The organism is Streptomyces monticola, assembly GCF_042665355.1.
Lineage (GTDB): Bacteria > Actinomycetota > Actinomycetes > Streptomycetales > Streptomycetaceae > Streptomyces > Streptomyces monticola.
Window position 1 is genome coordinate 1 of record NZ_JBHTCF010000016.1, and the last position, 113,523, is coordinate 113,523.

A 113,523-nucleotide genomic window follows, 5' to 3' on the forward strand; every position below is an offset into this window, starting at 1 on the left:
GGTGAGCGCCGTGCGGTAGGCGCGGGCCGCGGCCTGACCCGCGGCGGCGGCCACCGCCGCCGCGTTGGAGGCGGCGCGAGCGGCCGTACGGGCCGCGGACACCGCGTTGTTGGAGGCGCGGATGGCGGTACGGGCGGCTGCGGCGGCGCCCTCGGCCGCCTGCGCGGCCTTCGTGGCGGAGCGGCCGGCCTTGTCCGCGTCGTTCTTGGCCTCCGCAGTCTGGCGGGCCGCTTCCTCGGCGGCCTGCTTGGCCCGTGCCGCGGCCTTGTCGGCGACGGTGGCCGCCTCTTGCGCGGCGTCGGTCTCGGCCTTGGCCTTCTTGCCCGCGTCGGTGGCGACTTGGGCCAGCTGCGTGACCGTCATCGTCTCCTGGTCACGGGCCTGGGCCAGGTCGAGGCCGCGGTCCAGGAACTCGGCCAGGTCACCGGCGTCACCGTTGAGGGCGCGTTCGGCGGCCTGCTTCACGGCGGGTCCGCCGGAGTTCATGACGCGGAGGACTTCGTACCGGTTGTCCTCGTCGGTGGCCTTCTTCAGGCCCTCCTGAAGGAACTTGTCCAGGACTTCGGGCGTGCCGTCGTCGAGGGCTCGCTGCCCCTCCCGGTCGACGGCCTTGCCACCGGAGTTCATGGCGCGCAGGACCGCGAAACGGCGGTCGTCCTGCAGCGGCTTCTCGAACCCGTCCCTGACGAAGGCGAGTACGTCCTCGTCGGAGCCGGACAGGGCCTTGTCGGCCGCACCGGCAACACCCTTGCCCGCGTCCGCCATTGTCTTGAGCACGGCGTACCGCGCGTCCTCGACCTGGGCCCGGTGCAGGGACTCCCCGATGAACTTGCTCATATCGGCGGGCGAGCCGGTCAGTGCCCTGCCCGCCTCGCGCTTGGTCGCGACACCGCCGACCTTCCAGGCCTCCACTGCCCGGGCCCGCGCGCTGTCCGTAACCGCCGTTTCCCCCGGCTGAGTTGGCAGCGCTTGTGCGGCGGTCGTACCGAAGATCACTGCTGCCGTGGTCAATGCGGTCAGGGCGGTGAAGCGGCCGCCGCCCTTGTGTCCGTCGCGTATGTATCGACCGCGTGTATGCCGCGCTCGGCGCGACATGCTGGACGGTTTCATGTCAGGTGCTTCCCCAAGTCGGTTCTCTCACTGAAGTCGAGAGGCGTGGCCACGCGTCCGGGAAGCATGATCACACAGACAAAGCACAGGTAATGATGGCGTAAGCACCTGCCTGATGACCCATCCACCCATGAGCCGCCATTCGGACATGACGCTCAAAAAGCCTCGCACGAACGGGAGTTGGCGACAGGCGGAGGGGTCGATATAGGCGTATTGGTAAGCCGACGCCCCACTAGATGACGCTTGGATAACGATAAGGATCGGTTTGATGCTTTGTTGGCTTAAGTGATAGTTACTTCGTCGGGGGTGATTCGCCCCTTCCTGTCCTCAACAACTGAAACGCGATTCATCGATGCGCATACCTTCACGCCTCCTGGCCACCGGCCTGGCAGGCGCAGCCCTGGCCGGCAGCGCCCTGCTCCTCGCGGGCACGGCCGGTGCGGACGACACCGCCGTGTCCCGTTCGACTCCGGCCGCGAATGCGGAGGGGCAACTCCCCAGCGCAGTAGAGGACTTCTCGTATCCGGGCGCGGAGAAGATCCTCAAGGAGAAGAACCTCAAGCTGAAGCGCGGCAACGGGAAAATCGTCCTGGCCGAGTGCGACAGCGAGCCGAAGCTTCTGAAGTTCGTCGCCCGCGACCGTGCCGACTTCTGCTTCAAGGTCACCGGCAACGACGGCTACCTCTCCCTGGAAGTCCCCTCGGTCGGCGGCGTGCAGAGCAACGACTACAACACCAAGCTCAACATGACGGTCGGCGACGAGCGGAAGTCCTTCGACATCCCGAAGAACTCCTGGAAGGGCGTCGGCGAGAACGCCGATCCCGCGGGCCGTGAACATACTCTGGTCGAAATCATCACCAGCAAGTAGGAGTTGACCGCGCACGAGCACGGAACCCCGCGTTTTGGCGGGGGTCCGTGCTCGTGCTTTACGCTGCCGCTGCGGCGGCCACGAGTAAGGACGACAGCCATGCCGCACTCCGAGCCGGAACCGCGCACCACGACGGGCGCCCGCCGCCGCACCATCCTCACCGCACTCGCCACGGCGGGCACGACGGCCCCGCTCCTGTCAGCGCTTGCCGCATCACCCGCCCACGCCTCGGCGATCGGTGACCTCTACGCCTCCAACACCGAGCTCTACACCAAGCTCGCGGGCCAGGAGGGCACCGAGTTCGCCCGCCGCTACAGACGCCATGAGATGGCCGACGCGAGCCTGTCCCAGACGTACCCGTACCACCGCACGACCATCATGGCGATGCACGGCGGAGGGATCGAGACCGGCACGTCGGAGCTCTGTCTGGCGATGGCCGGCTACCACCCCGCGACCTTCGAGGTGACGCCGGCGGAGGGGCCGGTCCACGACTACTGGATGTTCGAGGGCCTGCGCTCGTCGGGCAACCGCGAACTCCACGTCACCGCCAAGAACTGCGACGACCACGTGGCCCTGTCGATGGCCTTCTCCAGCCTCAACGTCCTGAGCCTGCACGGCTGTACGGCCGCACAGGCGGGCGCGCCGGCAACCGCCCCTGAAGCCGTCGTCATCGGTGGCCGCAACGCCGCCTTCAGGCGCTACCTCACGGAGGAGCTGACGAGGGCGGGCTTCCGGACCATCGACGGCGCGACCCTTCCCGACCTCAACGGCGACCACGAGAACAATCCCTGCAACCGCACCATGCTCGGCGAAGGCGGCCAGCTGGAGCTGACCACGGAACTGCGCAACAGCATGTTCACCACCAACACCCGCGTCGGCCGCCCCACAAGCACCACCCCCGCGTTCTGGTCCTTCACCACCGCCTGCCGCACGGCCATCAGCAGGCTGGAGAGCGGGCAGCGGATTCTGTGAGGCGCCAGTAGCGAGGCCGGAACCCGGAGGCCCTGGCCGGAAGGCGGAGGGCTGGGGCTGGGGGGGCGGACGAGTCGGCCTGTACGCCGGGCAACGTCGGGGAACGCGAAGAGAAGTCCCCTGACCTGCGTGGTCCCGCTGCGCGCAGTGGAGCGTTGCACATCGGTGGCACATCCGGCGAAGCAGGGGTCACCGCAACAGCGGCACACGGGCGAACGGCAGCCATGTCGAGGCCGCCATTCCGCGAGGTCCCACGTGTGCCGTGGCACCCGCAACCCGCTCCGCCCCGTGCGGCACTTCTGGCGTTGATGCGACACCGCGTCGCCGGGTCCGCTCGGCGTGGGGCACCAAGGCGGCCTCCGGCAGCCCAGGCGGGGCCGGGATGCCGTACAGCTCCTCGAAGGAGGCCGGGGCGTTCTCCCAGTCGACTTCCAGCGCGAAGCCGTAGGTGTCCAGGGTCTCGGCGAGGGTGCCGTGCCGCATGCGCGCCTGGACGTTGCGCGGCGGTACGCCAGACGCGATCAGGACCGCGTCCATGAAGTCGCGCAGGTCCCGGAAGGTGGCCTCCTTCGGGATCATGATCCCTTTGGCGCAGGCGGCGTCCTTCGCCAGGTTGAACGCCCGGCAGAGCGCGTCCTCACGCACGGGCGTCCCGAAACGGCCCACGGTCACGAGGTCGTCGTACTCCTCGGGGCGTGGGCTCCATCCCCGCTTGTCACGGTGGCGCAGGACGTCGGTGGACGGCGGTGTCGTCCGCCGCTTCATGTGCGACACGTACTTGGCCACCAGGAAGGAGCCCATGGGGATGACGGCGTAACTGTGCTCGGTCTTCAGCGGTGCGGACTTGCCGCCCCGACGCTGCTCCTCCACCTCCAGCTTCTTCAACCGGCACTTCATGTCGCTGGTGCGCACCCCGGCGGCCTCCATGCTGCGCAGTCCTTGGAGCGCCCCGTACCAAATCAGCATCTCGAAGGTTGGGGTGATCTCCTCAGCCAGGGCGACAACCTGCTCCCAGGCCAGCCGGGCCTTCTTCCTGCGTCCCTGCGGGAGCTTGATGCCGACGACTTGATTGCCCGGCATCAGATGTCCGAAGTCCGGATCGTCCAGCGCGGCCGACAACATGGCGGACAGCGCCTTCTTCACCTGCGACCGGTGGGGGTCCGCCATCCCCATCGCCTTGAGGTCAGCGAAGAACCGCTTGTACTCGGGCCGCCGGAGTTCGGTGATCCGACGGTTGCCGAGGACTGGCACCACATGTCCACGGAGCCGGTATCCGTACGCCTCCACCGTGCCCTGCCTCGCTTCGTGCCGCCCCAGGAACGTCTCCACGTACACGGCAATCGTCGGCCCACCGGCGGGATCCCTGCGGCCGCGGTGCGGAAGGGGGTCCCGGCCCTCATCGACGGCGGCACGTTGACCACGCTGATAGGCGGCGGCCGCCCTCTTCATGTTCTCCGGGAAACTCTTGGACTGCTGTCGGCCGTCCTTGTCCCGCCACCGCGCCTGCCATCGTTTCATCCTGGTGTCCGACGGGGAGGACACCTGCGCCCCGCCCGATCCATGCCAGGTAGCCCGCGAACTCGCTGGCTCCGGTACCGACTTGGCCATCGACACGCTCGGCTTCCAGGTCGACTCCACAGCCGAGGAGCAGCTGCGCTGCATCGCCCGCGCCGGTGGCGGACGTTATGGGGCGGTGGACGATGCCGAGGACCTCGCGCGTGAGCTGCAGGATGCGTTTCAGCGTTCCTGGGCGCCGTACGCCCTGACTGGCATCGAAACAAAGGGGGCGGCGAGTTGCGCGCAGGCGCCGCTGCTGCCGCCCGGCCAGTACACCGACCGCATCAGCTTCCGCGAGGAGCGCTGGTACAAGGTGGCTCTGCGTCCCGGTCAGGCTCTGCGGTTCTCCGCCTCCGTATCGGTGCAGTCCGAGTACGAGACGCCGGCAGTGCTGCGGGTCACGGCATACAAGCCGGAGCGCCGCACCAGCATCTGGGAGCACGAGGTCTCCGTCACCCAGGACTGGTCGCATCTCATCTCCACGGGCCTGCAGTCGGATCCACTGGCCGCGGGCAGCCTGCCTCACGGTGCGCGACAAGGGCACGCGTGCGTCAAAGTGACCGGCCGCATCAACTCGGTGAAGGAGACCGAACCCATGGAGCTCGCTGTGGCCTTGGTCGGCCGCACCCGTATCGACGACGGCCTACCGACGCCCCCACCGACCACTTCAGCAACCGAAAATGCGCCGTCGAAGTCGCCGCACCCGCGTTCCGCCGAATCCGACGCGACCATCAGCGTGTCGTTCGGGGTGTGGCTTTGGGCCGTGGCCGGCGGCCTGTTCTTGGGCGTTCTCGCCCGCCTGTTCCTGAACCGCCGCATGAGAAGGCGCTTATGAGGCTCACGCGCAGCACCTCCATCGCGATCCCCGCCCGATCAGCTGTCCTGGCCGTCCTGGCCGTCCTGGCCGTCCTGGCTCCGTTGCTGCTGCCCGGCATCACGCTGATATCCACCGCCTCCGCCGCCGATCCCGACGACGTGGGGCACTCCTTCAATACCGCCACCGCCATTACCGACAACACCACCGTGCGACGCGAACTCGTCGTTGGCGACGTGCTGTTGTGGCGCATCTCCGTCGCACCCGGTCGGAAGCTGCGTGTCGAGGCCCGCGCGACCCTGCCTGTGGACTTCAGCAAGGGCCGCAGCCTGGAGAGCTTCGGCATCGCCGTCTACAACCCGGCCCGCCATGATCTGCACTGCGGCAACGACCATCCGACTGCCCTGCTCTCCTCCCTACAAGGGGTGGGCCGCACAGGAGGCGTCGTACGCACGGACTGCTCCGTCGGCGATCCGGCCGACCGCCGCGACGAGCCACTAGAACTCCACGGCAGCTACTACGTCCAGGTGGCGCTGGGCAAGGATGCGGCCGCCCGTGGCACTGCTCTGCCCATCGAAATCCGGTTCACCACCGGCGAGGGCATCGCCACCCCAGCAACTCCGCGGCCGACCGCTCCGGACACCCGAACACCATCCGATGCCAGTGCTCCGCCCACCCGGGGCGACGATCCACCCCGGCACGACGGCAGTACGGTGGACACGCCGCGGGATGAGACGGCTCCGACGGCATCAGATCCTGTGCCTGCCTGGGTGTGGCCCATCTCCCTGGCGCTCACCGTCGCGGTCCTCACCCTCATCGCGACCCATTCCCGCAAACGAGGCTCAGGGAAACGAGAGTTCGGCACTCCGATCCCCGCGTCAGCTCGGGGTGCTGTACGCCCGCCTGACAACCAGACGCGACAGATGCGCGCACCATCCACCTCGGACCAAGCAACCCGGCCTCTGCGACCCCGGTCCCACGAAGTACGGCACCGGCACGAACGAAAGACCTAACGCTGACCCGCCACCCCGTGCCCCGCTGTCAAGGGCCGCTTCGCGTGTTTGAAGATCACGGTGGCGGTGTCAGGGACGACCAGTCGCCCACATCATCCACGGTGCATGGGGCGTCGAAGTTCCCGCACGCATCCTGGCCGCTATCTGCGCCAGCCGCTCATGGACCGGCGAGCCCGAAAGTCCGAGAGCACGCCCGAGTCTGCTGGGTCGACGCTAAGAGACGGGCTCCAGGTCCAGATTTCATGGTTGCGGGCACCGGTCTCGGTTTCAGGTCCAGGTCTCACCTGTTCGACAACACCGCTCTCAGAGAGACCGCGAGACCTGGCGTCGGAGTCGACGCCGACACAGTGCGGCACGACGCCCTTCGCAGTTGGAGACGCACTCGGGTCACCCAAAGGCAAGCAGTGACGTGTTCAAGCCAGATGAACTTACAGCCGTTCGAACCCCTTAGAACGTTGTCAGTCCCATCAGTTACGGTCTGCCTCAAACACAGGATGATCAATGAGGCGATGTCAGGGGCTCGCCTCCCGGGGGAGGGTGTACGGGGATGGGCTACGTGCTGCCCGGTTGGCTGGACGAGATCCTCGACTTCATCGGGATCAACTGGCCGAACGTCGACGAGGACGACTACCGCGAGATGGCGGACGCGATGCGTGAGCTCGCGGACTCCTTCGAGGACCACGCGGGCGAGGCGCACGGGGCGGTGAGCCGCCTGTTGTCGTCCAGCGAGGGCTGGGCGGTGGACGCGCTGCAGGAGCACTGGGGCAAGGTGAAGGGCTCCCATCTGGAGCAACTGCCCGAAGTGGCCCGTCTGTTCGCGGACGCGATGGATGTCGTCGCAGATCTCATCTACGGAATGAAGGTCAAGGCCGAGATCGAACTCGGCGCCATGGCCGCCTCCGCGGGCATCTCAATCGGCTTGGCCTTCGTCACCGGCGGCCTCTCAGCTCTTCTGGGCGCGGCTCAGATCACGGCGATGCGGGAAGTGGTGCGCCGCATCATCAAGGAGGCCGCCGACCAGATCGTCGAGGAGGTCATGGCGCGGGTGACCGAGCCGGTTGCCGCCAAGCTGGAGGACATGGTCGCGGACGCGATCTTGGACCTGGCCCAGGACGCGATCAGCCCGGCAGGCGGTAGCGGAGGCGGCGAGGGCGCCTCCGGTATGAACCTGAACTCTGCCAACGGCCCCGGCGGCGGTGGCGGTGGCGGTGGCGGTACGGGCAAGATGCGCATCGACCATGTCGAATACGAGAAGGCCGCGGGCGATCTGGGCCGCATCAGTGAGACTTCGCTGACCAAGCTGAACAGCTCGTTGGATCGCGCTCATGGGGCCGGCGGCCGTACCCGCGGCAAGGACGCCTTCACCGCCCCCATCGACGGTCTGGTCGACGGTGCCACCAAGGGCATGAAGAAGGCGGTCGAAAGGGTCGTCAAGTACACCGGGGAGACCGTCCCGAAGAACGTGCGGGACACCTCCGACCGGCACAAGACCAATGAGAAGGCCAACGAGGACGCCCTGCGCAAGATCATGGGTGACCGGGACGGCAAGGAACCCGGTGCGCCAGGCAAGGGCCCCGGTGGCGGAGGCGGCGCGGCTGGACGTAAGCCGGACCTGCTCAATAAGGGCCTCAATGATCCCCGTCATCACGGCGTTGAGCCCAAGGATCGTGAGTGCAAGGAAGACCCGATCGATGTCGCCAGTGGCCAGATGCTGCTGGAACAGACGGACTTGGACCTGCCAGGGGCGCTGCCCTTGGTACTGCGGCGAACCCACCTGTCGGACTACACGTTCGGCACATGGTTCGGTCGTTCCTGGGCGTCGACGCTGGATGAGCGCATCGAGGTCGATATACGCAACAAGGCTGTGTGGGCCCGGGAAGACGGCACTCTGCTGGTCTATGACCGCCTGCCCACCCCGCAACAGCCGGAAGTCCTGCCGCTGGAAGGGCCGCGGATCCCTCTGCGCCGTGTCAGTGAATTCGGTTCGCAGGAGCAGGAGTTCGCAACGACTGATCACCGAACTGGACTGACCCGCTACTTCGCTCGCCCGGGGACAGAGGGCTGGCAGCTCTGGCTCATGGCGATCGAAGACCGGAACGGCAATCAGATCGACTTCCACCGTGCTGCTACCGGTATGCCGCTGTCCGTCACACACAGCGGCGGATATGACGTGAAGATCACCGGTGACCGCGAGCTTGGGCGCGTCACCCAGCTGGCTCTTCGCGTCGGGGAAGACCTCGGCGCATCGCAGCAGGTCATGACCTACGGCTACGTTCCCGGCACCGGTGACCTGGGCGAGGTCACCAACTCGTCCGGTCTGCCTCTTCGGTTCGAATACGACGCAGAGGGGCGCATCACTGCTTGGACTGACCGTAATGAGTCCACGTACCGCTACGTCCACGATTCCGCTGGCCGCGTGGTCCAAACGATCGGCCCAGAAGGCTATCTGTCCGGCACCTTTGTCTACGACACAGACAGCCGCACCACCCGCTGGACCGACGCGCTCGGAGCCACGACGGTCTTCCAGCTCAACGCCCGAAGCAAGATCGTCGTGGAAACGGACCCGCTCGGCAACACCACGGTCCAGTCCTACGACGACCGCGACAACCTCCTCTCCCGCACAGATCCCCTGGGACGTACCACGGCGTACGCATGGGACGACCGCGGCAACCTGACGACTGCCCAGCACCCTGACGGTTCGCGCACCACGATTACCTACAACGATTTCAACCAGCCGCTGGCGATTCGTGAGGCAGGTGGCGCACGCCTCCGCTACAGCTACGACGCACGGGGGAACCGCACAGCCGCCACCAACCCGGCGGGAATCGGAGCGCGTTACGCCTACGACGATCGAGGGCACCTCGCTGCTCTGACGAACAGTCTGGGCGAGACAGTCACCGTGAGGTGCGACCCTGCGGGCCTCCCCGTGGTGATCACGGACCCGCTCGGAGCCTCGACCCTCTACGAACGGGACGCGTTCGGCCGGCCTGTCGTGGTGACCGGACCTACGGGTGCAGCTACGCATCTGGAGTGGACGCCCGAGGGACACCTGGCCAGACGTACCGGTTCTGACGGCACCGTCGAATCCTGGACCTACGACGGCGAGGGCAATTGCACCAGTCACACCGACGCCATGGGGACTGTCTCGTCCATCGAGTACACCCACTTCGACCTGATGTCAGCTCGCACGGGACCTGACGGGGTCCGTTACGAGTTCGAACATGACGCTGAGCTGCGTCTGCGCAAGGTCACCAACCCGCAGGGACTGACCTGGAATTACGAGTACGACCCGGCTGGCCGCCTCCGTTCCGAGACAGATTTCGACGGTCATACCCTGACCTACACACACGATGCGGCCGGCCAGCTGTCATCTCGCACCACCGCCGCTGGTGCCACCTTGCATTTCGAGCGCGACGTCTTCGGCCGCACTGTCCGCAAGGACGTTGACGGTGCTGTCACGACGTACGCCTACGACAACTTCGGCCGTCTCGCCGTTGCAGCGGGGCCCGAAGTCGCCGTGGTGCTGCAGCGCGACGAAGCAGGTCGCCTCATATCGGAAACGGTCAACGACCGCACCATGACCTACGCGTACGACACCGCGGGGCGACGTACAAGCCGTACTACTCCGAGTGGCGCCGTGAGTACGTACACCTACGACTCCGTAGGGAACAGGACGGAACTCATCTCTTCCGGCCGAACGTTCACGTTCACCCACGACGAAGCCGGCAGAGAGCTCGCACGGCACATAGGTGACCACCTCACGTTCTCGAACTCATTCGACCAACTCGGACGCCTCACGACCCAACAGGTAGACACCGGAACGGGCCGCAACGTCAAACGTCGCGAATACACCTACCGGCCCGATGGACACGTCATCGGCATCGCTGACGACGCGGGAGAACGAAAGCACCTCGAGGTCGACGTAGCCGGGCGCGTGACCAACGTCCGCGGAGAGACCTGGAACGAGTCGTACGCGTACGACTCGGCAGGCAACCAGACGCACGCGTCGTGGCCGGACCACCACCTCAACGCCGGCGCCCGGGGGGAGCGCCGCTACTCAGGCACGCGTATCACGCAAGCCGGAAACATTCGTTATGAGTACGACGCCGCAGGACGCGTCACGCTACGACAAAAGACCCGCCTGTCACGCAAGCCAGATACGTGGCGCTACTTCTGGGATGCAGAGGACCGCCTCACATCAGTTGTTACCCCTGATGGCACACGATGGCGTTATGTATACGACCCAATGGGGCGACGCATCGCCAAGCAGCAGCTAGGAGCCGACGAGGAAACGGTTCTGCAAGAGACCAGGTTCACCTGGGACGGCAATACGCTCGCGGAACAGACGGCCTATATACAAGGGTCGCCAGAAACTTTGACCCTCACCTGGGACCACGACGGACAGACGCCGATTTCCCAGACTGAGAGCAAAGCCCTTGCCTCCGCACCGCAAGAGATCATCGATCAGCGGTTCTTCGCCATCGTCACCGACCTTGTCGGAACCCCCACCGAACTGGTTGACGAACACGGCCACATCGCCTGGCAGGCCCGCTCCACGCTCTGGGGAACCACCGGCTGGGCCCCATCAGCCGACGCCTACACACCTCTGCGGTTTCCTGGGCAATACTTCGACCCGGAGACGAGGCTCCACTACAACTATTTCCGGCACTACGACCCGGAAGCCGCGCGCTATCTCACACTCGACCCGCTCGGCCTCGCCCCGGCACCCAACCCTGCCGCCTACGTGCCGAACCCCTTGGCCTGGACAGACCCACTGGGGCTCTCGCCGTGCAGGAAGACCGAGCCCGACGACCCGACGTGGGACGGGCGTGTGCGGTACGGGGAGCCGGACGAACACGGCCGCCCCACAGCCATGCACGCCACCCTTGGACCGGACATGATGGGCGCCAACCCCACCGACCCCCACGGGGACCCCCCTGGCTGGGAAAAGGACAAGGGCTACAATCGCGCACACCTGCTCGGTGCACAGCTCGGCGGATCGAACTATGACCCTGCCAACTTCGTCACGATGCACGCATACGCCAATTCCCCCGTCATGCGGCATATCGAGAACCAAGTGCGTGCAGCGGTCGAAGCAGGAGAGACCATTCAATACAGCGTTACACCTGTCTATAACGGCAGTGACCCGATCCCGACAGGCGTCAAGATTGAAGCCCACGGCGCAAACGGGTTCCAGTTCACGCAGCACAAGAGCACAGGAATAGACGGATCCGGCAATGAAGCATTCATACCCAACAAGAAACGAGGAACCTAGGAGTTCCGTCTCCTTCGTTTCCCACGGGTATGTCGCGATACGCAGCACACAGAAGGAGTAGCCAGTGAACAACTCAGTCGCTCGGCTCGGTGAGCTCATCGAGCCTCCTCAGCCCCGCGAGAAGGACTGGGCTGCTGCGGAGCGAGAGCTCGGATTCCCTCTCCCTTCGGACTACAAGGAACTCATCCAGACGTACGGGGGCAGTAATTGGGATGACTACCTGTACGTTCTAGAGCCCGGGTGCCCCAACGACAACTATGACCTCATCGAGTGGGAAGACCAGCAGACCGAGGCGCTGGATGGGTTGTGGGAGTTCGAGAAGAAGCCCGCAGAGCTAGAGGATGAGGGGACGAGGGTCATTCCCTGGGCCACCACGGACAACGGTGAATGCCTCTACTGGCTAGTTCGCCCCGGGCAGCATCCGGATGAATGGACCGTCATGGTCAACGAGGCTCGTGGCGATCGGTGGGAGCACCATTCGGTAACGTGCACCCAGTTTTTGGCAGACGCCCTCACAGGTGTGATCCGCTCAAACATTCTCTCCAGCCGCTTTCCTCTCGCCACCCACGAGTTCCGCCAGCTCCAGCAGGTCTGACGTGTAACTGGCGGCGGCGACAGCAGCAGGGTGCTGTCGCCGCTTGGGGGGGGGGGGGGACGCTCCTACTGGGGCTTGTCCGGCGAGGGGATGCCTTCACGTCTCGGCGCGGCTCCGCCGGCCAACGGTGTGACGTTCAGCGGTCCGACCGCGGCGGCGAGGATGCGGGTGGCCAAGGGCAGCGGGACAGCGTTACCGACCTGTTGGGATTGGTCGTTGCCCGCCCATGGATAGTCAGCGGGGAAGCCTTGAAGTCGACCTGCCTCAGAGACAGAGAAGCGGTCGACACCATCCTCAGTCTGAACTCGACAGCGGGTGATCTTGCCGGTGACTGTGAACGCCGGCTCCGCAGAGGTCCGTCGGCCGCGGGCTCTGGGGTCTCCACCGGTGCCGTAATTGGAGACCACGACGAATGGCTCGGGACGGTCCAACACATCGCCCATGGACACCCACGGAAGTAGCGCAGAGTTGCCCTCGGTGCGGGGTATGCCTTGGCGATACCGCCGGTGCGTCGCTTGCGGGAGTTCCACCTCCCCCTGACGGCGTGCGATCAATACGGCACGGCGGCGCGTCTGCGGAACGCCGAACTCCTCTGCACGCAACACTCCTGACACCACCGAATAGCCCTCCTTAGAGAGGACTTCCCCTATCGCCTCCCAGACTGGCAAAACGGCTGGCACCTGTTCCAGCACGATCGCTTCGTAGGGGCGACGGCTATCCATGGCGGCTAGGGCCCACCGCAGCGGTTCCAGCACCAAGCCGGCGCGCTCATCGTCCAATTTGCACAGGTCCGCGGTGATGTCTTTACGATCAACCATGCGGCTCATGAGGTGCCGCACCTCATCGAGAGCGCGACGCCCGGCCCTATTTCCAGCGACGGTGTACGTCTGGGTCGGAGGGCCGCCCGCGAGAACGGTGGCAGAAGGGAAGTCGGCCGGGCCGAAGTCCCGTACGTCGCCCTCCACTGTGGCCAACCCTGCGGCCCGGCGCGTGGCACAAGCGCTCGCGTCCCATTCGATGCCGACTACCGGCAGACCTAAGCCACGTGCAGCAAGATCCAACCCACTTGGCCCGGCGAACAGATCCACGATCTCAACGTTGTCCACTCGGCCTCCTAGAAACCGCGGGTTCGGCTGGCGTCGCCGATGCCCATCCTAGAGACGTGTCGATCAACCCATGTCTTCCGATGCGGAACGGCGGCCGGCCGACGGGCTCCGTAGTGCGTCAAACAGGGCCACCGTCTCGCGTCCGGGCTTTGTGTCTAGTTCCGCCAGCGCCCGCTCCAGGAGCTGGAAGGTTCGTATCACGGCGTCGTGTTGCCCCAACTGTGCTTGTATGCGGGCGATATCCCGGTAGATCGCCTCGTTGTGGCGGTCCAGCTCTCGGGCGCGTTCCAGGAGGTCGAGCATGTGGCGGGGGTCGGCGCCGCTTGAGAGCCGGACGAGTGCGCTGAGCGCATCCAAGTACTCACGCCGCAGTGCCTCGCGGGGCGCCACCGTCCACACGGCGTCGATGTCTTCGGCGAAGTCTCCTGTGTAGAGGGCGACGACGCGTTCTAGGGCTGCGGATTTCTCCACCCTGTCGGTCGGCTGCTGGCGGGCGGCATCCACGGCCGCGCGGAACTCCCATAGGTCGACCCGGACGAGCACGCTGTCGATCCCGTACTGCGTACCGGTGCGGCGCATGATGTCCGCCCTGGACGAGGGGCACGACGTTAGGGCCCTGTTTAACCATGACCCTTCCAAGGTGTTGGGCCGTACCGCCTCGGGGACCCTCCGCCTTGAGGAGGACGATATTGGATTGCGGTACACCGTGGATTTGCCGAATACGTCTTACGCGGATGATCTGTTGGCGTCGATTCGCCGTGGCGACATCAGTCATTCGAGCTTTGGTTTTAAGGCGACTGACGCGAAGATGCATCCGCCGCAGCGGCCGGGGGAACCGCATCGGCGGGAGTTGCGGGAGGTACGTCTTTTCGACGTGTCGCCGGTGACGTATCCGGCCTATGAGGAGTCGACTGTTTCGCTGCGAAGTCTGTTGCAGAACAACGGTCTTGAGGACCCGTCAGGTCCTGGCCGGCCCGGTAGGGCTGGGGAGGTTCGCAGCCTCCGTGAAGCCTTCGAAACCAGAGGCGCAAACAGCCTCACCCTTCCGGCCGCTACAGACCTCTTGAGCGAGCTACTTCACGCCGGGGGAAACGGTGCCCGGATCTTCGGCCGCGTAATTCCCGTTGTCCCCGCACAGCGTTCCGGCGGTGCCGGTCCTGTTGCCGGTCGAGTTGCATGGGCTGGTCCCGTGCCTGTGGAAATCGTCAAGGAAGGCGAGCCCTGGAATCCCGTGACCGTTCCGATTGGTGACCACAAGTTCGGCACCATCAAGACCGGTGCCTACGTCCAGTTCTCCAGTGAAGTCCTGGAGGACGCGGAACACTTATTGGATGCCATCGACCATGCGTTCTGGGCAGGTCTAGGGCTAAAGCTGGACTCTCTTGTCCTGTCGGGTGGAACTGACGGGGCTAAATCGATGGTTGGTCTGTTGGACCGTGGCACGAAGGTAGATGCCGTTCCCGATTTGAAGGCTCTGAGTGCTGCTGTTGCGGCAGTTGAAGAAGCTGACGGGACCGCAACTCACATCGTCACCACACCGGCCGTTAAGGCGGGCCTAGTGGCCTCCCTGACCGGAAATCAGCTAGAGCACCTGCCGCCCCTCGTATCGTCTCGCATGGTTCCTACCGGTACGGCCCTGGTCCTGGACTCGGAACGGTGCCGGGCAACGCTCGCAGAGGAAATCCAAGTTGTGGCTACAGAGCGGGCCCTCTCTGCCAATGCCGACATTATCGACGCGAAGATTCGCTGCCGTGTGGGTGGTGTTGCTGTGGCGGGTGCCACCGATACCGCACTGTCCAAGTTTGTTCAGATCATCAAGAAGGGGCCGTGAGTATGACGACCACGAAGAGCGCCCCTCGTAAGCGGGCCCCAAAGAGGCTGCGGCGAATGCCGTTGGAAGGATGGCGAAGCTACTGCACGGCAGAGCTACAGCTATCGGAAACCGCCCATGTCTCCCACCTCGCTATGGAAGTTGAGGCAGGCCGTATCGAGTACGACACGGTGACGGATGAGCTTGTGGAGCATCCGAAGGGGGACGGCAACCGTGTCCCGATTCCCGGGGACGGGTGCGGCACTCACTTCCAGTTTGAGCGCTGCCCCTCTCGGGTCTACTGCGAGCAGCCGGATTGTCTCGGGTGCGGTGTGCCGGTGACGCAGGAAATGTTCAACGTCTATCAGCGTCGGTCGCCCTATACCCCTGACCGGATCTCGTCGTATGTGCCGCAACTCGTGGGCTATTGCGGAGGGGGTGCAGTCGATTGATGGACTTTGCGCCTACCGTTCGAGGGAGCAGGAAGCGTGATCCGAACAGGTTGGGTCCGAAGTACAAGGCGAAGAGGAACAAGCGGTTCGTTGACCAAATCGCTCGTCGGCGGCAGCTCAAGAGAGAACACAGTTGGTCTCGTACTCATGCGAGGTTCCGATAGGAAAAGGCCCCCACCACTGGTGGGGGCCTACGTGTTTTCTGGGGTGGCTATAGGGGGCAAGGCAACTCCGGGGCCGCTCTGTTCCGGTCGCACGTCACCAGGGCGATAGACAGGTATGTAGGGCGTTCGAGGTAGAAGCCGTGGGACACGTCGCCACCCCAACCGAGTGTTTCGGCAGCGTTGTTGACCAGTACGGCCAGGCGGGTGCTGTCCCGGTCGGTCTCGGCCGCGAAGCGTGGCGCGTACTCCGCCAGCCGCTCGCCCAACCATTCGGCCGCTTCCTTCGGCTCCCCCCACGTACCCCGGATCAGGTTCCGGGGCTTCATGAGCCAGTGGGCCGTTTCCATCGGCGGGAGGTCGCCCGTGCGGAACTCGGCGACTGCCTCGCGGTAGCGCTGGTTCAGCTTGATCCCGTCCGTGTCCTTGTCGTCTACGGGTGGTGGTGGCGGGTTGGGGTGTGGGGGTCGCCTGTGGCCTTCCTTGTCGAACTCGGTCTTTGGGCCGGTCCAGAGGTAGCCGTGATGATGAGTCAACTCACCATGTCTTCCTGTGCAGTTGGATGCAGTGGAGTCCGGCCGGCCCGGGTCGAGTGGAGGGGGACCCAGACCGGCCGGAGACAGGGGGTAGATCAGGCGGACAGACCGAACCGCGACGGGTCGATACCGGCCGCGTCCAGCTCCGCCGTCGTGTACCGAAGCGGCTCAGCGTTCGGCCGCTTCGAGTCGCCCAGCGCCCACGCGTCCGAGCCGATCTTGGCGAGCGTCACGCACGACTCGCCGTCAGGGTGGGTGTTGCCGCCGCACGCCTTCGAGAAGGAGGCGCCGTCGATGTTGAGCGCGTACAGGTCGGTCATGGGATGTGCCTTCCTGATCGTCTGAAACGGCCCAGGGCAGGGCCGTCTACCGCCCCGGCAGGGCGGAAGTCATGAGAGGGAGCGAGAGGCCGTCAGAGAGCCGCTCAGGGCCTTTCAGAGGCCACCTTGGACACCAGGACCACGCCCGGCCCGGAAGCCGAGAGAGTCCGGCCCCGGAACAGTTCCTGAATCAGCGAGCGGTTCGAGCCCATGGCGTCCGCGAGTTGGTCGCGCAACAGGTCCACCTCAGACGGCAACAGCACCATTTCCGTGTCGGCAACATGATTGCCGTTCCGCGTAATCCACATCGGGACTCGTACGTTTCCGTCGTCGTCCCGGTATGCCGTGCGGCTCGGAATCGGGTCGAGTCGCCATCCCTTGGGTTCCTGGTTGCTCGCCATGAATCCATCATCGGAGCCCAACAGAACCGATGGAAGCGCTAGTTACGTTGACGCATAAACCCTTCGGCCGTCTCTGTGAGAAAGGCCGTAGCGGCATCACCGGTCAGGGCATGCGTCCAGAAGAGATCGAACAGGTTGAGGTGTTGAGTGATATCCCGAGGGTCGCGCAGTACGACTTCCCCGGAGAACAGTTCGACCGTCACTAGCCGGTCGTCGTAGACGACAAAGATGTTCATGGGGATACCTGGGACTTCCGCCGTTTGCGGAATGATCCCTAGCTGAACGTTCGGCTTCCCATTCACCTTCGCCATATGCGCGCACTGCGCGGCCATCACTTCCGGGGCCGCACGTCGCCACCTAACGGCCTGTTCCGTCATCAGGAAGGAGAACGACCGAGAGGTGTCGTCCAGCACCTTCTGACGCTCCATACGGGCGTTCACAGCCCGCGCCACGTCCCGCGCCGGATCGCCCTCCACCGTGGGCGTCAGCGTGGCTATCGCGTAGTCCTTGACATGCAACAACCCTGTAGGGATGGCCGGTAGAAAGTGCCGCATCACCCGCGAGGAAGACTCAAGTGCCTTCAACTCCGCTTGCTTGTGATAGAGCCCTACTCGGGCATAGGCCCGCCAAGAGGCGTAATCGACGTTCGCCCGCCTAGCCAGCCTCAGTATTTCGTCGGCCACTTCCCCAGGAACATCCAACGCCTTCAGGATGCGTTCAACATCAATCACGGTCGGAAGAGCCCGACCGGTCTCAATGCGACTGATCTTTGTCTGACTCATGTTGCAGCGAAGCGCGAGGCGTTCACCGCTCAAACCAGAAGCGCGGCGGAGGCTCTTAAGAGCCCCCGCCAAATCCCTACGCTCCTGTGCCTGTGTCTCAGGTTCGATAGGCACCGAATGGCACTGCGCTTTCAAGTGCTAGGTCCCGCCATGCAACGTACTTGCCGATGTCGGGATTTTGGATCAGTTCACGATTGATCTGCGTCCCATCGGGACGGTAGTTCAAGTGCACGACCGTCGATTCGTCGAACATCCAAAAGTCTTGCTCCGGAAGTCCAAGGTTCGGCCGGTCGGTCACGTCAACTATCTGGTAGTTCTCACCGGCCGCAACGTTTCCGGGAATGCACCACTCAAACAGATAGCGGCTGTAGTCCGTGAGCGGCCGTCGCACGATCTTCGCTCGGGTCATCCTGCGTCCGGCTGTGGCGTGATCCCGAATCAGGTCATGCCATGAGGCATTGAATCCGTCGGGCATGGATTCCCCGGCGAGGAATGCGCGCACGGTCTCAGCCTCGGCGGGCATGGTGTACGTCTGGTGGACTTCCAGCCGGAATGCCGACCGCTTGAAGTTCCGGAAGTACGCCTGCCATTCGTCGCCGTCGAGGAGGACGGGGGCGTTAGAGCCATCCACGGGCACGTGCAGCCTCCTTCAAGACCTCTTCGGGGATCATCACTACGGACTCCCCTTCGGGCGTCTGGTGGGCTACGTCGTAGCCCTGTATCGCCAACATCGTCGGGTCTGGCATTTCGTACACGGTCGGGCAGTCGCCATTCCCGCATTTGTCGTCGTCATCGCTCCGGCACGGTCCGCCCGCGATCATGCGCAGTTCGTCCACTGAAAGCCCCCTCCGGCCTCGTGTGGTCAGCAACCTACGGAGCGTCTTACCCCTGCCTCAAGGGCGGCGCCCCTCTAGTCACGTACTCGCATAGACCCGTGGTGGTGAGTCAGCCGGACATGGCCTCTGAGCAGGGTCTAGGGGGCCTCGATCAGAGGGTGGGTGCATGACCAGGTGACGCCCCTCCGGGGGCCGTCTCACCGCCACACAATCGCCACAGGGTGCCCAGAATCAGCCCGGATCGGTCACCATCGGTCACCACATGACTACGGCTTCCCAAGGCGCGAAAAGGGCCCCTGACCTGGTGTTTCTCCTGGTCAGGAGCCCTTCCCTTTACGACGACGGAGCGAGCCCGCCTATACGCCGGGTTCTGTCTCCCGGGCGCCTTGCGGCGGCCGGGGAGGCGGCCATCCATCTAGGGCCCGCATTGCTGCGGGCCTCGTGCGGTCTACCCGCGGACTCGGGCGGGCAGCCCTCGAACATCCGCGCAGGGCCGCCGGTCCTTTCGGAAAGCGGCCCCTCTTGACCTTGCTCCGGGTGGGGTTTACCTAGCCGCCTGAGTCACCTCAGGCGCTGGTGGTCTCTTACACCACCGTTTCACCCTTACCGGGACCGGAGTCCCGGCGGTTTGTTTTCTGTGGCACTGTCCCGCGGGTCACCCCGGGTGGGCGTTACCCACCACCCTGCCGTGTGGAGCCCGGACGTTCCTCGGCGCGGATCCTGGGATCCGCGTCGCGGCCGCCCGGCCGGCTCGTCCGCCGTGCGGTCCATGCTACCTGCAGCGACCGGCCCCGCTCGCCGCGCACGTCACGCTTGACCTTGCCGCAGCGTCAGGGTTTCTACTGAGGCCATGCGGATCGGAGAGATCGCCGCACTCGCCGGGGTGACCTCGCGGGCAGTGCGGCACTACCACCACCTGGGGCTGCTGCCCGAACCCGAGCGGCGCTCCAACGGCTATCGCGAGTACGGCCTGCGGCACGCCGTCGAGCTCGCCCGGATCAAACGGCTGACCGAGCTGGGGCTCGGCCTCGCGGAGGTACGGGATGTGCTCGCCGACGACGCCGGGCGTGAACTCGCCGAAGTCCTGGAGGAGTTGGACGGGGATCTGGCGCGGCAGGAAGCCGCGATCCGGGAGCGGCGCGAGCGGCTGCGGGAGCTGCTGCGCCAGGCGCGCTCCGGCGAGCTGCCGCCCGAAGGGCCCGTCTCACCCGAGCTCGCCGAGCTCTTCGCGGCCTTCTCCGGCTTCACCCCGAGCGACTCCCCCATGGCCGCCAAGGACCGGGAGCACCTGGTGCTGTTCGACTCCCTGCACGACCCGGCCGGGGGCGCGGGGCCCTTCGAGGCGTTGCGGCCGCTCGCCGACGACCCCGGGTTCGTGCGGCGCGTAGAGGGTCTGTACCGGCGGCTCGACGACCTTGCCGACGCGCCCGCGGACGATCCGCGGGTCGCGGATCTCGGTGCGGCGCTCGCGGCCGTGATGCCGGACGGGATGCTGCGGCACTTCGCCGACGGCGATGCCGAGCAGAGCATGCGGGGCAGCCTCGGGGAGGCGTTTCTCGCCGACTTCACCCCCGCCCAGGCCGCAGCCGTACAGCGCATGATCGCGATCTTGACCGAGCGAGCGCAGGGGACCGGATGAAGACCGCCGCCATAACCGCCACCAGAAACGCCACCAGATCCGCCGGCCGGCTCCTCGTCCGGCTCACCGTGCTCGAACTGCGCGGATTCCACAGCCTGTTGCTGTGGCTGGGGCGGCGCCGGCACGGGCTCGCCCCGGGCGCGCACCCCGTCGCGTACACCTCGCCGCAGACCGCGATGCTGTTCGGGCTGCTGTTCGTGGCGGTCCTGGAGACGGTCGCTCTCGCGGTGCTGATCCCGTGGCCGCTCGTGCACTCGGTCGTGCTCTTCCTGGACGTCTACACGGTGCTGCAGGTGCTCGCGCTGCACGCCGCCTGTGTGACCCGGCCCCACGTGGTGGGCGCGGACGGCTCCCTGCTGATCCGCTACGGGCATCTCCTCGACCTGCGGATACCGGCCGACGCCATCAAGCACGCGCGCGTGGAGCAGCGTTTCCCGACGGGGAAGCGGATACAGCGGCACGAGGACGGGTCGCTCGACCTGCTGGTCGGTTCACAGACGAGCGTGAGCGTGGAGCTGACGGCGCCGGTCTCGTTCGTACGTCCGCTGGGGCGGCGGGAGTCGGCGTCCACGGCGGTACGATTCCACGCCGACGACCCGCGGACCCTCGTGGCCGCGCTCATGCGGGGGCGAACTGCACCTTCGCCGCCCCCGGGTCGGCCTGCGTGAGGCGGACCCGGAGCCGCTCGCCCAGCGGCAGCTTCCCCGTACCGCCCTCGATCCGGGCGACCACCGCCGGGTCCTCCAAGTGCACGGTGCCGACGGCCGGTTCGCGGTCCTTCACATCGATCACGATCGCGTCGAAGATCTCCCCGATCCGGTCCTTCAGAAGGGCCGCCTCGATGATGTCGACGCACTCGCGCTCCACCGTGTTGGCCTTGCGGGTGCCGTCGGCCATCTCCTTGGGCAGCTCGGGCAGGGCCGCGACGACCCACTCCGGCGGCTCTTCGCCCGCCACCGCCGCCAGGCAGATCTCACCGGCGTAGCGGTCGACGAGGCGGCGCAGCGGTGCCGTGCAGTGGGTGTACTCGTCGGCGACGGCGGCGTGGATCCGCGGGTCGGGCAGCTCGCCGCCGGTGAACACCGTGTAGCCCGCGCCGCGCAGCAGTGTCGTGCACTCCTGCAGGAACGCCGCGTGGTGCGGCTTGCGCGGGTCGAGGGAGCGGACCAGGTCGGCGTATGCGACGTGGTGGGGCCAGTCCACGTGCAGGGCCTTCGCGGCCCGGTGCAGCCGGCCGACCGCGCCGTCCGGGGCGGAGGGCAGGGTGCGCAGCACGCCGGTGCCGTACGTGACCATCAGGTCGGCGGCCGCCGTGCCGGTGAGCAGGGAGATCTGGGCGTTCCAGCCGTCGGCCGGGAGCGGGGCGCGGTATTCGAGCGCGTACGTGCCGTGCCGCTCGACGATCTCCTGCTCGGGGACGTTCAGGGAGATCCCGCCGCGCTCCACCTCCAGGCGCTCGCGCAGCAGGCCGATGTCCTTGAGCAGCGCGAGGGGCTCTTCCGCGGTGCCGTCGTCGATGGCCTTCTGCACACCGTCGTAGTCGAGCTTGGCGCGGCTGCGGACCAGGGCGCGCCGTACGTCGACGGAGCTCTGGCGGCCCTCCGCGTCCAGGTCGATCGTCCAGAGCAGGGCGGGCGCGTCCTGGTCGGGCAACAGGCTCGCGGCGCCCTCGGAGAGCAGCGTGGGGTGCAGCGGAACCTTGTCGTCCGGAAAGTAGAGCGTCGTCACGCGCGCGTGCGCCTCTTTGTCGAGGGCGCCGCCGGGCGTGACGAACGCGGCGACATCGGCGATGGCGTACTGGACGCGGAAGCCGCCGCCCTCCCTGCGGGACAGATACATCGCCTGGTCCAGGTCCGTGGACGTGGGCGGGTCGATGGTGAAGAAGGGGATGTCCGTCGCGTCGTGCTCCGGGAGGCGGGGATTCCGGGCGGCCTGTTCCGCCTCGGCGAGCACCTCGGGCGGGAAGTCCTGCGGGACTTCGAGGTTCACACGCAGTTCGCGCAGGGCGGCGCGCAGGGGAGTCGCCTCCGCTGCGGTCGGGACGTACATATGGCGGCGCGGCATGTTTGTGAGGGTATTTCGGATCGGCCGTCGGCGGTGGCCCGGCCTTCGGCCGTTACCCTGCAGCGGGGGCCGCACCCCCACACGTACCGCCGTAAAAGGAGAACCCGTCGTGCTCGTGCTGTTGCCGCCGTCCGAGGGAAAGGCCGCCTCCGGCCGGGGGGCGCCGCTGAAGGTCGAGGGGCTCTCGCTGCCCGGTCTCACCGAGGCGCGCCAGGCCGTGCTCGACGAGCTGGTGGAACTGTGCGCCGGGGACGAGGGCAAGGCGCGTGAGGTGCTCGGCCTGAGCGAGGGGCTGCGCGGCGAGGTCGCCAAGAACACCGAGCTGCGCACGGCGGGCGCGCGGCCCGCCGGGGAGATCTACACCGGTGTGCTGTACGACGCTCTCGGTCTCGCCACGCTTGAGCCCGCCGCGAAGAAGCGGGCCGCGAAGTCGCTGCTCGTGTTCTCCGGCCTCTGGGGCGCCGTGCGCGTCACCGACCGCATCCCCTCCTACCGCTGCTCGATGGGCGTGAAGCTGCCGGGGCTCGGCGCCCTGAACGCGTACTGGCGCGCGCCCATGGCGGAGGTCATGCCGCAGGCCGCCGGTGACGGGCTCGTGCTCGACCTGCGCTCGTCCGCGTACGCGAGCGCCTGGAAGCCGAAGGGCGAGGTGGTGGGCCGCACCGCGACGGTGCGGGTGCTGCAGTCCCAGATGGTGAACGGCGTGGAGAAGCGGTCCGTGGTCAGTCACTTCAACAAGGCGACCAAGGGGCGGATCGTGCGGGATCTGCTGCAGACGGGCGCCGCACCGGCGGACCCGGATGAACTCGTGGGCGTGCTGCGGGATCTCGGGTACGCGGTGGAGGCGGAGGCGCCCGCGAAGGCCGGGAAGGCCTGGCAGCTGGATGTGATCGTGACGGAGATCCACTGACGGCCTCCCCGGCCGTTGCAGCATGCGCAATGGTCTTTGCGCATGCTGCAGATGGCGGGGCAGGATGGGGCCATGACTTCGCGCTCCGTGCTTGATCTCGCCCCCGTCGTACCCGTCGTCGTCGTGGAGGACGCCGCCGACGCGGTGCCGCTCGCGCGGGCGCTCGTGGCGGGCGGTCTGCCCGCGATCGAGGTGACGCTACGGACGCCCGCCGCCCTCGACGCCATCCGCGCCATCGCCGCCGAGGTGCCGGACGCCGTGGTCGGCGCGGGCACCGTGATCTCCGCGCAGAACGTAAGGGACGCCGTCGACGCCGGCTCCCGCTTCCTGGTCAGCCCGGGGTGGACGGACGCACTGCTCGACGCGATGCGGGCCTCCGGTGTGCCGTTCCTGCCGGGGGTTTCCACCACGTCCGAGGTGGTGGCGCTGCTCGAACGCGGCGTGACCGAGATGAAGTTCTTCCCCGCCGAGGCCGCCGGCGGCACCGCCTATCTGAAGTCGCTCGGCGGTCCGCTCCCCCAGGCCCGGTTCTGCCCGACCGGCGGCATCACCCCGGCCTCCGCGCCCTCGTACCTCGCGCTGAAGAACGTCGGCTGCGTGGGCGGGAGTTGGATGCTGCCCGCCGATGCCGTCGCCGCCAAGGACTGGGCCCGGGTCGAGTCCCTGGCCCGCACGGCGGCCGGCCTGAAGGACACCTCGGCGCAGGTGTGAGGTGACGTCAGCGCAGGTGTGAGGTGACGTCAGCGCAGGTGTGAGGTGTCGTTGAGCAGCCGCAGCGACGCGTTGCCGTCGGCGTAGTACGCGATCGCCGAGACCGACGCGGCCGAGAGTTCCATCCGGAACAGGGACTCGGGCGGGGCGCCGAGGGCCAGACGGACCAGCGTCTTGACCGGGGTGACATGCGTGACGAGGAGCACCGTGCGGCCCGCGTAGCGCGCGAGCAGCTTGTCGCGGGCCGCCGAGACCCGCTCGGTGACCTGCTCGAAGGACTCCCCGCCCGGCGGCGCCGCCTGTTCGGAGCCGAGCCACGCGGTCAGTTCGTCCGGGTACCGCTCCCTGGCCTCGGCGAAGGTCAGACCCTCCCAGGCCCCGAAGTCCGTTTCGCGCAGGCCCTCTTCGATGTGTACGTCGAGGCCGACGCGGGCGGCGACGGTCTCCGCCGTCTCGCGGCAGCGGCGCAGCGGGGAGCTCACGATGTCCTGGACGGTGCCGCGGGCGGCCAGGGCCGCGGCCACCGCCTCCGCCTGGCGGCGGCCCGCCGCCGACAGCTCGGGGTCGGAGCCGCCGCTCCCGGAGAACCGCTTCTCGGGGGTCAGCGCGGTCTCGCCGTGGCGCAGCAGCACGAAGGTGGCGGGGGTGCCGAGATCGGCGGGGGCGGCCACGGCGGTGGCCGGGAGCTGGGGGGCGTCCTCGGTCTTCGGCTCCGATTCCGGCTCCGGCTCCGGCTCGGAGGTGCCCAGGGAACGGCCGAGCCCCGTACCGGCGGCCGCGTCGCCCCCCGTGAGACTGCGGGCCGCGCGGGCGTCCTGGGCGTCGAGCTGTGCCGTGGACAGGGACGGCGACCACTGTTCGCCGCGCTTGCCCGCGTCCATCGCCTCGTTGGCGAGCCGGTCCGCGTGCTTGTTCTCCGCGCGCGGGATCCACTCGTACGTCACCCGGGACACGGGAAACGCCGAACGGGCCCGAGCGGCAAGGGGTTTCATGTCCGGGTGCTTGATCTGCCAGCGGCCCGACATCTGCTCGACGACGAGCTTGGAGTCCATACGGACGGCCACCGAGGCGTCCGGGTCCAGTTGCCGCGCGGCCGTCAGACCGGCCACCAGGCCCTTGTACTCGGCGACGTTGTTGGTCGCCACGCCGATGTACTCGGCCGCCTCGGCCAGGACCTCGCCGCTCTCCGCGTCGATCACCACCGCGCCGTAGCCCGCGGGCCCCGGGTTGCCCCGGGAGCCGCCGTCGGCCTCGACGATGAACTGCCGGCCCACGCTCATTACAGGCCGGACTCCGAGGTGCGCACCAGGATGCGGCGGCAGTTCTCGCAGCGCAGGACCGTGTCGGGGGCCGCGGCCTTGACCTCGTTCACCTCGGTGATGTTGAGCTCCAGGCGGCAGCCCTCGCAGCGGCGCTGGTAGAGACGGGCCGCGCCGACACCGCCCTGCTGCTCGCGCAGCTTGTCGTAGAGCTTCAGGAGGTCGGCGGGGACCGAACCGGCCACGACCTCGCGCTCCTTGGTGACCGTGGCGGCCTCGCCGTCGATCTCCTCGAAGGCCGCGCCCCGGCGGGCCGTGGCGTCATCGATCTTGGACTGCACCGAGGAGACACGTTCCGTCAGCTCGGCGACGCGCTCCTGCGCGGACTCGCGGCGCTCCATCACCTCGAGGACGACGTCCTCCAGGTCACCCTGGCGCTTGGCGAGCGAGGCGATCTCGCGCTGCAGGTTCTCCAGGTCCTTGGGCGAGGTGATCGCGCCGGAGTCCAGGCGCTGCTGGTCGCGGGTGGCGCGCTGGCGCACCTGGTCCACGTCCTGCTCGGCCTTGGTCTGCTCGCGGGCGCAGTCGCTCTCCTCGGTCTGCGCGGCCACGAGCAGGTCGCGCAGCTGCGTGAGGTCCTTGGTCAGCGACTCGATCTCGGCGTGCTCCGGCAGGGCCTTGCGCTTGTGCGCCAGCTGCTGCAGGCGTACGTCGAGTGCCTGGACGTCGAGGAGTCGGATCTGGTCGGCGGGCGCGGCGTTCAGTTGGGGGCTCCTGCTGTCGTAGTTGAGGCCGCGTGGGCGGTCCAGGGGTCGGTGACCGTCTTCGAGACATGGACCCGCAGGTCCCATCCGTGACGGTCGGAAATCTCATCGAGCTGGGCTGCCGCCAGCTCACACCACGGCCACTCGGTGGCCCAGTGCGCGGCGTCGACGAGGCCGAGCGGTGAGCCCTGGGTCGCCTCGGAGACGGGGTGGTGGCGCAGATCGGCGGTCAGGAAGGCGTCGGCCCCGGTGGCGCGTACCGCGTCGAAGAGGCTGTCGCCCGAGCCGCCGCTCACCGCGACCGTGCGCACCAGGGCGTCCGGGTTCCCGGCGACGCGGATGCCCTGCGCGGTGGCGGGCAGCCGCTTGGCGGCGTGTTCGGCGAAGTCCCGCAGCGTCAGCGGGTGGTCGAGCTCGCAGACCCGGCCGAGGCCACGGCGGCCCGACGGGTCCGAGTCGTCCGGTACGAGGGGGCGTACGACCCGCAGGTCGAGCGCGCCCGCGAGGGCGTCGGAGACTCCGGGGTCCGCGGTGTCGGCGTTGGTGTGCGCGACGTGCAGCGCGATGTCGTTCTTGATCAGGTCGTGCACGACCCGGCCCTTGAAGTGACCGGCCGCGACCGTGGTCGTACCGCGCAGGTAGAGCGGGTGGTGGGTGACGAGGAGGTCGGCGCCGAGCCGCACCGCCTCGTCGACGATCTCCTGCACCGGGTCGACGGCGAACAGTACGCGGCTGACCTCGGCGTCCGGATAACCGGCGACCGTGCCGACCGCGTCCCACTGCTCGGCCCGCTCGGGGGGCCACAGGGCGTCGAGCTCGGCGATGACATCAGACAGACGGGGCACGGGGAAAGGCTACCTTCCCCCGCGCCCCGGTCACCTTGCCGCTACCGGCCGTTACCCGGCGATCACTTGGCGGGCGATCCCCCGGCCGCCGCGGATCACTTGGCCAGACGGCCGCGCAGATCGTCCAGGACCCGGTCCGCCGCCGTCACACCGAGGCCCAGGTACCAGGTCTCGTCCGGGACGTTCTCGGCCTGGCCCTTCTTGACGGCGCCGAGCTTCTTCCACAGGGGGTTGCCCTCGGCGGTCGCGCGCTCCGTCTTCTTCGGGTCGCCGTAGACGCCGGTGAAGATCCAGTCGGCGTCGGCCTCGTCGATCTTCTCCGGGCTGATCTCCGTGGCGAGATCCTCGATCTGCTGGTTCTTGGGCCGCTGGACGCCGACGTCCTCAAGGATGGTGCCGATGAAGGAGGCCTTCGCGTACAGCCGGATCATGCCGGGCATGTAGCGCAGCATCGTGACGGTGGGCCTCTTCTCGCCGAGGTCGTCGCCGAGCCGCTGCGCCTTCTTCTCGTACGCGGCCAGGTGCTCCTTCGCCGTGGCCTGCTCGTCGAGCGCGGCGGCGTTGAGGAGGTAGTTCTCCTTCCACGTGAAGCCGGGGCGGATGGAGAACACGGTCGGCGCGATCTTGGCGAGCTGCGGGTACATCTTCGCGGCGCGCAGCTCGCTGCCGAGGATCAGATCGGGCTTGAGGGCCGCGATCGCCTCCAGGTTGAGAGCGTTGATCGTGCCGACGTCCTTCGGGCTGCCCGCGTCCTTCTTGAGGTAGCCGGGTATGCCGTCGTCGCCCTCGGTGGGCGCGTAGCCGACGGGCTTGACGCCGAGCGAGACGACGTTGTCGAGCTCGCCGACGTCCAGGACGACGACCCGCTTGGGCTTGGCCTTGATCTCGGTCTTGCCCAGGGCGTGCTCGACGGTGCGCGGGAACTCGCCGGGCTTGGCGCTCGTGCCCATCTTCGCCGTGTCCGCGGCGGCCTTGGCGAAGTCCTCGCCGCCCTGGGCCACCGACTTGCTGCCGCTGCCGTTGCCGGACTTGCCCGAGCCCGAGCCCGAGCCAGAACCGGCGTCACCGCTCGAGCAGGCCGACATCGAGAGGGCGGCGGCGACGGCGAGAGCGACGGCTGCGGTACTGCGGCGTCGTAGGGACATCAGTGCTCCAGGGTGGCTGTGCGCAGGTGCGGTGGCCGAGTGGCCGCACTCAGATGCGGTGACCGAGGGGCCATCTCAGGTTAGGTGGCCCTTACCTTAAGGCACGTCCCGGTCAGCACGTTCAGCACAGCCACCACGCCTTCCTCAGGCGAATCGGGGCATGGCCACCCTTATGTGTGAAGTGAGCGGCCGCCCGTGCCACGGCAGCGCGTGCGAAAACTAGCTTCGTCGCCGGAGGTGACCGATCGATGACGGCCTGTGCCACTGAGACCGCTACCGAGACGGGGACGGGGACCGCGCCCCGGGACGACGAGAACGACGAGACAGAGAGCGCGCGTCAGGACGAGGCCCGCGAGACCGGCGAGGCCCACGAAGCCCACGAAGCCCACGAGGTCAGCGGGGCCCGTGACGCCCGCGAGGCCCGTGATGCCCGTGACTCTCACGAAGCCCATGAGGGAGCCGGTGAGCGTGAGGCGCTCCGTGAGGTCGAGGCCGAGGCCCGGGTGACCGATGCCGCTCCGGGTGCTGCGCCGCTGCGGCCCAGGTTCACGATCAGCGCGGACGGCTCCTACGCCGCGCGGCTCGCGCCGCACGGTGACAGCGGTGACGTCTGGTTCCCGGAGCGCTGGACCCTGGACGGCCCCGAGCCCTACGCGGTACCGCTGCCCGTGGACCAGCCCGAAGAGCCCGACGCGGACGTGCTGCCGATGGCCGACGGGCGCGTGCTCATCCACCGGGCCGCCGCCGGACGGCAGTTGTTCTCGCTGCTCTACCCGACCGGCCCCGGCACCGGTGAACTGCCGCTCGGCGCCGTGGAATGCGAGTCCCTCAGCCTGCTGCCGCCGTCGCCGGACGGCTCCTGCGCGTACGCCGTCGCCGTGGGCCGCCACTCCAGTTCCGTATGGCTGGTGGCGGGCGGGGCCTTCGGTCCCGAACATGTCGCGGAAGTGCCGGGGCGCTGTTCCGGCGGGGTGTGGCTGGACCGCGCGGGCCGGCTGCTCGCCCTCGACCAGGAGTGGGACGGGCGTACGAAGACCGTCGCCGTCGACCTGGAGCGCGGCGGTGAGGTCTCACCGCTCCTGCAGATCGGCGAGGACAGCGACGACCGGCTGCTGCTCGCCGACCCGGGCAGCGGACTGATCCTGGTCCGCTCCGACGCGCCGGGCCACGACCGGCTCGGCTGGGGTGTGCTCGGCTCCACACTGCCGGTGCGCTTTCCCGAGTGTCTGCGCCTCCCGGACTGCGCGGTGACGCCGTTCGCCATACAGCCGGGGCAGGTCCTGATGCCGGAGCACTGCGCGGTGGCGCTGCGCATCGACGGCGCCGCGGGCACCTGGCTCGGCCTGTGGCGGCCCATGGAACGACAGATCCAGCACCTCGCCGCGCCCGAGGGCTGGCTGGCCGGGGCGGGCCTGTGGACACCCGACGGGATCCTTCAACTCCCTTACTCCACCGCCTCGGTGCCGTGCGGCGTGGCCCGGGTGCAGGCGCCCGCGCCGGTGGTCCGCGAGGCTCCCGCGGAACCCGCGGTGGCGGCGGCGCCACGGCCTGTTCCGCTGCAGCAGGCGCCGCTCACGGGGAGGGTCGCAGGGCTGGTCGCCGGACGGGGTGCAGGGCCGGTCGCCGGACGGGGCGCAGGGCCGGTCGCCGGACGGGGCGCAGGGCCGGTCGCCGGACGAGGCGCAGGGCCGGTCGCCGGACGGGGTGCAGGGCCGGTCGCGGGCGGCTCGGAAGGCACCCGAGGAGGCGGTTAGACTCGCCCGGCTGTCCTTTGACGATCTTCTTACGGGGTGACGTTTTCCCATGACTCAGAACAGCAACGTGCCGACCGAGCCGGACACGCCCCAGGCGGCGCCCGAGCAGGCGGGCCACGGCAAGCACCGCGGTCCCGTCGCCGTTCAGGAGGACGCAGCGGCGCCGCGTGGCCGGCACCGCAAGCCGTCCCAGGAGACGCGGTCGGAAGCGGCGTAGCCGCTGGTGCGTGAGCGAGGGCCCGTGCCGCCTGTCAGCAGGCGGCACGGGCCCTCGTCGGCAGGTGAACCCTGCGCAGCCCTTCTCAGCCCTACTCAGTTCTCCTCAGCCCTACTCAGTCCTACTCAGTTCTCCTCAGTCCTTCTCAGGTCAGCCCTTCTTCAGACCCAGGACCTCTGCCGCCGCGAAGGTCTCGTTCGCCGGCCGGTCCTCGTAGTACGGGGAGATCAGCTCGTCCAGCTCCTCGTACGAGAAGACCTCCTTGGCCGTGTCGAACTTGGCCGCCACCTTGGGGCGCTCCACGACCGCCACCATTCCGCCGTGCACCACGAGCAGCTGGCCGTTGACCTTCGCCGCGGCCGGGCCCGCCAGATAGCCGACGAGCGGGGCGACATGCTCGGGCGCCAGCGGGTCGAGCTCATCGCCCGACGGCTCGCCGAATCCGGCGAAGACGTCCTCGGTCATACGGGTGCGGGCGCGCGGGCAGATCGCGTTCGCCGTCACGCCGTACTTGCCGAGGGCGAGCGCCGATGACGTGGTCAGACCCACGATGCCGCCCTTCGCGGCCGCGTAGTTGGGCTGGCCCGCGGAGCCCGCGAGGAACGCCTCGGACGAGGTGTTGATCACCCGGCCGTAGACCGGGCCGCCCGCTTCCTTGGAGCGTGCCCGCCAGTGCACGGACGCGAAGTGGGTGGTGTTGAAGTGGCCCTTGAGATGGACCCGTATCACCGAGTCCCACTCGTCCTCGCTCATGGAGAAGATCATCCGGTCCCGCAGAATGCCCGCGTTGTTGACCAGGATGTCGAGCTTTCCATAGCGGTCGACCGCCAACTGCACCAGTTCGCGGGCCTGTTCATGGTCCGCCACATCGCCCAGGTGCGCGACCGCCTGGCCGCCGGCGGCCCGGATCTCGGCGGCGACCTCCTCGGCGGGCGTGGCCGATGCCGCGCCCGAGCCGTCCCGGCCCGGCTGCCCGAAGTCGTTGACGACGACGCTCGCGCCGAGCCGGGCGAGTTCGAGTGCCTCGGCCCGGCCGAGGCCACGGCCCGCGCCGGTGACGATCGCGGACAGGCCCGCAAGTGGCTGTGACATCAAAGTCCTTTCCTTTGAGCCCGGTTGGGCCGGATGCGTATCCCGGCTCGGATGCCGGATCAGATCTCGATGCAGGTGCGCAGCGCCACGCCCGTCCGCATCTGGTCCAGGGCTTCGTTGATCTCGCCCAGCGGCACCCGGTGCGTGATGAGGCCTTCGAGGTCGATCCGGCCCGCGCGCCACAGGGCGATGGAACGCTCGTACGACGTGAGGACATCGCCGCCGCCGTACATGGACGGCAGGATCCTCTTCTCGTCGAAGAACAGCTCGAACATATTGATCTGCAGGAAGTCGTCCAGGGCGCCCGCGCCGACCACGCACAGGGTGCCGCCGCGGCGGGTCGTCTCGTACGCCGTGCGCGCGGTGGCCGACTTGCCGACGACCTCGAAGACATAGTCGAAGCCCTCGCCCGCGGTGAGGCGCTGCTTGGCGTCATCGAGTGCGTCGGGGGCGACGGCTTCCGTGGCGCCGAACTTCAGGGCCGCCTCACGGCGCGAGGCCACCGGGTCGACGGCCACGATCTGTGCCGCGCCCTTGAGCCGCGCACCCTGGATCGCGGAGATACCGACACCGCCGCAGCCGATCACCGCGACCGAGGAACCGGCCCGCACATCGGCGGTGTTGACGGCCGCGCCGAGTCCGGTCGTCACCCCGCAGCCGATGAGCGCGGCGATGTCGAAGGGCACGTCGTCCGGGATCGGCACGGCGCACTTGGCGTCCACGACGACCTCTTCGGCGAAGGTGCCGGTGCCCGCGAAGCCGAAGACATCGCCGGTGGGGCGCTTGAAGTTGGGGACGCCCGCGTTCATGAACCCGGCCAGGCACAGCTGGGTCTGGCCGCGCTTGCAGGCGGGGCACTCGCCGCACGCGGGCAGCCAGCACACCAGGACGCGGTCGCCGGCCTTGACGTTCGTCACGCCGTCGCCGACGTCGACGACTTCGCCCGCGCCCTCGTGGCCCGGGATGAACGGGCCGGGCTGCGGCAGCACACCGCTCATCGCGGAGAGGTCCGAGTGGCACAGGCCGGTGGCCCGTACCCGGATCTTGACCTTGCCGGGCCCGAAGCCCACCGTCTCGATGTCGTCGAGGACTTCGAGCTTCTCCTGGCCTATCTCGTGCAGCACGGCTGCGCGCATGGTGCGGCTCCTCTCGTACGTACAGGCCGTTGTGCTTGTCGCTTGGCTACCGTCAGTTGTGCTCGACCACGGTGTCCGCGAGTACCGGCGCGTCGTCCCGCTCCACGGCGCTGACCGCCACCTGGACCCGGCCCTCCGTGCGCCACATGCGAAGGCGCAGCGTCTCGCCGGGGAAGACGACGCCCGCGAACCGTGTCGTGTACGAGCGCACCCGTGACACATCCCCGTCGAGAACCGTGTCGACGACCGCCTTCAGGGTCATGCCGTAGGTGCACAGGCCGTGCAGGATCGGCTTGTCGAAACCGGCGAGCTTGGCGAACTCGGGGTCGGCGTGCAGCGGGTTCCAGTCGCCGGAGAGGCGATAGAGGAGCGCCTGGTCCTCGCGGATGGTCCGCTCCTCGACCTTGTCGGGTGCGCGGTCCGGCAGTTCGGTCCTGGCCGACGGGCCGCGCTCGCCGCCGAAGCCGCCCTCGCCGCGCACGAAGATCTGGGTGTCACAGGTCCACAACGGACCCTCTTCGTCGGTCACTTCGGACCGCATCACGATCACCGCGGCCTTGCCCTTGTCGTACACGGCCGGGATCGTCGAGCTCTGCACCGCCTTGCCCTTCACGGGGATCGGCCGGTGCAGGGTCACCGTCTGGCCGCCGTGCAGGACATGCGCGAGGTTGACGTCGATACCGGGCGCCGAGAGGCCTCCGGCCACGGCCATTCCGCCGCCCGCGACGGTCGCGAAGCTCGGCAGCACATGCAGCTTGGACTCCAGGGTGTAGCGCAGCTCGCCGGGGTCGGTGGCGGGTATGCCGGCGCCGAGACCGAGGTGGTAGAGCTGGATGTCCTTGTGGTCCCAGGAGATGTCGGTGCTGCGGGGCTCGGCGGCTACGGCCTTGGCGGCATCAATGGGCATAGGGACGCGGCTCCTTGTGGGTACAGGCTGCATGCACAGGTCTGCATGCACAGGGAAGACCTCGGTGCGGCCGTCCGCACCGTCGGCCGCACCGAGGTCGTCTGGGACCGGCCGAACCGCCCGTTCTAGAACGCGTTCTAGCCGGTGGTCACCATGTATAACGCAGCCCTTCTGTGTTGTGAAGACTCCCGGGTCAAGACTCCTGACGCAATGTCAGATCTGGTGCCGGGTGGCCTTCCCGCCCGCACGGGCCTCCACCTCCCGGCCATGACATTTGTCCTGTTCAACTCCCGACACTCGACTCTGCCGAGACGGCGGCCGCTCTTCGTACGGTCGGCCCATGACGACCGGCCCTGACGGCGGGGCCCGGCCACCGCCGTCTCGTACTGTCGGGCGGCGAGCACCCTGTGACCACGGCTCACCCGGAGGGCATCCCATGGCGGCGATCGACGAACGGCGGAAGTGCGCGGAGGAGGCCCGCCCCGGCCCCCGCACCGCTTACGCCTTTCTGCCCTGGCTGCTGCTCGGTATGGGCGCCTTCTCCAATATCGTCAAGGGCGAGACGCCCAACCCGTGGATCGGCGGCATCGGCCTCCTCACCTTCAACTCCCTCTACATCTCGGTGGTGTTCCGGGCCTTCGACCCGAGCCGCAGACACCGGCCCGCCACCTACGCGGCGCTCGGCGGCATGGCCGTCGTCACCTATGGACTCGGAGCCATCTACGGCGGGTCCTGGCTCGCCCTCTTTCCTCTCCTCTCCCTCGCCTGCGGTACGGTCCTGCGCGGCCGTCGCCTCGCCTGGACCCTCTTCACCATCGCCGGGTCGGCCGCCGCGATCTCGGTGTGGCGCGACCTCGCGGTGTGGACCGCGGTCACCAACGCATACGGCGCGCTGCTCTCCGGCATGGTCACCGCTGCCCTGATCACCCTCTCCGAGAAGATCCTTGAACTCCGCGAGACGCGGCAGGAGTTGGCGCGTACCGCCGTGGAAAAGGAACGCCTTCGCTTCTCCCGCGATCTGCACGACCTCCTCGGCCACACCCTGTCCGTGATCGTCGTGAAGTCGGAGGCCGCCCGCCGGCTCGCCTCGCGCGACCTGGGCGCCGCCCTCGCCCAGGTCCATGACATCGAGTCCGTGGGACGCCAGGCCCTGAACGAGATCCGCGAGGCGGTCACCGGCTACCGCGACGGCAGCCTCGCCACCGAACTCGACCGGGCACGCGACGCGTTGACCGCCGCCGGGATCGAGCCGGTGGTACGGCAGTCGGGACCGCCGCTCGCCCCGGAGACCGCGGCCCTGCTCGGCTGGGTCGTCCGTGAATCCGTCACCAATGTGGTCCGCCACTCCGGCGCCGCCCACTGCGAACTGGACGTCACCGGAACCCCCGACCTGGTCCGCCTCCGCGTCACCGACGACGGCCCGGGCACCGGGGCCCTTGCCCGAGCCGGTACGCGCACCGATACGTGGGGCGGCACAGGGCCCGGCCCCCGGGCAGCCCCCCAGGCCGGGAGCGGCCTCGGCCTCCAGGGTCTCGCCGAACGGCTCGCGGCAGCCGGGGGCACCCTCTCCTTCGGTCCCCGGGACCCGCTCGGCTTCCAGGTGACCGCGCAGATCCCCGTGGGCCCCGGGGGCTCGGGCGGCGGGACGGGGGACTCCGGTTCGCTACGCCCAGCCGGTTCGGAGTGATCGCCGCCCCGCCCGGCCGGGGCCGCCGCGGCGCCAAACTCCTCCCCTCTCCGTAAGCCAAACTCCTCCCCTCTCCGTAATCTGACCCCTATGGACGAGATGCCCCAGGACCACCGCCCCACGAAGTGCGTGCGGGTGCTGCTTGCCGAGGATCAGGGCATGATGCGCGGCGCCCTGGCCCTGCTGCTCGGTATGGAACGGGACATCGAGGTGGTCGCCCAGGTCGGCGCGGGCGACCAGGTGGTGGACGCGGCCCTCTCCGCCCACCCCGATGTGGCGCTGCTCGACATCGAACTGCCGGGCCGCAGCGGCCTGGACGCCGCGGAAGAGCTGCGCACGGAGTGCCCCGACTGCAAGGTCCTCATCCTCACCACCTTCGGCCGCCCCGGCTATCTGCGTCGGGCCATGGACGCGGGCGCCGCCGGTTTCCTCGTCAAGGACGGGCCCGTGGAGGAACTCGCCGAGGCGATCCGGCAGGTCCTGCGCGGTGAGACGGTCGTCGACCCGGCACTCGCGGCCGCCGCCCTGAGCGCCGGCCCGAACCCGCTGACCGACCGCGAGTGCGATGTCCTGAAGGCTTCCGTCGACGGTGCGACGGTCGCCGATATCGCGGGGAAGCTGCATCTGTCGGAGTCGACCGTGCGCAACTATCTGTCCTCGGCGATCGGCAAGACGGGCACCCGCAACCGCATGGAAGCCGTGCGGGAGGCCCGCGGGCAGGGGTGGCTCTGAGGCCCGCCCGGACCACCCGGACCACCGGGGCCACCCGGACCGCCGCGCCTCACTGGCCCGCGACCGTCCTCGACTTCCCGTCCTGTCCGTACACCCTTATGCCCAGGGGCTTCTCCGAGGAGGCCGGGGAGTCGTCCCGGTCCTGCAGGAACCAGCGCTTTCCGGTTCCGGGCACCTTGAACAGCTCGGGCTCCGACGTGCTGTCCTCGTACTCGAACGCGACGCTCTTGACGCCCGGGCCGACCTGCCCGACGGTCAGCCGTGACCCCTTGAGCGTGAACTCGCTGGACTCATACCCCATGGGGTCCGGGTTCTTGTCCACGAGACCGAAGCTCACCAGCTCGCGCCTGCCCGTGGCCGGGTCGACGACGACGACCGAGGACCAGGCCCTTTCCAGGAGGGGCGCCTTGTCGTTCTTGCGCTCGTCCCACACGCCGTAATCGACCATGCGGTCCTTCTGGCGGGCCGCCTCCGTCCGGCTCAGGGGAGCGCCCCAGACCTCCACGGAGACATACGCCTTGATGGAGCCCCCCTTGTCGAAGAGCTCGGCGAGCTGGACGCGCGCCGGGCTGTAGACATTCCGCTCGTCCGGGCTCAGGCGCTTGTCCGCGACATGTGTCTGGTCGCGTCCGTCCACCACGGCGATGGCGATCGACCCCGTGGAACCCGCGAGCACCAGGGCCGTGGCCGCGCCGGCCAGCCAGCGGCGGGCCTTGCGGCGCTTTCCGCCGCGCATCACCGCCTGGCAGGGTGCGGCGCCCGGCTCGATCCCGTCGGCCGCGTCCGCAAGCAGCAGCGCCACGTCCGCGTGCGACATCTCCCGCTCTGCGCCCATCACTTCCGCCCTCCGCTCGTCACTGTGGCAGCGAGGCCGGGGATCGCCCGGAGTTTCGCGATGCCCTTCGCCGCATTGCTCTTGACCGACCCGACGGAGCAGCCCATGGTCTCGGCCGTCTGGGTCTCCGTGAGGTCCTCCCAGTACCGCAGGACGACTGCTTCCCGCTGTCTTGCCGGGAGTTGGGCCAGGGCCCGCATCAGCACGGAGCGGTCCTCCGCCTGCGCCATGCGGTCACCGCGCTCGGCGACTTCGGGCACCGGCGAGGCGTCCCGGACCGACAGGATCTCCTTGAGCTTCCTGCGGTGGCGCCGCGCATGGGTGTTGACCATGATGCGGCGGACATACGCGTCCGGATCGCCGGCGGCGCTCACCTTGCGCCAGGACACATAGGCACGCTCCAACGAGGACTGCACCAAGTCCTCGGCGGCGTGCCGATCTCCCGTGAGCAGGAAGGCCGTACGCATCAGCCGCGGCCAGCGGCTGTTCACAAAGCCCTGGAACTCATCGTCCAGAGCCTGCTTTCGCTCCCCCATGAATACCTCCTTGCTTCATAGAGTCCATGGGGGACCGAAACCGTTGCCTCAGTTCTTCTCAGCCGGCTCCGAAGCCGCTCGCGGCATCCACAGCAGCATCACCACGACCCCCGCGAGCAGGATGAACCCACTCGTGCGGAACGCCGCCGCGTACCCCTCGGTCAGCGCCTCCGGGCTGTCGGAGCCCGCCATCCGCGAGGCCGCGACCGTGGAGAGGACCGAGAGGCCGAGGGAGCCGCCCATCGTGCGGGAGGTGTTGATCAGGCCGGAGACGAGGCCCGCGTCACCGGGTGCCGCGCCCGAAGTGGCAAGCGAGGCAAGGGGAGTTCCCGCGAGGCCCGCGCCCAGCATCATCAGCATGCCGGGAAGCATGATGGAGGTGACGTACGCGCCGTCGACGGTCATCGTGGACTGCCAGCCGAATCCTGCGGCGGATACGACGATGCCGAGCATCGAGACGTTCTTCGCGCCGATCATCGGCATCAGGCGCGGCGCCAGCTTGGAGCCGATGACCACGGTGAGCGAGGACGGTACGAGGGCGAGCCCGGCCTTCAGGGGTGAGTAGCCGAGGACGTTCTGGGCGTAGAGCGTCATGAAGAACCACATGGCGAACATGGCGCCGCCGCAGATGAACATGGACAGGTTGGCCGCCGACACCGACCGCACCCTGAACAGCTTCAGCGGCATCAGCGGCACCTTGGTCCGCCACTCCACCAGGAGGAAGACCACGAGCAGCGCGAGTCCCGCGGCCAGCGGCGCGAGGGTCGCGGGCGCCGTCCACCCCTCGGCCTCGGTCTGCACGATGCCGTACGCGAGGGTCGCGAGGCCCGCCGTGACGAGCACCGCACCCGGCAGGTCGAGGCGTCGTGCCTGACCGGCACGGCTCTCGCTGAGCCAGAAGGCGCCCGCGACGAGCACGAGGGCGCCGATCGGCACGTTGATCAGGAGAACCCAGCGCCAGGACAGCAGATCGGTGAGGACCCCGCCGACCAGGCCGCCGGCCGCGCCGCCGCCCGCACCCACCGCGGACCAGGTGCCGATGGCCCGCACCCGGGCGGCTCCCTCGGGCACGGCCGAGGTGAGGATGGTGAGCGTGGACGGCGCGAGCACGGCGGCGCCGAGGCCCTGCAGCGCGCGGGCGACCAGGAGCTGCCAGTCGGCCTGTGCGAGTCCGCCCGCGAGCGACGCGGCGGTGAAGAGTCCGAGCCCGACCAGGAACATCCGCTTCCGCCCGAAGAGGTCGCCGGCCCGTCCGCCGAGCAGCATGAACCCGGCGAAGGCGATCGAGTAGGCGTTGACCACCCACTGCAGGCCGAGCGCGCTCATGCCCAGGTCGGCTCGCATGGACGGCAGCGCGGTGTTGACCACGGACACGTCGAGGACGACCAGGAACTGGCCCGCGCAGGCCGCGAGCATGACCGCCCAGAGCGGGGCGGGCTTCCGGGAGGGCGGGGCTATGTAAGTGGTGGACGGGGTTTGGACCATGACGGCCATGCTCTCAGGACGGGGCCCGCGGATGCATCGGGGTATCGGAGTACGGAGCCTCGGTCGCGAGGACTAGGCCGGTCCGCAGCATCGCCACGACCGCTTACGCGGCATCGTCCCGACCGCTACTTACGCAGCATCGTCACGACCGCCGCGCCACCGAGTCCGATGTTGTGCGCAAGGCCCACTTCCGCCCCCGGCACCTGCCGCTTCCCCGCCGTGCCGCGCAGCTGCCAGGTGAGTTCGGCGGCCTGCGCGAGTCCGGTCGCGCCCAGCGGATGTCCCTTGGAGATCAGACCGCCCGAGGGGTTCACGACCCACCGGCCCCCATAGGTCGTCGCACCGGATTCGACGAGCTTGCCGGACTCGCCGTCGTCGCACATGCCGAGCGCTTCGTAGGTGAGCAGTTCGTTGATGGAGAAGCAGTCGTGCATCTCGATCACGTCGACGTCCTCGATGCCGATGCCCGAGGCGTCGTACACCTGGGCCGCCGCCGCGCGGGACATGGGTTTGCCGACGACATCGATACACGAACCGGAGTCGAAGGACGCGGCGGTGTCCGTCGTCATGGCCTGCGCGACGATCTCCACGGCCTGCTCTTCGAGCCCGTGCCGCTCCACGAACCGCTCGGAGGCCACGACCGCCGCCGCCGATCCGTCGGACGTGGGCGAGCACTGCAGCTTGGTGAGCGGCCGGTGGATGGTCTTGGCGGCGAGGATCTCCTCGACCGTGTAGACGTCCTGGAACTGGGCGTACGGATTGTTCGCCGAGTGCCGGTGGTTCTTGGCGCCCACGGCCGCGAGCTGCGCCTCTGTGGTGCCGTACAGCTCCATGTGCTCGCGCGCCGCGTCACCGAAGATCTGGGCGGTGGGCGGGGTCATCTCGAAGCCGTGCTTGGCGGCCATGATGCCGTAGTGGCGGGCCACCGGGGACGTCTTGAAGTCCGACCCGGCGTCCGCACCGCCGCCGAGCGCGCCGCGCGCCATCTTCTCGAAACCGAGCGCCAGTACGCAGTCGTTGAGGCCGCCCGCGACGAACTGGCGCGCCATCATCAGGGCCGTGGACGCGGTCGCGCAGTTGTTGTTGACGTTGTAGACCGGCACACCGCTGAGCCCCAGTTCGTACGCGGCCCGCTGCCCCGCCGTGGAGGCCTGGAAGCAGTACCCGACGGGCACCTGCTCCACCTTCTCGTACGGGATTCCGGCGTCCTCGAGGGCCTTGGTGCCGGCCTCCTTGGCCATGTCCCAGTACTGCCAGTCGCGGGTCTCCGGCTTCTCGAACTTGGTCATGCCGACACCGACGATGTACGTCTTCACAGCGAACCCTCCGTGAGGCCTCGGGAACTCGGTCAGATGATGGGGCGCGGCCCGGTCAGATGATGGGGCGCGGCTCGGGGTCGCGCGGCAGTCCGAGCAGGCGCTCGGCGACGACGTTCAGCTGCACCTGTGTGGTGCCGCCCGCGATGGTCAGGCAGCGCGACATCAGGAATCCGTGGACGGCCCGCTCCCCCGCGCCCTCGCGCACGGCGCCGTCCGGGCCGAGCAACTCCAGGGCGAGTTCGGCGACTTTCTGCTGGTGCGGGGTCTGGACGAGCTTCCTGATGGAGGCACCGGCGCCCGGTTCGGCCCCGGCGACCTGACGCATGGTGGTGCGAAGCCCGATACAGGCGAGGGCGTGCGCTTCGGCGGCGAGCGCCCCGATCCGGGCGCGGCAGGCGCCGTCGAGGTCGGCGGCCCGTGCGATGAGCGCTTCGAGACCGGTGTCGAAGGTCAACTGGTCGGCCATGTGGACGCGTTCATTGCCCAGGGTGTGGCGCGCCACGCGCCAGCCGTCGTTCACCTCCCCGACGACGGCGTCGGCGGGCAGCACGACGTCGTCGAAGTAGACCTCGTTGAAGAGGGAGTCCCCCGTGATCTCCTTGAGCGGCCGGACGTCGATGCCGTCCGTGTCCTTCATGTCGACGAGGAAATACGTCAGCCCTTTGTGCTTGGGGGCCTCGGGGTCGGTCCGGGCGAGCAGGATGCCGTGGTCGGCCCACTGCGCCGCGCTCGTCCACACCTTCTGGCCGTTGATCCGCCACCGCCCGTCGTCGAGCCGCTCCGCGCGGGTGCGCAGGGACGCCAGATCGGACCCGGCGCCCGGCTCGCTGAACAGCTGGCACCACAGCACCTCGCCCCGCAGGGTGGGCGCGAGATACCGCTCCTGCTGCGCCGTGCTGCCGTACGCGATGAGCGAGGGCACGACCCAGGTGGCGATGCCCAGGTCGGCGACCTTGACTCCGGCGGCGCTCAACTCCTCCTGAATGACGAGCTGTTGCACGGGACCGGCGCCGAGCCCGTGGGGCGGAGGCAGATGCGGGGCGGCGTATCCGGTGGGCGCGAGGGCACGGCGGACGGCGCCGGGGGCGAGCCCGCGCACTCCGTCGATCACACCGCGTGCCTCTTGGCGGTACGTCTCGGCCTCCGCGGGCAGCTGGAGGCGCAGCTCTCTACGGGCGCCGTTTTCCGCGAACCGGACGGCACGCGCGTGGTGGGTGTCCGTACCGCCGAGCAACTGCCGTGCCACGACGGCCCGCCGGAGGTAGAGATGCGCGTCGTGCTCCCAGGTGAAGCCGATGCCGCCGAGGATCTGGATGCAGTCCTTGGCGCAGGAGTAGGCGGCGTCGAGCGCGGTGGCGGCGGCGAGGGACGTGACGAGGCCCCGCGCTTCGGGGGTGTCGTCCAGCGCCCTGACCGCGTCCCAGGCGAGGGCACGTGCCTTCTCCACCCGGACCAGCATGTCGGCGCACAGGTGCTTGATTCCCTGGAACTGTCCGATGGGGCGCCCGAACTGCTCGCGCACCTTGGCGTATTCGGCGGCGGTGGCGAGCGCCCAGGAGGCGGTGCCGCAGGCGTCGGCCGCATAAAGGGCGGCGGCGAGGTCACGGACGAGGGCGGTGTCCAGGTCGTGCAGCACGCGCGCGGTGGGCACATGTGTCTGTGTGGCCGTCACCTCGGCGGTCGGGCGGGTCGGATCCGCGCTGTCATGCGCCCGCGCGGTGACGGTTTCCGCGTCGACGGCCACCCATATAGTGCCGGTTGCCGATTCGGCGGCGAGCAACAGCAGATCGGCTTCTGCGCCGGAGAGTACGGGTGGTGCGGTGCCGTCCAGGACGTAGCCGTCGTCCGCGGCGACGGCGGTGAGCGTGCCGGCGCCCAGTGCGGCGGCGCCGATCCGCTCTCCGGATGCCAGGCTCCGCGCCAACTCCCGGGCTCCGGCCCGGTGCAGGGCGGTGACGGCGAGGGCGTTGGCCAGGTTCGGGCCTGGCAGCGCGGCCCGCGCGGCCTCTTCCAGGACGACGGCGAGATCCACGAGGTCGCCGCCGCCCCCGCCGTAAGCCTCGGGCAGATGGGGCGCGAGCAGCCCCTGCTCGGCGAGCCCGTCCCAGTAGCCGGGCCTGCCGCCCGCGCCGCTCGGGGCGTCGAGCAGCTTGCGCAGCTCCTCGGGCGGTACGGCCCGGGCGACCCAGCCGCGCACCGCGTCGGCCAACTCGCTTTGCTCTTCTGTGATTCCGATCCCCATGCAGGGCACAGTAGAACACGTTCCAATCTGACGGAAGGTCAGATGACGGTCTACGAGGAAAGGTCGTGGGGTGACGGTCCACGAGTGGACGAGGGCCGGGACGCCTCAGGGCGCGAGGAACCCCTCGATGCCGTCCGAGATCCCCTGGGCCGCCTTCTGCCGCCACGTACCGCTGGTCAGCAGGGCCTCGTCCTTCGCGTCACGCATGTTGCCGCACTCGATGAACACCTTGGGGACCTTGGAGAGGTTGAGGCCGCCGAGGTCGTCACGGACGTCGAGGCCCGTGCCGCCGCCGATGTAGTTGGAGGGAGCGGTTCCGGTGCTGCGTACGAACCCGCCCGCGATGCGCTCCCCCAGATCACGGGAGGGGCCGGCGATCGCGGTGGTGTCGGCGGAACCCGCGTCGACCTTGGCGGGCATGATCACATGGAAACCCCGGTTGCCCTCGCCCGAGCCGTCCGCGTGGATCGAGACGACGGCGTCGGCGTCGGCCGTATTGCCGATCCGGGCACGTTCATCGACACAGGGACCATAGGCACGGTCGCCGTCCTGGGTGAATTTCACGGTCGCACCCTGCTTTTCCAGGAGAGTGCGGAGACGGTGGGCGACGTCGAGAGTGAATTCGGCTTCGCTATAACCGTTATTGGTCGATGTGCCAGTTGTGTCGCATTCTTTTTTATTCGTTCCGATGTCGACCAACCGCGAGATTTCCTGCGGGTGATTGCGATTGTTCGGATTGTGCCCCGGGTCGATCACCACGGTCTTGCCTTTGAGCGCACCGTCGCGCGGCGGCTTCGGCGCGGAGGAGGACTTCGACGGGTCGGGATCCGCCGGGCCGGACGACCCCACCGGTTTCGACCCCGACGGCGCCGACTTGTCGTCACCGCCGCCCGCCCCGCCCTGCGCGGACGACGGAGAGGACGGGGACGACTGGCCGGACGAGGGCCGCAGTTGCTGCGGATCGCCGTCGCCGGATCCGCTCATCGCCTGCCACAGCAGCCATCCCGCGAGCCCGGCGGGCACCAGGGCGGCCACGGCCACGAGCGCCCCGCGCCGGCGCGGCGGGCGGCCGCCCGGGGCAGGTGAGGGATTGTCCGGATCGTCGTACGACACGAGTGCGAGCCTAGGCCCTTTCGCGATCGGCGGGTCACGTGGTCAGCGGGTCATCAGGCGCGCGGACCCCCGAGCGCGCGGCCGCGCAGCCCACACAGCCACATGGACACCCGGCCCCCGGCCCCCGGCCACGCAGGCATCAGGTCAGACACCCGCGCCAGTACGGCGCAGGACCCGCAGCGAGCCGGTCGCCGAGACCTCCGTGAAGGCGCCGGACGCGAGGGCGCGGAGGTAGACGCGGTAGGGGGCCTGGCCGGTGAACTCGTCGACGGGGTCGGGAAACACGTCATGGATGAGCAGCAGCCCGCCCTGCGCGAGATGCGGTGCCCAGCCCTCGTAGTCGGCGCTCGCGTGCTCGTCGGTGTGACCGCCGTCGATGAAGACGAAGCCCACTTCACCTCCCCACACCTTGGCCACCTGCGGCGACCGCCCCACGACCGCGATCACGTGGTCCTCCAGGCCCGCCTTGTACAGGGTGCGCCGGAAGGACGGCAGCGTGTCCATCCGCCCGACCTCGGGGTCGACGGTCTCCGGATCATGGAAGTCCCAGCCCGGCTGCTGCTCTTCGCTGCCACGGTGGTGATCGACGGTGACAGCCGTCACACCCGTCTCCCGCGCGGCGTCGGCCAGCAGGATCGTGGACCGCCCGCAGTACGTCCCCACTTCAAGAAGCGGCAGCCCGAGCGCACCCGCCTCCAGTGCGGCGGCATACAGGGCGAGCCCTTCGTCGACCGGCATGAAGCCCTTGGCGGCCTCGAAGGCGGCGAGTATCCCGGGCTTGGGAGCGGGAGCTTCGGAACCGGGAGCGGGGGCGGCCACAGTGCCTCCAGAGGTACGGGAATGGGGCGGCGCTCCATGGTGCCGTATAGGGGGCGCACAGGAGTTCTCCCGGTATCCCCGACCTTCTGCAGGGGTAGGAAGAGGGGGTCTTTATACCGACCAGACACCCCGGCCCGGTGAGCGATAGGGTCATCCGTACGATAGGGGGCCACCCCCACGCTTCGCACCGCGCGTACCGGCGACAGCGACGCCTGACACCTGACGATCTACGAAGGACCTGAAGTGAATTTCCGCTCTCTCACTCGAGGCGACGCAGTGGTGATCGGGGCAGCGGTGTTGCTGTTCATCGCCTCGTTCGTGGACCTCTACGGCAACTTCGGTGGCAACGCCTGGGAAGGTCTCGGGACCGCCATCGGCACCTTCATGGTCGGGGTCATCGGAGCGGCCCTGATCATCGTCAACCGTGGCCTCCCGCAGCCCCGCAAGATCGCCGGTCTCGACCTCGGCCAGGTCGGTGCCGCGTTGACGCTCGCCGTCGCGTGGAACTTCTTCTGGACGCTCATCGATCTGCCCGAGCAGCTCGAAGCCGGTGCCGGCCTGATCCTCGGCCTCATCGCCTCCCTCGCCCTCGCCGCCGGTGCCATCGCCACCCCCCTCGTCCCGGCCCTGAACGCTGCCCTCGTCGGCGCTCCGAAGCCGCAGCCGATGTACGGCGGCCAGCCGCAGCAGGGTGGTTACGGCTACCCGGGCGGTCCGCAGCAGGGGCAGCAGCCCTACGGCGGTCAGCCGCAGCAGTCGTACGGCGGCCAGCAGGGTCAGCCGCTGCCCGGTCAGCAGCAGGCCCCCGCCCCGCAGCAGGCCCAGGCGCAGGCGCCGGCCCCCAGTGACTTCACGCCGTTCTGGTTCGCCGTGCCGGTCCAGCGGCCGCTGTACGCCGAGGACGGCAGCCCCACGCCGATCGCCGAGCTGGCGCCCGGCACCTGGTACCTCGCCGTCGAGCAGCGCGGTCCCGGCCTGGTGGCCCAGACGCAGGACGGCCGTCGCGGCGTACTGCAGGACACGACGGGTATCCAGCGCGGCTGAGCCCGGAGCCCGAAAGCGCCATACGGCCCCCGTTCCCTGCGGAACGGGGGCCGTTGCCATGTCCGCGCCCGCCCCGTACAGTCGCCCCACCACAGCTGAACTGACGTACCGTCAGATACGGGAGGGCGTATGCGGCTCGGGCTCGCACTCGGCTACTGGGGGCGCGGCCCCGACCCCGGCCATGTCGCGCTGGCGCAGGAGGCGGAGCGGCTCGGCTACGACTCCGTGTGGACCGCCGAGGCCTGGGGGTCCGACGCCTTCACCGCGCTCACCTGGATCGCCGCGCAGACCTCAACCATCCAGCTGGGTACGGCGGTTGCGCAGATGGCCGCCCGCACCCCCACCGCCACCGCGATGCACGCCCTCACCCTCGACCATCTCTCCGGCGGCCGGATGATGCTCGGGCTCGGGCTCTCCGGGCCGCAGGTGGTGGAGGGCTGGTACGGCCGGCCGTTCCCCAAGTCGCCGCTGACCGCGACAAGGGAGTACGTCGACGTCATCAGGCAAGTGCTCAGGCGCGAGGCGCCGGTTGAGCTCGACGGGCGCTTCCACGCGCATCCGTACGCCGGGGCGGACGGCACGGGCATCGGCAAGCCCCTCAAGTCCATCACCCATCCCCTGCGCGCCGACCTGCCGGTGTTCCTCGGCGCCGAGGGCCCCAAGAACATCGCGCAGACCACCCGGATCGCCGACGGCTGGCTGCCGCTGTACTGGTCGCCGCTGCGTACGGACGTATACGAGGCTTCGCTCGACGGGCTCACGGACGGCTTCCGGATCGCGCCCATGGCGCGGGCCAAGGTGTGCGACGACGTGGCGGAGGGGCTGCTCCCGGTGAAGGCGATGCTGGGGTTCTACATCGGGGGCATGGGGCACGCCGCCAAGAACTTCCACGCCGACCTCATGGCCCGGATGGGGTTCGAGGCGGAGGCCCGGCACATCCAGGAGCTGTTCGCCGAAGGGCGCCGCGAGGAGGCGGTGCTCGCCGTGCCGGACGCGTTCGCCGACGAGATCTCACTGATCGGACCGCGTGAACGGATCGCGGAGCGGATGGAGTTGTGGCGCAAGGGGCCGGTGACGGATCTGCTCGTGCTGGCGCCCGACCGGGAGACCCTGCGGGTGCTTGCGGAGCTGAACGGGTAGGCAGCGGACCGGCGGGGGCCGGGTTACGCCAACTCGGCCCCGCTCGGACCCCGTTCAGCCCCCGTTCAGCTGTGAAACCGACGGCACCTTCTCCACCACCGGCGCCCCTGCGTCCTTGCCCGCGCCCTTCACCGAGTTGATGACGCTGTCGAAGACGCCTGCGGCGTCGTCCGCGCCCTCGCCCTTGCGGAGCTTGGACGGGAGGTCCTTGAGGGACTCGATGCCGGCGGCGAGCGGGGCCACGGCCTTGGCCAGGAGCGGATCGCCCTCGGCGTTCTTCGCCGCCGCCTTGAGGCGGTTGTAGGTGAAGGCGCCGGCCAGGCCCGCCTTGACCATGGCGAACTTCCGGCCGTCGGCGCCCTGTTTGAACTTGCCCGCACGGGCGGGCTTGATGATCCACTGGTAGGCGGCACCCGCCGCGAGCCCCGCGTTCGCCACGAACCGTGTCTTGGCGAACTTCTGCTTCTCCGCCGACGTCGTCGGCGACGGCGTCGCCGCGGCGTCCTTGTCGTCGCTGCCGCACGCCGTGGTGCCCACGAGCAGGGCGCAGCAGAGCGTGACTGCGACGAGAAGTCGCTTCAGCGGGACGGTCGGCAGGGAGGGAGCGGAGCTGAGCACGGCGGACCTCCAAGAGGGCCTGGGTCGGCACGTAGGGCCCGTGGGCCTGCGCGCGCCCCGGGGCCGGGTGCGGGCGCTGTCCGTCAGCCTCACCCGGGGCCCCGCACGCCGCCACTCGGGCGAGCCCATCCGTGGCGCCGCCCGGTGACCGAGGGTTTCAGCCGGCGCGAGCCGGTCACCCGGAGTACATGTCCCCGCATCGAAGTCGTACATGGCAGGCGGGCACGGTCGTCGCGGTCATCGCCGACGTCCTCGCCGTGATTCTCGGCCTGTGGATTCTGATGTACCTCCTGGACGCCAACCGGGCCAACGACCTGGTGCAGTTCGTCCATGACGTCGCGCGCTGGCTGGCCGGCTGGTCGCACGACCTGTTCACCTTCGACGACACCTGGGCGCGCGTGGTCGCGGGCTACGGCCTGGCCGCGCTCGTGTATCTCCTGGTCGGCCATTTCGTGGCCAACCGGATCCGTCGCTACTGACGGCCCGGCCACCCCTGGACACGGACCGACGCCCGCCACGGAACGTTCAGCGCGAGCGGCGTCCAGCGGCGGCCGGAGGCTGGCGGCGGCCGGAGGCTGGCGGCAGCCCGAGGTCAGCGGCAGCCCGAGGTCAGCGGCAGCCGGGAGTCAGCGGCGGCCGCAGGGCAGCAGCCGTCGCCGGAGGTCAGCAGCAGTCGGGTTCGAGTCCCGCCGGAAGCCGGTCCGTGCCGAAGACCGCGCAGGTCGCGTCGTGGCCGCCGAGCGCCGCGACGGCGAGGAGCAGGGCGCCCGCCGTCCAGGCGGTCTGCTCCTCGGGCCAGACGGCCTGGTCGTCGAAGACGTATCCCGTCCAGTAGAGACCGGTGCGCTCGTCGCGCAGATGCCCGATGGACTGGAGGATCTCCAGGGCGCGGTCGGACTCGCCCATCACCCAGAGCGCGAGGGCGAGTTCGGCGGATTCGCCGCCGGTGACCCAGGGGTTGGGCACGACACAGCGGACGCCCACACCGGGCACCACGAAGCGCTCCCAGCCCTGCTCCATACGCGACTTGGCGTCGGCGCCGGTCAGGGCGCCGGCCAGGACCGGGTAGTACCAGTCCATGGAGTAGCGGTTCTTGTCGAGGAAGCGCTCGGGGTGCCGGTGGATCGCGTGGCGCAGCGCACCGGCCGCCAGCTCCCAGTCGGGCTGCGGCTCTTCGCGCTCATCGGCGATGGCCAGGGCGCAGCGCAGGGCCTGGTGGATGGAGGAGGAGCCGGTGAGCAGCGCGTCCGTGACGGGCGTGCCGTCCTCCTCGCGCTTCCAGCCGATCTCGCCGCCGGGCTGCTGCAGCGTGAGCACGCACTCGATCGCGGCGACCACGGTGGGCCACATACGGTCGAGGAAGGTGTCGTCGCCGGTGGCGAGGTAGTGGTGCCAGACGCCCACGGCGACGTACGCGCAGAAGTTGGACTCCACGCCCCGGTCGGTGGGCCGCTCGGCGTCACCGTCGGCGTAGGCCGCGTACCAGGAGCCGTCGGGGTTCTGGTGCCGGGCCAGCCAGTCGTACGCGCGGCCCGCGGCCTCGTGCTCACCCGCCGTGTCCAGGGCCATGGCGGCCTCGGTGTGGTCCCACGGGTCCAGATGGTGCCCGCGGAACCACGGGATGGCGCCGTCCGGGCGCTGCCCGGCGAGGATGCCCCGTACGGTCTGCGCGGCCTGCTCGGCGGTGAGGACGCCCGGCAGGACCAGGTGCTGCGTCCGCGGCGTCGTCACGAAGCGTCCGCCACGGCCGCGGCCGGCAGGTGGGGCTTGGTCGCGTACGCCACGAAACTCTTGCCGATCAGCGGGTTGAGGGCCTGCTCGGCGACCCGGGTGGCGAGCGGCTTCTTCATGATGTCCCAGACCAGGAGCTTGTGGTACGCCCGCACCGGCAGCGCCTTGTCGTTGTCGACGCCGAAGGCGCACTTGAGCCACCAGTAGGGGCTGTGCAGGGCGTGCGCGTGGTGCGTGCCGTACGGCTTGAGGCCGGCTTCCTTCATCTTGCCGAGCAGTTCCTCGGCCTTATAGATGCGGATGTGGCCGCCCTCGACCTCGTGGTACGCGTCGGAGAGCGTCCAGCAGACCTTCTCGGGGCCGTAGCGCGGCACGGTGACGGCGATCCGGCCGCCGGGCCTGAGCACCCGCACCATCTCGGCGAGCACGCCCTTGTCGTCGGGGATGTGCTCCATCACCTCGGAGATGATGACCACGTCGAACGACTCGTCGGGGAAGGGCAGTTGGAGTGCGTCGCCCTCCATCGCGGTGGCGGTGGCACCTTGCGGGGCCTCCCCTGCCTCCTTCATGGCGGCGAACCACTTGGCGACTTCGCGGATCTCCTCGGCGTTCTGGTCGAGCGCCACGACCTGCGCTCCGCGCCGGTAGCACTCGAACGCGTGCCGGCCCGCGCCGCAGCCCAGATCCAGGACGCGGTCGCCTGCGGCGAGCGGGAAGCGGGTGAAGTCGACGGTCAGCACGGGCGCCTGCCTTCGGGGTGGGGTCGGGGGTGGTGGGCCGTGGGGTGGGCGGGTCCGGTGCGGGCCCTGCGGCTACCGCCGGAAGCCGCCCCCGGGCCGGGCTCGGATGTCATCGTGTGGCCCCCGCTGTCATCGTGTGGCCCCAACGCGCGGAGCCTGCTCCATCGCCGCCCGGTACCGCTCGGCGGTGCCCTCCGCCGCCCGTGCCCACGTGAACTTCGACAGCACCCGTTCGCGGCCCGCCGCGCCGAGCCGCCTGCCCAGCTCGGTGTCGCCGAGGAGCCGTCCGAGTGCCGCCGCGAGCGCGCTCGCGTCGCCCGGTGGCACCGCGAGACAGGTCTCGCCGTCCGGGCCCGCGACCTCCGGGATCGCGCCGCCCGTGGTGGCCACGAGCGGGGTGCCGGTGGCCATGGCCTCGGCGGCGGGCAGCGAGAAGCCTTCGTAGAGGGACGGCACGCAGGCGATCTCGGCGCCGCGCACCAGGTCGACGAGTTCCGCGTCGGTGATGCCCTTCACGAACTCGACCGCGCCGTCGAGGCCGTAGCGCTCGATGGCCGCCGCGACCGGTCCGTCCTCGGCGCGCTTGCCGACGACGACCAGATGGGCCGCGGGGTTCTCGGTACGCAGTTTCGCCAGCGCCTCGACGAGATGGATCAGACCCTTGAGCGGTACGTCGGCGCTGGACGTCGTCACGATCCGGCCCGGCACCTGCGGCACGGCCGGGTCGGGCGAGAACAGATCGGTGTCGGCGCCGATGTGCACGACGTGGATACGGTCCTCGCGTACCCCGAGGTGATCGACGATCTCCTGGCGCGAGGTACCGGAGACGGTGAGCACCGACGGCAGTCGCCGGGCCACGCGCTTCTGCATCCGCGTGAAGCCGTACCAGCGGCGCACCGACGCGCGGCCCTTCCAGCCGTCGGCGGCGTCGAGTTCGAGCTGCCGGTCCACGGTGATGGGGTGGTGGATCGTGGTCACGAGCGGCGCGCCGATGGCGGCGGGGCCGCCCAACAGGCCGTATCCGAGCGTCTGGTTGTCGTGCACGACGTCGAACTCTCCGCTGCGGGCCGCCAGGTGGCGCCGGGCGCGCAGCGAGAACGTCAGCGGTTCGGGGAAGCCGCCGGTGCGCATGGTGGCGAACTCGACGGCGTCGATCCAGTCCCGGAACTCCTTGCGGCGCGGGGTGCGGAAGGGGTCGGGGCTGCGGTAGAGGTCGAGGCTCGGCAGTTCGGTGAGGGCGATGCCCGTGCCGTCGACCTCGTCGAGGACCGGGTAGGGCTGTGCGCCGATCACTTCCACGTGGTGGCCGAGCCGGGTCAGCTCGCGCGAGAGATGGCGTACGTACACACCCTGGCCCCCGCAGAACGGGTTCCCCTTGTACGTGAGCATCGCGATCCGCAGCGGGCGGTCGCCGCCGCCCCGCGCGGACGGTTCGGGCGGCACATGACCCGCCAGGGGTCCTGCTGTGCGGCCCGATCCGGGGCCCGTCTCGATGGCCTCAGCGGTCACTCACGGCCCCCTTCTCCCTGCGGCTCCCGCGACATTACGCTGGGACGCTAACCTAGAACAAGTTTCAGACTTGATCGCCCGAGGAGCTTCGAATTTACCGGCAGGTAAGTAGACCGGAAGGCCTGGATCAGGTGATTCGCGCCACGACTGCGCCCCTGCCATGCTGTGCTCCTTGCGGGCCCGGCTCCCAGGCCCTCTGGATCGGCACCGTGGAACGGGACATATGACAGCGGAAGTGGCGGACGTGAAGGAACCCGGCGCGGCATCCCCTCCCCTGACCGAGCGTCAGGAAGCCCGCCGTCGCCGCATTCTGCACGCCAGCGCCCAGCTGGCCAGCAGGGGCGGTTTCGACGCGGTGCAGATGCGGGAGGTCGCCGAGTCCTCGAGCGTGGCGCTCGGCACGCTGTACCGGTACTTCCCGTCCAAGGTGCATCTGCTCGTGGCGACCATGCAGGACCAGCTGCAGCACATGCACACCACGCTGCGCAAGCGGCCGCCGGGCGGGGAGAGCGCGGCCGAGCGGGTCTCCGAGACCCTGATGCGGGCCTTTCGCGCACTGCAGCGCGAGCCGCATCTCGCCGACGCCATGGTGCGGGCCCTGACCTTCGCGGACCGTTCGGTCTCCCCCGAGGTCGACACGGTCTCGCGGCTCACCACGGCGATCATCCTGGACGCGATGGGCCTGGAGGCCGAGCCGACACCGCAGCAGCTGTCCGCGGTCCGCGTCATCGAGCACACCTGGCACTCGGCACTCATCACCTGGCTGTCGGGCCGTGCCTCCATCGCCCAGGTCAAGATCGACATCGAAACGGTGTGCAGGCTGATCGATCTGACGTCGCCGGACGCGGGCTGAGGTCGCGGGTCGCGGCCGCGGGGGCGGGAGCGGGTGCGGGTGCGGGTGACGGGTCGAGGGTGCTGGCGGCGGGGCGAGGTCGCCGGAAGCGGACCAAGGCCGCCGGAAGCGGGTCACGGTCGCCGCTAGCGAGCCGAGGCCGTCGATGGCGGGCCGAAGCCGCCGGTAGCGGGCTGACGTCACGGGAAGCAGATCGACCTCGGCGGTAGCGGGCGGTCCCACCTCGGCGACGATGAAGGCGGTTCAGCCTCGGCGGCAGCGGAGACGGCTCGGCCTCGGCGCAGCGAAGGCAGTTCGCGCTCGGCGACGGTGAAAGCGGTTCAGCCTCGGCGACGGTGAAGGCAGCTCCGCCTCGGCGCAGCGGAGGCGGTTCGGGCTTGGCGACGATGAAGGCGGTTCAGCCTCGGCGGCAGCGGAGACGGCTCCGCCTCGGTGCAGCGGAGGCGGTTCGGGCTTGGCGACGATGAAGGCGGTTCAGCCTCGGCGGCAGCGGAGACGGCTTGGCCTCGGCGCAGCGAAGGCAGTTCGCGCTCGGCGGCGGTGAAAGCGGTTCAGCCTCGGCGGCAGCGGAGACGGCTCGGCCTCGGTGCAGCGGAGGCGGTTCGGGCTTGGCGGTTGTGGGCCGACGTCGCCCGGACGCCGCGCCGGACGCTGGTGCCGGAATCCGCCCTTCGGCCCCCGTGCCGGGCGCTGGCTCCGTGCCCCGCCGCCCGTAGCCCGTCCCCCGGATCCGTCGCCCGGAGCCCACCCCCGCCCCCCGTACCCCCGAGCCCGCAGGCCGGGCCCCGTCCCCGTAATCCGTCCTCGGAATTCATGTGACGGCCCATGTGACGCCCCGTCGGAGACGCTTGTGCACGGGGGGCGCACGCGGGCGCGGGGCATGCGCCTGCACGCCCCCGTCGCCTGCGCCTTGGCCTGTTCTCAAGCTCCATCGCCGGGTACCCGCCGCTTGAATTAGCTGCGTGCTCTGCGTGCTCGAAACGAAGCAGCCGGTAAGCGGGGACTTAGGGGAGCGGACGTGATCCGGGTACTTCTTGTGCACGACTCTTGTCTGATGCGCTCAGCCCTGGCTGAACGCCTCGCCAGAGAGACCGACTTGGAGGTTTTTCATGTGCCATGGCGCAGTGCCGGCGTCCGCGCACGGTCCTTACGGCCGAATGTGTGCGTCGCCGATCTGCACTGCGCGGAGCCCTATGGGCTCGCCCCACTGGGCGAACTGACCGGCCGTACGGCCGGGGCGGGGGCCTGTCCCCTGCTTGTCCTGTCCACCGCGGACCGTCCGGGACTTCTCCGGCGGGCGGCGGAGGCCGGCGCGCTCGGCTACGTCGACGAGGCGAGCCCGCCGGAACAGCTGCTCACCGCCATCCGGCAGGTTGCCGCCGGACGCAGGTTCGTGGACGACTCGCTGGGCTTCGGATTTCTGAGGGCCTCTCAGATGCCGTTGACACAGCGGGAGTTAAGTGTGCTGTCGCTTGCGGCGGGCGGTGCGTCGATCGCGGAGATCGCGCGCAGTCTGCATCTGTCCAACGGGACGGTACGCAACTACATGGCGGCGATCACACGGAAGACCGGGGCCCGGAACCGGGTCGACGCGATAAGGATCTCGCGAGGAGAGGGGTGGGTTTGAGACCGGAGCGGCCGGAGGTCCCGGAGAGGCCCGAGAGGCCGACGGCACCGGTCGGCTGAGGGCCGGAACGCGCCAGGGTCCGGGACACGTTACGACAGGGGGGTCCCGGCCCACGCTCCGATCAGATCACGGTAGAGACCGGAGCGTTCGAGCAGCTCGTCGTGGTGACCCGAGACGACCCGCGGGCCGTCCATGACCAGAATCCGGTCGGCCCTGCGGGCGGAACTGATCCGGTGCGCGATCACGACGAGCGTGCCGCCCGGACGCTCCGCGAAGGCCCCCTCGGCGCGCGCCTCCGCCTCCGGGTCGAGGTGACAGGTGGCCTCGTCCAGGAGGGCCACGGGAGCGCGGGAGAGATGGGCGCGGGTCAGCGCGATCAGCTGGCGCTCGCCCGCCGAGAGCGCCGCCGGTTCCACGAGGGCGTCGAGGCCGCCGAGCCGTTCGAGCAGCGGACCCATGCCGACCGCATCGGCCGCGGCCAGCAACTCCGCCTCGGGAACGGTGTCCTGGCGCAGATAGCTGAGGTTCTCGGCGACGGTGCCGGAGAAGACGTAGGCCTCCTGCGGGATCAGTACGCGCCGGGCGAGCGCCTCGGGCCCGTCGGCCCGCGCCCCGCACAACCACGCCTCCCCCTCCTGCGGGCGAAGGAGCCCTGCGGCGATTCCCGCCAGCGTCGACTTGCCGATGCCGCTGGGGCCCACGACCGCCAGATGCGCCCCCTGGGGCACGCTCAGATCAAGCCCGCGCAGGACGGGTTCCGCGCCGGGCCCGTAGGCGAAGGTGACGTCTTCGAGACAGACGGCGGGCGCGAGGGCGTGGCCGGGGGCAGGGGCGGGTGCAGGCGCGGGTACGGGGGCGGGTACGGGGGCGGCGGCACGAGGCCCCACGACCACGTCCTTACGGAACTCCGCGTCCACGCCCGCACCGGACTCCGCAGCCACGTCTGCACCGGGCTTCAGGACCACGTCCCTACCGGGCTCCGTGTCCCGGCCCGGACGAGGCTCCGTGTCCCGGCCCGGACGAGGCTCCGTATCCCGGCCCGCACAGGACTCCGCGCCCAAGCCCGAACCAGGCTCCGCACCCAAGCCCACACGGGACTCCGCGCCCAAACCCGGACCGGGCTCCGCGCCCAAGCCCGAACCAGGCTCCGCGCCCAAGCCCGAACCAGGCTCCGCGCCCAAGCCCGAACCAGGCTCCGCGCCCAAGCCCGAACCAGGCTCCGCACCCAAGCCCACACGGGACTCCGCGCCCAAACCCGGACCGGGCTCCGCGCCCAAGCCCGAACCAGGCTCCGCGCCCAAACCCGAACCAGGCTCCGCACCCAAGCCCACACGGGGGGACTCCGCGCCCAAACCCGCACGAGGCTCCTCAACCGCCTCCCCCGAGCCGCCGGTTCCGGACGGAGCGAGGCGGCGCAGTACGACCAGGAGGCGGGAGCCGCTCGTGCCCAGGGCGTCCATCAGGGACTGGAGGGCGGGCAGCAGGGACTGGGTGATGTAGGTGAGGGCTCCGAGCAGGGCGCCGGCGGTCACTCCGTGGCGCAGCAGCCAGGGGGTGGCGACGAGCAGCAGGGCGACCGGGAGGCGGCCGCCGATGGTCAGGGCGAGCACCCGGACCACGCTCCAGCGGGCCAGTGCGCGGGCCGCGCGGAACTCCGCGTCCGACAGGCGGGTGAGGGCCGCGCCCGTGGGCCGCTCCGCTCCCGTGGCGGACACATCGCGCAACCCCGGTGTCACCGTGGCGAGTTGGGCCGCGAGCCGCTCGTCCGTCACCAGAAAGGCCTCTTGGCGGCGGGCCAGCAACCGCAGAGTGAGGGTGAACAGGGCGATGGCGGCGAGCAGCGGCGGGGCGACCAGGAGGACCAGCGGCGCGGCGAGCGAGGCCAGGCCGATCAGGGCGCCCGCGGCCGTGAAGACGAACGACCGGCACACCATGAGCAGGCCCGCGAAGGAGTCGCGGGCGATCTCCACCTGCTGGGTGAGCCGCGACACCGCGCCCCTGTCGGCCGTGGCCACCGCGCGGGCCACGACCCGTTCGACGAGGGCGTCGCGCAGCGGCTCGACCAGGGCGCCGACGGCCCGGTAGGCCCGGCCGGTGCCGTACGCGCCGAGGATCACGGCGAGCGCGGCGGTGGCGAGCCAGGCGAGGCCGGTGCGTGCGTCGCCGGCGAGGAAGCCGTCGTCGACGGCGCGGGCCACGGCGTACCCGGTGACGAAGGTCTGTCCCGTCTCCAGGACCGACCACGCGGTGAGCCGCAGCAGCACCCGCCCTTTGCCGCGCAGGAAGCGCAGGGCGCGCCGGTGCAGGGCGGAGTCACGCACGGAGGTCCTCCTCCTGCCCGGGTCCGCGCCCGGACTCGCCGGCCGGGTGGCCGAACACCTTGCGGTAGGCGGGCAGTTGCCAGAGCTCCTCGTGCGGGCCGACCGCGCACACCCGGCCGTCGGCCAGCCACACCACCTGGTCCGCGCGGGCTGCGGTGGTGGCGCGGTGGGCGACGATGAGGCGGGTCCTGCCGGTCGTGGGGCCCAGGAGTGCCTCGGCGATATCGCGTTCGGTGACCGTGTCCAGGCTGGACAGCGCGTCGTCCAGGACGAGCAGGCGGCCGTCGTGCGCGAACGCCCTTGCCAGGCCCAGGCGTTGGACCTCGCCGCCGGAGAGGGGCGCGTCGGCGCAGGGGGTGTCGTATCCGCGGGGCAGACGCCGGACGAAGTCGTCCGCGTGGGCCGAGCGCGCGGCCCGTACGACCGCGTCCCGCGGCAGGTCCGCGCCGAGCGCGATGGTCCCGGCGAGGGTGTCGCCCAGGAGCGCGGGGCGTTCGAAGGCGTAGGCGACCGCCGCGCGCACCTGTGCGTGGGTGAGGTCGCGCAGCGGGACGCCGTCGAGCAGCACCTCGCCCTCGTCGGGGTCGGCGAGGCGGCCCGCGAGGGCGGCGAGCAGCGACTTCCCTGAGCCCGACGCACCGGCCACGGCGTAGGTGGCCCCGCCGGGAACCCGCAGATCGACCCCGGACAGGACGGTGCGCCCGGCCCGCTGCACGCTGACGCCGCGGAAGGTCAAAGCGCCAGTGCCCGGCGGGAGTTCCCTGTCCCCGTACTCCGTCGCGGGTTCCGCGAGGACTTCGGCGAGGCGGTGGCCCGCCGTGCGCGCCCGGACGAGCCCTGACAGATAGCCGACGAGGACGCCCACTCCGGCGGCGAGTACCGCGTAGCGGGACGCCGCGAACAGCTCGCCCACGGTGAGGCGGCCGTGGGCCAGCTGGAGGCCTGCCGTCGCGACCACTCCGAGCTGCAGCAGCGGTGCGACACCGCCGGTCTGGGCGGCGGCCCGGCCCTGCACCTGCCACATGCGGTGTCCCTGCCGGGCGAGTTCGGGCAGCGGCCGCAGGATGCGGTCCCGTTCGCGGTCCGCCGTCCCGGCGGCCGCGATGGTGCGGGCGCCGCCGACGGCCTCGGCGAGACGGGCCGCGAGGTCGCCCTGGACCTGCTGGTAGCGGGTCAGACAGTCGGAGGACGCGCGGGTGAACGCCCGCAGGAGGAGGGCGAGTACGGGTGCTCCGGCGAGGAACACCACGGCGAGCCAGAGGTCGATCAGGCCGAGCGCGACGACGGCGCCGAGCGGGGCGGCGAGCGCGGCGAGCAGCAGTGCGGCGGTGGCGGGGCCGATGCCCGCGTGCGCGGCGTTGCCGACCATCCGGGCGACCAGGTCGCCGGGGGCGAAACGGCTCGTCGCGCGGGGGCCGACGGCGAGGACGTGGCGGATAAGGGAGGCCCGCAGCCAGGCGGCGCCGCGGGCGTGGACGGTACCGGTGAGGATCTCCTCGCCGGCGTCGCACACCGCGAGAGCGGCGAGCAGTGCGACGCAGAGCAGCACCCAGCGGGTGGCGTCGGGCCGGGCCGTGAGCAGCTGGTCGAGGGTGTGGCCGAGCGCGGCGGGCAGCAGCAGATGACCGGCCGCCGACAGGATGGCCAGGGCGCCGAGGGCCACGAGGTGGGCGCCGCTGTGCCGGGCGGCGGCGCGCAGCAGCCGGTCGCCGGACACGGGCCCGGGTGGCCCCTCACGAGGAGAGGCCACCCGGACACGGCGAGGTGTCAATGACACAGGAGTGCTGTCACAGACACACGGTGACGCTGGCGCCACTGGGGCTGCAGAGCAGGAGGCTGACGACGCTGCCGCCGCCACCGGTCATCTCTTCCCTCTCCATGGTCTGCAGGTCGAGAAGTGCCATGTTCATTCCTCTCTCTTTTCGGGATCCGACGCTTCGTCCGGGCCCCGTTGGGGACGGGATGGTGCTTCCCGCAGCTCCGCGTCTCTACGGAGCCGGCTTCATGGCCGCCGTCGCAGCGGCGGGAGGAACGGCAGCTGGGCGGTGGAGCCGCTGTCGAGGGCGGCTCCGAGGGCCAGCAGACAGCCGACCGTTCCGGTCGCGAGGTCCATCGAAAGCCGCATCATCTGATGCCCGGGGAAGGCGAGTTGGCCTGCGTAGGGCATGGCGAGCCAGCCGAGCGCCGCGATCTGCGCGGCCAGTTGCCCGGAGGTCGCCTCGGGCATCGTGGTGCGGCTGAGGTGCAGGATCATTCCGGCGCGGCCCTGGAGGAGTCCGGGCTGCGCGTAGAAGCGTGAGGTGGCGGCGGTCAGGATGCCGTCGCGGGCCAGCTCGAAGGCGTCGTCGTCCTGGTGGGTGAGGTAGTCGTCGAGGACCATGCCGATGCCGGCGCTGCCGTCCCCGACGTACGGCATGGTGCGCCAGCCCTCGTTGACCTGGAGTCCGCCGCCCTTCTGTTCGACGCAGCACTCCAGGTCCAACCGCAGAGCGTCACCGGCGAGTTCGAGCAGTTCCGGGGCCCCGGTGGCCTCGTACTGCCGGATCAGCAGCAGGGCGGGTCCGGTCATGCCGTGCATCAGTCCCGCGCGCCGCCCCTTGCCGCCCGCACGGTCGCCGTCGCGCAGCTCGGCGACACGGGAGGCGACGATCTCGGTGGCCTCGAGGGCGAGGTCGTTCAGCTGGGACTCCCCCGCCGTCCAGGCGAGGTGGTCGAGGACCAGACCGAGTCCGGCGAGGCCGCCGTGCAGATGGGTGGTGAGCCGCTGCCACTTCTCGCGCAGCGCGAACTCCACGAGATCCAGGGCGCGTTGGGTGTGGCCCAGGCGGTGCAGCGTGTAGGCGATACCGGCGATGCCGTCGTACAGGCCGAGCGGGGTGCCGAACGGTACGGGGTCGGTGTGGGCGAGCAGCCACTCCTCGCCCTCTTCGTAGCGTTCGGCGCCGGTCTGCGCGAGCGCGTACAGAACGCCCGCGGCGCCGTGCGCGAGGCCGAGTCCGCCGCCTTCGGTGAACTGTGCGATGTCACCGGGGAAGAGCCGGTCGTCGCGCTCGGGTGTGGCGGCGGCGAGGATGGCCTTGGCCATCGAGTCGCGGCTGTAGGGCCAGTCGCCGGGCTCGGCGACGGGGGTGGCGCCGCCCAGGTGCAGTCCCGAGGCGGGCGCCTCGGCAGCGGCGGGCTGCGCCGCGCCGTCGGGGGCGCGGTAGCCGCGGCAGATTTCGGCCACGGCCGTGTCGAGGAACTCCCTTGGCACGTCCGGGAATTCCGCCGCGACGACATCGGCGAGGTGGGCCGCCTTGCCCCGGTCCACCGCGAACAGCGTGGTGACCGGCATGAACAGGGCGATCCGGAGGCAGGCCAGAGCGTAGCGGTCCACGTCGGCTCCCCTGCGGTCGGCGGGGGCCACGAAGCCCGGGTGGGCGACCACTTGGCGCCCGTCCTCCTCGGCGTCGGCGGCGGTCTCGAAGTCGATCAGGGTGACCGACTGCTCGTCCGGGGCGATCAGGATGTTGAACATGTGCAGGTCGTTGAAGACCACTCCGCGTCCGTGCAGGGCCTCCACTGCCTGCTCGACGAGGCCGTGGATGCGCAGCGCCCACTCGGTGTACTCGGCGATCGCGTCCCGGGACGGCTCCGCCGAGAGCAGCGGATGGCGTTCGGCGAAGAAGGAGTTGAGGGTGCGGCCCTCGATGTACTCCATGACCAGGAACTGGTGGTCGCCGAGCAGGAACCAGTCGAGCGGCTCGGGTGCGACGGCGAGGCCCGCGGCCCGCTCAAGGGCGGTCCGCTCGCGTTCGAGCCGGGTGACGGCGTCGGCGCCGTCCGATCCCAGCCCGGCGTGCGGCCTGGCCTCCTTGAGGACGACCTTGCGGCCGGTGCGGGTGTCGGTGCCCCGGTACACGCCACCGCCGTTGGAGAAGTGCAGGGCCTTCTCGATGCGGTACGGCAGGTCGCCGACGGTGGTGGTGTTGCGGGCGGCGAGCTGCGGTTCGAGGAACGCGGGCAGCTTCACCCACTCCGGCACCCGGAACGCGGGGTCACGCTTGTCCGGTACGAGGACGCCCTCGGCGTTCTCCAGGGCCGGGACGAGCGTGCCGCGCTTGTCCACGCACATACGGCGGGCGAAGGCGCCGTAGCGGACATAGAGCGGGCCTTCGTCCCAGCGCAGGTCGGTGAGGATGTACGGGCCCTCGTGTCCTTCGAGGAGCTTGCCGAGCTCCCGCAGGATCTGCTGCAGCTGTTCCTCGCCGGTCGGGTAGATGGTGGCGAATTTGCCGCTGCCGTCGCGGGCCGCGTACTTGCTGTTGCGCAGGTGCAGCAGGACGGGGCCCGGCACGAACTTGAAGGGCACGCCGCGCGGCACGCAGTAGTCCCACACCACGGAGGCGACCTTGTCGGCGTTCTCGCGGGTGGCGGAGACATGGATCTTCCAGCCCTGAGCGGGCAGCGGCAGCTGCTGCCCGTCCCCGTCCAGCGGGGTCAGCATCAGCCAGTCGCCGTTGACCGACGACTTCCAGCTCTCCGGCACCGGGCGTTCCGCGGTGCTGAACTTCGGTGTGACGCCCGGCTGCTGTGCTGATGCCAGTCGGTCCGGGGTCTCGTAGAAATGCCGGTCGGCAAGACAGTAGACCTCGTACCGCTTGTCCATGGCGATGCCCCCTCTGCTGCGTGGATGTCGAGATTTCCACTCAGCAAGGGGGCCGCACAGTCACGGGTGTCATCAGGTCGATGTGCGGAACGCACGAGTAGGGAGGCGGGTGGGGGGCAAGAGGCCTGCCCGTGAAGGTGCGGTGCCGCTCGGCTCCCGCACCGTTGCACGACCCCCACACCCCACGCGTCCCCCCCGCTCGTCCACGTACAACCGGCTCACTCCCCCGACGGGCTCCGGGGGAAGGCCGGCCTGCTCCTCGGGCGGAAAGACCGGCTACTCCTCCGGCGGAAAGACCGGTTCGCCGCTGCCGAGCAGCGTGATGGTGATCGCCTCGACCGGGCAGCCCTCGGCCGCTTCGAGCACCTGCTCGTTCGCATCCGTCTCCGGCTCGGTGGGGTGCGACTGGCGTGCGCTGTCGAGGCGGAAGCGGTCCGCCGCGGCGGCCACACACATCCCGGAGCCGATGCACACCCCCCGGTCCACCTCGACGTGCCAACGGTCACCCATCAGCTCACCTCATCCCTCGTCTCCCTGACGGTCCTGCGGTCATCCCTCGTAGCCGGCCGGCAGGTGGATCATCTTGTGCTCGAAGTACTCGCCGTAGCCCTCGGGCCCGAACTCCCGGCCGAGACCGGAGTTCTTGTAGCCGCCGAAGGGGCCGAGCATGTCGAGGCTGAAGGTGTTCACGCTGTACGTGCCGGTGCGCACCTGCCGGGCCACGTCGATGCCGCGCTCGGTGTCGGCGGTCCAGACGCTGCCGCTCAGGCCGTACTCCGAATCGTTGGCGATCTTCACGGCCTCGGCCTCGTCGCCGTACGGGAGCAGGCAGATGACCGGGCCGAAGATCTCCTCGCGGGCGATCCGCATGGAGTTGTCCACCTCGCCGAAGAGGGTCGGCTCCACATACCAGCCCTTGTCGAGGCCGGCCGGACGCCCGCCGCCCGTAAGGACCTTGGCGCCTTCCTCCTGGCCGATACGGATGTAGTCGAGGGAGCGCTGCTGCTGCCTCTTGGCGACGAGCGGGCCGAGTTCGGTGGCCGGGTCGAGCGGGTCGCCGACCTTCAGGGCGCCGGCCGCGGCGGCGAAGGCCTCGGCGAACTCGTCGTAGCGGGTGCGCGGTACGAGGATGCGGGTCTGGGCCACACAGGCCTGCCCGTTGATCATCCAGGCGAAGGGCACGATCCCGGCGACGGCGGTCTGCGCGTCGGCGTCCGGCAGGATGACCGCGGCCGACTTGCCGCCGAGCTCCAGGGTGACGCGGGTGAGATTGCGCGAGCAGACCTCCATCACCCGCTTGCCCGCGCCCACCGAGCCGGTGAAGGACACCTTGTCGACACCGGGGTGCGCGACCAGATACTCACTGACCTCGCGGTCGGCGGGGATGACGGACAGCACGCCTTCGGGCAGGCCGGCCTCGGCCGCTATCTCGGCGAGCAGATAGGCGTCGAGCGGTGTCTCGGGCGAGACCTTGAGAATCGCCGGGCAGCCCGCGAGGAGCGCCGGGGCGAGCTTGGCGGCGGCGGTGAACTGCGGGACGTTCCAGGGCACTACGGCCGCGACGACCCCGACGGGCTCACGGCGCACCAGGATCTTGCCGAGGACGCCGTCGCGCTTCTCCTCGTAGGTGAAGTTGCGAGCCGTGGTGATGGCCGCGTCCCAGACCATCATCGAGGCGAGCGCCTGCACCATCACGCTGGAGGTGTAGGGGGTGCCGTTCTCCGAGCTGATGACCCGGGCGATCTCCTCGTGCCGGACCGCGAAGGCGTCCTTGATCCTGGTGACGACCTCGATCCGCTCCTCGAGCGACATCCGGGGCCAGGGCCCCTCGTCGAAGGCGCGGCGGGCGGCGGCGACGGCGCGGTCCACATCGGCGGGCGCGGCGTGCGGGACCCGGCCGATGACCTCCTCGGTGTGCGGGGAGACCACCTCGATGACGTCCTTGCCCTGCGGGTCCACCAACTCCCCGCCGATGAACAGCTTCTGATGTTCCACGAGCTCGGTCATGGCCGACTGCCTCCTGCGGACCTTGACGGGGCGAGTTTCTGACGCTGTTTCAGATTTACATCTCCAGAACTGATACCAGTTCTAGTTCATGTAGTCCACGGAGGGAACGGGCGTGCGCCTACCAGATGGTGGACTTGGGCGACCACTGAAACTAGTTCTAGTTATAGTGAGCCGGTCGGGGACCGTGGCGGACGGCCGCGAACGACGTGGCGCACGGCCGCGAACGGATGGGAGCGCTCCATGACGCAAGTGACCGAGCACGGCGGGGGCGTATGGAGCATCAAGGTGCCGATCCCCGACAACCCACTCGGGCACACCCTCGTCCATCTCCTCGACACCGACCGCGGACCTGTCCTGATCGACACCGGCTGGGACGACCCGGACTCCTGGGACACCCTCGTCGCCGGGGTCGCCGCCTGCGGGGCGGCCATCGGCGAACTGCAGGGCGTGGTCGTCACCCACCACCACCCCGACCACCACGGCCTGTCCGGCAAGGTGCGCGAGGCCTCCGGCGCGTGGATCGCGATGCACCCGGCGGACACCCATGTCGTACGCCGCACCCGTGAGCAGGAGCCGGGCCGCTGGGTCGGCTACATCGCGGACAAACTCGCCGCCGCCGGCGCCCCGGAGGACCACATCTCGCCGCTGCGCGCCGCCCGCGCCTCGGGCCGGGCGCGGACCGTGCCGGGGCTCAACTCCGCGCTGCCCGACCGGGAGATCACCCCCGGCGAGCTGCTCGATCTGGCGGGGCGCAGGCTGCGCGCCATCTGGACCCCGGGCCACACGCCGGGCCATGTCTGTCTGCACCTGGAGGAGGAGCACCCGGCCGGTAAGCCCGGCCGCGGACGGCTGTTCTCCGGGGACCATCTGCTGCCCGAGATCACCCCGCACATCGGCCTGTACGAGGACCCGGACGACGAGACCGTGACCGATCCGCTCGGCGACTACCTCGACTCGCTCGAACGCATCGGGCGCCTCGGGGTCGCCGAGGTGCTGCCTGCCCACCAGTACGCGTTCACCGACTCCGGCGGCCGCGTCGGGGAGCTGCTCGACCACCACGAGGAGCGTCTGCGGCATCTGCGCGAGCTGCTCGCGGAGCCGCTCACCCCCTGGCAGACCGCCGAGCGCATGGAGTGGAACCGGCCCTGGGCCGATATCCCCTACGGCTCCCGGAACATCGCAGTATCGGAAGCGGAGGCCCATCTGCGGCGCCTGGTGAAGCTGGGGCTCGCGGAAGCGGTGGAGGGCAGCGATCCGGTGGTGTACCGGGCGGTGTGAGCAGGGGGTGCCCGGCGATGCGCGGGCGGCGTGCCCCGCGGTGTGAGGGCGGTGTGAGGGGGCGCCCTCACGTGAGGAGCCGGGGCAGCGTGCCCGGCGGGCCGCGGTGACCGCCCGGTACAGTGGGCGGGCACGAATCACGCCCCTCGGGGGAAAGCCGGTGGAAACCCGGCGCTGACCCGCAGCCGTGAGCCGACCCCTGGGTCGGTGAGCCGGAATGCCCCGGAGGGCGTGCGCTCCAGTCGCTCCGCGCAGGCGAGGCGACGGCCACCGTCGAGGTATACGGAGCCGGAGCTCGGTCCCCGCCGCGGGCCCGCGCCCCTGCTCCCCCGCAGGAGAGGCACCCGCCCCGATCATGAACGTTCGCCGCACCGCGGCTGCCACCGCCGCCGCTGTCACCGCAGCGCTCCTTGCGGTCGCCGCCCCCGCCGCTCACGCCGCCGACACCCCGTCGCCCAGCGCACCGGCCTCGCTCCCCTCCGGCCTCTACGGCAAGAAGGACCCCAAGTTCGACGGTGTCTTCCGGCAGTCGTACGCCCTGCTCGCCCAGGACACCGTGGGCGTGAAGCCCGCGCAGAAGGCCGTGGACTGGCTGACCGGCCAGCAGTGCGACAGCGGCGGTTTCGCGGCGTTCCGGGCCGACCCGAGCGAGGCCTGCGACGCGAAGACGCAGGTCGACTCCAACTCCACGGCCGCCGCGGTACAGGCACTCACGGCGCTCGGCGGGCAGGACGCCACCGTGAAGAAGGCCGTGAGCTGGCTGAAGTCAGTGCAGAACCAGGACGGCGGCTGGGGCTACAACCCGGGCCTGCCGACCGACGCCAACTCCACCGGCATCGTGGTCGGCGCCCTCGCCGCGGCGGGCGAGAAGCCGCAGGCCGTGAAGTCGCAGAAGGGCAAGTCGGCGTACGACGCGCTGCCGAAGCTCGCGCTCTCCTGCGACAAGGGCGAGGACGGTGCCTTCGGCCTGGCGGACATGAAGACCGGGAAGCTCGCGGCGAACGCCGACGCGACGGCGGCCGGTGTGCTCGGCTCCCTCGGTGACGGCCTGGTCGTGAAGGCCGCCGAGAAGCAGTCACCGGCGAAGTGCGCCGAGCCCGGCGACGTACGGCAGGCCGCGAAGAACGGCGCCGCCTACCTCGCCGACACGCTCGCGAAGGACGGCCACCTGAAGTCGTCCATGCCGGGCGCCGAGGACCAGCCGGACTACGGCAACACGGCCGACGCGGTCGTCGCGCTGTCCGCCGCGGGGCTCACCGACCAGACCAAGAAGCCCGTCGAGTGGCTGCAGCAGAACTCCGCGAAGTGGGCCAAGGAGAACGGCCCCGCCGCCTACTCCCAGCTGATCTTCGCCGCGCACGCGACCGGCGCCGACCCGCGTGACTTCGGCGGCACGGACCTGGTGAAGGCCCTCAACGCCACCGGTCCCGCCCCGGAGAAGGCCGCCGCCGCGGACTCCGAGAAGAAGGACGACGGCGGCGGTGTCCCCTGGTGGATCATCGGTGTCTTCTTCGTCGCGAGCGTCGGCATCGGCTTCCTGATCAGCGGCCGTAAGAAGAAGACCCAGCTGTGAGGTCACGCTGCCGCACCTCGGCCCGGGGCGCCTCCACGGCCGCCTTGGTGGCACTGGCCACCCTGTGTGTCGTCCTGTTCGCCTCCCCCTCGTACGCCGCGGGCTACCGCTACTGGTCCTTCTGGTACCAGAAGGACGGTGCCTGGGCGTATGCGACTCAAGGGCCGTCCACGTCGCGGCCCGCCGACGGGGACGTGGAGGGGTTCCGGTTCTCGGTGAGCGCCGACTCCCAGGACGCCTCGAAGCCGCGCGGCACCGCGAAGTTCGGTGAGATCTGCGCGGACACCCCGGCCAAGGACGGCAGCAAGCGGATCGCCGTCGTCGTCGACTTCGGCACCGCGGGCGACGCCCCGAAGGGCGAGACACCGCCGAAGCCGCGGAGCGCCTGCGCGCAGATCTCCGAGAACGGCACCTCGGCGGAGGCCCTCGCCGCCGTCGCCGAACCCCTGCGCTACGGCAACGACGCGCTGCTCTGCGCCATCGCGGGCTACCCGAAGGCGGGCTGCGGCGAGCAGGTCGCGGAGGACGGCGGTGAGCAGGACGGCGGTGAGCAGGACACCGCCGCGCGGGAGACCGGCAAGGACAGCGACGGGGACGGCGGTCCGTCCGTCGGCCTGATCGCGGGCGCCGCCGCGGTGTGCGCACTCGGCGCCGCCGCCGTGTGGCAGGCCCGCCGCCGCCGCGGCTGACCCGGGAGCCGGGCATGGCCATGGAGAGCGGCACGGGCGGCCGGCGCCTTCGCGCCCCCGAGGCGAACCGGAGCAACGCCCTGCACCCCGGCGCCTGGTGGGTGTGGGCCCTGGGTCTCGGCACCGCCGCGTCCCGCACCACCAACCCGCTGCTGCTCGGCCTGCTCATCGGCGTCGCCGGCTATGTGGTCGCCGCACGCCGCACCGAGGCTCCCTGGGCGCGCAGTTACGGCGCGTTCGTGAAGCTCGGCCTGTTCGTCCTCGGTATCCGCCTGGTGTTCGCGGTGTTCCTCGGCTCGCCGATCCCGGGCTCGCATCTGCTGTTCACGCTGCCCGAAGTGCCGCTGCCCGAGTGGGCCAAGGGGGTGCGGCTCGGCGGCCGCGTCACCGCGGAGACCCTGGTCTTCGCACTGTACGACGGCCTGAAACTGGCCACGCTGCTGATCTGCGTGGGCGCCGCCAACGCCCTCGCCAATCCGGCCCGGCTGCTCAAGTCCCTGCCGGGCGCGCTGTACGAGGCGGGCGTCGCGGTCGTCGTCGCGATGACCTTCGCGCCGCAGCTGATCGCCGATCTGCAGCGGCTGCGGGCGGCGCGGCGCCTTCGCGGCCGCCCCGACCGCGGCGTACGCGGACTGCTCCAGGTCGGACTCCCGGTCCTGGAGGGCGCGTTGGAGCGCTCGGTGGCCCTGGCCGCCGCGATGGACGCCCGCGGCTACGGTCGCAGCGCCGAAGTGCCCCCGGGCGTCCGCCGCACCACCGCCGTCCTCACGCTCGGCGGCCTCCTCGGTGTCTGCGCGGGGACGTACGCGCTGCTCTCCGCCACAGGCGCCGGCTACGGACTGCCGGTGCTGCTCGCCGGTCTCGCCGCGGCGCTCGGCGGGCTCTGGCTCGGCGGGCGGCGCAGCGTGCGCACCCGCTACCGGCCCGATGTCTGGGGCACGCGCGCGTGGCTGGTGTCCGGCTCCGGAGTCGCGGTGGCGTCCCTGATGATCTGGTTCGCGTCGGGCGACGCCGCGGCCCTGCACCCCGGCGTGGTGCCCCTGGTCGCCCCCGGCCTTCCGGTGTGGCCCGCGGCCTGCGTCCTGATCGGGCTGCTCCCGGCCTTCGTCGCACCCGCGCCGCCTGCCGCCGAAGCCCCCCGGGTCGACCGAGCTCCCCGGTCCGCCGAAGCCCCTCGGAAGGAAGCCCCATGATCCGTTTCGAGGATGTCTCGGTGACCTACGACGGCGCGGCCGCCGCCACGGTTCAGGGCATCGACCTGGCCGTCCCCGAGGGCGAGTTGGTGCTTCTGGTCGGCCCTTCCGGGGTCGGCAAGTCCACCCTGCTCGGCACGGTCAGCGGCCTCGTCCCGCACTTCACGGGCGGCACCCTGCGCGGCCGCGTCACCGTCGCGGGCCGTGACACCCGTACCCATAAACCGCGGGAACTCGCCGATGTGGTGGGCACGGTGGGCCAGGACCCGCTGTCCCACTTCGTCACGGACACGGTCGAGGACGAACTGGCCTACGGAATGGAGTCGCTGGGCCTGGCCCCGGACGTGATGCGGCGCCGGGTGGAGGAGACCCTCGATCTGCTCGGCCTCGCCGAACTGCGCGACCGTCCCATCGCCACCCTCTCCGGCGGCCAGCAGCAGCGCGTCGCGATCGGCTCGGTCCTCACCCCGCACCCCGACGTCCTGGTCCTCGACGAGCCCACGTCGGCCCTCGACCCGGCGGCGGCCGAGGAGGTCCTGGCCGTACTGCAGCGCCTGGTCCACGACTTGGGCACGACGGTCCTGATGGCCGAGCACCGCCTGGAACGCGTCGTCCAGTACGCGGACCAGGTGCTGCTGCTGCCCGCCCCCGGCGAAGCACTCGTGCTCGGCGCGCCCGCCGACGTGATGGCCGTGTCCCCGGTGTACCCGCCGGTGGTCGGGCTCGGCCGCCTGGCCGGCTGGTCCCCGCTGCCGCTGTCCGTACGGGACGCACGGCGCCGGGCGGACTCCCTGCGGGACCGGCTCGCCGACGCTCCGCCGCCCGCCCCCGAGGGCCCCGCCGGTGCGGCCGCTCCCGGAACCCCCGAGCCTGACCACCCGGAGCCGAACCGCTCCGAGCCGAACCGCTCCGAGCCGGGGAAAGGACCCGCCGCGCCACCCGCCCGCGCCGGCCGTGGCCTGCTCGCCCGCCTGCGGCGCGGCACCCCGGCGCCCCCGTCCCGGACGGAGACGGGCGGGTACGGCACCCCGGTCGCCGTCGTGGACGCACTCGCCGTACGCCGGGGGCGGGTCGAGGCCCTGCGCCGGGTCGACCTCGAGGTCACCCGGGGCGAGACCATCGCCCTCATGGGCCGCAACGGCGCCGGCAAGTCGACCCTCCTGAGCGCCCTCGTCGGTCTGCTCGAACCCACCGGGGGCTCGGTACTCGTGGGGGCGGCCACCCCGCACCGGACCGCGCCCCGCGACCTGCTGCGGCACGTCGGCCTCGTACCGCAGGAACCGCGCGACCTCCTCTACGCCGACACCGTCGCCGCCGAGTGCCAGGCCGCCGACCACGACGCGGGCGCCGCGGCCGGCACCTGCCGCGAGCTGCTCGACACCCTGCTCCCCGGCATCGCGGACGGCACCCACCCCCGCGATCTCTCGGAGGGCCAGCGCCTCACCCTCGCCCTGGCCGTCGTCCTCACCGCGAAGCCCCCGCTGCTGCTGCTCGACGAGCCGACCCGCGGCCTCGACTACGCGGCGAAGGCCCGTCTGGTGGGCATCCTGCGCGGCCTCGCCGGTGCGGGGCACGCGATCGTGCTCGCCACCCACGACGTGGAGCTCGCCGCCGAACTGGCGCACCGCGTGGTGATCCTGGCCGACGGCGAGGTCGTCGCGGACGGCCCGACGGCGGACGTGGTGGTCTCCTCACCGTCCTTCGCCCCGCAGGTGACCAAGATCCTGGCGCCGCAGAAGTGGCTGACGGTGGCGCAGGTCGACTCGGCCCTGGCGGGCACCCGATGACCGCTGCGGGCCGGGCGGCCGTGGCACAGGCGCGGGCCGTCCGCCTGGGCCCCAAGTCGGTGGCCGCGCTCCTTCTGGTCAGCGCCATCGGCGTGGCCGCGTTCGGCTGGCCGCTGCTCGCCGACACCGGCTCCGGCGTGACCGCGCACGCCCAGGACGCGCCCTGGCTGTTCGCCGCGCTGCTGCCGCTCCTGGTCGGGGTGGTGGCGGCGACCATCGCGGAGTCCGGGCTCGGCGCGAAGGCCGTGGCGATGCTCGGTGTGCTCGCGGCGGTGGGCGCCGCGCTGCGTCCGCTGGGCGCCGGCACGGCGGGCCTGGAGCCGATGTTCTTCCTGATGGTGCTCGCGGGCCGGGTACTCGGCCCCGGCTTCGGCTTCGTGCTCGGCTCGGTCACGATGTTCGCGTCCGCGCTCCTGACGGGCGGCGTCGGGCCGTGGATGCCGTTCCAGATGCTGACGATGGGCTGGGTGTCGATGGGCGCGGGCCTGCTGCCCGGCCCGGACCGGCTGCGCGGCCGCGCCGAACTCGGACTGCTCGCGCTGTACGGGGCGGTGGCGGCGTTCGGCTACGGGCTCGTGATGAATCTGTACGGCTGGACGATCGTGCCCGGCCTGTCCTCGGGGATCTCCTTCCACCCCGGCGACCCGCTGCACGAGAACCTGGTCCGCTATCTCGCGTACTGCATGGCGACCTCGCTCGGCTGGGACCTGGGCCGGGCGGTGGTGACCGTGGCCCTGACGGTCACGGTCGGGGCGACGGTCCTCAAGGCGCTGCGGCGGGCGACCCGGCGGGCGGCTTTCGAGGCGCCGGTCACATTCGCCGGGCCCGTCGACGGGGCCGACGGCGGGGCCGACGGGTCAGCCGGGTCCGCCGGGTCCGCCGCGCCCGGGAAGCACGAGGCGCGGGTCACACCCGACGCCTCTGCGCCGTAGGGGATCACGTCCGCTGCGTAACGACAGGGGTCCCCCGAGGGTGACCCCGGGCACAGGACCTTGGTCCTCCACGAAGCCGCCTAGTAGGGCCACAGGCATGATCCACGGGCCCTCTGAAACCCGCGCCGACCTGCGACTTCAACCCCCTTGGCGACATTGAGGACCTTCCACCCCCAATGCGACCACCACTAGTAAAAGGGGTCATTGCGGAGACGTAACAGCCCTGCTTCTCTGGATGAGTCGCAGGGCGCCGCCCGGCCGCACCGGCCGCAGCGCCCCGGCATCCCCCCGCGTGGCCCCCCCGTGGTTCCGCATGCGGTACCGGCTTGCCTGCGACGCCCTGTCCCCTTCTGGAAGGCCCCCTGTGTCCGTCTCCCGCTTCCGCCGCATCGCCACCCCGAAGAAGACCGCCGCCGGCGCCGCCGTGGCCCTCGCCACCGCCGGCATGCTCTTCTCCTCGGTCCCGGCCCACGCCGCCGTGCAGGCCGCCCCCGCGGCCGCCCCGGCCGCGGCCCCCGCCGCCGCCGGCTCCGCGCAGGCGATCGCGAAGCAGATGATCCCGGACCCGGCCCAGTACGCCGCGTTCAGCAAGATCGTCGCCCACGAGAGCGGCTGGAACCACACGGCCAGCAACAAGTCCTCCGGCGCCTACGGCCTGGTCCAGGCGCTGCCCGGCTCGAAGATGGCCTCCGCGGGCGCCGACTGGAAGACCAACCCGGCCACCCAGATCAAGTGGGGCCTCGACTACATGAACTCCCGCTACGGCAGCCCGGCCGGCGCGTGGAACTTCTGGTCCTCGCACGGCTGGTACTGAACCGCCGGCCGCTTGTCGGTTCGTGAATGGCCGCACCCCATACGCGGGGTGCGGCCATTCGCGCTCCGTTGTCCTCAATCGCCGGACGGGCTCAATTTGAGCCCGTCCGGCGATTGAGGACAGCTGTCCGCAGGACTTTCGGGAAGGGGCGGGGAGGGGAAGAAGCCCGCCGCAGGCGCCCAACCCCCCACCCGGCCGTCACCCGCCTACAGCCGCTGAAGAATCGTCGCCGTAGCCAGCGCCCCACCCGCGCACATCGTGACGAGCGCGAACTCCTTGTCCCGCCGCTCCAGTTCATGCAGAGCCGTCGTGATCATGCGCGCCCCCGTCGCCCCCACCGGGTGCCCGAGCGCGATCGCGCCGCCGTTCACATTGACCTTCTCCAGGTCCTGCTCGAAGACCTGGGCCCAGCTGAGCACCACCGAGGCGAAGGCTTCGTTGATCTCGACGAGGTCGATGTCCTTCAGGGACATCCCGGCCTTGCCGAGCACCGCCCTAGTCGCGTCGATCGGGCCGTCCAGGTGGAAGTGCGGATCGGAGCCGACCAGGGCCTGGGCCACGATGCGCGCCCGGGGCTTGAGCTTCAGGGCCCTGGCCATCCGCTTCGACGCCCACAGGATCGCCGCGGCCCCGTCGGATATCTGCGAGGCGTTCCCGGCCGTGTGCACGGCGGTGGGCATGACCGGCTTGAGGCCGGCGAGGCCCTCCATCGTCGTGTCGCGCAGCCCCTCGTCACGGTCGACGAGCCGCCACATGCCCTGGCCCGCGGCCTGTTCCTCCTCCGTCGTCGGCACCTGCACGGCGAAGGTCTCGCGTTTGAAGCGCTCCTCGGCCCAGGCGATGGCCGCCCGCTCCTGCGAGATCAGGCCGAGCGAGTCGACGTTCTCGCGGGTGAGCCCCCGGTTGCGAGCGATGCGCTCGGCGGCCTCGAACTGGTTGGGCAGATCGACGTTCCACTCGTCGGGGAACGGCTTGCCGGGCCCGTGCTTGGACGCCGAACCGAGCGGCACCCGCGACATCGCCTCGACGCCGCAGCTGATGCCGACGTCCATCACCCCGGACGAGATCATGTTGGCGACCATATGGCTGGCCTGCTGCGAGGATCCGCACTGGCAGTTGACGGTGGTCGCGGCGGTCTCGTACGGCAGGCCCATGGTGAGCCAGGCGGTACGGGTCGGGTTGGCGGACTGCTCACCGGCCTGGGTGACCGCGCCGCCGACGATCTGCTCGACGCAGTCGGCGTGAATGCCGGTGCGGGCGAGGAGTTCGCGATAGGTCTCGCCGAGCAGATAGGCCGGATGAAGATTGGCGAGCGCTCCTGAGCGCTTGCCGATGGGGGTGCGTACGGCTTCGACGATGACGGGTTCCGCGGCCATGGGCTCGTCCTCTCCTCGCACAACTCGCCCGTCCAGGGGCGATCCCGGCACCCCGCCGGTACGGGCAGATAGAACTAGTACGCGTTCTAGTTCTGAGAGCAGTCTTATGAGTGCGCCCCGTCCACCGCAAGGGTCTTGCACGGAGTGCCTGCGCAACAGATGGCGTCGGAGCCCTTGCCACTTGTAGAACCCGTTACTACCTTTCGGACAACTTCTGATGGGCCGTCAGACACCCGCGCGGCCACACGTCGTACGACCATGGAGTTGCCGATGCCCTGTCCCGCGCTGCCTGACGGGTTCGACGCCACCGACCCCGATCTCCTCCAAAGCCGCATCCCCTTCCCGGAGTTCGCCGAGCTGCGGCAGACCGCACCGGTGTGGTGGTGCCCGCAGCGGCGCGGCGTCACCGGCTTCGACGACGAGGGCTACTGGGCCGTCACACGGCACGCCGACGTCAAGTACGTCTCCACGCACCCGGAGCTGTTCTCCTCCACCGCGAACACCGCGGTCATCCGCTTCAACGAGCACATCAACCGGGACCAGATAGACGCCCAGCGGCTGATCATGCTCAATATGGACCCGCCCGAGCACAGCCGGGTCCGCCAGATCGTCCAGCGCGGCTTCACCCCGCGGGCGATCAGGTCCCTCGAAGGCGCCCTGCGCGAGCGGGCGGGACGGATCGTCGAGGAGGCGAAGAAGAACGCCGGGCCCGACGGCGCCTTCGACTTCGTCACCAATATCGCCGTGGAGCTGCCGCTGCAGGCCATCGCCGAACTCATCGGCGTACCCCAGGAGGACCGCTCCCGGATCTTCGACTGGTCGAACAAGATGATCGCGTACGACGACCCGGAGTACGCCATCACCGAGGAGGTCGGCGCCGAGGCGGCGATGGAGCTCATCGGCTACTCCATGAACATGGCCGCGGCCCGCAAGGAGTGCCCCGCCAAGGACATCGTCAGCCAGCTGGTGGCCGCCGAGGGCGAGGGCAATCTGTCCAACGACGAGTTCGGCTTCTTCGTGCTGCTGCTCGCCGTCGCCGGGAACGAGACCACGCGCAACGCCATCAGCCACGGTATGCACGCCTTCCTCACCCACCCCGACCAGTGGGAGCTCTACAAGCGCGAGCGGCCCGCGACCGCCGCCGAGGAAATCGTCCGCTGGGCCACTCCCGTGACCGCCTTCCAGCGCACCGCCACCGAGGACACGGAGCTCGGCGGCGTCCGGATCAAGGCCGGGGACCGGGTCGGGATGTTCTACTCATCGGCCAACAACGACCCCGAAGTCTTCGACAGGCCCGACCAGTTCGACATCACCCGTGACCCCAACCCGCATCTCGGCTTCGGCGGCGGAGGCCCGCACTTCTGCCTCGGCAAGTCCCTGGCCATCCACGAGATCGACCTGATCTTCAACGCGCTCGCGGACGCCCTGCCCGACCTCAAGCTCGCGGGCGACCCCCGGCGGCTGCGCGCGGCCTGGCTCAACGGCATCAAGGAACTCCAGGTCAGCACCGTCTGACCGGCACCCGGGGGCACCCGGGGCCGATCGTGGCGGCCGCTTCGCTTCGGGAGGCAGGGGCTCACTCTCCACGCCCCGCCCCTGCCTCCCGGACCCGCCCGCCGATCCGCCTGGCGGTATCCGGGGTTGTCAACCGCCCTCATTCACCGGCACGTTGGCGGGGTGCGCATCGGCTTTCTGCTGCACAACGCGTATGCGATCGGCGGGACGACCAGGACCACCTTCAATCTGGCCGGTTCCCTCGCCGACCGCCATGACGTGCGGATCGTCTCCGTCTTCCGGCACCGCGCACGGCCGCTGCTCACTCCCCCGCCCGGAGTGCCGCTCACGGCCCTGGTCGACCGGCGCGGCACGGCGCCGGACGCGGCAGACCCCCGCGCACACGAGCCGGGCCGCTTCTTCCCCGCGGGCGAGAGCCGCGCACCCCAGTACCACCGGCTCGCCGAGGAACGCGTCATCGACTGGCTCAAGGCGACCGGCACCGGCACCGGCACTGACACCGCCACCGAGGCCGACGCCGTCATCTCCACCCGCACCGGACTCAACGTGCTGCTCGCCCGCTTCGGCCCGCCCGGCACCCTGCGCATCGGCCAGGAGCACCTCACCCACGACGCGCACCCGCACCGGCTGCGCCGTGAACTGCAGCGCTGGTACCCGCGGTTGGACGCCCTGGTGACCATGACACGGGCCGACGCCCGCGCCCACCGCACCGGGCTCGCCCTGCCGCACGGCCTGGTCACGGCCATCCCCAACTGCGTACCGCAGACGGAGGCGCCGCCCGCCGACCTCACCCGCGAAGTCGTCGTCGCGGCCGGACGTCTCACCCCGGTCAAGCGCTATCACCTGCTCGTCGCCGCCTTCGACCGGGCCGCCCGTGACCGCCCCGGCTGGCGCCTGCGCATCTATGGCGCGGGCGTCGAGCGGGACCGGATCGCCGCCGAGATCGACCGCCGCGGCCTGCGGGACCGGGTACGGCTCATGGGGGCCGTCACCCCGCTCGACCCGGAGTGGGCCAAGGGGTCGATCGCGGCGGTGACTTCGGCCCAGGAGTCGTTCGGCATGACCATCGTGGAGGCGATGCGCTGCGGCCTTCCGGTGGTCGCCACCGACTGTCCGCACGGCCCGCGCGAGATCATCCGCGACGGTGTCGACGGCCGGCTCATACCCCGCGACGACCTCCGCGCCTACAGCGCCGCCCTCGCCGAGCTCATGGACGACCCGGCGCTGCGCCGCCGGATGGGCGCGGCCGCCCGCGAGCACGCGGCGAAGGCCTTCGCCCCGGAGCAAGTCACCGGCCGCTACGAGGAGTTGCTCTCCGCCCCGCCCGAGCACCCGGACACGGTCCCGCCCGCCCCGCGCCGCGTCCTGGCCCTGTACCGGGCCACGGTCCGCCTCCTGGCCGCCGGGGCACTGCGCCGCACACGGCGCACCCTGCGGCGGGCGGTAATGTCCTGACGTATCCCCCCCCTCTTGCGGCGATGCGGGAACCCTTGCCTCCTGCGGGCAGTCAGGGCAGTCACCAAGTACGGGTCCGCAAACGGAGGTTGACGATGCTGCCCGGAGTGCGCGATGGCCAAGGCCGCACGGCCGGGGAGGAGGCGGGAGCGCGGCACCGTCGCGCGCACCGTGCCCTCCTCGCCGTGTGCGCGGTCGTCGTGCTGCTGTCCGCCGCCCTGCAGCCGCTGACGCAGCCCCTCGGCTGGGACGAGCTGGTGTACGCGAGCCGGTTCACGCCGTTCGCGAACGGCCTCGACGTGCCCTTCGAAGCGCCCCGCACCCGCGGAGTGCCCACGCTGCTCGCCCCGGTCGCCCTCTGGTCGGACTCGGTGCCACTGCTGCGCGGCTGGCTGAGCCTGCTCGCGGGGGCCGCGCTGTACGCCGGATTCCTGCCGTGGCTGCGGGAGTTCGGCACCCGGCCCGCCGTCGTGCCGATCGCCGCCGCGGGCTACGGCACCCTCTGGTCGGTCCTGTTCTACGCCTCGTCCGCCATGCCCAACCACTACACGGCGATGGGCGCGACGGCCGCCGTGGGCTGCTTCGTGCGGTACGCGGGCGGTGAGCGGCGCCGCCGGCTGCTGTCCGGGCTCGCCCTGAGCCTTGCCCTGGCCACCCTCATGCGGCCCAACGACGCGGTGTGGATCGCGGGTCCGCTGCTGCTCGCGCTGCTCGTGCACCGGCCATGGCGGGCGCTCGCACCGGCCGTGGCGATGGCGGCGGGGGCCCTGGCGGCCGCCGTGCCCTGGGTGATCGAGTCCGAGGTCCGCTTCGGCGGCATCGGCGAGCGGCTCGCCCTGGCCACGGATCAACAGGGCGGCATGAAGCCGCAGTTCAACGTGTGGCGGATGGTGTCGGCGGTGGACGGGCCGCTGCTCTGCCGCCCCTGCACGGACGACGCCCTGTCCGTGCCGCCGTCGCTGTGGTGGTTCGCGCTGCCCGTCCTGGCGGGCGTGGGTCTGCTGCTCGCCGGGCGCGCACGGCGCGGCGGGCTCTGGCTCGCGACCGCCGTCGCCGGGTCGACGGCGGTGACGTACGCCTTCCTCATCGACTACTCGGCCGCACGGTTCCTGTTCACCTCGTACGCCCTGCTCATGATCCCGGCGGCGGTCGCGCTGCACACGGCGTGGACGGCGGCCCACCGCGCCCGTCTGCCGCTCCTGGCCCTGTGCGGCACGCAGCTGGCCCTGCAGCTCTCCCTGACGCACGGCAACGCGGACATCCAGGCCGAGGCCCGCCGCGACTGGACCCGCGTCACCGCGGCCCTGCGGGAGGCGGACATCGGCCCCGGCTGCCGCCTCGCCGGCAGCAGCTCGGTCATCCCCATCGCCCACGCGGCGGGCTGCCGCCCCACGGCCACGAACCCGGACGCCCTGGTCCTGCGCGGCACCCGGCCCCCGCACGCGCGGCGCCACTGGCGGGTGATCGCGGTGCCCGGCGCGTACAACGACTGGTGGATCGCGGTGCCGGCCCCACCGGCCGGCGGGCAGCGCTGCCGAGACGGCTGACGGCCGACGGCTACGGACGGACTCCGGCAGTCAGGGCGCGCGCCTCCTCCTCGGTCTCCACGGCGGGCGGCGAGCCCGGCAGGGGCCTGCGGGCGCTCTCCGTCATGAACCAGACGGCGACACCGCCGACGACGGCCGCGGCCATCATGTAGTAGGCGGGCATCATCACGTTGCCGGTGGCGCCGATCAGGGCCGTGACGACCAGCGGGGTCGTACCGCCGAAGATCGAGACGGAGACGTTGAAGCCGATCGACAGGGAGCCGTAGCGCACCCGGGTCGGGAACAGGGCGGGCAGCGTGGACGGCATCGTCGCGGTGAAGCAGACCAGGAGCAGACCGAGCGCCGCCATGCCGAGGCCGATGGCGAGCAGCGAGCCCTGCCGGATCAGGAGCAGCGCGGGCACCGACAGGAGCAGGAAGCCCGCGCAGCCGAAGGCGATCACCGGGCGGCGGCCGACGCGGTCGGTGAGCAGGCCCGCGAAGGGCTGGACGACCATCATCAGGGCCATCACGCCGAGGACCACGAGCAGCCCGTGGGTGGCGTCGTAGTTCAGCTCACCGGTGAGGTAGCTGGGCATGTACGACAGGAGCATGTAGTCCGTGACGTTGAAGACCAGGACCAGGCCGACGCACAGGAGGAGGGCCCGCCACTGGCCGGTGATCATCTCGCGCAGCGGCACCTTGGGCCGGTCCTCCTCGGCCTTGTCCAGCTCGGCGGCGAAGGCCGGGGTCTCCTCCAGGCGCATCCGCAGATAGAGGCCGATCAGACCCATCGGACCCGCGATCAGGAACGGGATGCGCCAGCCCCAGGACAGCAGGTCGTCGGTGGAGAGCAGCGCGGTCATCAGGGTGACGAGCCCGGCGCCGCCGATATAGCCCGCGAGGGTGCCGAACTCCAGCCAGCTGCCGAGGAATCCGCGCTTCTTGTCGGGCGCGTACTCGGCGATGAAGGTCGAGGCGCCCGCGTACTCGCCGCCCGTGGAGAAGCCCTGCACCAGACGCGCGGCGAGCAGCAGAACGGGCGCCCAGATGCCGATCGCGGCGTGCGAGGGGATCAGGCCGATCGCGAACGTGCCCGCCGCCATCATGATCATGGTGAAGGCGAGCACCTTCTGCCGGCCGATCCGGTCGCCGAGCGGACCGAAGACCATGCCGCCCAGGGGGCGCACGAGGAACGCGGCGGCGAAGGCACCGAAGGTGGAGAGCAGTTGGGCGGTGGCGTTGCCCGAGGGGAAGAAGACCTTGCCGAGGGTGACCGCGATATAGCTGTAGACGCCGAAGTCGAACCACTCCATGGCGTTGCCGAGTGCGGCCGCCTTGACGGCGCGCTTGACCATCGCGGGGTCGGTGACGGTGACCTCGGTGGGCGGCGCGGACACAGCCGGATTCGGGGCGAGAGTGGCGGAGGACATGTATCCCGAAGATAGGGGCACATACCCCCATTACGTACGGTATGCATCCCGTCGCATAGCTCGCGGAAACCCGCCTCTACCAGGCTCATTGCCGTGTACGCGGGCGTGATGCGCACCAGCGGCCTGTGATCTTTGTCGCGCTCGCCCGGTGCAACCGCCCCGCCCCTGAGCGCCTGTCTCTACAAGAAGGCCCTGAGCAGGTCGGATGTCTCTACGAAAGGCCTCCCTGCCCTTATGACGCGTACATCTCGTGGAAGAAGCCCACGTTCACGCTGCGCGGGCCGCTCCTGTCCTGGATGACCACCTCTCCGGAACCGCCCACGGGCAGCGGCACGGTCCCGCCGTACGCCAGCGAGTGCGACACTCCGCCGGTCACGAACCGCACGTCCGACGACGGTTCCGGATGCGAACCCTGCAGCCAGGTGAGGCTCCAGGTGCGGTCGGCGGCGCAGCGGAACTCCAGATGCACGCGGGACACGAACAGCCAGTCGTCGGGCGGCGAGAGGCGGCACACGGCGCGGTCGCGACCCACCCTCAGGACGGCGCCCGGGGTGCTCTGCTCATCGGCCATGAGCATGCCCGCCGTCGCTCCCGTGTCCGCTTCCGACACCGAGGCCATGGTGAGCTCCAGCACGTACGCTCCTTCATCTCGCGGAACGCTCAAGGGAGTTGGGTACTCACCTGAGCCGGGACGCGGTGGGGCGCGCGGCCGCATGATAGGCCCGGACAAGCCGTTTGCGACACTGGTGGCATGACCGAGCGAAAGCCTCCCGGCGTCAGCTTCGAGTCCTGGGTCGACCGGCAGATCCGCGAGGCGGAGGAACGCGGCGCCTTCACGGATCTCCCCGGCGCGGGCAAACCGCTGCAGGACCTGGAGCAGCCGTACGACGAACTGTGGTGGATCAAGCGGAAGCTGGCCCGCGAGGGCATCTCGCACCTGTCGCCGACCCTGGCCCTGCGCAAGGAGGCCGAGGACGTCCTCGCCGCGGCCGCGGACGCGCCTTCGGAGCGGGCGGTGCGCGAGCTCGTGGCGGAGCTGAACGAGAAGATCCGCGCGGCCCTGCGCAGGCCGCCACCGGGGCCGCCTCTCGGGCTCACCCCCTTCGACCCGGACGAGATCGTCCGCACCTGGCGCGAGCAGGGCCGGGGCGCGGACGAGTCGTCACCGTAAGAACATCACCGCGGGAACGTCACCGTAAGAACATCACCGCGGGAACGTCACCGTAAGACGTCGCTAGGAGCGGGTCCTCTCCGGCGTCTGCGTCGGCGTCTGTGCCGGCGCCCCTGGCACCCCCGGTACCCGCACCACCTCGCGCGGCAGGCTCCGCTCCAGGTCGTCGAGAGCCTGCCGGGCGGCGGCGATGCGCTGGTGCAGCAGCGGTGCCGGATCGTTTCCCTGCGGGGCGACGCCGCCCGAGCCGCGCCGTTCCGCCCGCTCCGCCTTCTCCCGTTCGGCCCGCTCCCGTTCCGCCTTCTCCAACTCCCGTGCCTCTTCGAGGGAGTTGATGACGACGCCGATGAGCACATTGACCAGGACGAACGACGCCATAAGGACGTACACGCCGTAGTAGACGATGCTCCAGCGGGAGATCTCAAGGCCGCCGTGCACCGCCTCACCGAGCCCGTCGAGGGTCATCAGGAGCAACAGCGTGAGCACGGCACGGCCCAGGGAGCCGAAGTGCTCGGGATCGGCGCGGGCGAAGAAGATCCAGCCGATCATGGCGTAGACGTACAGGAGCAGCGCGCCGACGAGCAGGAAGCTGACCGTGCCCGGCAGGCTGCGGCCGATCGCGACGAGCAGGATGCGCAGCTGCGGCAGGAACCGTGCGGTGCGCAGCACACGGGCGAGCCTGAGCAGCCGGAGCAGCGTGGTGTTCTCGCTGACGACCGGCAGGAAGACGCACAGCACCACGGCGAGGTCGAAGAGGTTCCACGGGTCGCGGAAGAAGTCCTTCGGGCGGTCGGCGTGCGCACCGATCCGCAGCAGTATCTCGACGGCGAACCCGGCGATGCAGCAGTGCTCGGCGAACCGCAGCCAGTGGTGCCAGTCGTGCACGACCCCGGCGTAGGTCTCCACGCCGAGCAGCACCGCGTTGCCGAGGATCAGCGCGATCACGACGAGGGCGAACCAGCGCGCCTCGGTGAGGGTGCGGCAGCGGCGCGCCAGGGCGTGCCGGGCGGACGGGATGCGGGAGGTTCGGGCCGCCGTTGGGACCGTCATTCCACTCCTTCACAGCTCGGTGACGACACAGAGGCTGCCCAACCCAAGTGGATCTCAAGGCCTTTGCGCGACCGATCCGCGCCCCTCCTCACTCGTAGGAGTGAGCCGTCGGCCACGGGGCGCTGATCCGGCCCATAGGGGGCGTACGAGAGGATGTCCGCATGAGCATCGTGAAGATCAACGCCCTGACCGTCCCGCAGGAGCAGCGCGAGGTCCTGGAGAAGCGCTTCGCCGCGCGCGCGGGCGCCGTGGAGAGCTCCGACGGCTTCGAGTGGTTCGAGCTGCTCAAGCCGCTGGAAGGCACCGACCAGTACCTCGTCTACACGCGCTGGCGCGACGAGGCCGCGTTCCAGGCCTGGATGGAGGGCCCGATGAAGGCCGCCCACCAGGGCGGCGGCGAGGGCGGCGAGCGGCCCAAGCCGGCGGCGTCGGGCTCGACGGTGTGGACCTTCGAGGTGGTACAGCAGGCGGCACCGAAGCAGGCCTAGACGGCGGGTCCCGGACCGGCAGAGGCCCAGGCCTGGGGGCCTGGGCCATGGATGGGTAATGGGTACCTCTTCTGCCGATGCGGGCATGGGTACCTCTTCCGCCGATGCGGGCCGCTACAGACGCAGGAGCCGCTCCGCCAGGTCCCGGTACTGCCGCAGGGCGTGGCGGAGTTGCTCCGTGCCCTGCTCCTGCCCGGCGTCCGTGTCCGTCGCGACCGCGATGGCCTCCCGCCGCTCGCGCACCGACTGCGCGAGATGATCCGCGGCCTCCTCGACGACGCTCTCGGCATCGGCCGCCGACTGCCGCGGATCGTCCACGAAGCTGTTCAGGGCGTGCTGCAGACGCAGACCCAGCTTGTCGCGCACATCGGCCGCCACGAGTGAGGTGGCGCTGCCGTAGTCCTGCTCGGTCAGATGCCGCTGCTCGGTCCTGTGCTGTCGCTGCTCGGCGATCGGCTGTCGCTGCTCGGTCATGTCCTGTCGCTGCTCGGTCATCGGGCCTCGCCCTTCTTGCGGAACGCCCAAGGCGGGTGGGCGCGTTCGGTGAACTTGCCGGAACCCCGTGCGTTCCGCTCGGGCCGAGTGATCCCGGCCTTCTTCCCGGAAGCCTGCTTGCCGGAGACCTGCTTGCCGGAGGTCGCGCCGTCGGCGCTCGCACTGCCGGCGGCCTCCTTGTCGACGCGCTGGGCGGCGACCAGGTCGTCGAAGAGCCCGCGCGCCTCCAGGAACGCCGCCCGCAGCTCTTCCGTACCGGCACCGTCCTGCACGCGCGCGTGCAGCCTGCGGTAGCCCCGGATGCGCGTTCCGTGGTGCACGGAGAGCGCGGCGATCTGCTCCTCGTAGTGGTCGGCGGGGTAGCCACGCTCACCCGCGAGCCGGGCGAGCAGCCGGTCGGCGTCGTCGGCCGCCTGCTGCGGCGACTCCACGAAACGCTCCTGGAGGGTGGCCCATTGAGCGGCGTAGCGCTCCCGCGTCGCGGGCGGCAGCGGCTTGTGCCGCAGGTTGCCGTGGCGGCGTACCCGCTCCTTCAGTTCGCGTTCGGCGGCCTTGGTGTCGCCGTCGTGCCGGGCCACGGTCGTGTCGTACTCGGGCCCGAACCGGCGCCGCAGCGACGTGCCGCCGCCACGGCTCAGGGGTCCGGCCAGTACGGCCCAGACGAGAGCCGCGACGAGGACGACGGCGACCGCGATCAGGACCACGGTCAAAGCGGTGGACATGGTGCGCTCCCGAAGTGTGTGAGGCTGTCGTCACGACGGGTAGCCACGCGGCGCCACCGCAAACCGCCCCGGCACGCCCGCGGTCCCGGCGGATATCCGATTGCCGCCCGCCCCCGGCATCCCGCATGCTCGCCCGCATGAGCCCCTGGACCGTCGCGGCCGAACCGTACGACTCGCCCACCGCTGCGGCCCTGTGGCGGGCGTACTACACCGAGGTCAGCGACCGCTGGTACGAGCGCGAGTCCGGGCACGCGACGGACCCCGACGAGCTGGAGCGCGGCATCGCGTCACAGAGCGGCGCCGATCTCGCCCCGCCCACCGGCGTGCTCCTGGTCGCCCGGTACGAAGGGGTGGCGGCGGGGACCGCGGGAGTGCGGCTGCTCGACGGCGTACGGGCCGAGCTGACGCGGGTGTTTCTCCTGCCCGGCATGCGCGGCAAGGGCGGCGGCTCGGTGCTCATGCCGGCGGCGGAGCGGGCGGCACTCGGCTTCGGCGCCCGTGAGCTGGTGCTCGACACCCGCCATGACCTGACGGAGTCGCACGCGCTGTACGAGCGACACGGCTTCCGGCGGATCCCCGCGTACGCCGACACCGGCCCCTACAGCGAGCGCTGGTACGGCAAGCAGCTGTGCGGCGTGTTCGGCGAGGCTTCCCCGATGTATTAGACATAAGGGATGCAACAGGACAACAACGCCCATCTCGCGCACGGCCTCAAACAGCGCCACCTGTCCATGATTGCCCTCGGCGGGGTGATCGGCGCCGGCCTCTTCGTCGGCTCGGGCGCCGGCATCGCGGCCGCGGGCCCTTCGATCGTGATCGCGTATGTCCTCTCCGGGCTGCTCGTCATGCTGGTGATGCGCATGCTCGGTGAGATGTCGGCGGCGCATCCGGCGTCCGGTTCGTTCTCGGTGCACGCCGAGCGGGCCATCGGGCCGTGGGCGGGGTTCACGGTGGGATGGGTCTTCTGGGTGCTGCTCAGCGTCGGTGTGGGCGCCGAGGCGATCGGCGCCGCGGGCGTCATGACGGGCTGGTTCCCCTCGACGCCGGACTGGATGTGGGCCGCCCTGTTCATGGTGGTCTTCTGCGTCACCAACCTCACCGCCGTCGGCAACTTCGGTGAGTTCGAGTTCTGGTTCGCCACCCTGAAGGTCGTCGCGATCACGCTCTTCCTGGCCATCGGCGTCCTCGCCATCGCGGGCCTGCTCCCCGGCACCGACGCCCCCGGCACCGCCAACCTCACCGGCCACGGCGGCTTTCTGCCCAACGGCTTCGACGGCCTGATCGTCGGCCTGCTCACCTCCGTCTTCGCGTACGGCGGCCTGGAGACGGTGACCATCGCCGCGGCCGAGTCCGAGAACCCGGTGCAGGGTGTCGCCAAGGCCGTGCGGACGGCGATGTGGCGGATCGCGATCTTCTACATCGGCTCGATGGCGGTGATCGTGACGCTGGTGCCCTGGAACGACCCCGAGGTCAAGGAGAAGGGCCCCTATGTCGCCGTGCTCGACTATCTGCAGATCCCGGCAGCCGGCCGGATCATGGACGTCGTCGTCCTCATCGCCCTGCTCTCCGCGATGAACGCCAACATCTACGGCGCCTCGCGCATCGCCTACTCCCTCGCGGGCCGCGGCGAGGGCCCCGGCATCCTGCACCGCACCTGGGGCCGCGGGGTGCCGCGCGCCGCCGTCCTCGCCACGGCCTTCTTCGGCTTCGTGACGACGCTGCTCAGCTACTGGTGGCCGGACACCGTGTTCGCCTGGCTCCTGAACATCATCGGCGCGGCCTTCCTGGTCGTCTGGATCTTCATCGCGGTGGCGGAGCTGCGCACCCGGCGCCGCCTCGAGCGCGACGCCCCCGAGACGCTGGTGGTCCGCATGTGGCTGTTCCCGTTCCTGACCTGGGCGGCGCTCGCCGGGATGGCCGCCATCCTGGTCCTGATGGCGAAGGAGCCCGACACCCGGGTGCAGCTGATCTCGACCGGCGCCCTGACCGTCGCGCTCGCCCTCATCGGTTACGCACGTCAGCGCCGCACCCGCGGCGGGCTCAAGTCACCTGGTGCCCGGGCGAGTTGACCGTGCCGTTGTGCGGGCGCTCACCGTCGGAGCCGGACAGCTCGGCGCCCAGCTCGGCGACCAGCTCGCGCAGATCGGTGGGCCGCTCCGGGTCCCACCAGTCGCCGAGCAGTTCGGCGAGGGAGTCCTCACGCGCCGCGGCCAGCTTCTGCGCGGCTTCGGCGCCCTCGTCGGTCAGCAGCAGGCCGAGGCCCTCGCGCCGGGCCAGATGGCGCACCTCGACCTGCCGGGCCGCGGCCTGGATGACCTTCAACGGCACCTCGCTGGACTCCGCGAGCCGGGCGGGCTCGACGATGCCATGCCGCTTGATGCGCAGGAGCAGCCAGCTCGACGCGGGCAGCAGGTCGTAGCCCGCCGTCGCGGTGATCTTCTCGTAGAGGTCGCGGCGGCCCTCGCGGGAGCCGAGCACGGACAGGGCGCGCATCACCTCGTCACGGGACGAGCGCTCGACCGGGTTGCTCGCGACGGTCTCGCTCAGCTCCGGCGCGGTGACCGAGCCGCGCAGCGGGTCCTCCTTCAGGAACCAGGTCAGCACGAAGGCCAGGACGACGACCGGGGCGGCGTACAGGAAGACATCGGTGATGGAGGTCGAGTAGGCGTGCAGCGCCACCGGCCGCAGTTCGGGCGGCAGTTGGGCCATCGCCCGTGGATCGGCCTCCAGGGCCGCGGGCGTACCCGGAGGCACCTTGCCTGCGAGGGCGTCGGTGAGCTTGTCGTCGAGCCGGCTGGTGAAGATCGTGCCGAAGACCGCGACGCCGAAGGAGGCGCCGATGGAGCGGAAGAAGGTGGCGCCCGAGGTGGCGACGCCCAGGTCCTCGTACGAGACCGCGTTCTGCACGATCAGCACGAGAACCTGCATGACCAGGCCGAGTCCGAAGCCGAACACGAAGAAGTAGACGCTCATCTCCAGGTCACCGGTGGTCTCCTTCAGCTGGTGAAGGAGCAGCAGACCGATGGTGGTGACGGCGGTGCCGAGGACCGGGAACACCTTCCAGCGCCCGGTGCGGCTGACGATCTGCCCGGAGCCGGTGGAGGCGAGAAAGACACCGAGCACCATCGGCAGCATGTGGACACCCGACATGGTCGGTGACACACCCCGTACGACCTGAAGGAACGTCGGCAGATAGGTCATGCCGCCGAACATCGCGAAGCCGATCACAAAGCTGATCGCCGCGGACAGGGCGAAGGTGCGGATCTTGAACAGCTTCAGCGGAAGCACCGGCTCCGCGGCCCTGCGCTCCACCGCCACGAACGCCACGAGCAGCACCGCGCCGAGCACCGCCGTGCCGATCAGCTGCGCCGAGCCCCAGGCCCAGGTCTTGCCGCCGAGCGAGGCGACCAGGATCAGACAGGTGGCGACCGACGCGATCAGGAACGTGCCGAGGTAGTCGATGGTGTGCTTCTGCGAGCGGACCGGGATGTGCAGGGCCGCGGCGATGACGAGCAGCGCGACGACACCGATCGGCAGATTGACGTAGAACACCCAGCGCCACGACAGATGGTCCACGAAGAGCCCGCCGAGCAGGGGCCCGAGGACGCTCGTCGTACCGAAGACCGCGCCGAACAGACCCTGGTACTTGCCCCGTTCACGCGGCGGCACGATATCGCCGACGATCGCCATCGACAGCACCATCAGGCCGCCGCCGCCCAGTCCCTGCAGCGCCCGGAAACCGATCAGCTGCCCCATGCCCTGCGCCATGCCGCACAGTGCGGAGCCCACCAGGAAGATCACGATCGCGGTCTGGAAGAGCTTCTTGCGCCCGTACTGGTCGCCGAGCTTGCCCCACAGCGGGGTGGCCGCGGTGGCGGCGAGCATGTACGCCGTGACCACCCACGACAGATGGCTCATGCCGCCGAGGTCACTGACGATGGTCGGCAGCGCGGTCGCCACGATGGTCTGGTCGAGCGCGGCGATCAGCATGCCGAGCAGCAGCGCCCCGATGGAGACGAGCACCCCGCTCCTGGCCTGCCCGGCACCGGGCACGGCGGCCCGTTCGCTCACGTCCGTCGCCATCGACGCCTCCTCCTCAAGCCTCCGGGGGCCCGGTTGCCGGAGCTCGTCCTGGTGAGCCCGGCTCGGGCCGCTGGAGCTCGTTTCACCTTCCATCCTGGTCGGTATGGCCGGTTATGGCCTGTCGAGTGGCTCCCGAGGGCCCTGGGCTGGGCGGGTCAGGAGCTGCATAATCGCCGGGAGCCCGCGGGGCCGAGGGAGGGGGGCCACCAGTGAGCGCCCGGAAATGCCCGCAGTGCGGTACGCCCAGGAGCCCGGACGGCGGCCCGGCCTGCCCCTGCGGCCTGCGCGCTGCCGAGGCGGTACGCGACACCCGCTCCGCCGAGGCCGCGGCCGCGGAGGACTTCGATCCCCTGCGGATACGGCCCTACGTGTCACTCCCCGACTCCGACGAGCCGGACGACGGCCCGGTCGAAGAGCCGGACAGCGGCCCGGTCGACAAGCCGGACGACGATTCAGAGCACGGAACCGGAACAGGACCGGCCGACACCGATCAGCCACGGGTCTCCAGCCGACCGGCGGTTCACACCCGCCACGGCCGGGAGTCCACGGCGGCACCACGGCCGACACGGGATACGGCGCCGCAAGCCCCGCAATCAGCGCCGGAACAAGCGGCCGAACAAGCGGCGGGGCCGACGGCGGAACCAGTGCCGGAAGGAACGCCGGGGCCGGCGGCGCAACCAGTGCCGGAGCCGGATCCGGGGCCCCATCAAGACCGCCCCGGACGCCGCCGCACCCCCGCCCTGCTCACCGCGGCGGGCGCCGCCCTCGCGGTCGTCGTCGTCACCGTGGTGGCGACCGGCCTGTTCTCCTCGGACCCCGACCGCGAGCGCGCGCTGCCCGACCACCCGAGCACGGCACCGGCCAGCACGGCGGCGGCGACGGCGAGCCGGACCCCGACGCACTCCGCGTCCCCCAGGCGGGAGCCGTCCCCGTCCCGGGCGGCCGCGGCGCCCCCGTCGTCGACGAGATCGGCGCCGCCCACGAAGTCCGCGTCCGCGCCGCCGCCTCCGACGGCCGCCGCCACCGGCACGGTCAGCACCCCTTCAAGATCCGCGGCGCCGCCCGTCCTGCGGGAGGGCGACAAGGGCCCCGAGGTCCGCGAACTCCAGGAACGCCTCAGGCAGCTCTATCTCTACGGGGGGCCGGCGAACGGCCGGTACGACTTCCTGGTCACGGACGCGGTGACGCGCTACCAGTACGCGTCCCAGGTGGAGGGCGACGAGCGGGGCGTGTACGGTCCCGCGACGCGCAAGGCCCTGGAGTCGCAGACGAAGGAGCCATAGCCCCGCGGCTCCCCGGCCAGTTGCTCGTGCCGGGCCGGGTCCTCGTGCCGGGCCAGTTCCTCGTGCCGGGCCCGGCACCTCGTGCCGGGCCAGTTCCTCGTGCCGGGCCAGTTCCTCGTGCGGGGCTCCGGCTCCCGGTAAGGCCCTCGTAAACGTGAAGGTCAGACGGCCGAGGCGGCGATGTGGAGCCGCAGCGTGCCGTCACCGGCCGCCTCGACCCGGACCTGGCTGAGGTCGGTGACGTGCGCGGTGGGTGCGTACGCCGCCGCGCGCGGGCCGACGCCGATCACGCGCATGCCCGCGGCGCGGCCCGCCGCGACACCGGCCCCGGAGTCCTCGAAGACCACGCAGTCCGCGGGGTCGATGCCCAGCTCGGCGGCGCCCTTGAGGAAGCCCTCGGGGTCGGGCTTGCTGGCGCCGACGGACTCGGCGGTGATCCGGGTGAGCGGCATCCGCAGTTCCGCGGCGTTCATCCGGGCGGTGGCGAGGGCCAGGTCGGCGGAGGTGACCAGGGCGTGCGGCAGATCGCGGATGGCGTCCATGAACGCCGGGGCGCCGCCGACCGGGACGACACCCTCGACGTCGGCGGTCTCCTGGGCGAGCATCTCGCGGTTCTCGGCGTAGTTCTCCTCCATGGGCCGCTCCGGCAGCAGCACCGCCATGGAGGCGTAACCCTGCCGCCCGTGCACGACCTTGATGACCTCGTCGAAGTCCAGACCGTGCCGTTCGGACCAGCGGCGCCAGCAGCGCTCCACCACGGCGTCGGAGTTGACGATCGTGCCGTCCATGTCGAGAAGAAGGGCGCGTGCGGTCAGAACGGTGGCGGTGGTGGCCGTCATCGGGATGCTCCTGAACGGGGCGGAGGGAAACGCCGGACGAAAAACAGCGGCAGGCAGAACAGCGGCCGCAGGGAAGGCAGCGGCGGAAGAAACAAGGCGGTCCCGCCCGCCGGTCAGGGAAAACGGGCGAGGACCACTTTGTTCCTACACGATACAAAACCGGTCGGGCCCCGCGCCACCGGGTTGCCCGATTCCGGCCACGGCGGCTCCGGGCCGGGCCATGACACCGGGGCCCGCGACTCCGGACCGGGCCATGACACCGGGGCCCGCGACTCCGGACCGGGCCATGACACCGCGGCTCGCGACTCCGGACCGGCCCATGACACCGCGGCTCGCGACTCCGGACCGGGCCATGACACCGGGGCCCGCGACTCCGGACCGGGCCATGACACCGGGGCTCGCGACTCCGGACCGGCCCACGGCACCGCAGGTCACGGCTCCGGTCCGGCCCATGACACCGCAGGTCACGGCGCCACGGCCTCGTACAGACTGAATCCGGCGAGCGCCAGCATCACCACGGCCGCGATCTTGGTGATCAGCTTCAGCGGCACACGCTTCATCAGGGCCTGACCACCGACGATGCCGATTCCCGCCACGGCCCACAGGGCGAGCACGGCGCCGAGGCCGACGGAGACGGGGTCGTCGTACCTGGCGGCGAGGTTGGCCGTCATGATCTGCGTGAGATCACCGAACTCGGCGACCAGGATGAGCATGAAGCCGGCGCCCGAGACCTTCCAGAAGCTCTGGTTCTCGGGCTGCCTGATCTCCTCCTCGTCCTCGTCCTTCTTCATCAGCAGGACGAGCGCGCCGGCCAGGAAGAGCACGCCGGTGAGGGCCTGGACGAGACGGCTCGGCAGGAGCGTGAGGACACTGCCCGCCGCGATGGCGAGCGCGACGTGCACCGCGAAGGCGGCGGCGACACCGGCGAAGACATACGAGGCGCGGTAGCGGGTGCCGAGGACGAGCCCGGCGAGTGCGGTCTTGTCCGGGAGTTCGGCGAGGAAGACGACGCCGAAGACAAGCGCCGTGACGCTGAAGCTGATCAAGGTTCCTCAATCGGTCGGGCCGCCCCGCCGAGAGTTTCCTGCGTGGTTACGCATACGACCTCGGCACGGCAGCGCTCTGGTGCATGTACGACTGCGTACGCACATGCCTGGCACTGCTTGCCGAAGGTCTCGCTGGCGGTCCTGACGGACAGGACGGCCTCCGGGCGCCGGCTCAGGCGAGCTGAGCAGTATGTCGACGGTCCGGCGAAGAGCTACTCCCCTTCTGCGCCGTCCATCGTACGCGACCTTCTCCCCGGCAACTCCAGGGCCTTTCGTCCCGGTACGGAGTGAGCTGTACCACATATCCCCAACTCCCGGACGCCGGTGCCCTCATGACGATGCGACAGAACTCTTGATGTGTGCGCGCCATTGACGCGACCCTGTCACTTGGCGCTTACCCCACGGAAACCCCGGAGCGCCACCATGGCGTGGCCCGAAGCGGCCAATATCCCCCCACACACAGGGAGTTCGCATGTCAGGTGTCTACGCGCGTCGACGCTCCGCTCACCGCAGCACCCGTCCCAGCGGCCGTCGTATCGCCGTCCTCGCCTCGGCCGCGGGGCTGATATCGGCCACCGCGCTGCTCTCCGGCTCGCCCGCCCAGGCCGCCCCGCCCACCCCCGTCGACGCGGCCACCGCCCGTACCTACCTCGGCCAGCTCACCGAGCAGGCCGAGGGCTCGTCGGACGGCTACAGCCGGGAGAAGTTCCCGCACTGGAGCGCCCAGGAAGGCGCCTGCAACACCCGTGAGACCGTCCTCAAGCGGGACGGCAAGGACGTCGAGCAGGACTCCAGCTGCGCGGCGACCTCCGGCAGCTGGTTCTCGGAGTACGACGGCGAGACCTGGACCGCGGCCGCCGACGTGGACATCGACCACATCGTGCCGCTCGCCGAGGCCTGGCGCTCCGGCGCGAGCTCCTGGACCACGGACCAGCGCGAGGGCTTCGCCAACGACCTGACCCGGCCGCAGCTGATCGCGGTCACGGACAACGTCAACCAGGAGAAGGGCGACAAGGACCCGGCGGAGTGGCTGCCGCCGAAGTCCTCGTACAACTGCGTCTACGCCCGGATGTGGGTGGAGACCAAGCACCACTACGAGATGACGGTGGACTCCGCCGAGAAGAAGGCCCTCGAAGGCGTTCTGAACGGCTGCTGACCCGCCCTGACAGCTCCCCCGGCGGATACTCGGCGCGTCCCCCTGCGGGTCCCCGGCGGGTCCCTTCACGCCGAGGTTCGCGGAACCTCTCCGCTCTCCTCCGTCGTTCCGTACCGTACGGGGCGATGGAGGAGAGTGATCACATGGCCGGGCTGCGCCTTGGACCCCTGCTGAGATACGTCGACGGGTCGGCGGCGACCGTCTGGGTCGAGTCCGACCGGCCCGCCACCGCCGAGGTGCGCTGCGCCGACGGCTCGAAGGGCACAGTCCCCACCTTCCAGGTGGCCGGCCATCACTACGCACTGATCCCGGTCACCGGCCTCACGCCGGGCACGGAGACGGCGTACGAAGTACTGCTCGACGGCCATCGCGTCTGGCCCCTGGACGACTCGCCTTTCCCGCCGTCCACGATCCGCACCCCGGACGGGCCCGCCGAAGAGGTGCGGGTCTCCTTCGGCTCCTGCCGCTGGGCGATCTCGCCGACCGGTGAGCGCGACCCGATGGGGCCCGACGCCCTGGACACCCTGGCCGTGCGGCTCGCCGCGCAGCCGGAGGCCGAGCGCCCGGATGTCCTGGTCCTCCTGGGCGACCAGGTGTACGCGGACATGACCTCTCCCGCGACCCGGCAGTGGCTGGCCGCCCGCCGCGATCTGCGCGAGCCCCCGGGCGCACAGGTCGCGGACTACGAGGAGTACACCCGGCTCTACGACGAGTCCTGGCTCGACCCCGAAGTGCGCTGGCTGCTCTCCACCGTGCCCAGCTGCATGATCTTCGACGACCACGATGTGATCGACGACTGGAACACCAGCGCCGCCTGGGTCGCCGAGATGCGGGCCACGCCGTGGTGGCGCGAGCGAATCCTCAGCGGCCTGATGTCGTACTGGGTCTATCAGCACCTGGGCAATCTGCCGCCCGCCGAGATCGAGTCCGACCCCGTGTACGCCGCGGTGCGCGCGACCCCCGACGGCACCGACGCCCTGCGCACCTTCGCCGCCGCTGCCGACGAGGACCCGGCGACCTGCCGCTGGAGCTACCGCCGCGACTTCGGCCGGGTACGCCTGCTGATGGTCGACACCCGGGCGGCCCGGGTCCTGGAGGAGTCACGGCGCGCGATGCTCGACACGGCCGAGGAGCAGTGGCTGCGCGAGCAGGCCCTGGACGCGCCCGGCTCGTACGACCACCTCCTCATCGGCACCTCGCTGCCCTGGCTCCTGCCGCACCTCGTCCATGACGCCGAGGGCTGGAACGCGGCGCTCGCGCGCGGGGAGCGGGGCGCGCGCTGGGCCCGGTTCGCCGAGGACCTGCGCCGGCGCAGCGACCTGGAGCACTGGCCCGCCTTCCCGGCGTCGTTCGCGGCGCTCACCGATCTGATCGCCGAGGCGGGCAGCGGACCGCAGGCACCGGCCTCCGTGTGCGTGCTCTCCGGCGACGTCCACCACGCCTACATCGCCGAGCCCACCTGGCCCGGCACCGACGGCGCCGACGGCCCCGGCGCGGACGGCCCACGCCCCGACGCCCGGGTGCTGCAGCTGACCTGCTCCCCCATGCACAACTCCATCCATGTCGCGATAAAGCTGGGCTTCCGCTTCGGCTGGAGCCGCGCGGGCCGCGCACTCGGCCGCCGTTTCGCCCGCCACGGCCGCACGGCCCGCACGAAGGTCAACTGGCGCAGGACGGGCGGCCCCTGGTTCGGCAACCACCTGATGACCCTGACCCTGCGCGGACGCGCGGGCACGCTCCGCCTCGACCGGGCGCGTGCGGTGCGCGGCAAGGGCGGGCGTCTGGAGACGGTGCACGAGTCGGCCATCTCGGGGTGACGCGGACCCGGAGCGGGACGGCGGGCAGGGACGGCAGGCAGGGGTGGCGGGTCGCGGGCGGCGGAGGTCCGGCGGCGGGCGCGGGCGGGGCCGAGATCCCGCGGGCCACGGGGGACGGCTGCGAACAAACCACCATCACCCGCCCAAACACTGTGGCGTGATCCGGACCACACCGGCCTCCGATCTCCGCCCAGGTCTACGACACTTCTCCCTCCGACGGCATGATGAGGCGGACGATCCGCTTCCAGCACACCGGTAGCGGTGGTCACAGGAACCGCATACCGCTCATCCGCCCCGGGAGTTGCATCCTTGTCCGCGACTGCACATCTCTCCGTCGCCGTCGTCGGCGCAGGGCCCCGCGGTACCAGCGTCCTTGAGCGCCTGTGCGCCTCGGCCACCGAACTGCTGCCCGCGGACAGCCGGCTCACCGTGCACATGGTGGACCCGGCGCCGCCGGGTGCCGGACAGGTGTGGCGGACCGCGCAGTCCGGTGAGCTCCTGATGAACACGGTCGCCTCGCAGGTCACCCTGTTCACCGACCCCAGCGTCGACTGCGAGGGTCCGATACGGCAGGGGCCGAGCCTGTACGAATGGGCCGCCGCGCACACGAGTCCCGCCCTCGGCCCCGACGACTATCCGACCCGCGCCCTTTACGGCCGCTATCTGGAGTGGGTCTTCGCCGACACGGTCGGCCGCTCCCCCGAGTCGGTCCGGGTCGAGGTGCACCGGGCCCGCGCGGTCCGCCTGGCCGAGCCGAGCCCCGGCGGCCCCCAGTCCCTCAGCCTCTCCGACGGCACCGAACTCACCGGCCTCGGCGCCGTGGTGCTCGCCCAGGGCCATCTGCCGGCCGTCGGCTGCCCCGCACAGGAGCGGCTCGCCGCGCACGCCGAGCGGCATGCCCTGCACTACTTCCCGCCGGCCAACCCGGCCGACCTCGACCTCTCCCCGCTCGCACCCGGCACCCCCGTGCTCCTGCGCGGGCTCGGCCTCAACTTCTTCGACCACATGGCCCTGTTGACCGCGGGCCGCGGCGGCCGCTTCGTACCCGAGGGCACGGGGCTGCGCTATCTGCCGTCGGGCCGGGAGCCGAAGCTGTACGCGGGCTCGCGGCGCGGCGTCCCGTACCAGGCGCGCGGCGACAACGCGAAGGGCGCCTACGGCCGGCACGAGCCGCTCGTCCTGACCGACGCCGTGATCGAGGGATTCAGGAAGCGCGCCGGCGCCGGCGATCCGCCCGACTTCCTCGCGGAGATATGGCCGCTGGTCGCCAAGGAGGTCGAGACGGTCTATTACGAGGCGCTCCTGCGCTCCCGTGATCGGCGCGGGCCCCAGCGGAAGCCGGTCGCCGGATTCCGCGCGCGCTTCCTCGCCACCGCGCACCGCGATCCCCAAGAGGCGGACATCCTGGACGAGTTCGGGGTGCCCGCGGCGGAGCGCTGGTCCTGGGACCGGACCTCGCGCCCGTACGGCGGTATCGCCTTCACCGGGCCCGCCGGCTTCCGCTCCTGGCTCATCCGGCATCTGCGCGAGGACGCCGCGCAGGCGGCGCTCGGCAATGTCGCGGGTCCCGCCAAGGCCGCCCTCGACGTGCTGCGCGATCTGCGCAACGAACTGCGGAAGATCGTGGACCACGGCGGCCTCACCGGCAGCTCACGGCGCGAGCATCTCGACCGCTGGTACACCCCCCTGAACGCCTTCCTCTCCATCGGACCGCCGCGGCGCCGTATCGAGGAGATGACGGCCCTGCTCGAAGCGGGAGTGCTCGAAGTGGTCGGGCCGCGGATGGAGGTTCGGGCCGACGAAGGGGCCTATACGGCGCACTCGCCCGACGTGCCGGGTTCCACGGTGCGCGCGAGCGCGCTGATCGAGGCACGGCTGCCGGAACCCGATCTGCGGCGCACCGCCGACGAACTGCTCGCGCGCCTGCTCAAGACCGGCCAGTGCCGGCCGCATGTCGTCGACGGTTACGAGACGGGCGGGCTCGATGTGACACCGCGTCCGTACCGGCTCATCAACCGCCGGAGCCGGCCGCACCCCAGGCGGTTCGCGCTCGGCGTGCCCACCGAGGGAGTGCACTGGGTGACCGCGGCCGGGGCCAGGCCCGGGGTCGATTCGGTGACGCTCTCGGACGCCGACGCGGTGGCGCGGGCCGTCCTGCGCACCGCGTCCGGCACGGCCGCGGAGGCCGGGGACAGACAGAATGTTGAACTTGCAAGCATTGATTAGGTGCGCCTAACCTAGGGCCTCCGATCGGTTACGTCCCCAACCGACCCCCACAAGGAGCCCCCCATGACTGGACGTCTCAATAGCGCCCAGCCCTATGCAATCGGCTTGTTCCGTATCGTCGTCGGCCTGCTCTTCGCCTGCCACGGCGCCGCCTCGCTCTTCGGCGTACTCGGTGGCGCGATGGGCGGCGGCACCGTCGAGACCGGGGCCTGGCCCGCCTGGTACGCGGCCGTGATCCAGCTCGTCGGCGGCGGCCTGGTCCTGATCGGCCTCGGCACCCGCTTCGCCGCGTTCATCGCCTCCGGCTCGATGGCCTACGCCTACTTCAAGGTCCACCAGCCCGAGGCCCTGTGGCCGATGGAGAACAGCGGCGAGGCGTCCGCGATGTTCTGCTGGGCCTTCCTGCTCCTGGTCTTCACCGGCTCCGGCGCCTTCGGTCTCGACCGGCTGTTCAGCCGTGGCGAGAGCCAGGGCACGCCCTCGACGGTCGCCGACCTCAAGCCCGCGGAAGCGAGCCGAACGGCACTGTGAAGCACGCGAGTCGGTCGCCTGCACCGCCCGGTGCGCGGTGCAGGACGACCGAGGCCGCCTCACCCCGGCGGAACGACCAGCTGTGCTCGGACCTGGCCGTCGCCGCGCCATCGGCGTCGGCCTCGAAGTCGAGCCAGACCTCGTTCTCGGGGTTGAGGTAGGCCGGGTTCTTCGACGGCTGCACCGGGTCCTTGCGGTGCTGGTAGTGACCGCCGGCGTCCTCCGGCTTCGCGCCGCACGGCTTCTGGTGCACATGCACGCCGTACTTGTGACCCGCCTTCATCCCCTTCACCCGCAGGGCGACCGTGGTGCCGCCCTCGTCGCCGCGCTGCTCCACCTCGATATGGGAGGCCGCGGGCACCAGGTCCATGTCGTACGTCTTGGCCTCCGAGGGAATGAAGGCCGTCGGCGGCGCGAAGTCCGCCTCCGCCCGCATCCAGTAGCAGTCCCGAGCGCCCATGGGGCCGCCGCCCGCCGCCAGCACCGCGGCCGCGCTCACCGCGGCGAGCATCCCTGCCACCATCGCCCTGCTCCCGTCCTTCGTCGTCCCCTTCCTTTGTTGGTACGGGACTCCGGCGCCGCCCGCCGCCCCGGACGCGGCACCCGGGTGAACGTGCGGCGCCAGGCACCCCTGACCCCGTGGAACTCCGCCGTCCCTCCAGGCGTACGCTGTACAGCTGTCATTCAGGCCGCCCCTGCCGCTCCACCGCGACGTCGCGGCGCGGAGCTCTGTTCATTTCAGGGGAGTTCGGGTGCTCGAGAGTGTGGGGTCGCTGACCGGCAGCCCATGGATCTACGCCGTCGTGGCGCTGTCCGTCGCCTTCGACGTGTTCCTGCCGGTCCTGCCCAGCGGCCTCCTGGTGATCACCGCGGCCACCGCCGCCGCGGCCGGCACGGGCGCCGCGGGCGCGGCCGCCGACGCCGCTGCGGACCGGATGGCCCACCAGGTGCCGGATCTGCTGATGCTCGGGGCGTGTGCGGCGGCGGCCTCCGTCCTCGGCGACCTGGTCGCCTACCGCCTCGCCTGGCGCGGCGGCGAACGCCTCGACCGGGCCATCGCCCGCTCACGCCGCCTCACCTCCGCGCAGGAACGTCTCGGCACCGCGCTCGCCAAGGGCGGCGGCATCCTCGTCGTCATCGCCCGGTTCGCCCCGGCCGGGCGCTCGGTCGTCTCCCTGGGCGCGGGCGCGGCCCATCGCACCGTCCGCGAATTCCTGCCGTGGTCCCTGCTCGCGGGTGTGGCCTGGGCCGGCTACAGCGTCGGCCTCGGCTACTTCGGAGGCCAGTGGCTGGGCGCGACCTGGCTGGCCACGGGGGTGTCGCTCGCGGCGTTGTTCCTCGCCGGGGTGGGGGCGGCGTACTTGATGCGGCGCCCCGCGCACTCCTGAGTTCTGCCGTACGGGGTCACTGCCGCCGCCTGCTGTACGGGGCCAATCCATACGGGCCACCGCCCGGGGTCACTGCCGCCTGCTGCACGGGGTCACTGGCGTCCGCGTACCACGAGGCCTTCCAGCAGGTTGCGCGTGGCCTCGGCGACCGCATCGACCGCCTCGTCGAACACCTCACGGTTGTGCGCGGCCGGCGCCCGGAAGCCGGACACTTTGCGGACGTACTGCAGCGCCGCCGCGCGGATCTCGTCCTCGGTGGCGTCCTCGGGGATCGCGGGCGGGCGCAGGGTCTTGATGCTTCGGCACATGTCCCCAGTCTGGCCCCGCCCGTGAACCGTTGTCTCGCACACGAAGGCACACACGTTCGTGTGAGTCCCACCCGCTGACCCTCGCCCTGGAAAATCGAACAGGCGTAGCATTGCGGTTGTGGCTGAGACCTATGAATTCCCCGATGACCTCCTCGCGGGGCAGGAGGAGCTGCACCAGGTCAGGGCCGAGCTCCTCGCCCTGCTCAAGCGACTGCCCTGGTCCGTCGCGCCCCTCGACGGCTTCAGTGACACGGGCGGCTGGCGCAAGGTCGAGCGCCCGGCGTCACCGGGCTGGAGCCCGGACGAACAGGCGGAGGTGGAGAAACTGCGCCAGCGGGAGCGGGAGTTGGCGGTGTTCGTCACCTGCCACCGCTTCTGGCGGGAGTTCACGGGACCCGATGTGGTCGACACCCGGATGCGCCTCAAGCATGCGCATGAGCCGGGGCCGGCACCCGGGGACGGCTGACACTCCGGGCTCGCGCCACGGGTCAGGGGGGGCGGACTCGATACGCGTCGGGCACGGGATTGGTGGCTCGGGGCGGGCGGGGTCAGCGGCCGGTGCGGTTCGTCGCGTCCCAAAGGGGCGCGGGGAACCGCGCGACCGGCCACGACGCACCCGCAGGTGCATACCGGACTCCCCGCGGAGCGCTTAGCGGAGGGGCGGCGGCCTTCCCCCGAGCCGCTCAGCGCGCGTCAGGCGCGGGATCGGAGCAGGCCACGAGCCGGGAGCAGGCGCGAGCCGGGCACGGTACGCGTCAGGCGCGGGGCGGGCGGGGGCGGCGGCCGTCCCCCGCTGGCGTGCGTCAGGCACCGGGCTCCGAGTCCGCCTCCGGCATCCCGGCCAGCGCCTCCTCGATCCACCCGATCCAGAACGTCTCGAGCTCGATCCCGCCCCGCAGCACCAGATGCCGCAGCCGGTCCTGCGCCCCGTCCCGCGCGCCCGCCGGGAAGTCCCGCTCCTCGATCTCCTCGTATTCCTTCAACTGCGCCTGATGGAGGGCGAGATGACGGCTCAGCTCGACCCCGAGGCCCCCGGGCCCGACCACGGCGGCCGCCCGCATCCGCAGCAGCAGCGGATCGCGGATCGGCTTCGGGTCCTCCGCCCGGTCCACCCAGGCGGCGAGCTCGGCGCGGCCCGCGGGCAGCACCTCGTACTCCTTCTTCTGCCCCCGGGTCGGCTGCGGCGACGGCAGCGCCCGGATCAGGCCGCCCTCTTCGAGCTTCCCGAGCTCGCGATAGATCTGCTGGTGCGTCGCCGACCAGAAGTAGCCGATCGACTTGTCGAACCTGCGGGTCAGCGCGAGCCCGGACGAGGGCTTTTCGAGCAGCGCGGTCAGGATGGCGTGCGGCAGGGACATGCCCGCATCCTAGGCACGCTCATCCACCGCACCGCCCGGCCTCCCGCCCGGCCTTGGGCCCGGCACCGGCCCGGACCCCGGCCGAGTCTCCGCCCGATCGCCCGACAGGAACCCCGCCCGATCGCCCGGCCCGGCCCCCGTCCGATCGCCCGCTCAGAGGGCCGCCCCCACCCAGATGCCGCCCCCACCGCGAGGGCCGCCCCACCCCGAGGGTCGCCCCCGCTCAGAGGGCCGCCGCCAGCTCGGTGCCCTGCTTGATCGCCCGCTTCGCGTCCAGTTCGGCGGCGACGTCCGCGCCCCCGATGACATGCACCGTCTCCTGGCTCTGCCCGGCGGCGAGCAGCGCGTCGTACAGCTCGCGGCGCGGCTCCTGTCCGGCGCACAGCACCACCGTGTCCACCTCGAGCAGCTCGGTGCGGCCGTCGACGCCGATATGCAGACCCGCGTCGTCGATCCGCTCGTAGCTGACCCCGGCCACCATCGTCACGCCGCGGTGGCGCAGCTCGGTGCGGTGGATCCAGCCCGTGGTCTTGCCGAGACCGGCGCCGACCTTGCTGGTCTTGCGCTGCAGCAGATGCACCTGCCGCGGCGGCACGGGCCGCTCGGGCGCGATCAGACCGCCGCGCTCCCGGTAGTCCATGTCGACACCCCACTGCCGGAAGTACGTCGCCGGGTCCAGGCTGGCCTTCTCCCCGCCGTCGGTGAGGAACTCCGCGACATCGAAGCCGATACCCCCGGCGCCGACGATCGCGACCCGCTCCCCCACGTCCGCGCGGCCCTGCAGCACCTCGATATAGCTGACCACCCGCGGGTGGTCGACACCCGGGATCTCGGGGGTGCGCGGGCTGACACCAGTGGCGAGCACGACCTCGTCGTACGTCCCGCCGTACGCCCCGCCGGCCAGCTGTCCGGCGTCGACGCGGGTGCTCAACCGCAGCTCCACGCCCCGCAGTTCGAGCTGCGTGCGGAAGTAGCGGATCGTCTCGTCGAACTCCTCCTTGCCGGGGACCCTGCGCGCCAGGTTGAGCTGCCCGCCGACCTGGTCTGCGGCGTCGAAGAGCGTGACGCCGTGCCCGCGTTCGGCGGCGGAGACGGCGAAGGCCATCCCGGCCGGCCCGGCGCCGACGACGGCGATGCGCTTGCGCCGCCGTATCTCCGTGATGGGTTCGAGGACCAGCTCGGTCTCGTGGCAGGCACGCGGATTCACCAGGCAGGAGGTGATCTGCAGATTGAAGGTGTGGTCGAGGCAGGCCTGGTTGCAGCCGATGCAGGTGTTGATGGTGTCGGCGCGGCCCTGCTCCGCCTTGGCGACGAACTCCGGGTCGGCGAGGAAGGGCCGGGCGAGGGAGACCAGATCGGCATGGCCGTCGGCGAGCAACTGCTCGGCGATCTCAGGGGTGTTGATGCGATTGCTGGTCACGAGCGGCACGGACACCGCGCCCATGACCTTCTTCGTCACCCAGGCGTACGCACCGCGCGGCACCGAGGTCGCGATGGTGGGGATACGCGCCTCGTGCCAGCCGATACCGGTGTTGATGATGGTGGCGCCGGCGGCCTCGATCTCCTTGGCGAGCGCCACGACTTCGTCGAGCGTGGAGCCACCGGGCATCAGGTCCAGCATGGAGAGCCGGTAGATCAGGATGAAGTCGTCGCCGACCCGCTCCCGCGTGCGCCGCACGATCTCGATCGGGAAGCGGACCCGGTTCTCGTAGGCGCCACCCCAGCGGTCGGTCCGCTGATTGGTCGCGGCGGCGATGAACTCATTGATCAAGTACCCCTCGGAGCCCATGATCTCGACACCGTCGTACCCGGCGGACTTGGCGAGCTCGGCGGCCCGCACGAAGTCCTCGACGGTCTGCTCGACCTGCTCGTCGGTCAGCTCATTGGGCACGAAGGGGCTGATCGGCGCCTGGATCGCACTCGGCGCCACCAGGCCCTCGTGATAGGCGTACCGCCCGAAGTGCAGGATCTGCATCGCGATCCGCCCGCCGGCCCGGTGCACCGCGTCGGTCACCACGCGGTGCTGCTCGACCTCGTCCGAAGTGGTGAGCTTGGCGCCGCCCTCCCAGGGCCGCCCCTCCTCGTTGGGCGCGATACCGCCGGTGACGATCAGCCCGGCACCGCCACGGGCCCGCTCCGCGTAGAAGGCCGCCATCCGCTCGAAGCCGCGCTCGGCCTCTTCGAGCCCGATATGCATCGACCCCATGATCACGCGGTTGGGCAGCGTGGTGAAGCCCAGATCGAGCGGGCTCATCAGCCGCGGATACGGACTTGAGCTTGAGCTCGGGCTCGTGCGCCGGCTCTGGCTCTGGCTCTGGCTCATCGGGGGGCCTCCTGGCACGGGCGTCGTCCCGTTCGTTGTCGTCCCGTTTGTTGTAGCCCACCCCAACCTCATTGTGCAACAAGTTGCAAAAGAGGCATCCGTCACGCCGCGTGGCCCACGACCATGAGGGCAGCGGCGACCACGAGGCCATTTCGGTGATCACGGAAGCCATACGGGTGACTCTGCGTTACCTCACTCCTGGTGATGGACATGCCCGTTGCACAGTCCCCAGCACCAAGGAGTTCGTCATGATGCGTCCCCGAATTGCCGCCGCAGCCGGAGCTGTTGCCGCCGCGCTCATCCTCTTCGGCGCCCCGGCCGCAGCCGCCGACGACGGCCCCCTCGTCAAGTCCAGGAACCAGGCAGGCATCAACATCGGCGGCCTCCTTGACGCCGGAGCATCAAGCACGTCCACCACCGGCGGCCCGGAGGGCCCGACCAAGACGAACACCGCGGGCATCAACGTCGACACGGAAGCGGACGTGGCCGTGGACTTCGACCTGCTCGCCGACCTCGGGGTAAGCCTCTGACCCCTGCCCCTGAAGAGACCGAGGGCCCCACACAGCCCCCGGACACGAGAACGGCCCTCCGGAGATCACCCCGGAGGGCCGTTTCACTGGGCCACCCCGCCCCGCCCCGCTTCGCAGGCCTGGTGGGCGCGGACGGTTCCGAACCGCCGACCTTCGCCTTGCGGGGCTCTGGAAGAAGCCGGGCGGCGACTCCAGCGCGCGGTCGTCGACGTCGTCAAGGACCTCCAAGCACCCGCCCGGACACCGCAGGTGACGACGAGCCTGTGTCCGGCGCGCAAGGGGAGCCGCGCCACCCTCGTCCCGTCGAGCACTCCAGGTGCGTGATGCCCCAGAGGTCGGCCTCTCAATCAAGGCGCTCGAAGCAAGATCACTGGGGATTGTGGACTCTATGTGGACTCCGGGCATGAAGACGGCCCCTCGAAGATCACTCCGAGGGGCCGAATCACTACGCTGACCTGCTGTCCAGGCCTAGTGGGCGCGGACGGTTTCGAACCGCCGACATTCGCCTTGTAAGGGCGACGCTCTACCCCTGAGCTACGCGCCCGTGAATGCCCGGACAGCCTACCCTGCCGGGGGCACTGCCTCGCAAACCTGTATGGGCGGCCGGGGTGGGGGTGTCCCGGGGGTTATCCCCACCGCGGATCCGGTGGCCGCCCGGATGCCCTGGGCGTACACGGATCCATACGGTCGTGGAGAACTCGGCACAGCAGCCGAACCGCCCCGGGGGAGCCCGTCGTGACCGCCCGCACCGCAACTCCCGCACGACGTCCCGTATCGCGTCCCGTACCGCGTACTCGACGCCGTCGCGCGTTGATTGCCGTGGGCGGGGTCGTCGCCCTCACCGTGTTCGTGGGCGGGTGCGGCGCGAGCGCCGGGGAGGACGACGACCCGGAGCAGCGGTCCTTCGCCCTGCAGGGGCGGACGTTGACCGTCGACTCGGACGACTCCGCCCTCGACGTGGTGGCCGCGGACGTCGACCGTGTCCGGGTCACCCGCTGGTTCAAGGGGCAGACGGTGCTCGGCGAGGATCCCGAGGTCACCTGGAGCATGAGCGGGGACGACACCCTGCGGCTGCGGGTCCGATGCGACGGGTTCGTCAGTGACTGCGCCGCCCGGCACAAGATCGAAGTGCCGCGCGACGTGGCCGTGCGGGTGTCCACCGAGGACGGACGGGTGACGGCGAGCGGCTTCCGTACCGCCTTGAAGATCCATTCCGATGACGGCCGGGTGACCGTCGAGGACACCTCCGGGCCGCTCGACCTGGGCAGCAAGGACGGCGCGGTCGAGGCGCGTGGCGTCGCGTCCAAGGAGATCGAGGCCCGTTCCGACGACGGCCGGGTGCGGCTCGGCCTCACCTCGGTGCCCGACCGGGTCGAGGCGGTCAGCCGGGACGGCTCGGTCCTGATCGACCTGCCGGACGCCTCTGCCGGGTACAAAGTGACGGCCGATTCGAACGACGGCTCCGTGGACGTCGGTGTGCCGCGTGACGAACACAGCGCCAACGCGGTCACCGCGCACAGCGATGACGGGAGTGTGCGGGTGCGGAGCGCCGGCTCGTGACCGTGTGAGGGGGCACCCATCGGGGGCACCCATCGCGGGAAGGGGCCACCCCTATGTCTGCGTAAGCGCGAACTAAACGGCCCGTGTGTTCGTCTTCAACCGGTGGGACAATGGCACCGGGCAGGGCGGATGACAGCACGGGAGTGGGATGTGACGGCGACACCGACGCAGCCGTACACGCAGCATGTCGCATGTCACTGCCGTCGGGTACGCCCCCGCGGAAGAGCCGGGCACCCCCGCCGGGCAAGCGCGTTGCGCGATGTCCTCGGTCTGGTGCTGCTGCCGTTGCCGCTGCTCGCGGCCGTACTGCCCGCGGCGTTCGCCGGCGGTGGCACCCGGCGCTGGTTCGGCGGGCGCGGCGAGAGCGCGCGGGCCGACGCGCAGGCCGCCAAGGACGCCGCCGCCGCGGCCTTCTACGATCTCGACACCGCGCAGCGTGATCTGCGGATCTCCATAGAGACCATCACCGCGGTCGACGACTCCCCCGCGGCCCGCCGCGCCGCCGCCGACTTCGAGGCGTTCGGTCTGCGGATCGACGAGGTCAGCCACCGTTACATCACCGCGGTCGACGCCCATGACCTGGACCGGGACGATCTGGAGGCCTCGGTCGCGGACCGGGCGAGGTCCGAACTGACCGGCGCGAAGGACGAGTTGGCCCGGGTCAAGCAGGAGCTCGACCGCTTCGGGCAGAGCCTCGGCCCGCTGCTCGACAAGGCCGAGACACAGCTGGCCCGGCTCGCGCCGGCCGTCGAACGGGCCCGGCAGGCGCTGCTCTCCGCGAGCACCGCTCTCGATGCGGTGCGGGGCTCCGGTCTGCGGGCGGACGACCTCGCCGCCCGGCTCGCCGCGCTCGCCCCCGAGCTGACCAAGCTCAATCAGGGCGCCGGCCGTCATGGCGTACCGGAGACGCTGCAGCGCGCCGACCGCGTCCTGCGGGACGCCGAAGCGGTACGGGCCGAGGCCGAGCGGCTGCCCGAGCGGGCCGCCGAGACCGATCGCCGCCTGGTGTCCCTGCGCACCCGCGCCCAGGCCCTGACCACCAGGACCGCGCAGGTCGAGCCGGTACTGAGCGAACTGCGGCGGCGGTTCACGGTGGCCTGCTGGCAGGATCTGCAGCGCGTGCCCGAACAGGCCGCGGACGCGGTCAAGCAGGCCGAACTCAAGCTCGCCGAGGCCCGCAAGGCCCGCGACGAGCAGCGCTGGCCGGACGCCACCTCGCTCCTGAGCACCGTGCGCGCCCTGCTCAACTCCACCGACGAGGCGGTCTCCGCCGCCGGCGACCGGCTGCAGCGCCTCAACGCCGTGGCCAAGAATCCGCAGCAGGAAGTGGACCGCACCCGCTTTGTGATCCGCGACGCCCAGCGCCTCGCCATGGCCGGGCGCCACACGCCCGATCCGCGGCACGCCCGCCCTCTCGACGACGCGGTCGCCCGCCTGGACCGCGCCCTCGCCTCGCTCGAGGGCCGCCACCCCGACTACTGGCACTTCCTGACCGAGACCGAGGCGGTACGCGGCGCCGCGGCCCGCGTGGTGACGCAGATCAGGGAGGAGCGGGGCGGCGGGGCGTAGGCCTCGGCGGTGCCTACGCCTCGCGCGGGTCGCGGGTCGCGGGTCGCGCGTCGCGGGTCGTGACCCGCAGCCCCGCCGTCCCGCCGTCCCGCCGTCCCGCCGAGTGGACGCCCGCCCGAGGTGACAGCGGGGGCCTCGCGGGCGGATCCTGGAGATACGCAGGCGATAGGTCGTCCACAGCGGAGGACGGCCCGGCGACGGACCGGCGATACGGCGTCCACGGATACGGACGGCCCCGGCGACGGCCCGGCGATACGTCGTCTGCGTACGGCCTCCGCGAGCGACAGGGAGGCGGACATGGCCACGCATGTAATGCCCACCGGGTCCGGCCGGTCCACCGGGTCCACCAAGCCCCCTGGGGCGAAGCGGCGCATCAGGCTCGATGAGCATCTGCCCGTCGACCACCGCCTCAGCCAGGTCTACCGGGTCGGCGCGGGCCTCATGGGCCTCGTGCTGCTCGCCTTCGGGATCCTCGGCCTGATCGACAAGGTCGGCTTTCTCGACACCCGCGGTGACACGGTCGCGGGCCTCAGCACCAACGGTGCGCTGAGCGTGCTCTCCATCTGCGTCGGGCTGCTGCTCTTCGTGGGCATGGTGATCGGCGGCAACTTCGCCTCGACGCTCAACATGGTCCTGGGCATCGCCTTCATCCTCAGCGGGTTCGTGAACATGGCGCTGCTGGAGACGAGCTTCAACTTCCTCGCCTTCCGCATCCAGAACGTGCTGTTCAGCTTTGTCGTCGGCGTGCTTCTGATGTTCTTCGGCATGTACGGCCGGGTCGGCAGCGCACTGCCGCACGACAACCCGTACTGGAAGGCCCGCCACCCCGAGCAGGCGGCTCGGGAGCAGCGGGCCCTCAGTGCCTCAGGAGGGCGCTAGGCCTCGATCCGCTCCACCTTGTCCACCAGGAACAGGAAGGACAGCGCTCCGCCGACCGTGATGCCGGCGATCAGCATCAGCGGCAGGGTGAAGGAGCCGCTGCCGCCCACGAGGTAGCCGATGACCACGGGGACGACGATGCCGGCGAGGTTGCCGAAGACGTTGAAGCAGCCGCCGGCCACGCCGAGCATGCGCTCGGGGGCGATCTCCGTGACGAGGACCCAGGAGAAGGACGCCAGGCCGTTGGCGAAGAAGGCGACGCACATGATCGCGATCATGGCGGCGTTCGAGGTGACGTAGTTGGCGGCGACGATCACTCCGGCCAGCCCGAGACCGGTGACGATCGGGGCCTTACGCGCGATGTTCGCGGAGATACCGCGCTTGACCATCCAGTCCGACCAGCTGCCGCCGCAGAGCACACCGACCAGGGCCGCGACAAACGGCAGCGCACCGCTCAACCCGCCCTTGTCCAGAGTGAGTCCACGCTCATTGGCCAGATACGTCGGGAACCAGGTCAGGAAGAAGTACAGCGTCGAGGCGATGGCGAACTGCCCGAGGAACACGCCCCAGATACGGCGCTGGCGCAGCAGGAACTTCATGTCCCGCTTGAAGGCGCCCTTGTCGTCGGCCGCCGCGGTCGTGATCTCGCCGCCCTCGTCGGCCGAGCGGGCCGGCTCGCCCTGCAGGATGTGCTCCAGCTCCGGCTCTCCGACCTTGGCGTGCTCGGCGGGGCGGTTGCGGATGACCTTCATCCAGATCAGCGCCCAGGCGATACCGACACCGCCGAGCACCCAGAAGACATGGCGCCAGCCGAGCGCCGCGGCCATCCACGCGATCAGCGGGAAGGCGACGCCGAGGCCGATGAACTGGCCGGAGGTGTAGACGGCGACGGCGCGGCCGCGCTCACCGCGGGGGAACCACGAAGCGGCGATCCGGCCGTTACAGGGGAAGGCCGGGGCCTCGAACAGGCCGAGGCCGAGGCGGGTACCGAAGAGAAAGCCGAAGCCCTTGGCGAGCGAGCCGAGTGCGGTCATCGCGGACCAGGCGACCAGCGCGCAGGCGTAGACGACGCGAGGGCCGAAGCGGTCGACGAGCCGCCCGCCGGGTATCTGTGCCAGGGCGTAGGTCCATGCGAAGCCGGAGAACAGCCAGCCCATCATCTCGGGCGAGATACCGAGGTCCCTGCTGATGTCCGGCGCCACGATCGAAAGGACGCTGCGGTCCAGGTAGTTGATCGCGGTGGACACGAAGAGCACGGCGAGGATCGCGAAGCGGTAGCGGCCGACGCGGCTCTTGCGGGCGCCACTCGGCGCGGGGCGGGGCTCGGGGGCGCTGGGCGCTGGGCTGCTCGGCGGCGTCTTTGCGGCCTGGCCCTGGCTGATGGACATGGGGGTCCTCCGGAACGGGTGGTTCTACGACGGATGGGGAGCTCCGCCGATGTCCACAATAATTGATAAATAAGCATGACTTGTGCAAGTCTTTACCCAACCGCAGACAGCCGCGCCCCTCGCGGCCCACCGCGGCCACCGCAGACAGCAGACGACCCGAAGGAGCCCGGAAATGACACCTGGATCGCGCACCGCAGCAAGCGGGACGCCGGGTGCCGACCACGCGTCCTACAACGCCTCCTACGTGGGCCGAGGCGTGCACAAGGTCGCCGTCGAGGCCCTCGCCCTGCGCATCTTCGACGGCACCTACGAGGAGGGGGACACCCTCGATCTGCCGCAGCTGATGGCCGACCTGGACGTCAGCCAGACCGTGCTCCGCGAAGCGATCAAGGTGCTGACCACCAAGGGGCTGCTCGACGCCCGCCAGAAGCGCGGCACCTTCGTCCGCCCGCGCGACGACTGGAACCTCCTGGACACCGATGTGCTGCGCTGGAAGCTCGCGGCCGGTGCCCCCAACGACTTCTTCGCCGATCTGCTCGAACTGCGCCGCTCCATCGAACCCGCGGCCGCCGCACTCGCCGCCGAGCACCGCACGGACGAGGATCTGGCCGCACTCGACGCGGCCCTGGCCGCGATGGCCGCGTACGACAAGGACCCCGTCCTGGCCGTGCGCGCCGACGCCTCCTTCCACACCGCGCTGCTCAGCGCGTCCGGCAACCGCTTCTTCGCCCAGATGCGACGGGTGATCATCCCGGCGCTCGTGGCACGCGACCGCCATGTGCACGCGGGCACGCACGACGATCCGCTGCCGGTGCACACCACGGTCGTGGAACGCGTACGCGACGGGGACCCGGACGGCGCCTATCACGCCATGCTCGAACTCCTCGACATGGCGATGCGCGACCACCCCTGAGCCACGGCCACCCCTGAGCCACGGCCGCCCCTGAGCCACGGCCACCCCTGAGCCGCGCCCGTCCCTTACTCCTGCCGCCCTCCCTCCCCCACCCCAATTCCCGCCCCGGAAAGGAAGACCGCCATGAGGATCACGCGCATCGAGACGTTCCTCGCCCCACCGCGCTGGATGTTCGTCCGCGTGGAGACCGACGAGGGCGTCGTCGGCTGGGGCGAGCCCGTCGTGGAGGGGCGGGCCGAGCCGGTGCGCGCCGCCGTCGACGTACTCTCCGAGTATCTGGTCGGCCAGGACCCGATGCGGATCGAGGACCACTGGCAGGTCATGACCAAGGGCGGCTTCTACCGCGGCGGGCCCGTGCTCTCCTCGGCGGTCGCGGGCCTGGACCAGGCCCTGTGGGACATCAAGGGCAAGGCCTACGGCAAGCCCGTGCACCAGCTGCTCGGCGGCCCCGTCCGGGCGAAGATCCGTGCCTACGCCTGGGTCGGCGGCGACGAGCCGGGCGAGATCCGGGACGCGCTCACCCGGCAGATCGAGGCCGGCTTCACCGCGGTCAAGATGAACGGCAGCGGCAAGATGACGCCCCTCGCCAGCCGCGCCGAGGTCAAGGACTGCCTGGCCCGCGCCGAGACCGCCCGTGAAGTCCTCGGTGACGACCGGGACTTCGGGCTCGACTTCCACGGCCGTGTCTCCCCCGCCAACGCACGCCGGCTCCTTCCGCTGCTCGCCGAGTACGCCCCGATGTTCGTCGAGGAGCCGGTGCTCTCCGACTACATGCACGCCGTGCCCGACCTGGTGAACGCCTCCAACATTCCGATCGCACTCGGTGAACGTCTTTTCACCCGCCGTGAGTTCCTGGCTCCCCTGGAAGCCGGCGTCGCGATTCTGCAGCCCGATATCTCGCATGCGGGCGGCATCTCCGAGCTGCGCCGTATCGCCTCGCTCGCCGAGATCTACGGGGCGCAGATCGCCCCGCACTGCCCGCTCGGACCGGTCGCCCTCGCCGCGAGCCTGCAGGTGGCGTTCACCACGCCGAACTTCCTGATCCAGGAACAGTCCATCGGCATCCACTACAACCAGGGCGCCGAACTCCTCGACTACGTCGCCGATCCCGAGCCCTTCCGCTTCCACTCCGGACACCTGATCAGGACCGAACGGCCCGGCCTCGGTGTTGAAGTGGACGAGGCGGCGGTGCGGGCGGCCGACAAGTCCGGGCACGCCTGGCGCAATCCGGTGTGGCGGTACGAGGACTGCTCGTTCGCCGAGTGGTGAGCCGGCCTCCATGGAACCGCCCTGACGGGCAAGAAGACTTGACGCAGCCGAACATTCTCGAACGAACATTCTCGAAGAGGAACGACCGAACATGGACTTCAGCACCGCCCTGCGAGCGGAGCGACTGGTCGCGATCATCCGCGGCACGGACGCAGAGGCATCCTTCAGGACCGTCATGGCCTTGCTGGAGGCCGGTATTCCGCTGGTGGAGGTCTCGCTGAGCAGCGCCGGCGCCCTCAAGGTCATCGAGCGGGCGAGGGCCGAACTCGGCGACGGCGACTGGCTCGGCGCCGGCACCGTCGTCACGGAAGAGGACGCCCAGCGCGCCTCCGAGGCAGGGGCGAACCTGATCGTGACCCCCGGGCTCGGCCCCGGCTTCCGCGCCTCCGTACGGCAGGGGCTTCCGGTGCTCGCCGGTGTCCTGACGCCCAGCGAGGTCTGCGAGGCCACCGCGGCCGAAGCCACCGCGCTCAAGGTCTTCCCGGCCTCGGCCATGGGCGGGCCCTCCTATCTGAAGGCACTGCGCGCCCCCTTCCCCGATCTGCCCTTCGTTCCCGTCGGCGGAGTCGGCACCGCGGAGGCCGCCGAGTATCTGCGGCTCGGTGCGGTGGCGGTCGGCGTCGGCTCACCCCTGGTCGGCGACGCCGCGGACGGCGGCGACCTGTCCGGACTGCGCCGCCGCGCCGCCGAGTTCAAGGCGGTGTGCTCGTGAGCGAGAGCAGCAGCCCGGTCACCGGCGGCACCGGCACGAGCACGAACACCGGCACCAGCGCCAACACCGGCACCGGCACCAGCACCAGCACCAGCACCGTCTTCACCTTCGGCGAGACGATGATGGCCCTGCGCGGCAGCGGAGCGCTGAAGCTCGGCGGTTCGATGGACGTGTCCGTGGCGGGCGCGGAGTCCAATGTCGCCATCGGGCTCGCCCGGCTCGGCCACCCGGTCCGCTGGGCCGGCGCGGTCGGCGCCGACGAGGCCGGTGAACTGGTCCTGCGTACCCTGCGCGCCGAGGGTGTCGACGTCGGCGGCGCCTCCCGTGACGCCGAGGCGCCCACCGGCCTGATCCTGTTCGAGCCGCGGCTGCCCGAGGTCACGCGGGTGCACTACTACCGCGCGGGCTCCGCCGGTTCACGGATCAAGGCCTGCGCGGTCGAGCGGGCCTTCCTCGCCAAACCGCCGCGCCTGCTGCATCTGACCGGTATCACCCCCGCACTCGGCCCCTCCGCCCTGTGTGCGGCACGACGTGCCCTGCGGCTCGCCCGTGAGCACTCGACGCTCGTCTGCCTGGACGTCAACTTCCGCTCCCGCCTGTGGAGTTACGAGGACGCGGCCGCGGTCATGCGCGAGTGGATGCCGTACGTCGACCTCCTCATCGCCTCCGACGACGAACTGCCGCTGTGTCTGCCCGACGACGCCCCGCGTGACCTGGCCCAGCAGGCCAAGCTGCTCCTCGGCCTCGGGGTCGGAGAGGTCGTGGTCAAGCTCGGCGCGGACGGCGCCACGGTGCACACCGCCGAGGGGTCGCTGCACGCCCCGGCCCGCCCGGTGAACGCCGTGGACGCGGTGGGCGCCGGTGACGCCTTCGTCTCCGGCTATCTCTCCGCGCTCCTCGACGGCGAGGACGCCGCGGGCCGCCTCGACCGCGCGGTCACCACCGGAGCCTTCGCCGTCGCCTCCCACGGCGACTGGGAGGGCGCCCCCACCCGCACCGAACTGAGCCTCCTCGGCGCGGCACCCGGGACGGTGGTCCGCTGACGACTGCGCCCCGACAGGGCACCGACAAGCCCCTCCGGGCCGGGATGCGGCGGCGTCCCGGCCCGGAGGCCTGCCCGTCCGGCCACCCCTACTGCCCCGCTCGCCCCTCCTCGGCCCCCCGCACGCCCCTCCTCGGCCCCCGCACGCCCCGCTAATCTGTGCTCATGCCTCGTTATGAATTCCGCTGCCGGACCTGTGGTGACACCTTCGAGCTCAGCCGCCCCATGGCCGAGTCGTCCGCCCCCGCGTCCTGTCCCGCCGGGCACGAGGACACCGTGAAGCTTCTCTCCACCGTGGCGGTCGGCGGCTCCGCCGCCCCGGGTCCCGCCCCCGCACCGGCGTCCGGCGGCGGCTGCTGCGGCGGCGGCTGCTGCGGCTGACGGCCACCGTCAGGAACAGGACAGGACTGAGCAGCAGGGCAGGAACAGACCCAGGGATCCAGACCCAGGGTTTCAGCGCCTACGGGCCAGCGTGAGGCCGTCGGCCACCGCCAGCATCACGCTCTCCACGCGCTCGTCCGCCTTCACCCGCTCGTTGAACTCCCTGATCGACACCGCGAGTCCGGTCGCCTCCGCGTCGGTGACACTGCCGTGCAGAAACACGTTGTCCACGACGAGCAGGCCGCCCTGCCGCATCCTGGGCACCAACTCCTCCCAGTATCCGAGGTAGTTGTCCTTGTCGGCGTCGATGAACGCCATATCGATGGAGGGCTCCTGCGGCAGACCGCTCAGCGTCTCGAGCGCGGGCGCGATCCGCAGCTCGATCCGGTCGGCGACCCCCGCCCGCTCCCATGCCGCACGCGCGGGCTCCGTCCACTCCTCCGAGATGTCGCAGGTGAGCAGCGTGCCATCGGCCGGGAGCGCCTGCGCCATGGACAGCGCGGAGAGCCCGGTGAACGTGCCGACCTCCACGATCCGCCGCGCCCCCGTCAGCCGTACCAAGAAGGCGAGCAGCGGCCCCTGCTCCTCGGCGACCTGCTTGCCCGCGTACAGCGGGAGCCGGGTGTGGGTGATCTCGACGAGCATGCGCTGCACCGGGTCGAGCGGCGGATTGTGCCCGATCATGTAGGAGTAGAGCTCGTCGGTCAGCGGTGTGCTGTTCCCCTTGGCCATACGGATCTCCTCGGACCTCGGACCTCGGTCCGGCTTCAGCCGGTTCCACTGGCGCCAACTGGCTCCAGCCGCCCTCATCTTCCTGCAGCCGGGCTTCAGCTGGGCTTCAGCTTGGGTTTTCTACTGTTGTCGGCATGATCGAGAGCACCGCACCGGGCTGGGTCAACGGCCTCATGGACACCCTCGGGGCGCCCGGCGCCGGGCTCGCCGTCGCACTGGAGAATCTCTTCCCGCCGCTGCCGAGCGAGGTGATCCTGCCGCTCGCGGGGTTCGCGTCGAGCACGGGGCAGATGAATCTCGCGGCCGCCCTCGCGTGTACGACCGCGGGTTCCGTCGTCGGTGCGCTCGCGCTGTACGGCGTGGGCGCGCTGCTCGGGCGTGACCGCACGATCGGCATCGCGTCCCGGATCCCGCTGGTGAAGGTACGGGACATCGAAAGGACGGAGGCCTGGTTCACGCGGCACGGGACCAAGGCCGTGTTCTTCGGCCGGATGATCCCGGTCTTCCGCAGCCTGATCTCCGTGCCCGCGGGGATCGAGCGGATGCCGCTGCCGACCTTCCTCTGGCTCACCACGCTCGGCAGCGCGCTGTGGAACACCGTGTTCGTCCTGGCCGGCTACCTCCTGGGCGAGAACTGGGAGCAGGTGGCCGGCTACGTCTCCACGTACTCGACGCTGGTACTCGGCGCCGCGGCCGCGGCGGTGCTGCTCTTCGTGGCGATACGCGTTCTCAGGCGGCCTGGCCGTGACCGGCGGCGCGCAGGAACTCCCGAAGGATCTCCTCCCCCGCGGCCACTCCCCGCCGCGGAAGAGCGGTGAGGTTCCCGGCCGTCCAGCCGGTGTCCGCCAGCTCTCCGTGACCGGGGCGCCAGGCGCGGTCGGCGGCCAGGAGCAGATCGGCGTCGAGGAGTGAGTCCCCGGCGGCGAGGGTGAGTTCGGTACCGGCGCGACGGGCCACCTCCCGCACGGCGGCGCTCTTGGTGAGCGGCTTCGGCACGGCGTAGATCTTGCGGCCCTGCAGGGACACCGTCCAGCCGCGCGCCTGCGCCCACTCGCCGAGTTCCTTGACCCAGCCGTCGGGAAGCAGGGCGCGCTCCACCACGAGATACGCGAAGAGATCCTCGGCGATCCGCTCCTTCAGGAGCCAGGACTCGTCCGCGGTACGCAGCAGATGGGCGCGCACCTCGTCGAGCGAGGCGCACTCATCAGCCAGGCGCGCCGCGACCTGTCGCTGCCAGTCGGGGTCGGAGACGCCGTCGACCAGGAGATGGCCGCCGTTGGCACAGATCGCGAACCGCGGTTCGGGGCCCGGGAGATGGATACGGAAGTACTGCTCGCGGGTGCGTGTGGTGGTCGGCACGAAGACGGTGCGGCGGGCCAGGTCGGCGAGGAGCCCGGCGGCGCTCTCCGTCAGATACGACAGCGGCTTGCTCTCGTACACCTCGACGCAGAGGAGGCGGGGCGCCTCGGCGTCGGGCAGCTGCAGCTGCAGTGCCGCCGCCGAGTAGATGAGCGTGCGGTCGAGATCGCTGGCGACCAGAGTGGCCGGAGATGTGGCCGGGGAAGTGGCCGAAGATGTGGCCGGAGAAGGCGTGCTCACTTGGCGGCCACCGCCCTGCCGTCGGCGCCGGTGGCACCGCGGGTGTACTTCGGGTGGATCAACCCGACGCAGGTGTAGGGCAGTTCGTCCACTTCCTCCACCGGTACGCCGCGCTGCTCGGCGAGGAGCCGCACATGGGCGAGGTCGGCACCCGCGCCACGCCGGGCGAGGATCTTCCACGGGACCCGGCGCAACAGCACGCGGGTGGTCTCGCCGACCCCCGGCTTGACGAGGTTCACATCGTGGATGCCGTACTCCTCGCTGATCCGCTCGACCGCGGCCCAGCCCTCCCAGGTGGGGGCGCGATCTGCCGAGAGCACCTCCTTGACCTGGGCGTCCACCGCATCGGCGACCGCGTCGAAGCGGGCGGTGACCGCGTCGAGGAAGTCTGCGGAGACATCGGCGCCCGCGAGTTCGCGGTAGAACTTCGCGCCGTGGAAGTCATCCGGGCCCACCAGGTCGGCGCGGAGCACGGTGCGCGATATCAGGCCCGACACCGTGGAGTTGAGGCAGGCGGAGGGGATGAGGAAGTCCTCGCGGGTGCCGTAGGTGCGCACGCACGAGCCGGGGTCGGCGAGGACGGCGATCTCCGGGTCGAAGCCCGCGCTGCCGCCGTCCGCCTCGAACTTCTCGACCGCCTGGGCCAGTTCACGGGTGATGGCGCCCTTGCCGGTCCAGCCGTCGACGAAGACCACATCAGCGGGGTCGTGGTGGTCGGCGAGCCAGCGCAGGGCGTTCGCGTCGATGCCCCGGCCGCGCACGATCGACACCGCGTAGTGCGGCAGCTCGATCCCGTGCCGCTCCTTGGCCCAGCGGCGCATCAGGACGCCCACGGGCGTGCCCGCGCGGGCGAGCGACACGAGTACGGGGCGCCCGGAAGGCCGTGACCGCTCGGCCAGGACCGTCTCCGTCACGACGCCCACCGCCTGCGCGATCCGGTCGGCGGATGTCTCCAGGGCCGCCTTGAACAGCTCCTGGTACTGCTCGTTCGGCTGGTACTCGACCGGCAGCGACTCGGCGTAGTGCGCGCCGCCGCTC

At 70.6% G+C, this 113,523-nt stretch carries 102 protein-coding genes, 1 tRNA gene, 1 other RNA gene, 1 pseudogene and 1 riboswitch (1 of these 106 only partly in view); of the genes and pseudogenes, 52 read left to right on the forward strand and 53 right to left on the reverse strand.

Annotated elements, in window-relative coordinates; genetic code table 11:
• On the reverse strand, positions 1-1,011 hold a 1,011-nt coding region (locus ACFQVC_RS30105), incomplete at its 3' end, for an ALF repeat-containing protein (protein WP_381836474.1).
• Positions 1,012-1,462: 451 nt separating this feature from the next.
• Between ACFQVC_RS30105 and ACFQVC_RS30110 the strand changes: the two genes are divergently transcribed.
• Both ACFQVC_RS30110 and ACFQVC_RS30115 read left to right on the forward strand, forming a co-directional pair.
• Entirely contained in the window at positions 1,463-1,978 is a 516-nt protein-coding gene (locus ACFQVC_RS30110; RefSeq protein WP_381836476.1) for a hypothetical protein, read from the forward strand.
• Between the two features lie 99 nt (positions 1,979-2,077).
• Positions 2,078-2,950: a poly-gamma-glutamate hydrolase family protein gene (locus ACFQVC_RS30115; protein WP_381836478.1), complete on the forward strand. Its 873-nt coding sequence runs from the start codon at positions 2,078-2,080 to the stop codon at positions 2,948-2,950.
• A gap of 189 nt (positions 2,951-3,139) precedes the next feature.
• Here the strand turns inward: ACFQVC_RS30115 and ACFQVC_RS30120 are convergent, their stop codons facing one another.
• Positions 3,140-4,468 (reverse strand): hypothetical protein, encoded by a 1,329-nt coding sequence (locus ACFQVC_RS30120; RefSeq protein ID WP_381836480.1) that lies wholly within the window; start codon positions 4,466-4,468, stop codon positions 3,140-3,142.
• 82 nt (positions 4,469-4,550) lie between these two features.
• Between ACFQVC_RS30120 and ACFQVC_RS30125 the strand changes: the two genes are divergently transcribed.
• From ACFQVC_RS30125 to ACFQVC_RS30145, 5 genes and pseudogenes are all read left to right on the forward strand, one after another.
• Positions 4,551-5,342 (forward strand): hypothetical protein, encoded by a 792-nt coding sequence (locus ACFQVC_RS30125; protein ID WP_381836482.1) that lies wholly within the window; start codon positions 4,551-4,553, stop codon positions 5,340-5,342.
• Complete coding sequence (locus ACFQVC_RS30130) at positions 5,339-6,334, forward strand: hypothetical protein (RefSeq protein ID WP_381836484.1); 996 nt, start codon at positions 5,339-5,341, stop codon at positions 6,332-6,334. Before ACFQVC_RS30125 ends, ACFQVC_RS30130 begins: the two co-directional genes overlap by 4 nt.
• A gap of 82 nt (positions 6,335-6,416) precedes the next feature.
• Positions 6,417-6,549 (forward strand): annotated as a pseudogene (locus ACFQVC_RS30135) (NUDIX domain-containing protein); the annotation flags it as partial.
• 332 nt (positions 6,550-6,881) lie between these two features.
• A complete protein-coding gene (locus ACFQVC_RS30140; RefSeq protein WP_381836486.1) occupies positions 6,882-11,609 on the forward strand; it encodes a DNA/RNA non-specific endonuclease in 4,728 nt (1,575 codons plus the stop codon).
• Positions 11,610-11,673: 64 nt separating this feature from the next.
• Positions 11,674-12,204: an SMI1/KNR4 family protein gene (locus ACFQVC_RS30145; RefSeq protein ID WP_381836488.1), complete on the forward strand. Its 531-nt coding sequence runs from the start codon at positions 11,674-11,676 to the stop codon at positions 12,202-12,204.
• 65 nt (positions 12,205-12,269) lie between these two features.
• Here ACFQVC_RS30145 and ACFQVC_RS30150 read toward each other — a convergent pair whose 3' ends face one another.
• Together ACFQVC_RS30150 and ACFQVC_RS30155 are read right to left on the reverse strand one after the other, a co-directional pair.
• A complete protein-coding gene (locus ACFQVC_RS30150) occupies positions 12,270-13,310 on the reverse strand; it encodes a DNA cytosine methyltransferase (protein ID WP_381836489.1) in 1,041 nt (346 codons plus the stop codon).
• A 63-nt stretch (positions 13,311-13,373) separates the two neighbouring features.
• On the reverse strand, positions 13,374-13,889 hold the full coding sequence (locus ACFQVC_RS30155; RefSeq protein WP_381836491.1) for an AfsR/SARP family transcriptional regulator: 516 nt from the start codon (positions 13,887-13,889) through the stop codon (positions 13,374-13,376).
• Between the two features lies 1 nt (position 13,890).
• Between ACFQVC_RS30155 and ACFQVC_RS30160 the strand changes: the two genes are divergently transcribed.
• The gene (locus tag ACFQVC_RS30160; protein WP_381836825.1) at positions 13,891-15,141 is read left to right on the forward strand and encodes an HK97 family phage prohead protease; all 1,251 of its coding nucleotides are present in this window, start codon (positions 13,891-13,893) and stop codon (positions 15,139-15,141) included.
• A 642-nt stretch (positions 15,142-15,783) separates the two neighbouring features.
• On the opposite strand, the gene ACFQVC_RS30165 is transcribed toward ACFQVC_RS30160, so the two are convergent.
• From ACFQVC_RS30165 to rnpB, 6 genes are all read right to left on the reverse strand, one after another.
• Positions 15,784-16,269 (reverse strand): hypothetical protein, encoded by a 486-nt coding sequence (locus ACFQVC_RS30165; RefSeq protein ID WP_381836493.1) that lies wholly within the window; start codon positions 16,267-16,269, stop codon positions 15,784-15,786.
• 95 nt (positions 16,270-16,364) lie between these two features.
• Positions 16,365-16,589, reverse strand: coding sequence for a DUF397 domain-containing protein (locus tag ACFQVC_RS30170; RefSeq protein WP_381836495.1), 225 nt, complete (start codon positions 16,587-16,589; stop codon positions 16,365-16,367).
• A 104-nt stretch (positions 16,590-16,693) separates the two neighbouring features.
• The gene (locus ACFQVC_RS30175; protein ID WP_381836497.1) at positions 16,694-16,990 is read right to left on the reverse strand and encodes a hypothetical protein; all 297 of its coding nucleotides are present in this window, start codon (positions 16,988-16,990) and stop codon (positions 16,694-16,696) included.
• Positions 16,991-17,028: 38 nt separating this feature from the next.
• On the reverse strand, positions 17,029-17,886 hold the full coding sequence (locus ACFQVC_RS30180; protein ID WP_381836827.1) for a helix-turn-helix domain-containing protein: 858 nt from the start codon (positions 17,884-17,886) through the stop codon (positions 17,029-17,031).
• Complete coding sequence (locus tag ACFQVC_RS30185; protein WP_381836499.1) at positions 17,870-18,409, reverse strand: DUF6879 family protein; 540 nt, start codon at positions 18,407-18,409, stop codon at positions 17,870-17,872. Before ACFQVC_RS30185 ends, ACFQVC_RS30180 begins: the two co-directional genes overlap by 17 nt.
• A gap of 542 nt (positions 18,410-18,951) precedes the next feature.
• Positions 18,952-19,362: RNase P RNA component class A (rnpB, locus tag ACFQVC_RS30190), an RNA gene on the reverse strand.
• A gap of 96 nt (positions 19,363-19,458) precedes the next feature.
• Between rnpB and ACFQVC_RS30195 the strand changes: the two genes are divergently transcribed.
• Both ACFQVC_RS30195 and ACFQVC_RS30200 read left to right on the forward strand, forming a co-directional pair.
• Positions 19,459-20,247: a MerR family transcriptional regulator gene (locus ACFQVC_RS30195; protein WP_381836501.1), complete on the forward strand. Its 789-nt coding sequence runs from the start codon at positions 19,459-19,461 to the stop codon at positions 20,245-20,247.
• Positions 20,244-20,915 carry a hypothetical protein gene (locus tag ACFQVC_RS30200; protein WP_381836503.1) on the forward strand — a complete coding sequence of 224 codons (672 nt, stop codon included), beginning with the start codon at positions 20,244-20,246 and terminating at the stop codon, positions 20,913-20,915. Before ACFQVC_RS30195 ends, ACFQVC_RS30200 begins: the two co-directional genes overlap by 4 nt.
• Here ACFQVC_RS30200 and ACFQVC_RS30205 read toward each other — a convergent pair.
• Positions 20,866-22,311: an RNB domain-containing ribonuclease gene (locus ACFQVC_RS30205; protein ID WP_381836505.1), complete on the reverse strand. Its 1,446-nt coding sequence runs from the start codon at positions 22,309-22,311 to the stop codon at positions 20,866-20,868. The genes ACFQVC_RS30200 and ACFQVC_RS30205 overlap by 50 nt on opposite strands.
• A gap of 109 nt (positions 22,312-22,420) precedes the next feature.
• Here ACFQVC_RS30205 and yaaA point away from each other — a divergent pair, with 109 nt between their 5' ends.
• Both yaaA and eda read left to right on the forward strand, forming a co-directional pair.
• The gene (gene yaaA / locus ACFQVC_RS30210) at positions 22,421-23,221 is read left to right on the forward strand and encodes a peroxide stress protein YaaA (RefSeq protein WP_381836507.1); all 801 of its coding nucleotides are present in this window, start codon (positions 22,421-22,423) and stop codon (positions 23,219-23,221) included.
• A gap of 72 nt (positions 23,222-23,293) precedes the next feature.
• Complete coding sequence (eda, locus tag ACFQVC_RS30215) at positions 23,294-23,932, forward strand: bifunctional 4-hydroxy-2-oxoglutarate aldolase/2-dehydro-3-deoxy-phosphogluconate aldolase (protein WP_381836509.1); 639 nt, start codon at positions 23,294-23,296, stop codon at positions 23,930-23,932.
• Between the two features lie 29 nt (positions 23,933-23,961).
• On the opposite strand, the gene ACFQVC_RS30220 is transcribed toward eda, so the two are convergent.
• The 4 genes from ACFQVC_RS30220 to ACFQVC_RS30235 all read right to left on the reverse strand — a co-directional run bounded on the left by ACFQVC_RS30220 (position 23,962) and on the right by ACFQVC_RS30235 (position 27,945).
• Positions 23,962-25,206 carry a bifunctional RNase H/acid phosphatase gene (locus tag ACFQVC_RS30220; RefSeq protein ID WP_381836829.1) on the reverse strand — a complete coding sequence of 415 codons (1,245 nt, stop codon included), beginning with the start codon at positions 25,204-25,206 and terminating at the stop codon, positions 23,962-23,964.
• 5 nt (positions 25,207-25,211) lie between these two features.
• Positions 25,212-25,955 (reverse strand): zinc ribbon domain-containing protein, encoded by a 744-nt coding sequence (locus tag ACFQVC_RS30225; RefSeq protein ID WP_381836831.1) that lies wholly within the window; start codon positions 25,953-25,955, stop codon positions 25,212-25,214.
• Positions 25,952-26,800, reverse strand: coding sequence for a Nif3-like dinuclear metal center hexameric protein (locus ACFQVC_RS30230; protein WP_381836511.1), 849 nt, complete (start codon positions 26,798-26,800; stop codon positions 25,952-25,954). Before ACFQVC_RS30230 ends, ACFQVC_RS30225 begins: the two co-directional genes overlap by 4 nt.
• A 95-nt stretch (positions 26,801-26,895) precedes the next feature.
• On the reverse strand, positions 26,896-27,945 hold the full coding sequence (locus ACFQVC_RS30235) for an ABC transporter substrate-binding protein (RefSeq protein ID WP_381836513.1): 1,050 nt from the start codon (positions 27,943-27,945) through the stop codon (positions 26,896-26,898).
• Between the two features lie 248 nt (positions 27,946-28,193).
• Between ACFQVC_RS30235 and ACFQVC_RS30240 the strand changes: the two genes are divergently transcribed.
• Positions 28,194-29,699: a hypothetical protein gene (locus ACFQVC_RS30240; RefSeq protein ID WP_381836515.1), complete on the forward strand. Its 1,506-nt coding sequence runs from the start codon at positions 28,194-28,196 to the stop codon at positions 29,697-29,699.
• 49 nt (positions 29,700-29,748) lie between these two features.
• The gene (locus tag ACFQVC_RS30245) at positions 29,749-29,916 is read left to right on the forward strand and encodes a hypothetical protein (RefSeq protein WP_381836517.1); all 168 of its coding nucleotides are present in this window, start codon (positions 29,749-29,751) and stop codon (positions 29,914-29,916) included.
• Positions 29,917-30,066: 150 nt separating this feature from the next.
• Here the strand turns inward: ACFQVC_RS30245 and ACFQVC_RS30250 are convergent, their stop codons facing one another.
• The 3 genes from ACFQVC_RS30250 to ACFQVC_RS30260 are packed head-to-tail and all read right to left on the reverse strand — an operon-like array spanning position 30,067 to position 33,051.
• Positions 30,067-31,008 (reverse strand): 3-oxoacyl-ACP reductase, encoded by a 942-nt coding sequence (locus ACFQVC_RS30250; protein WP_381836519.1) that lies wholly within the window; start codon positions 31,006-31,008, stop codon positions 30,067-30,069.
• 59 nt (positions 31,009-31,067) lie between these two features.
• Positions 31,068-32,144 carry a Zn-dependent alcohol dehydrogenase gene (locus ACFQVC_RS30255; RefSeq protein WP_381836521.1) on the reverse strand — a complete coding sequence of 359 codons (1,077 nt, stop codon included), beginning with the start codon at positions 32,142-32,144 and terminating at the stop codon, positions 31,068-31,070.
• A 52-nt stretch (positions 32,145-32,196) separates the two neighbouring features.
• Positions 32,197-33,051, reverse strand: coding sequence for a MaoC/PaaZ C-terminal domain-containing protein (locus tag ACFQVC_RS30260; protein WP_381836523.1), 855 nt, complete (start codon positions 33,049-33,051; stop codon positions 32,197-32,199).
• Between the two features lie 436 nt (positions 33,052-33,487).
• Here ACFQVC_RS30260 and ACFQVC_RS30265 point away from each other — a divergent pair, with 436 nt between their 5' ends.
• Both ACFQVC_RS30265 and ACFQVC_RS30270 read left to right on the forward strand, forming a co-directional pair.
• On the forward strand, positions 33,488-34,738 hold the full coding sequence (locus ACFQVC_RS30265; protein WP_381836525.1) for a sensor histidine kinase: 1,251 nt from the start codon (positions 33,488-33,490) through the stop codon (positions 34,736-34,738).
• Positions 34,739-34,828: 90 nt separating this feature from the next.
• Positions 34,829-35,470 (forward strand): response regulator, encoded by a 642-nt coding sequence (locus ACFQVC_RS30270; RefSeq protein WP_381836527.1) that lies wholly within the window; start codon positions 34,829-34,831, stop codon positions 35,468-35,470.
• Positions 35,471-35,519: 49 nt separating this feature from the next.
• On the opposite strand, the gene ACFQVC_RS30275 is transcribed toward ACFQVC_RS30270, so the two are convergent.
• The 7 genes from ACFQVC_RS30275 to ACFQVC_RS30305 form a co-directional block, all read right to left on the reverse strand.
• Positions 35,520-36,305: a hypothetical protein gene (locus ACFQVC_RS30275; protein WP_381836529.1), complete on the reverse strand. Its 786-nt coding sequence runs from the start codon at positions 36,303-36,305 to the stop codon at positions 35,520-35,522.
• Complete coding sequence (locus ACFQVC_RS30280) at positions 36,305-36,841, reverse strand: SigE family RNA polymerase sigma factor (RefSeq protein WP_381836530.1); 537 nt, start codon at positions 36,839-36,841, stop codon at positions 36,305-36,307. The genes ACFQVC_RS30275 and ACFQVC_RS30280 overlap by 1 nt, the downstream gene beginning before the upstream one ends.
• Positions 36,842-36,889: 48 nt before the next feature.
• Positions 36,890-38,326, reverse strand: a complete 1,437-nt coding sequence (locus ACFQVC_RS30285) for an MFS transporter (protein ID WP_381836532.1) — start codon at positions 38,324-38,326, stop codon at positions 36,890-36,892.
• Between the two features lie 125 nt (positions 38,327-38,451).
• Complete coding sequence (locus ACFQVC_RS30290; protein WP_381836534.1) at positions 38,452-39,642, reverse strand: lipid-transfer protein; 1,191 nt, start codon at positions 39,640-39,642, stop codon at positions 38,452-38,454.
• 55 nt (positions 39,643-39,697) lie between these two features.
• The gene (locus ACFQVC_RS30295) at positions 39,698-41,887 is read right to left on the reverse strand and encodes an acyl-CoA dehydrogenase (protein WP_381836536.1); all 2,190 of its coding nucleotides are present in this window, start codon (positions 41,885-41,887) and stop codon (positions 39,698-39,700) included.
• Between the two features lie 105 nt (positions 41,888-41,992).
• Positions 41,993-43,000, reverse strand: a complete 1,008-nt coding sequence (locus tag ACFQVC_RS30300; RefSeq protein ID WP_381836538.1) for an N-acetylmuramoyl-L-alanine amidase — start codon at positions 42,998-43,000, stop codon at positions 41,993-41,995.
• A gap of 144 nt (positions 43,001-43,144) precedes the next feature.
• Positions 43,145-43,738 carry a class I SAM-dependent methyltransferase gene (locus tag ACFQVC_RS30305; protein ID WP_381836833.1) on the reverse strand — a complete coding sequence of 198 codons (594 nt, stop codon included), beginning with the start codon at positions 43,736-43,738 and terminating at the stop codon, positions 43,145-43,147.
• A gap of 324 nt (positions 43,739-44,062) precedes the next feature.
• Here ACFQVC_RS30305 and ACFQVC_RS30310 point away from each other — a divergent pair, with 324 nt between their 5' ends.
• Together ACFQVC_RS30310 and ACFQVC_RS30315 are read left to right on the forward strand one after the other, a co-directional pair.
• Positions 44,063-44,863: a hypothetical protein gene (locus ACFQVC_RS30310; RefSeq protein WP_381836540.1), complete on the forward strand. Its 801-nt coding sequence runs from the start codon at positions 44,063-44,065 to the stop codon at positions 44,861-44,863.
• A gap of 129 nt (positions 44,864-44,992) precedes the next feature.
• Positions 44,993-46,003 carry an LLM class F420-dependent oxidoreductase gene (locus ACFQVC_RS30315; protein ID WP_381836542.1) on the forward strand — a complete coding sequence of 337 codons (1,011 nt, stop codon included), beginning with the start codon at positions 44,993-44,995 and terminating at the stop codon, positions 46,001-46,003.
• A gap of 54 nt (positions 46,004-46,057) precedes the next feature.
• On the opposite strand, the gene ACFQVC_RS30320 is transcribed toward ACFQVC_RS30315, so the two are convergent.
• The gene (locus ACFQVC_RS30320; RefSeq protein ID WP_381836544.1) at positions 46,058-46,621 is read right to left on the reverse strand and encodes a hypothetical protein; all 564 of its coding nucleotides are present in this window, start codon (positions 46,619-46,621) and stop codon (positions 46,058-46,060) included.
• Positions 46,622-46,809: 188 nt separating this feature from the next.
• Here ACFQVC_RS30320 and ACFQVC_RS30325 point away from each other — a divergent pair, with 188 nt between their 5' ends.
• A complete protein-coding gene (locus ACFQVC_RS30325; RefSeq protein ID WP_381836546.1) occupies positions 46,810-47,100 on the forward strand; it encodes a hypothetical protein in 291 nt (96 codons plus the stop codon).
• A gap of 184 nt (positions 47,101-47,284) precedes the next feature.
• Here ACFQVC_RS30325 and ACFQVC_RS30330 read toward each other — a convergent pair whose 3' ends face one another.
• The 3 genes from ACFQVC_RS30330 to ACFQVC_RS30340 all read right to left on the reverse strand — a co-directional run bounded on the left by ACFQVC_RS30330 (position 47,285) and on the right by ACFQVC_RS30340 (position 50,601).
• The gene (locus ACFQVC_RS30330; protein WP_381836548.1) at positions 47,285-48,352 is read right to left on the reverse strand and encodes a prenyltransferase/squalene oxidase repeat-containing protein; all 1,068 of its coding nucleotides are present in this window, start codon (positions 48,350-48,352) and stop codon (positions 47,285-47,287) included.
• Entirely contained in the window at positions 48,349-49,092 is a 744-nt protein-coding gene (locus ACFQVC_RS30335) for a class I SAM-dependent methyltransferase (RefSeq protein ID WP_381836550.1), read from the reverse strand. The genes ACFQVC_RS30330 and ACFQVC_RS30335 overlap by 4 nt, the downstream gene beginning before the upstream one ends.
• Before the next feature lie 129 nt (positions 49,093-49,221).
• Positions 49,222-50,601 carry a glycosyltransferase family 4 protein gene (locus ACFQVC_RS30340; RefSeq protein ID WP_381836552.1) on the reverse strand — a complete coding sequence of 460 codons (1,380 nt, stop codon included), beginning with the start codon at positions 50,599-50,601 and terminating at the stop codon, positions 49,222-49,224.
• A 223-nt stretch (positions 50,602-50,824) separates the two neighbouring features.
• On the opposite strand from ACFQVC_RS30340, the gene ACFQVC_RS30345 reads away from it, so the two are divergent.
• Positions 50,825-51,454: a TetR family transcriptional regulator gene (locus ACFQVC_RS30345; RefSeq protein WP_381836554.1), complete on the forward strand. Its 630-nt coding sequence runs from the start codon at positions 50,825-50,827 to the stop codon at positions 51,452-51,454.
• A 1,018-nt stretch (positions 51,455-52,472) separates the two neighbouring features.
• Positions 52,473-53,081, forward strand: a complete 609-nt coding sequence (locus ACFQVC_RS30350; protein ID WP_381836556.1) for a LuxR C-terminal-related transcriptional regulator — start codon at positions 52,473-52,475, stop codon at positions 53,079-53,081.
• Between the two features lie 89 nt (positions 53,082-53,170).
• Here ACFQVC_RS30350 and ACFQVC_RS30355 read toward each other — a convergent pair whose 3' ends face one another.
• The 6 genes from ACFQVC_RS30355 to ACFQVC_RS30380 form a co-directional block, all read right to left on the reverse strand.
• Positions 53,171-55,402: an ATP-binding cassette domain-containing protein gene (locus tag ACFQVC_RS30355; RefSeq protein WP_381836558.1), complete on the reverse strand. Its 2,232-nt coding sequence runs from the start codon at positions 55,400-55,402 to the stop codon at positions 53,171-53,173.
• A complete protein-coding gene (locus tag ACFQVC_RS30360) occupies positions 55,395-57,119 on the reverse strand; it encodes an ABC transporter ATP-binding protein (protein WP_381836560.1) in 1,725 nt (574 codons plus the stop codon). Before ACFQVC_RS30360 ends, ACFQVC_RS30355 begins: the two co-directional genes overlap by 8 nt.
• Positions 57,120-57,189: 70 nt before the next feature.
• Positions 57,190-57,306 carry a SapB/AmfS family lanthipeptide gene (locus tag ACFQVC_RS30365; RefSeq protein WP_381836835.1) on the reverse strand — a complete coding sequence of 39 codons (117 nt, stop codon included), beginning with the start codon at positions 57,304-57,306 and terminating at the stop codon, positions 57,190-57,192.
• Between the two features lie 98 nt (positions 57,307-57,404).
• Complete coding sequence (gene lanKC / locus ACFQVC_RS30370; RefSeq protein WP_381836562.1) at positions 57,405-60,050, reverse strand: class III lanthionine synthetase LanKC; 2,646 nt, start codon at positions 60,048-60,050, stop codon at positions 57,405-57,407.
• A gap of 276 nt (positions 60,051-60,326) precedes the next feature.
• Complete coding sequence (locus ACFQVC_RS30375; protein ID WP_381836564.1) at positions 60,327-60,560, reverse strand: ferredoxin; 234 nt, start codon at positions 60,558-60,560, stop codon at positions 60,327-60,329.
• A 39-nt stretch (positions 60,561-60,599) separates the two neighbouring features.
• On the reverse strand, positions 60,600-62,057 hold the full coding sequence (locus tag ACFQVC_RS30380) for an aldehyde dehydrogenase (protein ID WP_381836566.1): 1,458 nt from the start codon (positions 62,055-62,057) through the stop codon (positions 60,600-60,602).
• 240 nt (positions 62,058-62,297) lie between these two features.
• Here ACFQVC_RS30380 and ACFQVC_RS30385 point away from each other — a divergent pair, with 240 nt between their 5' ends.
• From ACFQVC_RS30385 to ACFQVC_RS30415, 7 genes are all read left to right on the forward strand, one after another.
• Positions 62,298-63,335: an MBL fold metallo-hydrolase gene (locus ACFQVC_RS30385; RefSeq protein ID WP_381836568.1), complete on the forward strand. Its 1,038-nt coding sequence runs from the start codon at positions 62,298-62,300 to the stop codon at positions 63,333-63,335.
• Positions 63,336-63,485: 150 nt separating this feature from the next.
• A riboswitch (cobalamin riboswitch) is annotated at positions 63,486-63,558 on the forward strand.
• Between the two features lie 132 nt (positions 63,559-63,690).
• Positions 63,691-64,908, forward strand: a complete 1,218-nt coding sequence (locus ACFQVC_RS30390) for a prenyltransferase/squalene oxidase repeat-containing protein (RefSeq protein ID WP_381836570.1) — start codon at positions 63,691-63,693, stop codon at positions 64,906-64,908.
• Positions 64,905-65,597 carry an SCO2322 family protein gene (locus ACFQVC_RS30395; RefSeq protein ID WP_381836572.1) on the forward strand — a complete coding sequence of 231 codons (693 nt, stop codon included), beginning with the start codon at positions 64,905-64,907 and terminating at the stop codon, positions 65,595-65,597. Before ACFQVC_RS30390 ends, ACFQVC_RS30395 begins: the two co-directional genes overlap by 4 nt.
• Before the next feature lie 14 nt (positions 65,598-65,611).
• Positions 65,612-66,790, forward strand: a complete 1,179-nt coding sequence (locus ACFQVC_RS30400; RefSeq protein ID WP_381836574.1) for an energy-coupling factor transporter transmembrane component T — start codon at positions 65,612-65,614, stop codon at positions 66,788-66,790.
• On the forward strand, positions 66,787-68,577 hold the full coding sequence (locus ACFQVC_RS30405) for an ABC transporter ATP-binding protein (RefSeq protein WP_381836576.1): 1,791 nt from the start codon (positions 66,787-66,789) through the stop codon (positions 68,575-68,577). The genes ACFQVC_RS30400 and ACFQVC_RS30405 overlap by 4 nt, the downstream gene beginning before the upstream one ends.
• Entirely contained in the window at positions 68,574-69,509 is a 936-nt protein-coding gene (locus ACFQVC_RS30410; protein WP_381836578.1) for an ECF transporter S component, read from the forward strand. Before ACFQVC_RS30405 ends, ACFQVC_RS30410 begins: the two co-directional genes overlap by 4 nt.
• A 364-nt stretch (positions 69,510-69,873) precedes the next feature.
• Entirely contained in the window at positions 69,874-70,323 is a 450-nt protein-coding gene (locus ACFQVC_RS30415) for an aggregation-promoting factor C-terminal-like domain-containing protein (RefSeq protein WP_381836580.1), read from the forward strand.
• Positions 70,324-70,529: 206 nt separating this feature from the next.
• Here the strand turns inward: ACFQVC_RS30415 and ACFQVC_RS30420 are convergent, their stop codons facing one another.
• Positions 70,530-71,699, reverse strand: coding sequence for a steroid 3-ketoacyl-CoA thiolase (locus tag ACFQVC_RS30420; protein WP_381836582.1), 1,170 nt, complete (start codon positions 71,697-71,699; stop codon positions 70,530-70,532).
• Between the two features lie 270 nt (positions 71,700-71,969).
• Here ACFQVC_RS30420 and ACFQVC_RS30425 point away from each other — a divergent pair, with 270 nt between their 5' ends.
• The 3 genes from ACFQVC_RS30425 (at position 71,970) to ACFQVC_RS30435 (ending at position 76,216) form a co-directional block, all read left to right on the forward strand.
• A complete protein-coding gene (locus ACFQVC_RS30425) occupies positions 71,970-73,214 on the forward strand; it encodes a cytochrome P450 (RefSeq protein ID WP_381836584.1) in 1,245 nt (414 codons plus the stop codon).
• A 162-nt stretch (positions 73,215-73,376) separates the two neighbouring features.
• A complete protein-coding gene (locus ACFQVC_RS30430; protein ID WP_381836586.1) occupies positions 73,377-74,669 on the forward strand; it encodes a glycosyltransferase in 1,293 nt (430 codons plus the stop codon).
• Positions 74,670-74,776: 107 nt separating this feature from the next.
• On the forward strand, positions 74,777-76,216 hold the full coding sequence (locus tag ACFQVC_RS30435; RefSeq protein ID WP_381836588.1) for a hypothetical protein: 1,440 nt from the start codon (positions 74,777-74,779) through the stop codon (positions 76,214-76,216).
• Between the two features lie 10 nt (positions 76,217-76,226).
• On the opposite strand, the gene proP is transcribed toward ACFQVC_RS30435, so the two are convergent.
• Positions 76,227-77,627, reverse strand: coding sequence for a glycine betaine/L-proline transporter ProP (gene proP / locus ACFQVC_RS30440; RefSeq protein WP_381836589.1), 1,401 nt, complete (start codon positions 77,625-77,627; stop codon positions 76,227-76,229).
• 232 nt (positions 77,628-77,859) lie between these two features.
• Complete coding sequence (locus ACFQVC_RS30445; RefSeq protein WP_381836591.1) at positions 77,860-78,261, reverse strand: hypothetical protein; 402 nt, start codon at positions 78,259-78,261, stop codon at positions 77,860-77,862.
• 117 nt (positions 78,262-78,378) lie between these two features.
• On the opposite strand from ACFQVC_RS30445, the gene ACFQVC_RS30450 reads away from it, so the two are divergent.
• Entirely contained in the window at positions 78,379-78,798 is a 420-nt protein-coding gene (locus tag ACFQVC_RS30450; RefSeq protein WP_381836593.1) for a DnaJ family domain-containing protein, read from the forward strand.
• A gap of 63 nt (positions 78,799-78,861) precedes the next feature.
• Here the strand turns inward: ACFQVC_RS30450 and ACFQVC_RS30455 are convergent, their stop codons facing one another.
• On the reverse strand, positions 78,862-79,848 hold the full coding sequence (locus ACFQVC_RS30455) for an ion transporter (RefSeq protein ID WP_381836595.1): 987 nt from the start codon (positions 79,846-79,848) through the stop codon (positions 78,862-78,864).
• Positions 79,849-80,009: 161 nt separating this feature from the next.
• Here ACFQVC_RS30455 and ACFQVC_RS30460 point away from each other — a divergent pair, with 161 nt between their 5' ends.
• The gene (locus tag ACFQVC_RS30460) at positions 80,010-80,336 is read left to right on the forward strand and encodes an antibiotic biosynthesis monooxygenase family protein (protein ID WP_381836597.1); all 327 of its coding nucleotides are present in this window, start codon (positions 80,010-80,012) and stop codon (positions 80,334-80,336) included.
• Positions 80,337-80,450: 114 nt separating this feature from the next.
• On the opposite strand, the gene ACFQVC_RS30465 is transcribed toward ACFQVC_RS30460, so the two are convergent.
• Positions 80,451-80,831 carry a hypothetical protein gene (locus tag ACFQVC_RS30465; RefSeq protein ID WP_381836599.1) on the reverse strand — a complete coding sequence of 127 codons (381 nt, stop codon included), beginning with the start codon at positions 80,829-80,831 and terminating at the stop codon, positions 80,451-80,453.
• Positions 80,828-81,553 carry a hypothetical protein gene (locus ACFQVC_RS30470; protein ID WP_381836601.1) on the reverse strand — a complete coding sequence of 242 codons (726 nt, stop codon included), beginning with the start codon at positions 81,551-81,553 and terminating at the stop codon, positions 80,828-80,830. The genes ACFQVC_RS30465 and ACFQVC_RS30470 overlap by 4 nt, the downstream gene beginning before the upstream one ends.
• Before the next feature lie 137 nt (positions 81,554-81,690).
• Between ACFQVC_RS30470 and ACFQVC_RS30475 the strand changes: the two genes are divergently transcribed.
• A complete protein-coding gene (locus ACFQVC_RS30475) occupies positions 81,691-82,218 on the forward strand; it encodes a GNAT family N-acetyltransferase (protein ID WP_381836603.1) in 528 nt (175 codons plus the stop codon).
• 9 nt (positions 82,219-82,227) lie between these two features.
• Positions 82,228-83,622, forward strand: coding sequence for an amino acid permease (locus ACFQVC_RS30480; RefSeq protein ID WP_381836605.1), 1,395 nt, complete (start codon positions 82,228-82,230; stop codon positions 83,620-83,622).
• Here ACFQVC_RS30480 and ACFQVC_RS30485 read toward each other — a convergent pair.
• Complete coding sequence (locus tag ACFQVC_RS30485; protein WP_381836607.1) at positions 83,594-85,636, reverse strand: MDR family MFS transporter; 2,043 nt, start codon at positions 85,634-85,636, stop codon at positions 83,594-83,596. The two genes, ACFQVC_RS30480 and ACFQVC_RS30485, sit on opposite strands and share 29 nt — an antisense overlap.
• Before the next feature lie 209 nt (positions 85,637-85,845).
• Between ACFQVC_RS30485 and ACFQVC_RS30490 the strand changes: the two genes are divergently transcribed.
• Complete coding sequence (locus ACFQVC_RS30490) at positions 85,846-86,919, forward strand: peptidoglycan-binding protein (RefSeq protein ID WP_381836609.1); 1,074 nt, start codon at positions 85,846-85,848, stop codon at positions 86,917-86,919.
• 161 nt (positions 86,920-87,080) lie between these two features.
• Here the strand turns inward: ACFQVC_RS30490 and ACFQVC_RS30495 are convergent, their stop codons facing one another.
• The gene (locus tag ACFQVC_RS30495) at positions 87,081-87,758 is read right to left on the reverse strand and encodes an HAD-IA family hydrolase (protein ID WP_381836611.1); all 678 of its coding nucleotides are present in this window, start codon (positions 87,756-87,758) and stop codon (positions 87,081-87,083) included.
• Between the two features lie 464 nt (positions 87,759-88,222).
• On the reverse strand, positions 88,223-88,804 hold the full coding sequence (locus ACFQVC_RS30500) for a TMEM165/GDT1 family protein (RefSeq protein WP_381836613.1): 582 nt from the start codon (positions 88,802-88,804) through the stop codon (positions 88,223-88,225).
• Between the two features lie 472 nt (positions 88,805-89,276).
• On the opposite strand from ACFQVC_RS30500, the gene ACFQVC_RS30505 reads away from it, so the two are divergent.
• The 4 genes from ACFQVC_RS30505 to ACFQVC_RS30520 all read left to right on the forward strand — a co-directional run bounded on the left by ACFQVC_RS30505 (position 89,277) and on the right by ACFQVC_RS30520 (position 94,534).
• The gene (locus ACFQVC_RS30505) at positions 89,277-89,960 is read left to right on the forward strand and encodes an HNH endonuclease family protein (RefSeq protein WP_381836615.1); all 684 of its coding nucleotides are present in this window, start codon (positions 89,277-89,279) and stop codon (positions 89,958-89,960) included.
• A gap of 143 nt (positions 89,961-90,103) precedes the next feature.
• Positions 90,104-91,777: an alkaline phosphatase D family protein gene (locus tag ACFQVC_RS30510; protein ID WP_381836837.1), complete on the forward strand. Its 1,674-nt coding sequence runs from the start codon at positions 90,104-90,106 to the stop codon at positions 91,775-91,777.
• A 309-nt stretch (positions 91,778-92,086) separates the two neighbouring features.
• Complete coding sequence (locus tag ACFQVC_RS30515) at positions 92,087-94,003, forward strand: FAD/NAD(P)-binding protein (protein ID WP_381836617.1); 1,917 nt, start codon at positions 92,087-92,089, stop codon at positions 94,001-94,003.
• A 63-nt stretch (positions 94,004-94,066) separates the two neighbouring features.
• Positions 94,067-94,534 carry a DoxX family protein gene (locus tag ACFQVC_RS30520; RefSeq protein WP_381836619.1) on the forward strand — a complete coding sequence of 156 codons (468 nt, stop codon included), beginning with the start codon at positions 94,067-94,069 and terminating at the stop codon, positions 94,532-94,534.
• Here ACFQVC_RS30520 and ACFQVC_RS30525 read toward each other — a convergent pair.
• Positions 94,500-95,057 (reverse strand): superoxide dismutase family protein, encoded by a 558-nt coding sequence (locus ACFQVC_RS30525; RefSeq protein ID WP_381836621.1) that lies wholly within the window; start codon positions 95,055-95,057, stop codon positions 94,500-94,502. The two genes, ACFQVC_RS30520 and ACFQVC_RS30525, sit on opposite strands and share 35 nt — an antisense overlap.
• Positions 95,058-95,286: 229 nt before the next feature.
• Here ACFQVC_RS30525 and ACFQVC_RS30530 point away from each other — a divergent pair, with 229 nt between their 5' ends.
• Complete coding sequence (locus ACFQVC_RS30530; protein ID WP_381836623.1) at positions 95,287-95,922, forward strand: DedA family protein; 636 nt, start codon at positions 95,287-95,289, stop codon at positions 95,920-95,922.
• A 92-nt stretch (positions 95,923-96,014) separates the two neighbouring features.
• Here ACFQVC_RS30530 and ACFQVC_RS30535 read toward each other — a convergent pair whose 3' ends face one another.
• Positions 96,015-96,230, reverse strand: a complete 216-nt coding sequence (locus ACFQVC_RS30535; RefSeq protein ID WP_381836625.1) for a DUF2277 domain-containing protein — start codon at positions 96,228-96,230, stop codon at positions 96,015-96,017.
• 118 nt (positions 96,231-96,348) lie between these two features.
• On the opposite strand from ACFQVC_RS30535, the gene ACFQVC_RS30540 reads away from it, so the two are divergent.
• On the forward strand, positions 96,349-96,696 hold the full coding sequence (locus tag ACFQVC_RS30540) for a hypothetical protein (protein ID WP_381836627.1): 348 nt from the start codon (positions 96,349-96,351) through the stop codon (positions 96,694-96,696).
• Positions 96,697-97,033: 337 nt separating this feature from the next.
• Here the strand turns inward: ACFQVC_RS30540 and ACFQVC_RS30545 are convergent, their stop codons facing one another.
• The gene (locus ACFQVC_RS30545; protein WP_381836629.1) at positions 97,034-97,588 is read right to left on the reverse strand and encodes a PadR family transcriptional regulator; all 555 of its coding nucleotides are present in this window, start codon (positions 97,586-97,588) and stop codon (positions 97,034-97,036) included.
• A gap of 223 nt (positions 97,589-97,811) precedes the next feature.
• Positions 97,812-99,911: an oxidoreductase gene (locus ACFQVC_RS30550; protein WP_381836631.1), complete on the reverse strand. Its 2,100-nt coding sequence runs from the start codon at positions 99,909-99,911 to the stop codon at positions 97,812-97,814.
• A 248-nt stretch (positions 99,912-100,159) separates the two neighbouring features.
• On the opposite strand from ACFQVC_RS30550, the gene ACFQVC_RS30555 reads away from it, so the two are divergent.
• Positions 100,160-100,441 carry a hypothetical protein gene (locus ACFQVC_RS30555; protein WP_381836633.1) on the forward strand — a complete coding sequence of 94 codons (282 nt, stop codon included), beginning with the start codon at positions 100,160-100,162 and terminating at the stop codon, positions 100,439-100,441.
• 472 nt (positions 100,442-100,913) lie between these two features.
• Here ACFQVC_RS30555 and ACFQVC_RS30560 read toward each other — a convergent pair.
• A tRNA-Val gene (locus ACFQVC_RS30560) sits at positions 100,914-100,985 on the reverse strand.
• A gap of 191 nt (positions 100,986-101,176) precedes the next feature.
• Between ACFQVC_RS30560 and ACFQVC_RS30565 the strand changes: the two genes are divergently transcribed.
• The 3 genes from ACFQVC_RS30565 to ACFQVC_RS30575 all read left to right on the forward strand — a co-directional run bounded on the left by ACFQVC_RS30565 (position 101,177) and on the right by ACFQVC_RS30575 (position 104,449).
• Positions 101,177-102,001, forward strand: a complete 825-nt coding sequence (locus tag ACFQVC_RS30565; protein ID WP_381836635.1) for a DUF4097 family beta strand repeat-containing protein — start codon at positions 101,177-101,179, stop codon at positions 101,999-102,001.
• 150 nt (positions 102,002-102,151) lie between these two features.
• A complete protein-coding gene (locus tag ACFQVC_RS30570; RefSeq protein WP_381836637.1) occupies positions 102,152-103,570 on the forward strand; it encodes a hypothetical protein in 1,419 nt (472 codons plus the stop codon).
• 297 nt (positions 103,571-103,867) lie between these two features.
• Positions 103,868-104,449, forward strand: a complete 582-nt coding sequence (locus tag ACFQVC_RS30575) for a DUF4383 domain-containing protein (RefSeq protein ID WP_381836639.1) — start codon at positions 103,868-103,870, stop codon at positions 104,447-104,449.
• Here the strand turns inward: ACFQVC_RS30575 and ACFQVC_RS30580 are convergent.
• Positions 104,446-105,837: an MFS transporter gene (locus ACFQVC_RS30580; protein ID WP_381836641.1), complete on the reverse strand. Its 1,392-nt coding sequence runs from the start codon at positions 105,835-105,837 to the stop codon at positions 104,446-104,448. The two genes, ACFQVC_RS30575 and ACFQVC_RS30580, sit on opposite strands and share 4 nt — an antisense overlap.
• A gap of 172 nt (positions 105,838-106,009) precedes the next feature.
• Here ACFQVC_RS30580 and ACFQVC_RS30585 point away from each other — a divergent pair, with 172 nt between their 5' ends.
• The 5 genes from ACFQVC_RS30585 (at position 106,010) to ACFQVC_RS30605 (ending at position 110,154) form a co-directional block, all read left to right on the forward strand.
• On the forward strand, positions 106,010-106,750 hold the full coding sequence (locus ACFQVC_RS30585) for a FadR/GntR family transcriptional regulator (RefSeq protein WP_381836643.1): 741 nt from the start codon (positions 106,010-106,012) through the stop codon (positions 106,748-106,750).
• A 123-nt stretch (positions 106,751-106,873) separates the two neighbouring features.
• Complete coding sequence (dgoD, locus tag ACFQVC_RS30590; RefSeq protein ID WP_381836645.1) at positions 106,874-108,019, forward strand: galactonate dehydratase; 1,146 nt, start codon at positions 106,874-106,876, stop codon at positions 108,017-108,019.
• Between the two features lie 91 nt (positions 108,020-108,110).
• Positions 108,111-108,731 carry a bifunctional 4-hydroxy-2-oxoglutarate aldolase/2-dehydro-3-deoxy-phosphogluconate aldolase gene (locus tag ACFQVC_RS30595; RefSeq protein WP_381836647.1) on the forward strand — a complete coding sequence of 207 codons (621 nt, stop codon included), beginning with the start codon at positions 108,111-108,113 and terminating at the stop codon, positions 108,729-108,731.
• Complete coding sequence (locus ACFQVC_RS30600; protein ID WP_381836649.1) at positions 108,728-109,774, forward strand: sugar kinase; 1,047 nt, start codon at positions 108,728-108,730, stop codon at positions 109,772-109,774. Before ACFQVC_RS30595 ends, ACFQVC_RS30600 begins: the two co-directional genes overlap by 4 nt.
• 164 nt (positions 109,775-109,938) lie before the next feature.
• Entirely contained in the window at positions 109,939-110,154 is a 216-nt protein-coding gene (locus tag ACFQVC_RS30605) for an FmdB family zinc ribbon protein (RefSeq protein ID WP_381836651.1), read from the forward strand.
• A gap of 72 nt (positions 110,155-110,226) precedes the next feature.
• On the opposite strand, the gene ACFQVC_RS30610 is transcribed toward ACFQVC_RS30605, so the two are convergent.
• Complete coding sequence (locus ACFQVC_RS30610; RefSeq protein WP_381836653.1) at positions 110,227-110,886, reverse strand: O-methyltransferase; 660 nt, start codon at positions 110,884-110,886, stop codon at positions 110,227-110,229.
• Positions 110,887-111,020: 134 nt separating this feature from the next.
• On the opposite strand from ACFQVC_RS30610, the gene ACFQVC_RS30615 reads away from it, so the two are divergent.
• Positions 111,021-111,704 carry a DedA family protein gene (locus ACFQVC_RS30615; protein WP_381836655.1) on the forward strand — a complete coding sequence of 228 codons (684 nt, stop codon included), beginning with the start codon at positions 111,021-111,023 and terminating at the stop codon, positions 111,702-111,704.
• On the opposite strand, the gene ACFQVC_RS30620 is transcribed toward ACFQVC_RS30615, so the two are convergent.
• Both ACFQVC_RS30620 and ACFQVC_RS30625 read right to left on the reverse strand, forming a co-directional pair.
• Complete coding sequence (locus ACFQVC_RS30620; RefSeq protein ID WP_381836657.1) at positions 111,616-112,485, reverse strand: HAD family hydrolase; 870 nt, start codon at positions 112,483-112,485, stop codon at positions 111,616-111,618. The two genes, ACFQVC_RS30615 and ACFQVC_RS30620, sit on opposite strands and share 89 nt — an antisense overlap.
• Positions 112,482-113,523, reverse strand: the final stretch of a protein-coding gene (locus ACFQVC_RS30625; protein ID WP_381836659.1) for a phosphoribosyltransferase. 1,709 nt of this gene lie beyond the right edge of the window; only the last 1,042 of its 2,751 coding nucleotides appear in the window; its start codon lies beyond the right edge, outside the window; the stop codon is at positions 112,482-112,484. The genes ACFQVC_RS30620 and ACFQVC_RS30625 overlap by 4 nt, the downstream gene beginning before the upstream one ends.

Bases quoted from the DNA above. Each gene is read 5' to 3' on its own strand.
- ACFQVC_RS30110 (WP_381836476.1), top strand. From the start codon at position 1,463: ATGCGCATACCTTCACGCCTCCTGGCCACCGGCCTGGCAGGCGCAGCC.
- ACFQVC_RS30115 (WP_381836478.1), top strand. From the start codon at position 2,078: ATGCCGCACTCCGAGCCGGAACCGCGCACCACGACGGGCGCCCGCCGC.
- ACFQVC_RS30120 (WP_381836480.1), bottom strand. From the start codon at position 4,468: ATGAAACGATGGCAGGCGCGGTGGCGGGACAAGGACGGCCGACAGCAG.
- ACFQVC_RS30130 (WP_381836484.1), top strand. From the start codon at position 5,339: ATGAGGCTCACGCGCAGCACCTCCATCGCGATCCCCGCCCGATCAGCT.
- ACFQVC_RS30140 (WP_381836486.1), top strand. From the start codon at position 6,882: ATGGGCTACGTGCTGCCCGGTTGGCTGGACGAGATCCTCGACTTCATC.
- ACFQVC_RS30155 (WP_381836491.1), bottom strand. From the start codon at position 13,889: ATGCGCCGCACCGGTACGCAGTACGGGATCGACAGCGTGCTCGTCCGG.
- ACFQVC_RS30160 (WP_381836825.1), top strand. From the start codon at position 13,891: ATGTCCGCCCTGGACGAGGGGCACGACGTTAGGGCCCTGTTTAACCAT.
- ACFQVC_RS30170 (WP_381836495.1), bottom strand. From the start codon at position 16,589: ATGACCGACCTGTACGCGCTCAACATCGACGGCGCCTCCTTCTCGAAG.
- ACFQVC_RS30175 (WP_381836497.1), bottom strand. From the start codon at position 16,990: ATGGCGAGCAACCAGGAACCCAAGGGATGGCGACTCGACCCGATTCCG.
- ACFQVC_RS30195 (WP_381836501.1), top strand. From the start codon at position 19,459: ATGCGGATCGGAGAGATCGCCGCACTCGCCGGGGTGACCTCGCGGGCA.
- ACFQVC_RS30200 (WP_381836503.1), top strand. From the start codon at position 20,244: ATGAAGACCGCCGCCATAACCGCCACCAGAAACGCCACCAGATCCGCC.
- ACFQVC_RS30205 (WP_381836505.1), bottom strand. From the start codon at position 22,311: ATGCCGCGCCGCCATATGTACGTCCCGACCGCAGCGGAGGCGACTCCC.
- eda (WP_381836509.1), top strand. From the start codon at position 23,294: ATGACTTCGCGCTCCGTGCTTGATCTCGCCCCCGTCGTACCCGTCGTC.
- ACFQVC_RS30235 (WP_381836513.1), bottom strand. From the start codon at position 27,945: ATGTCCCTACGACGCCGCAGTACCGCAGCCGTCGCTCTCGCCGTCGCC.
- ACFQVC_RS30240 (WP_381836515.1), top strand. From the start codon at position 28,194: ATGACGGCCTGTGCCACTGAGACCGCTACCGAGACGGGGACGGGGACC.
- ACFQVC_RS30245 (WP_381836517.1), top strand. From the start codon at position 29,749: ATGACTCAGAACAGCAACGTGCCGACCGAGCCGGACACGCCCCAGGCG.
- ACFQVC_RS30250 (WP_381836519.1), bottom strand. From the start codon at position 31,008: ATGTCACAGCCACTTGCGGGCCTGTCCGCGATCGTCACCGGCGCGGGC.
- ACFQVC_RS30255 (WP_381836521.1), bottom strand. From the start codon at position 32,144: ATGCGCGCAGCCGTGCTGCACGAGATAGGCCAGGAGAAGCTCGAAGTC.
- ACFQVC_RS30260 (WP_381836523.1), bottom strand. From the start codon at position 33,051: ATGCCCATTGATGCCGCCAAGGCCGTAGCCGCCGAGCCCCGCAGCACC.
- ACFQVC_RS30265 (WP_381836525.1), top strand. From the start codon at position 33,488: ATGGCGGCGATCGACGAACGGCGGAAGTGCGCGGAGGAGGCCCGCCCC.
- ACFQVC_RS30270 (WP_381836527.1), top strand. From the start codon at position 34,829: ATGGACGAGATGCCCCAGGACCACCGCCCCACGAAGTGCGTGCGGGTG.
- ACFQVC_RS30275 (WP_381836529.1), bottom strand. From the start codon at position 36,305: ATGGGCGCAGAGCGGGAGATGTCGCACGCGGACGTGGCGCTGCTGCTT.
- ACFQVC_RS30280 (WP_381836530.1), bottom strand. From the start codon at position 36,841: ATGGGGGAGCGAAAGCAGGCTCTGGACGATGAGTTCCAGGGCTTTGTG.
- ACFQVC_RS30285 (WP_381836532.1), bottom strand. From the start codon at position 38,326: ATGGTCCAAACCCCGTCCACCACTTACATAGCCCCGCCCTCCCGGAAG.
- ACFQVC_RS30295 (WP_381836536.1), bottom strand. From the start codon at position 41,887: ATGGGGATCGGAATCACAGAAGAGCAAAGCGAGTTGGCCGACGCGGTG.
- ACFQVC_RS30305 (WP_381836833.1), bottom strand. From the start codon at position 43,738: ATGCCGGTCGACGAAGGGCTCGCCCTGTATGCCGCCGCACTGGAGGCG.
- ACFQVC_RS30315 (WP_381836542.1), top strand. From the start codon at position 44,993: ATGCGGCTCGGGCTCGCACTCGGCTACTGGGGGCGCGGCCCCGACCCC.
- ACFQVC_RS30325 (WP_381836546.1), top strand. From the start codon at position 46,810: ATGTCCCCGCATCGAAGTCGTACATGGCAGGCGGGCACGGTCGTCGCG.
- ACFQVC_RS30345 (WP_381836554.1), top strand. From the start codon at position 50,825: ATGACAGCGGAAGTGGCGGACGTGAAGGAACCCGGCGCGGCATCCCCT.
- ACFQVC_RS30365 (WP_381836835.1), bottom strand. From the start codon at position 57,306: ATGGCACTTCTCGACCTGCAGACCATGGAGAGGGAAGAGATGACCGGT.
- lanKC (WP_381836562.1), bottom strand. From the start codon at position 60,050: ATGGACAAGCGGTACGAGGTCTACTGTCTTGCCGACCGGCATTTCTAC.
- ACFQVC_RS30375 (WP_381836564.1), bottom strand. From the start codon at position 60,560: ATGGGTGACCGTTGGCACGTCGAGGTGGACCGGGGGGTGTGCATCGGC.
- ACFQVC_RS30380 (WP_381836566.1), bottom strand. From the start codon at position 62,057: ATGACCGAGCTCGTGGAACATCAGAAGCTGTTCATCGGCGGGGAGTTG.
- ACFQVC_RS30385 (WP_381836568.1), top strand. From the start codon at position 62,298: ATGACGCAAGTGACCGAGCACGGCGGGGGCGTATGGAGCATCAAGGTG.
- ACFQVC_RS30390 (WP_381836570.1), top strand. From the start codon at position 63,691: ATGAACGTTCGCCGCACCGCGGCTGCCACCGCCGCCGCTGTCACCGCA.
- ACFQVC_RS30400 (WP_381836574.1), top strand. From the start codon at position 65,612: ATGGCCATGGAGAGCGGCACGGGCGGCCGGCGCCTTCGCGCCCCCGAG.
- ACFQVC_RS30405 (WP_381836576.1), top strand. From the start codon at position 66,787: ATGATCCGTTTCGAGGATGTCTCGGTGACCTACGACGGCGCGGCCGCC.
- ACFQVC_RS30410 (WP_381836578.1), top strand. From the start codon at position 68,574: ATGACCGCTGCGGGCCGGGCGGCCGTGGCACAGGCGCGGGCCGTCCGC.
- ACFQVC_RS30420 (WP_381836582.1), bottom strand. From the start codon at position 71,699: ATGGCCGCGGAACCCGTCATCGTCGAAGCCGTACGCACCCCCATCGGC.
- ACFQVC_RS30425 (WP_381836584.1), top strand. From the start codon at position 71,970: ATGCCCTGTCCCGCGCTGCCTGACGGGTTCGACGCCACCGACCCCGAT.
- proP (WP_381836589.1), bottom strand. From the start codon at position 77,627: ATGTCCTCCGCCACTCTCGCCCCGAATCCGGCTGTGTCCGCGCCGCCC.
- ACFQVC_RS30450 (WP_381836593.1), top strand. From the start codon at position 78,379: ATGACCGAGCGAAAGCCTCCCGGCGTCAGCTTCGAGTCCTGGGTCGAC.
- ACFQVC_RS30455 (WP_381836595.1), bottom strand. From the start codon at position 79,848: ATGACGGTCCCAACGGCGGCCCGAACCTCCCGCATCCCGTCCGCCCGG.
- ACFQVC_RS30460 (WP_381836597.1), top strand. From the start codon at position 80,010: ATGAGCATCGTGAAGATCAACGCCCTGACCGTCCCGCAGGAGCAGCGC.
- ACFQVC_RS30465 (WP_381836599.1), bottom strand. From the start codon at position 80,831: ATGACCGAGCAGCGACAGGACATGACCGAGCAGCGACAGCCGATCGCC.
- ACFQVC_RS30470 (WP_381836601.1), bottom strand. From the start codon at position 81,553: ATGTCCACCGCTTTGACCGTGGTCCTGATCGCGGTCGCCGTCGTCCTC.
- ACFQVC_RS30475 (WP_381836603.1), top strand. From the start codon at position 81,691: ATGAGCCCCTGGACCGTCGCGGCCGAACCGTACGACTCGCCCACCGCT.
- ACFQVC_RS30480 (WP_381836605.1), top strand. From the start codon at position 82,228: ATGCAACAGGACAACAACGCCCATCTCGCGCACGGCCTCAAACAGCGC.
- ACFQVC_RS30485 (WP_381836607.1), bottom strand. From the start codon at position 85,636: ATGGCGACGGACGTGAGCGAACGGGCCGCCGTGCCCGGTGCCGGGCAG.
- ACFQVC_RS30495 (WP_381836611.1), bottom strand. From the start codon at position 87,758: ATGACGGCCACCACCGCCACCGTTCTGACCGCACGCGCCCTTCTTCTC.
- ACFQVC_RS30505 (WP_381836615.1), top strand. From the start codon at position 89,277: ATGTCAGGTGTCTACGCGCGTCGACGCTCCGCTCACCGCAGCACCCGT.
- ACFQVC_RS30510 (WP_381836837.1), top strand. From the start codon at position 90,104: ATGGCCGGGCTGCGCCTTGGACCCCTGCTGAGATACGTCGACGGGTCG.
- ACFQVC_RS30520 (WP_381836619.1), top strand. From the start codon at position 94,067: ATGACTGGACGTCTCAATAGCGCCCAGCCCTATGCAATCGGCTTGTTC.
- ACFQVC_RS30525 (WP_381836621.1), bottom strand. From the start codon at position 95,057: ATGGTGGCAGGGATGCTCGCCGCGGTGAGCGCGGCCGCGGTGCTGGCG.
- ACFQVC_RS30535 (WP_381836625.1), bottom strand. From the start codon at position 96,230: ATGTGCCGAAGCATCAAGACCCTGCGCCCGCCCGCGATCCCCGAGGAC.
- ACFQVC_RS30545 (WP_381836629.1), bottom strand. From the start codon at position 97,588: ATGTCCCTGCCGCACGCCATCCTGACCGCGCTGCTCGAAAAGCCCTCG.
- ACFQVC_RS30550 (WP_381836631.1), bottom strand. From the start codon at position 99,911: ATGAGCCAGAGCCAGAGCCAGAGCCGGCGCACGAGCCCGAGCTCAAGC.
- ACFQVC_RS30555 (WP_381836633.1), top strand. From the start codon at position 100,160: ATGATGCGTCCCCGAATTGCCGCCGCAGCCGGAGCTGTTGCCGCCGCG.
- ACFQVC_RS30575 (WP_381836639.1), top strand. From the start codon at position 103,868: ATGGCCACGCATGTAATGCCCACCGGGTCCGGCCGGTCCACCGGGTCC.
- ACFQVC_RS30580 (WP_381836641.1), bottom strand. From the start codon at position 105,837: ATGTCCATCAGCCAGGGCCAGGCCGCAAAGACGCCGCCGAGCAGCCCA.
- ACFQVC_RS30585 (WP_381836643.1), top strand. From the start codon at position 106,010: ATGACACCTGGATCGCGCACCGCAGCAAGCGGGACGCCGGGTGCCGAC.
- dgoD (WP_381836645.1), top strand. From the start codon at position 106,874: ATGAGGATCACGCGCATCGAGACGTTCCTCGCCCCACCGCGCTGGATG.
- ACFQVC_RS30595 (WP_381836647.1), top strand. From the start codon at position 108,111: ATGGACTTCAGCACCGCCCTGCGAGCGGAGCGACTGGTCGCGATCATC.
- ACFQVC_RS30605 (WP_381836651.1), top strand. From the start codon at position 109,939: ATGCCTCGTTATGAATTCCGCTGCCGGACCTGTGGTGACACCTTCGAG.
- ACFQVC_RS30610 (WP_381836653.1), bottom strand. From the start codon at position 110,886: ATGGCCAAGGGGAACAGCACACCGCTGACCGACGAGCTCTACTCCTAC.
- ACFQVC_RS30615 (WP_381836655.1), top strand. From the start codon at position 111,021: ATGATCGAGAGCACCGCACCGGGCTGGGTCAACGGCCTCATGGACACC.